At 59.1% G+C, this 115343-nt stretch carries 98 protein-coding genes, 1 tRNA gene, 3 rRNA genes, 1 other RNA gene and 4 pseudogenes (1 of these 107 running past the window's edge); 36 read left to right on the forward strand and 71 right to left on the reverse strand.

Annotated elements, in window-relative coordinates:
• Positions 1 to 108 precede the first annotated feature (108 nt).
• Complete coding sequence (locus tag LG376_RS00005; RefSeq protein WP_225745774.1) at positions 109 to 750, reverse strand: hypothetical protein; 642 nt, start codon at positions 748 to 750, stop codon at positions 109 to 111.
• Positions 751 to 1033: 283 nt separating this feature from the next.
• Entirely contained in the window at positions 1034 to 2263 is a 1230-nt protein-coding gene (locus tag LG376_RS00010) for an IS110 family transposase (protein WP_005324630.1), read from the reverse strand.
• Positions 2264 to 2732: 469 nt separating this feature from the next.
• Here LG376_RS00010 and LG376_RS00015 point away from each other — a divergent pair, with 469 nt between their 5' ends.
• Entirely contained in the window at positions 2733 to 4082 is a 1350-nt protein-coding gene (locus LG376_RS00015; RefSeq protein ID WP_225745775.1) for an IS256 family transposase, read from the forward strand.
• Here LG376_RS00015 and LG376_RS00020 read toward each other — a convergent pair.
• From LG376_RS00020 to ftsE, 11 genes are all read right to left on the reverse strand, one after another.
• Positions 4073 to 5134, reverse strand: a complete 1062-nt coding sequence (locus LG376_RS00020; RefSeq protein ID WP_225745776.1) for a hypothetical protein — start codon at positions 5132 to 5134, stop codon at positions 4073 to 4075. The genes LG376_RS00015 and LG376_RS00020 overlap by 10 nt on opposite strands.
• A gap of 67 nt (positions 5135 to 5201) precedes the next feature.
• Positions 5202 to 6427 (reverse strand): IS3 family transposase gene (locus LG376_RS00025; protein WP_100619247.1). Its coding sequence is split into 2 segments (ribosomal slippage): positions 5202 to 6148 and positions 6148 to 6427, totalling 1227 coding nucleotides; the frame shifts between segments, so codons are not numbered across the junction.
• Between the two features lie 62 nt (positions 6428 to 6489).
• The gene (locus LG376_RS00030) at positions 6490 to 6717 is read right to left on the reverse strand and encodes a tRNA 2-thiouridine-synthesizing protein (protein ID WP_225745777.1); all 228 of its coding nucleotides are present in this window, start codon (positions 6715 to 6717) and stop codon (positions 6490 to 6492) included.
• A gap of 96 nt (positions 6718 to 6813) precedes the next feature.
• Positions 6814 to 6931: ribosomal RNA gene (gene rrf / locus LG376_RS00035) — 5S ribosomal RNA — on the reverse strand.
• Positions 6932 to 7058: 127 nt separating this feature from the next.
• A 23S ribosomal RNA gene (locus LG376_RS00040) occupies positions 7059 to 10127 on the reverse strand.
• 458 nt (positions 10128 to 10585) lie between these two features.
• A 16S ribosomal RNA gene (locus tag LG376_RS00045) occupies positions 10586 to 12103 on the reverse strand.
• Together the 16S, 23S and 5S rRNA genes form the textbook arrangement of a ribosomal RNA operon.
• A 770-nt stretch (positions 12104 to 12873) precedes the next feature.
• Positions 12874 to 13254: a transfer-messenger RNA gene (gene ssrA / locus LG376_RS00050) on the reverse strand.
• Positions 13255 to 13316: 62 nt separating this feature from the next.
• Complete coding sequence (locus LG376_RS00055) at positions 13317 to 13673, reverse strand: DUF488 domain-containing protein (protein ID WP_225745778.1); 357 nt, start codon at positions 13671 to 13673, stop codon at positions 13317 to 13319.
• Positions 13666 to 14169: an SsrA-binding protein SmpB gene (smpB, locus tag LG376_RS00060; protein ID WP_005322310.1), complete on the reverse strand. Its 504-nt coding sequence runs from the start codon at positions 14167 to 14169 to the stop codon at positions 13666 to 13668. The genes LG376_RS00055 and smpB overlap by 8 nt, the downstream gene beginning before the upstream one ends.
• A gap of 44 nt (positions 14170 to 14213) precedes the next feature.
• Positions 14214 to 15116, reverse strand: a complete 903-nt coding sequence (gene ftsX / locus LG376_RS00065) for a permease-like cell division protein FtsX (RefSeq protein ID WP_198492692.1) — start codon at positions 15114 to 15116, stop codon at positions 14214 to 14216.
• A complete protein-coding gene (gene ftsE, locus LG376_RS00070; RefSeq protein ID WP_049378810.1) occupies positions 15113 to 15802 on the reverse strand; it encodes a cell division ATP-binding protein FtsE in 690 nt (229 codons plus the stop codon). Before ftsE ends, ftsX begins: the two co-directional genes overlap by 4 nt.
• A gap of 109 nt (positions 15803 to 15911) precedes the next feature.
• Between ftsE and LG376_RS00075 the strand changes: the two genes are divergently transcribed.
• The gene (locus LG376_RS00075; protein ID WP_225745779.1) at positions 15912 to 17531 is read left to right on the forward strand and encodes an AbgT family transporter; all 1620 of its coding nucleotides are present in this window, start codon (positions 15912 to 15914) and stop codon (positions 17529 to 17531) included.
• Between the two features lie 83 nt (positions 17532 to 17614).
• On the opposite strand, the gene prfB is transcribed toward LG376_RS00075, so the two are convergent.
• Complete coding sequence (prfB, locus tag LG376_RS00080) at positions 17615 to 18718, reverse strand: peptide chain release factor 2 (RefSeq protein WP_225745780.1); 1104 nt, start codon at positions 18716 to 18718, stop codon at positions 17615 to 17617.
• Positions 18719 to 18778: 60 nt separating this feature from the next.
• Between prfB and LG376_RS00085 the strand changes: the two genes are divergently transcribed.
• Both LG376_RS00085 and hisN read left to right on the forward strand, forming a co-directional pair.
• Positions 18779 to 19615: an inositol monophosphatase family protein gene (locus LG376_RS00085; protein WP_225745781.1), complete on the forward strand. Its 837-nt coding sequence runs from the start codon at positions 18779 to 18781 to the stop codon at positions 19613 to 19615.
• Positions 19608 to 20390: a histidinol-phosphatase gene (gene hisN / locus LG376_RS00090; protein WP_225745782.1), complete on the forward strand. Its 783-nt coding sequence runs from the start codon at positions 19608 to 19610 to the stop codon at positions 20388 to 20390. Before LG376_RS00085 ends, hisN begins: the two co-directional genes overlap by 8 nt.
• A 253-nt stretch (positions 20391 to 20643) precedes the next feature.
• Here the strand turns inward: hisN and feoB are convergent, their stop codons facing one another.
• The 3 genes from feoB to LG376_RS00105 form a co-directional block, all read right to left on the reverse strand.
• On the reverse strand, positions 20644 to 22566 hold the full coding sequence (gene feoB / locus LG376_RS00095; protein WP_225745783.1) for a ferrous iron transport protein B: 1923 nt from the start codon (positions 22564 to 22566) through the stop codon (positions 20644 to 20646).
• Positions 22566 to 22811, reverse strand: coding sequence for a FeoA domain-containing protein (locus LG376_RS00100; RefSeq protein WP_225745784.1), 246 nt, complete (start codon positions 22809 to 22811; stop codon positions 22566 to 22568). Before LG376_RS00100 ends, feoB begins: the two co-directional genes overlap by 1 nt.
• 263 nt (positions 22812 to 23074) lie before the next feature.
• Complete coding sequence (locus LG376_RS00105; protein WP_225745785.1) at positions 23075 to 24163, reverse strand: S1 family peptidase; 1089 nt, start codon at positions 24161 to 24163, stop codon at positions 23075 to 23077.
• Positions 24164 to 24312: 149 nt separating this feature from the next.
• Here LG376_RS00105 and LG376_RS00110 point away from each other — a divergent pair, with 149 nt between their 5' ends.
• On the forward strand, positions 24313 to 24756 hold the full coding sequence (locus tag LG376_RS00110; RefSeq protein ID WP_225745786.1) for a DUF1990 family protein: 444 nt from the start codon (positions 24313 to 24315) through the stop codon (positions 24754 to 24756).
• Between the two features lie 67 nt (positions 24757 to 24823).
• On the opposite strand, the gene LG376_RS00115 is transcribed toward LG376_RS00110, so the two are convergent.
• From LG376_RS00115 to LG376_RS00135, 5 genes are read right to left on the reverse strand one after another with little or no spacing between them, the layout of a single operon-like run.
• The gene (locus tag LG376_RS00115; protein WP_225745787.1) at positions 24824 to 25618 is read right to left on the reverse strand and encodes a kinesin; all 795 of its coding nucleotides are present in this window, start codon (positions 25616 to 25618) and stop codon (positions 24824 to 24826) included.
• Between the two features lie 24 nt (positions 25619 to 25642).
• Entirely contained in the window at positions 25643 to 26455 is an 813-nt protein-coding gene (locus tag LG376_RS00120; protein WP_225745788.1) for an ABC transporter ATP-binding protein, read from the reverse strand.
• A gap of 2 nt (positions 26456 to 26457) precedes the next feature.
• Positions 26458 to 27441 carry an iron ABC transporter permease gene (locus LG376_RS00125; RefSeq protein ID WP_225745789.1) on the reverse strand — a complete coding sequence of 328 codons (984 nt, stop codon included), beginning with the start codon at positions 27439 to 27441 and terminating at the stop codon, positions 26458 to 26460.
• Positions 27431 to 28363: a FecCD family ABC transporter permease gene (locus LG376_RS00130; RefSeq protein WP_370633398.1), complete on the reverse strand. Its 933-nt coding sequence runs from the start codon at positions 28361 to 28363 to the stop codon at positions 27431 to 27433. Before LG376_RS00130 ends, LG376_RS00125 begins: the two co-directional genes overlap by 11 nt.
• A gap of 29 nt (positions 28364 to 28392) precedes the next feature.
• Positions 28393 to 29262, reverse strand: coding sequence for an ABC transporter substrate-binding protein (locus tag LG376_RS00135; RefSeq protein ID WP_225745791.1), 870 nt, complete (start codon positions 29260 to 29262; stop codon positions 28393 to 28395).
• 433 nt (positions 29263 to 29695) lie between these two features.
• On the opposite strand from LG376_RS00135, the gene LG376_RS12575 reads away from it, so the two are divergent.
• Positions 29696 to 29824: a hypothetical protein gene (locus LG376_RS12575; RefSeq protein ID WP_255632095.1), complete on the forward strand. Its 129-nt coding sequence runs from the start codon at positions 29696 to 29698 to the stop codon at positions 29822 to 29824.
• 64 nt (positions 29825 to 29888) lie between these two features.
• Here LG376_RS12575 and LG376_RS00140 read toward each other — a convergent pair whose 3' ends face one another.
• The 3 genes from LG376_RS00140 to LG376_RS00150 all read right to left on the reverse strand — a co-directional run bounded on the left by LG376_RS00140 (position 29889) and on the right by LG376_RS00150 (position 34110).
• On the reverse strand, positions 29889 to 30512 hold the full coding sequence (locus LG376_RS00140) for a kinesin (RefSeq protein WP_225745792.1): 624 nt from the start codon (positions 30510 to 30512) through the stop codon (positions 29889 to 29891).
• Positions 30513 to 30922: 410 nt separating this feature from the next.
• Positions 30923 to 32779 (reverse strand): siderophore-interacting protein, encoded by a 1857-nt coding sequence (locus LG376_RS00145; RefSeq protein WP_225745793.1) that lies wholly within the window; start codon positions 32777 to 32779, stop codon positions 30923 to 30925.
• 347 nt (positions 32780 to 33126) lie between these two features.
• Positions 33127 to 34110 (reverse strand): ABC transporter substrate-binding protein, encoded by a 984-nt coding sequence (locus LG376_RS00150; RefSeq protein WP_049156174.1) that lies wholly within the window; start codon positions 34108 to 34110, stop codon positions 33127 to 33129.
• Positions 34111 to 34560: 450 nt separating this feature from the next.
• Here LG376_RS00150 and LG376_RS00160 point away from each other — a divergent pair.
• Positions 34561 to 35821 (forward strand): annotated as a pseudogene (locus tag LG376_RS00160) (IS3 family transposase).
• A gap of 72 nt (positions 35822 to 35893) precedes the next feature.
• On the opposite strand, the gene LG376_RS00165 reads toward LG376_RS00160, so the two are convergent.
• Complete coding sequence (locus LG376_RS00165; protein ID WP_225745794.1) at positions 35894 to 36910, reverse strand: iron-siderophore ABC transporter substrate-binding protein; 1017 nt, start codon at positions 36908 to 36910, stop codon at positions 35894 to 35896.
• Between the two features lie 400 nt (positions 36911 to 37310).
• On the opposite strand from LG376_RS00165, the gene LG376_RS00170 reads away from it, so the two are divergent.
• The 4 genes from LG376_RS00170 to LG376_RS00185 are packed head-to-tail and all read left to right on the forward strand — an operon-like array spanning position 37311 to position 40511.
• Positions 37311 to 37547, forward strand: a complete 237-nt coding sequence (locus tag LG376_RS00170; RefSeq protein ID WP_141745903.1) for a hypothetical protein — start codon at positions 37311 to 37313, stop codon at positions 37545 to 37547.
• Positions 37544 to 38569, forward strand: a complete 1026-nt coding sequence (locus LG376_RS00175) for an iron ABC transporter permease (protein WP_049156169.1) — start codon at positions 37544 to 37546, stop codon at positions 38567 to 38569. Before LG376_RS00170 ends, LG376_RS00175 begins: the two co-directional genes overlap by 4 nt.
• Positions 38569 to 39684, forward strand: a complete 1116-nt coding sequence (locus LG376_RS00180; RefSeq protein ID WP_049156167.1) for an iron chelate uptake ABC transporter family permease subunit — start codon at positions 38569 to 38571, stop codon at positions 39682 to 39684. The genes LG376_RS00175 and LG376_RS00180 overlap by 1 nt, the downstream gene beginning before the upstream one ends.
• Positions 39681 to 40511, forward strand: a complete 831-nt coding sequence (locus LG376_RS00185; RefSeq protein ID WP_225745795.1) for an ABC transporter ATP-binding protein — start codon at positions 39681 to 39683, stop codon at positions 40509 to 40511. The genes LG376_RS00180 and LG376_RS00185 overlap by 4 nt, the downstream gene beginning before the upstream one ends.
• An 82-nt stretch (positions 40512 to 40593) precedes the next feature.
• Here LG376_RS00185 and LG376_RS00190 read toward each other — a convergent pair.
• Positions 40594 to 40670: transfer RNA gene (locus tag LG376_RS00190), tRNA-Met, on the reverse strand.
• 151 nt (positions 40671 to 40821) lie between these two features.
• Entirely contained in the window at positions 40822 to 43779 is a 2958-nt protein-coding gene (locus LG376_RS00195; RefSeq protein WP_225747339.1) for a UPF0182 family protein, read from the reverse strand.
• A 123-nt stretch (positions 43780 to 43902) separates the two neighbouring features.
• Here LG376_RS00195 and LG376_RS00200 point away from each other — a divergent pair, with 123 nt between their 5' ends.
• Entirely contained in the window at positions 43903 to 44439 is a 537-nt protein-coding gene (locus LG376_RS00200; RefSeq protein WP_225745796.1) for a PPA1309 family protein, read from the forward strand.
• A 46-nt stretch (positions 44440 to 44485) separates the two neighbouring features.
• The gene (locus LG376_RS00205; RefSeq protein WP_225745797.1) at positions 44486 to 45157 is read left to right on the forward strand and encodes a beta-N-acetylglucosaminidase; all 672 of its coding nucleotides are present in this window, start codon (positions 44486 to 44488) and stop codon (positions 45155 to 45157) included.
• A gap of 5 nt (positions 45158 to 45162) precedes the next feature.
• On the opposite strand, the gene LG376_RS00210 is transcribed toward LG376_RS00205, so the two are convergent.
• Positions 45163 to 46227, reverse strand: a complete 1065-nt coding sequence (locus LG376_RS00210) for a PDZ domain-containing protein (protein WP_225745798.1) — start codon at positions 46225 to 46227, stop codon at positions 45163 to 45165.
• A gap of 93 nt (positions 46228 to 46320) precedes the next feature.
• On the opposite strand from LG376_RS00210, the gene LG376_RS00215 reads away from it, so the two are divergent.
• Entirely contained in the window at positions 46321 to 47742 is a 1422-nt protein-coding gene (locus LG376_RS00215) for a zinc-dependent metalloprotease (protein WP_225745799.1), read from the forward strand.
• Here LG376_RS00215 and LG376_RS00220 read toward each other — a convergent pair.
• Positions 47739 to 48260: a M48 family metallopeptidase gene (locus LG376_RS00220; protein ID WP_150851870.1), complete on the reverse strand. Its 522-nt coding sequence runs from the start codon at positions 48258 to 48260 to the stop codon at positions 47739 to 47741. The genes LG376_RS00215 and LG376_RS00220 overlap by 4 nt on opposite strands.
• 62 nt (positions 48261 to 48322) lie before the next feature.
• Here LG376_RS00220 and LG376_RS00225 point away from each other — a divergent pair, with 62 nt between their 5' ends.
• A complete protein-coding gene (locus LG376_RS00225; RefSeq protein ID WP_225745800.1) occupies positions 48323 to 49210 on the forward strand; it encodes a hypothetical protein in 888 nt (295 codons plus the stop codon).
• Here the strand turns inward: LG376_RS00225 and LG376_RS00230 are convergent.
• The 8 genes from LG376_RS00230 to LG376_RS00265 all read right to left on the reverse strand — a co-directional run bounded on the left by LG376_RS00230 (position 49188) and on the right by LG376_RS00265 (position 61492).
• On the reverse strand, positions 49188 to 51245 hold the full coding sequence (locus tag LG376_RS00230) for an ATP-dependent DNA helicase UvrD2 (RefSeq protein WP_225745801.1): 2058 nt from the start codon (positions 51243 to 51245) through the stop codon (positions 49188 to 49190). The genes LG376_RS00225 and LG376_RS00230 overlap by 23 nt on opposite strands.
• Complete coding sequence (locus LG376_RS00235; protein ID WP_225745802.1) at positions 51238 to 51969, reverse strand: NAD(+) diphosphatase; 732 nt, start codon at positions 51967 to 51969, stop codon at positions 51238 to 51240. Before LG376_RS00235 ends, LG376_RS00230 begins: the two co-directional genes overlap by 8 nt.
• The gene (locus LG376_RS00240) at positions 51970 to 53088 is read right to left on the reverse strand and encodes a TrkA family potassium uptake protein (RefSeq protein WP_370633313.1); all 1119 of its coding nucleotides are present in this window, start codon (positions 53086 to 53088) and stop codon (positions 51970 to 51972) included.
• A 72-nt stretch (positions 53089 to 53160) separates the two neighbouring features.
• Complete coding sequence (locus LG376_RS00245) at positions 53161 to 56340, reverse strand: ATP-dependent helicase (RefSeq protein ID WP_225745803.1); 3180 nt, start codon at positions 56338 to 56340, stop codon at positions 53161 to 53163.
• The gene (locus LG376_RS00250; protein WP_225747341.1) at positions 56333 to 59440 is read right to left on the reverse strand and encodes an ATP-dependent DNA helicase; all 3108 of its coding nucleotides are present in this window, start codon (positions 59438 to 59440) and stop codon (positions 56333 to 56335) included. Before LG376_RS00250 ends, LG376_RS00245 begins: the two co-directional genes overlap by 8 nt.
• Positions 59441 to 59472: 32 nt before the next feature.
• On the reverse strand, positions 59473 to 60258 hold the full coding sequence (locus LG376_RS00255) for a hypothetical protein (RefSeq protein WP_049378775.1): 786 nt from the start codon (positions 60256 to 60258) through the stop codon (positions 59473 to 59475).
• Between the two features lie 9 nt (positions 60259 to 60267).
• On the reverse strand, positions 60268 to 61206 hold the full coding sequence (locus tag LG376_RS00260) for a DUF3152 domain-containing protein (RefSeq protein WP_225745804.1): 939 nt from the start codon (positions 61204 to 61206) through the stop codon (positions 60268 to 60270).
• Positions 61207 to 61267: 61 nt separating this feature from the next.
• A complete protein-coding gene (locus LG376_RS00265; protein ID WP_005322370.1) occupies positions 61268 to 61492 on the reverse strand; it encodes a DUF3107 domain-containing protein in 225 nt (74 codons plus the stop codon).
• Positions 61493 to 61563: 71 nt separating this feature from the next.
• Between LG376_RS00265 and LG376_RS00270 the strand changes: the two genes are divergently transcribed.
• Both LG376_RS00270 and LG376_RS00275 read left to right on the forward strand, forming a co-directional pair.
• Positions 61564 to 62889 (forward strand): DEAD/DEAH box helicase, encoded by a 1326-nt coding sequence (locus tag LG376_RS00270; RefSeq protein WP_225745805.1) that lies wholly within the window; start codon positions 61564 to 61566, stop codon positions 62887 to 62889.
• Positions 62886 to 64124: a hypothetical protein gene (locus tag LG376_RS00275; RefSeq protein WP_225745806.1), complete on the forward strand. Its 1239-nt coding sequence runs from the start codon at positions 62886 to 62888 to the stop codon at positions 64122 to 64124. Before LG376_RS00270 ends, LG376_RS00275 begins: the two co-directional genes overlap by 4 nt.
• Positions 64125 to 64198: 74 nt before the next feature.
• On the opposite strand, the gene LG376_RS00280 is transcribed toward LG376_RS00275, so the two are convergent.
• Positions 64199 to 64687: a hypothetical protein gene (locus LG376_RS00280; protein WP_225745807.1), complete on the reverse strand. Its 489-nt coding sequence runs from the start codon at positions 64685 to 64687 to the stop codon at positions 64199 to 64201.
• Between the two features lie 497 nt (positions 64688 to 65184).
• Here LG376_RS00280 and LG376_RS00285 point away from each other — a divergent pair, with 497 nt between their 5' ends.
• Positions 65185 to 65445, forward strand: a complete 261-nt coding sequence (locus LG376_RS00285; protein ID WP_005322377.1) for a WhiB family transcriptional regulator — start codon at positions 65185 to 65187, stop codon at positions 65443 to 65445.
• Positions 65446 to 65528: 83 nt separating this feature from the next.
• A complete protein-coding gene (locus tag LG376_RS12615) occupies positions 65529 to 65603 on the forward strand; it encodes a 50S ribosomal protein bL37 (protein WP_100067784.1) in 75 nt (24 codons plus the stop codon).
• Positions 65604 to 65868: 265 nt separating this feature from the next.
• Here LG376_RS12615 and LG376_RS00290 read toward each other — a convergent pair whose 3' ends face one another.
• Both LG376_RS00290 and LG376_RS00295 read right to left on the reverse strand, forming a co-directional pair.
• Entirely contained in the window at positions 65869 to 66141 is a 273-nt protein-coding gene (locus LG376_RS00290) for an anti-sigma factor (protein WP_005326557.1), read from the reverse strand.
• Entirely contained in the window at positions 66141 to 66743 is a 603-nt protein-coding gene (locus tag LG376_RS00295) for a sigma-70 family RNA polymerase sigma factor (RefSeq protein WP_200436091.1), read from the reverse strand. The genes LG376_RS00290 and LG376_RS00295 overlap by 1 nt, the downstream gene beginning before the upstream one ends.
• 37 nt (positions 66744 to 66780) lie before the next feature.
• Between LG376_RS00295 and ybaK the strand changes: the two genes are divergently transcribed.
• Positions 66781 to 67284: a Cys-tRNA(Pro) deacylase gene (ybaK, locus tag LG376_RS00300; RefSeq protein WP_225745809.1), complete on the forward strand. Its 504-nt coding sequence runs from the start codon at positions 66781 to 66783 to the stop codon at positions 67282 to 67284.
• On the opposite strand, the gene LG376_RS00305 is transcribed toward ybaK, so the two are convergent.
• Complete coding sequence (locus tag LG376_RS00305; protein WP_225745810.1) at positions 67270 to 67917, reverse strand: SOS response-associated peptidase; 648 nt, start codon at positions 67915 to 67917, stop codon at positions 67270 to 67272. The two genes, ybaK and LG376_RS00305, sit on opposite strands and share 15 nt — an antisense overlap.
• Here LG376_RS00305 and aroA point away from each other — a divergent pair.
• On the forward strand, positions 67916 to 69217 hold the full coding sequence (aroA, locus tag LG376_RS00310; RefSeq protein WP_225745811.1) for a 3-phosphoshikimate 1-carboxyvinyltransferase: 1302 nt from the start codon (positions 67916 to 67918) through the stop codon (positions 69215 to 69217). The two genes, LG376_RS00305 and aroA, sit on opposite strands and share 2 nt — an antisense overlap.
• Positions 69210 to 70235 (forward strand): ribosome small subunit-dependent GTPase A, encoded by a 1026-nt coding sequence (gene rsgA / locus LG376_RS00315; RefSeq protein ID WP_225745812.1) that lies wholly within the window; start codon positions 69210 to 69212, stop codon positions 70233 to 70235. The genes aroA and rsgA overlap by 8 nt, the downstream gene beginning before the upstream one ends.
• Here rsgA and LG376_RS00320 read toward each other — a convergent pair.
• From LG376_RS00320 to LG376_RS00330, 3 genes are read right to left on the reverse strand one after another with little or no spacing between them, the layout of a single operon-like run.
• Complete coding sequence (locus tag LG376_RS00320; RefSeq protein ID WP_225745813.1) at positions 70232 to 70480, reverse strand: hypothetical protein; 249 nt, start codon at positions 70478 to 70480, stop codon at positions 70232 to 70234. The two genes, rsgA and LG376_RS00320, sit on opposite strands and share 4 nt — an antisense overlap.
• 17 nt (positions 70481 to 70497) lie before the next feature.
• Entirely contained in the window at positions 70498 to 70974 is a 477-nt protein-coding gene (locus tag LG376_RS00325) for a hypothetical protein (RefSeq protein WP_225747342.1), read from the reverse strand.
• Between the two features lie 38 nt (positions 70975 to 71012).
• Positions 71013 to 71423, reverse strand: a complete 411-nt coding sequence (locus tag LG376_RS00330; RefSeq protein ID WP_225745814.1) for an HAD-IA family hydrolase — start codon at positions 71421 to 71423, stop codon at positions 71013 to 71015.
• 152 nt (positions 71424 to 71575) lie between these two features.
• Here LG376_RS00330 and LG376_RS00335 point away from each other — a divergent pair, with 152 nt between their 5' ends.
• Positions 71576 to 71983, forward strand: a complete 408-nt coding sequence (locus LG376_RS00335) for a hypothetical protein (RefSeq protein WP_225745815.1) — start codon at positions 71576 to 71578, stop codon at positions 71981 to 71983.
• Positions 71984 to 72005: 22 nt separating this feature from the next.
• On the opposite strand, the gene LG376_RS00340 is transcribed toward LG376_RS00335, so the two are convergent.
• The 9 genes from LG376_RS00340 to LG376_RS00380 form a co-directional block, all read right to left on the reverse strand.
• Positions 72006 to 72824 carry a hypothetical protein gene (locus tag LG376_RS00340; protein ID WP_225745816.1) on the reverse strand — a complete coding sequence of 273 codons (819 nt, stop codon included), beginning with the start codon at positions 72822 to 72824 and terminating at the stop codon, positions 72006 to 72008.
• Between the two features lie 141 nt (positions 72825 to 72965).
• Positions 72966 to 75551, reverse strand: coding sequence for a preprotein translocase subunit SecA (secA, locus tag LG376_RS00345; RefSeq protein WP_225745817.1), 2586 nt, complete (start codon positions 75549 to 75551; stop codon positions 72966 to 72968).
• 225 nt (positions 75552 to 75776) lie between these two features.
• A complete protein-coding gene (hpf, locus tag LG376_RS00350; RefSeq protein ID WP_049378762.1) occupies positions 75777 to 76421 on the reverse strand; it encodes a ribosome hibernation-promoting factor, HPF/YfiA family in 645 nt (214 codons plus the stop codon).
• Positions 76422 to 76565: 144 nt separating this feature from the next.
• On the reverse strand, positions 76566 to 77192 hold the full coding sequence (locus LG376_RS00355; RefSeq protein ID WP_225745818.1) for a ComF family protein: 627 nt from the start codon (positions 77190 to 77192) through the stop codon (positions 76566 to 76568).
• A gap of 36 nt (positions 77193 to 77228) precedes the next feature.
• The gene (gene lpqB / locus LG376_RS00360; RefSeq protein WP_225745819.1) at positions 77229 to 78962 is read right to left on the reverse strand and encodes an MtrAB system accessory lipoprotein LpqB; all 1734 of its coding nucleotides are present in this window, start codon (positions 78960 to 78962) and stop codon (positions 77229 to 77231) included.
• Between the two features lie 2 nt (positions 78963 to 78964).
• Positions 78965 to 80722: an MtrAB system histidine kinase MtrB gene (gene mtrB / locus LG376_RS00365; RefSeq protein ID WP_225745820.1), complete on the reverse strand. Its 1758-nt coding sequence runs from the start codon at positions 80720 to 80722 to the stop codon at positions 78965 to 78967.
• An 89-nt stretch (positions 80723 to 80811) separates the two neighbouring features.
• Entirely contained in the window at positions 80812 to 81504 is a 693-nt protein-coding gene (gene mtrA / locus LG376_RS00370) for an MtrAB system response regulator MtrA (RefSeq protein ID WP_005322406.1), read from the reverse strand.
• Between the two features lie 3 nt (positions 81505 to 81507).
• The gene (locus LG376_RS00375; RefSeq protein ID WP_225745821.1) at positions 81508 to 82122 is read right to left on the reverse strand and encodes a dTMP kinase; all 615 of its coding nucleotides are present in this window, start codon (positions 82120 to 82122) and stop codon (positions 81508 to 81510) included.
• An 81-nt stretch (positions 82123 to 82203) separates the two neighbouring features.
• The gene (locus tag LG376_RS00380; protein WP_179387511.1) at positions 82204 to 82557 is read right to left on the reverse strand and encodes a DUF4259 domain-containing protein; all 354 of its coding nucleotides are present in this window, start codon (positions 82555 to 82557) and stop codon (positions 82204 to 82206) included.
• Between the two features lie 247 nt (positions 82558 to 82804).
• Here LG376_RS00380 and LG376_RS00385 point away from each other — a divergent pair, with 247 nt between their 5' ends.
• Positions 82805 to 83602: a hypothetical protein gene (locus LG376_RS00385; RefSeq protein ID WP_225745822.1), complete on the forward strand. Its 798-nt coding sequence runs from the start codon at positions 82805 to 82807 to the stop codon at positions 83600 to 83602.
• Positions 83603 to 83812: 210 nt separating this feature from the next.
• On the opposite strand, the gene manA is transcribed toward LG376_RS00385, so the two are convergent.
• Both manA and LG376_RS00395 read right to left on the reverse strand, forming a co-directional pair.
• Positions 83813 to 85042, reverse strand: a complete 1230-nt coding sequence (gene manA / locus LG376_RS00390; RefSeq protein ID WP_225745823.1) for a mannose-6-phosphate isomerase, class I — start codon at positions 85040 to 85042, stop codon at positions 83813 to 83815.
• A 6-nt stretch (positions 85043 to 85048) separates the two neighbouring features.
• A complete protein-coding gene (locus tag LG376_RS00395) occupies positions 85049 to 86071 on the reverse strand; it encodes an exopolyphosphatase (protein WP_225745824.1) in 1023 nt (340 codons plus the stop codon).
• Between the two features lie 41 nt (positions 86072 to 86112).
• Here LG376_RS00395 and cobA point away from each other — a divergent pair, with 41 nt between their 5' ends.
• Positions 86113 to 86850 (forward strand): uroporphyrinogen-III C-methyltransferase, encoded by a 738-nt coding sequence (gene cobA, locus LG376_RS00400; protein WP_198492659.1) that lies wholly within the window; start codon positions 86113 to 86115, stop codon positions 86848 to 86850.
• Positions 86851 to 86961: 111 nt separating this feature from the next.
• Here cobA and LG376_RS00405 read toward each other — a convergent pair whose 3' ends face one another.
• From LG376_RS00405 to LG376_RS00420, 4 genes are read right to left on the reverse strand one after another with little or no spacing between them, the layout of a single operon-like run.
• On the reverse strand, positions 86962 to 88008 hold the full coding sequence (locus tag LG376_RS00405) for a sulfite exporter TauE/SafE family protein (RefSeq protein ID WP_198492658.1): 1047 nt from the start codon (positions 88006 to 88008) through the stop codon (positions 86962 to 86964).
• The gene (locus LG376_RS00410; RefSeq protein ID WP_198492657.1) at positions 88002 to 88688 is read right to left on the reverse strand and encodes a sirohydrochlorin chelatase; all 687 of its coding nucleotides are present in this window, start codon (positions 88686 to 88688) and stop codon (positions 88002 to 88004) included. Before LG376_RS00410 ends, LG376_RS00405 begins: the two co-directional genes overlap by 7 nt.
• A gap of 11 nt (positions 88689 to 88699) precedes the next feature.
• Positions 88700 to 88951: a hypothetical protein gene (locus LG376_RS00415; protein WP_225745825.1), complete on the reverse strand. Its 252-nt coding sequence runs from the start codon at positions 88949 to 88951 to the stop codon at positions 88700 to 88702.
• Positions 88948 to 90624, reverse strand: a complete 1677-nt coding sequence (locus LG376_RS00420) for a nitrite/sulfite reductase (RefSeq protein WP_198492656.1) — start codon at positions 90622 to 90624, stop codon at positions 88948 to 88950. The genes LG376_RS00415 and LG376_RS00420 overlap by 4 nt, the downstream gene beginning before the upstream one ends.
• Before the next feature lie 253 nt (positions 90625 to 90877).
• On the opposite strand from LG376_RS00420, the gene LG376_RS00425 reads away from it, so the two are divergent.
• Positions 90878 to 92233, forward strand: a complete 1356-nt coding sequence (locus LG376_RS00425; protein ID WP_225745826.1) for an FAD-dependent oxidoreductase — start codon at positions 90878 to 90880, stop codon at positions 92231 to 92233.
• Here the strand turns inward: LG376_RS00425 and LG376_RS00430 are convergent.
• Positions 92230 to 93597: a phosphomannomutase/phosphoglucomutase gene (locus LG376_RS00430; RefSeq protein ID WP_225745827.1), complete on the reverse strand. Its 1368-nt coding sequence runs from the start codon at positions 93595 to 93597 to the stop codon at positions 92230 to 92232. The genes LG376_RS00425 and LG376_RS00430 overlap by 4 nt on opposite strands.
• Positions 93598 to 93651: 54 nt before the next feature.
• Positions 93652 to 94119 (reverse strand): DUF3499 domain-containing protein, encoded by a 468-nt coding sequence (locus tag LG376_RS00435; protein ID WP_225745828.1) that lies wholly within the window; start codon positions 94117 to 94119, stop codon positions 93652 to 93654.
• 96 nt (positions 94120 to 94215) lie between these two features.
• Here LG376_RS00435 and LG376_RS00440 point away from each other — a divergent pair, with 96 nt between their 5' ends.
• Positions 94216 to 94686, forward strand: coding sequence for a metallopeptidase family protein (locus tag LG376_RS00440; protein ID WP_225745829.1), 471 nt, complete (start codon positions 94216 to 94218; stop codon positions 94684 to 94686).
• Between the two features lie 82 nt (positions 94687 to 94768).
• Here the strand turns inward: LG376_RS00440 and LG376_RS00445 are convergent, their stop codons facing one another.
• From LG376_RS00445 to LG376_RS00455, 3 genes are all read right to left on the reverse strand, one after another.
• Positions 94769 to 95017 carry a WhiB family transcriptional regulator gene (locus LG376_RS00445; RefSeq protein ID WP_005528147.1) on the reverse strand — a complete coding sequence of 83 codons (249 nt, stop codon included), beginning with the start codon at positions 95015 to 95017 and terminating at the stop codon, positions 94769 to 94771.
• Positions 95018 to 95583: 566 nt separating this feature from the next.
• The gene (locus LG376_RS00450) at positions 95584 to 96678 is read right to left on the reverse strand and encodes a sugar phosphate nucleotidyltransferase (protein WP_179387501.1); all 1095 of its coding nucleotides are present in this window, start codon (positions 96676 to 96678) and stop codon (positions 95584 to 95586) included.
• Positions 96679 to 96779: 101 nt separating this feature from the next.
• A complete protein-coding gene (locus LG376_RS00455) occupies positions 96780 to 97679 on the reverse strand; it encodes a glycosyltransferase family 2 protein (RefSeq protein ID WP_225745830.1) in 900 nt (299 codons plus the stop codon).
• Positions 97680 to 97803: 124 nt separating this feature from the next.
• On the opposite strand from LG376_RS00455, the gene LG376_RS00460 reads away from it, so the two are divergent.
• The 7 genes from LG376_RS00460 to LG376_RS00490 all read left to right on the forward strand — a co-directional run bounded on the left by LG376_RS00460 (position 97804) and on the right by LG376_RS00490 (position 105044).
• Positions 97804 to 99435: an LCP family protein gene (locus LG376_RS00460; protein WP_225745831.1), complete on the forward strand. Its 1632-nt coding sequence runs from the start codon at positions 97804 to 97806 to the stop codon at positions 99433 to 99435.
• Positions 99436 to 99460: 25 nt separating this feature from the next.
• A complete protein-coding gene (locus tag LG376_RS00465) occupies positions 99461 to 100123 on the forward strand; it encodes a TIGR03089 family protein (RefSeq protein ID WP_225745832.1) in 663 nt (220 codons plus the stop codon).
• Positions 100124 to 100168: 45 nt separating this feature from the next.
• The gene (locus LG376_RS00470) at positions 100169 to 100906 is read left to right on the forward strand and encodes a sulfite exporter TauE/SafE family protein (protein WP_225745833.1); all 738 of its coding nucleotides are present in this window, start codon (positions 100169 to 100171) and stop codon (positions 100904 to 100906) included.
• A gap of 501 nt (positions 100907 to 101407) precedes the next feature.
• Positions 101408 to 102799, forward strand: coding sequence for a hypothetical protein (locus tag LG376_RS00475; RefSeq protein WP_049378742.1), 1392 nt, complete (start codon positions 101408 to 101410; stop codon positions 102797 to 102799).
• A 239-nt stretch (positions 102800 to 103038) separates the two neighbouring features.
• Positions 103039 to 103215 (forward strand): glycine betaine ABC transporter substrate-binding protein, encoded by a 177-nt coding sequence (locus tag LG376_RS12580; RefSeq protein ID WP_255632163.1) that lies wholly within the window; start codon positions 103039 to 103041, stop codon positions 103213 to 103215.
• A gap of 161 nt (positions 103216 to 103376) precedes the next feature.
• Positions 103377 to 104696, forward strand: coding sequence for an amino acid permease (locus tag LG376_RS00485; RefSeq protein ID WP_225745834.1), 1320 nt, complete (start codon positions 103377 to 103379; stop codon positions 104694 to 104696).
• A gap of 57 nt (positions 104697 to 104753) precedes the next feature.
• The gene (locus LG376_RS00490) at positions 104754 to 105044 is read left to right on the forward strand and encodes a YrhK family protein (protein WP_225745835.1); all 291 of its coding nucleotides are present in this window, start codon (positions 104754 to 104756) and stop codon (positions 105042 to 105044) included.
• Between the two features lie 257 nt (positions 105045 to 105301).
• Here LG376_RS00490 and LG376_RS00495 read toward each other — a convergent pair whose 3' ends face one another.
• From LG376_RS00495 to LG376_RS00510, 4 genes and pseudogenes are all read right to left on the reverse strand, one after another.
• Positions 105302 to 106621, reverse strand: a complete 1320-nt coding sequence (locus LG376_RS00495) for an MFS transporter (RefSeq protein ID WP_198492642.1) — start codon at positions 106619 to 106621, stop codon at positions 105302 to 105304.
• 325 nt (positions 106622 to 106946) lie between these two features.
• The gene (locus LG376_RS00500; protein ID WP_225745836.1) at positions 106947 to 108257 is read right to left on the reverse strand and encodes a threonine/serine exporter ThrE family protein; all 1311 of its coding nucleotides are present in this window, start codon (positions 108255 to 108257) and stop codon (positions 106947 to 106949) included.
• A 412-nt stretch (positions 108258 to 108669) separates the two neighbouring features.
• Positions 108670 to 109735 (reverse strand): annotated as a pseudogene (locus LG376_RS00505) (IS1249 family transposase); the annotation flags it as partial.
• Between the two features lie 37 nt (positions 109736 to 109772).
• Positions 109773 to 111122 carry an IS256 family transposase gene (locus LG376_RS00510; RefSeq protein WP_225745837.1) on the reverse strand — a complete coding sequence of 450 codons (1350 nt, stop codon included), beginning with the start codon at positions 111120 to 111122 and terminating at the stop codon, positions 109773 to 109775.
• Positions 111123 to 111453: 331 nt separating this feature from the next.
• Here LG376_RS00510 and LG376_RS00515 point away from each other — a divergent pair, with 331 nt between their 5' ends.
• Positions 111454 to 112683, forward strand: a complete 1230-nt coding sequence (locus LG376_RS00515) for an IS110 family transposase (RefSeq protein WP_225745838.1) — start codon at positions 111454 to 111456, stop codon at positions 112681 to 112683.
• Positions 112684 to 112697: 14 nt separating this feature from the next.
• On the opposite strand, the pseudogene LG376_RS12620 reads toward LG376_RS00515, so the two are convergent.
• Together LG376_RS12620 and LG376_RS00520 are read right to left on the reverse strand one after the other, a co-directional pair.
• Positions 112698 to 112823 (reverse strand): annotated as a pseudogene (locus LG376_RS12620) (IS256 family transposase); the annotation flags it as partial.
• Positions 112824 to 113122: 299 nt separating this feature from the next.
• Positions 113123 to 114340 (reverse strand): annotated as a pseudogene (locus tag LG376_RS00520) (amidohydrolase).
• A gap of 260 nt (positions 114341 to 114600) precedes the next feature.
• On the opposite strand from LG376_RS00520, the gene LG376_RS00525 reads away from it, so the two are divergent.
• A protein-coding gene (locus tag LG376_RS00525; protein ID WP_198492640.1) for a carbohydrate ABC transporter permease crosses the window boundary here: on the forward strand, positions 114601 to 115343 show its 5' portion. Its footprint extends 238 nt past the window's final position; only the first 743 of its 981 coding nucleotides appear in the window; the start codon lies at positions 114601 to 114603; its stop codon lies off the right edge, out of view.

The following is a 115343-nucleotide window of genomic DNA, read 5'->3' on the forward strand; positions in this document are numbered from 1 at the left end:
GAACACTAAGCGACTTCACGAAGCATTGGACTACGCCACCCCACAGGAAGTAGAAACCGAGTACTATCTCACCCAGCCCATCAACACAGGGCCGTAAAAGAAGCGGAACTAAACCCAGGACGCTTCAGATAGTGTGGTGGTGTTATCCGGGTTGTAGTTAATGCGCAGACGCGGTTCGGGTTGTTGTTCTTTGTCTTCGGGGCGCAGGTGGGTATCGATGAAGGTACGGATGAAGCGGCGTAGATCCGCGTCGGTGGGTACTGTTTGGTTGGGTGTGGTGGGGGTGAGGAAGTCTGCGAGTGCGGCGTCGATGGCTTCAAGATGCTCTGGGTTATCTTCAAGCCTGTTGAGTTCGCGATCGATGATGCGCAGTTTGATCAGGTCGAGTATCCAGTGCTGGCCTTGGACTTCGGTGACTAGGGGTAGTTGGCGCATGCGGAAGTGAGCACGCAGGAAACCTAGCAGCTTGTGGTAGGAGATGCCGAGGTCTTTGGCAAGGCTGGTGAGGCTGAGGTCAACATCCTCGTCTAATTGGGGGAGGATGGCGCGGTAGAGGAACCAGGAGGTTTTGCGTGTGTAGGTGCCGGCTTTGCCGATGTGGTTGCCGGGTGCGTTGGTGGTGTAGAACGCCTCCGGAACGTCTTGGTCGCCTTCGTTGTCGTAGCCCGCGTCGGGGTGGTCCGTGATGAGGAGGGCGTCTGGGTAGTCGAGGGTGGTATCTGGTTCGGGTGGGCTTAGTGTGGCAGTCATGGACGGGGCACTCCAGCAGAGAAGAACAGGGTTCGTATATGTTTTCTAACGAGCGCCTTTATAGTATCCCGGCTGGTGGACATGTGACCCCTGTGGGGGTGTTTATGTTCGAATAGGATACCCTAAATCCGCAGGGATCCCCAGAGTCGCACCACAACCGGCAACGGGGGTAAAAGCAATGGTTTAGGGTTGGGCGGCGTCGGCAAGCTGGTTGCGAATTTCAGGGCAGTCAGCAAACTTCCGCTGTAGGCGACCTAAGAGAGGGTGATGCTCCTATGTTGTGTCAAGCTGATTTGAGAAGTTCTTCATAAGCCAACCTCAACTCCGGCAAAGGGCGCTTGCCGGTTTCGATATCACTGATTCTCGCCGGGGCACACCCGAGTTTTTCAGCAACCTGGGCTTGCGATAACTGCCTCTCGATCCGTCGAGCTTTGAGTTCATCAACCTCTACCTGGCCCGTTGGAAGAACGGCCTGACCCAAGCACAACACCCGGTAGACCTCCCTGACAATGGCGCGTTTCAGACACCGTAAGATCTCCTTTTTCGACAATCCTTCCTTGGTGCGTTTGGCTACGTAGTCCCTGGTGCGTTGGTCATGATGCATCCGCACCAACGCGATCCGATGCAACGCAGAATTCGCCCGACGATCACCACCCCGGTTGAGACGGTGCCGATGAGTCCGTCCAGAACTAGCCGGAATCGGTGCGGCCCCGCACAGATGAGCTAATGCTGCCTCGGAGTGAATCCGGCCTGGATTATCCCCCACACTGACAATCAGATCAGCAGCCACCACGGAACCACACCCAAATATCGAGGTCACATGCGGATTGATCATCTCAACCAGGATACTGATGTGTTTTTCCAGCTGCGTACCCTGTTTCTGTAAATCACGATAGGTGGTGGCTAATGTCTTCAACGCGAGGAGCACCCCATTTCTGGGGTCGGCCAGGTCAGCTGATGGTCGGCACCGGGACAAGGCCTCCACCATGACCAATGTGGACATCGCACTATAGCGGCGTCGAATCTCATCGGGTGCTGTGACCAGCAACGATTTGATCGTTGTCATCAGTTTCGCTGCTGTCATCACGAGCTGACGGCGGGTGATCTGCAACCCACGGAGGGATTCCACTGGCCCGGAAGTGTCTTTCGGGATGCTTAAGGCTTCCCCGGTGAGCACCTGGCGGGCGGCAGCGACAGCATCAACGGGGTCTGATTTGCCGTCCCGGCGTCGAACGGCCCGGGTAGGGCGTAAGACTTCTACGACTGAGTATTTCTGGGTGCGAAGGTGGCGTGTCAGGCCTGCTCCATAGGAGCTGGTTCCTTCCACACCGACGGTGGTGACACCGTAGGTTGCCATGAACTCTGAAATCGCCACGTAGCCAGGGTTGGTGGCGGGGAAGGTGTCGGTGGCGATGTGCCGGCCGGTGTCCGAAATAACGGCAACAGTGTGGGTATCGGTGTGGGTGTCGATTCCGGCAACGGGGCCGGTGGGGCAGTCGAAAGTGGTAGACATTGGGGATCAGGTCCTGTCTGTGAGCAAACGTGCGGGTGACCCGCGATCCGGGGTTTCCGGGCAGACAAGACGCTGATGGGACGACTACACTAGACACCTGCCGGGGTGGTCACGGTGGAGACGTCACGCTCCTATAAGGTCATGGGCGGATTCACCAGATTGCGGTACAGGGTCGGAACTAACATGGAAGACAGATCACGCTGAAGGCACATGAGGAGATCATGGCCAGTCAAGAAGTGGGTCATTCCACGTGGTTCCGATCCTGTATTCCCATTATCAGCGTCAGGAAGTTNCAGATTGCGGTACAGGGTCGGAACTAACATGGAAGACAGATCACGCTGAAGGCACATGAGGAGATCATGGCCAGTCAAGAAGTGGGTCATTCCACGTGGTTCCGATCCTGTATTCCCATTATCAGCGTCAGGAAGTTTGTGTGTGAGGCTCTGATCTAGAAGGAGTTTCACCGATAATGACTACGGTGTCACCGAAGAAGAACCATGACCCGGCGAGGGTCAACGAGATCAGCGAGAAGCTGATGGAAAATTCTGAAATCGCCAGCTTGATTAGCGAGCTGTCGAGCTCCGCTGATGATGCAAGCGAGCTGGTCAAAGGCCTGCTACAGGCATCGATCAACGCTGGCCTTAAGGCGGAGATGGATGCGCACTTGGGCTACGGCCATTGCGACCGCAAAGCGAAATCCCAGGTCGAAACCGCACAGGAGAATAATCACCGTAACGGGTCGTACACCAAGACCGTCAATTCTGGCTACGGCGCAGTTGAGGTGACCGTGCCCAGGGATCGTGCCGGCACGTTTACTCCCCGCATGGTGCCCAAGGGTGCACGTCGGCTCACAGAACTCGACGACATGATTATCTCGCTCTACGCCGGCGGGATGACCGTGCGCGATATTCAGCACCATCTCGCAACCACGCTTGGGGTGGATATGAGCCCGGATACGATCAGCACCATTACCGATGCGGTCTTGGACGAGGTCATGATCTGGCAAAACCGCCAGCTCGACGAGTTTTACCCGGTGATCTTCCTCGACGCGCTGCGCGTCAAGATCCGTGACGGCCACCGCGTGGTCAACAAGGCTTGCTACATGGCGGTTGGTGTCGATATGGACGGCATCAAGCACATCCTGGGATTGTGGATCGCCGACAATGAAGGCGCCGCATTCTGGGCATCGGTGTGTGCGGATCTAGCCAACCGCGGTGTCCAAGACGTGTTCATCGTGTGCTGCGACGGGCTCAAAGGCCTGCCTGAAGCAGTTGAGGCAACCTGGCCGAATTCCATGGTGCAAACCTGTATCGTGCACCTGATTCGGGCGGCCAACAGGTGGGTGTCGTATCAGGACCGCAAAGGTGTCTCCCGGGCGCTGCGTGAGGTCTACACGGCCGCAAACGAGGACACCGCACGTGCCGCCTTGGATGCGTTCGAAGCCAGTGAACTGGGCCGGAAATACCCCCAGTCGGTCAAAGTCTGGCGCGACGCCTGGGAGCGGTTCGTGCCGTTTCTACAGTTTCCGCCGGCGGCACGCCGGGTGCTCTACACCACCAATTCGATCGAGTCGCTGAATGCTGAACTGCGTAAAGCTACCCGTAACAGGGGCCAGTTCCCGAACGATACCGCAGCGCTGAAGACGCTTTGGCTGATGATCTGCAACATCGAAGACAAGCGCGCTGCGCAGCGAGCGAAGAAAGCAAAGCGCAACATTGAGTGCAACGGCTATATTGAAGGAGCGAAAGCCACCGGGTGGAAACAAGCCATCAACCAACTAGCCGTGGCTTACCCCAACCGATTCGCGGACTACTTGTAAACCAAGCCCCCGCACACAAAGAATCGGACACTCTCACCTAAGAAGTCCTCAAATAAAGCCGGCTCAGCTGCTTTCTGAACTTTCCCGAGCAACCCATACGCTTGGTCGCGACCATAGGCATCTTCTGTTTCCAGCTTCTCCTCGATAAGCTGCATAAGAACGGGAATGGTTTCGACCGGCAGGTGCGGAAGAAGTAGTTCTGCCACATTGCGTTGGAGCCCGGCGTCCGAGGCTGTCGCCCATGCTCGTTTCGGATCGCGTAGGCACTGATACTGAAACATTGCAAGATCCCAGGGCTTATCACGCAGCCGAGCCTCGATGTGCTCCACTGCGCTATCCCCCACCGCCCCAAAAAGACCTTTCACTGTCGAAAGCCGTGGAAACGCGTCGAAAACTCGCTCATTGACGTAAGGGCTGCGGTGAGGAAAGTGGACGTCGGTAATCGCGGCCCAACCACCAGCAATGTTGAACGTTTCCTCAGCGGGGAGGATTCGCATCGCTTCTTCCGAGTACGTGTAAGCAAGGTCGAACCGGCCGATCTCCGAAAGCCCACTAATGAGCTGCTCGTATCCGTCCGTGTGGGTACGAACTACCTCCTCGACAGAACCGGAAAGCACCGCTAACCGACGACCGACATACTCACCCTGCGCACGCTCGCGCAGCTCTTTGAGGCCTTCAGGTCCTAAAGCCTCCGCGTACTGTACGGGGTCGATATAAACCTGCTCCGCATACGGCGACTCGAGAACGCCCAAAAGCCACTCGGCCAAGCGCAGACCGTCAACCTGGGCCAATTGGGCGGCCTGAGGTAGTTCCTGGGCCAAGCGCCCCGCGCACCAGATCACGGACCCAACTAGATCATTAACCAGCGGCAACTGTAGCAGAACCTCTTCTAGCGCCCGTTGCGCGACCGGGAAGACGTCGCAAGGCTCTATTGACTTGACGCCTTCGCTGGGCAGGTGTTGAGGCTCATCAATTGCCAAATTCAAAAGCACACCCGCCTGCCACACCTGGTCGGCGTACGCCCGTGAATCGTCGGGGTCAGTCAGATTCAAACCTGAGGGGTTTACAAGGGTGTTGGTTGCTTCGACATGAAGCGTCCTGGGTTTAGTTCCGCTTCTTTTACGGCCCTGTGTTGATGGGCTGGGTGAGATAGTACTCGGTTTCTACTTCCTGTGGGGTGGCGTAGTCCAATGCTTCGTGAAGTCGCTTAGTGTTCCACCAATGCACCCACCGCAAGGTGGCCAGTTCGACTTCTCCGACCGACGTCCACGGGCCCTGGGCATGAATCAGTTCCGCCTTGTAGAGACCGTTGACTGTTTCGGCTAGTGCATTGTCGTAAGAATCGCCGATTGTTCCCACACTCGGGCGGATTCCTGACTCAGCTAGCGCGGTGGAATACTTCAGTGACACGTACTGGCTGCCCCGATCGCTGTGGTGAATTAGTTGGTTTCCATGGATTCGTCCTGCAGTCGTTAACGCATGTTCCAATGCCTCCATGGGCAGCGCATCGGTGCGCATTGTCGAGCGTGTAGCAACACCAACAATTTTTCGGCTGAAGACATCCACGACAAACGCGGTGTAGGCGAATCCTGACAGGGTGCGAACGTAGGTAATGTCGGCAACCCAAAGCCTGCCTGGTGCCTGCGCACGGAAGTTTCGGCGCACTAGGTCCGGGCGATGATCCGGTGTCTTCGGGCTTACCGTTGTTATTGGGGTTCGCCCACGTCTGCGGCCAGAAACACCTGCAAGTTTCATCAGACGTGCGGTCTTGTCGCGACCAATATGAAAGCCTTCGCGGTTCATCGCGTGCCACATTTTGCGGATGCCGTAGACCGAGAAATTCTCCGCATGCACACGCTGTATCTCTGGGATGAGAAGGCTATCGCTTAAGGCTCTTGCGCTGGGAACACGTGTGGTGGCTTTGCGGTAGCCGCGTGAAGTAATGAATCCACGATCTGCTTGTTTAAGGACTCGGCAGATGGCCTCGACCCCAAATTGATCTTTGTACGCGTCGATGTAGGAGATCATTTGGTCGTGGGTCGGTCGAGTTCCGCTGCGAAAAAAGCCGAAGCAGTTTTAAGAATCCCGTTTGCTCGTTTCAGTTCGCGGTTTTCGCGGCGCAGACGCCTGAGTTCTTCTTCCATTGTTTCGCCGCCTGAAGCGTCAGAATTATCGCGTACTGAGGCGCTGTCACGGTACCAGGCCCGCAACGTGTGGTGAGATACTCCAAGCAGCTCACCGACCTCCGTGTAGGCGCGTTGCAGTGAGCAAGACTCCAGGCGGACCATTTCGATGATCTGATGGACCGCCTTCTCCTTGAACTCGACGGAATACTTTCTAGGCATAGTTCAATCCTTCCTTAGCTGAGGTAGGAACTAAACCCAGGACGCTTCAACAAGCGTCTGCACTACTTCAGGCTTTCCTTCAAATCCGCGTGAAACTCCTTCAGCGTTTCCGTGAGCTCCCATACCTGGTTACGCTCCTCCTCAAACATGCGGTCAACGAGGAAATCCACGCCGACCAAATCATCCGGATGCAAGCTATCCAAATAAGCCAGGAGCTTATCGACGCCTTCGAGTCCAAGAATTCCTTGCTCAACCTGGTCCGCCACATAAGAAATTTGCTTTTGGTCCATGGTGAGGAGAATAGCAAAACGTAAAAGGAAGGAGACGGTGGCTTGGCCGTCTCCTTCCCTTCTTGTTTCATTATTTTGTTGTTTGTTGTTGTTTGGTGTCGGCGGTGACTTACTCTCCCACAACCTCCCGGTTGCAGTACCATCAGCGTGTGCAGGCTTAGCTTCCGGGTTCGGAATGGGACCGGGCGTTTCCCTGCAGCTATTGACCACCGACAAACATACGAAGCACCGACCCTTAGGTGTGCTTTCGGGTGTTGTGTCAGATACTGCATAGTGGACGCGGTCACGACAGTGACTGTTTCTTTTTCTATTATTTTTTTGTTGAGTTACACCTAGTGTGTTGGTGTTTGTTGTGGTCAATTAGTACCAGTAGCCTTCACACCTTACAGTGCTTCCAGGTCTGGCCTATCTACCCTATCGTCTTTAGGGGACCTTAACGAAACCTCATCTTAAAACAGGCTTCCCGCTTAGATGCTTTCAGCGGTTATCCCTTCCGTACGTAGCCAACCAGCGATACCCCTGGCGGGATAACTGGCACACTAGAGGTACGTCCGTCCCGGTCCTCTCGTACTAGGGACAGCTTTCTTCAAGTTTCAACGCGCGCGGCGGATAGAGACCGAACTGTCTCACGACGTTCTGAACCCAGCTCGCGTGCCGCTTTAATGGGCGAACAGCCCAACCCTTGGGACCTACTCCAGCCCCAGGATGCGACGAGCCGACATCGAGGTGCCAAACCATCCCGTCGATATGGACTCTTGGGGAAGATCAGCCTGTTATCCCCGGGGTACCTTTTATCCGTTGAGCGACACCACATCCACAAGTAGGTGTCGGATCACTAGTCCCGAATTTCGTCCCTGCTCGACATGTCTGTCTCACAGTCAAGCTCCCTTGTGCACTTACACTCACCACCTGATTGCCAACCAGGCTGAGGGAACCTTTGGGCGCCTCCGTTACATTTTGGGAGGCAACCGCCCCAGTTAAACTACCCACCAGGCACTGTCCCCAACCCAGATCATGGGCCAAGGTTAGATGCTCAATCCGATCAGAGTGGTATTTCAACAACGACTCCACCACCACTAGCGTGACGGCTTCACAGTCTCCCACCTATCCTACACAAACCGAACCAAACACCAATACCAAGCTATAGTGAAGGTCCCGGGGTCTTTTCGTCCTGCCGCGCGTAACGAGCATCTTTACTCGTAGTGCAATTTCACCGGGCCTGTGGTTGAGACAGCAGAGAAGTCGTTACGCCATTCGTGCAGGTCGGAACTTACCCGACAAGGAATTTCGCTACCTTAGGATGGTTATAGTTACCACCGCCGTTTACTGGGGCTTAAATTCTCAGCTTCGCCAACAAAGTTGACTAACCGGTCCTCTTAACCTTCCAGCACCGGGCAGGCGTCAGTCCATATACATCAACTTCACGTCTTCGCATGGACCTGTGTTTTTGATAAACAGTCGCTTCCCTCTATTCTCTGCGACCCCACAACGCTTAACACCGCAAAGAGTGCTCACGCCGTGAGGCCCCCCTTCTCCCGAAGTTACGGGGGCATTTTGCCGAATTCCTTAACCACAGTTCACCCGAACGCCTTAGTATTTTCAACCTGACCACCTGTGTCGGTTTAGGGTACGGGCCATACACACACATCGCTAGAGGCTTTTCTCGACAGTACAGGATCACCACCATCAACCCCAATGGGTCTACGCATCACGCCTCAACCATATGTGCGGCGGATTTACCTACCACACGGTCTGCACGCTTACACCACCAATCCACTAAGTGGCGTGGCTACCTCACTGCGTCACCCCATCACTTGAACCACACATCAGGCCCCACGACATCAACACCACCAACACTCAAAGAGTACCAGTAGTGCATCCGCGGTGGTTAGTATCAGTGCTTCATCATGGGCGCGCATGTACGGGTACCAGAATATCAACTGGTTATCCATCGACTACGCCTGTCGGCCTCGCCTTAGGTCCCGACTCACCCTGGGAAGACGAACTTGACCCAGGAACCCTTAGTCATCCGGCGGATAGGATTCTCACCTATCAATTCGTTACTCATGCCTGCATTCTCACTCGCACACAGTCCACGCCTCCTTACGGTAACGCTTCCACCCATGCACGACGCTCCCCTACCCAAACAAAAATTGTTTGCCGCGGCTTCGGCGGTGTACTTGAGCCCCACTAAATTGTCGGCGCAGAACCACTCGACCAGTGAGCTATTACGCACTCTTTCAAGGATGGCTGCTTCTAAGCCAACCTCCTGGCTGTCTTCGCGATCCCACATCCTTTTCCACTTAGTACACCCTTAGGGGCCTTAACCGGCGATCTGGGCTGTTTCCCTCTCGACTATGAAGCTTATCCCCCACAGTCTCACTGCCGTACAACACAATTAGTGGCATTCGGAGTTTGGCTGACATTGCTAAGATTGTAGTCCCGCTCAACCAACCAGTCGCTCTACCTCCACCAAGCTATAATACGACGCTGCACCTAAATGCATTTCGGGGAGAACCAGCTATCACGGAGTTTGATTGGCCTTTCACCCCTACCCACAGCTCATCCCCGCAGTTTTCAACCTACGTGGGTTCGCGCCTCCACAACCTCTTACAGCTGCTTCACACTGGCCATGGGTAGATCACCCCGCTTCGGGTCCAGGACATGCCACTTGACACCCCATTAGGATTCGGTTTCCCTACGGCTACCCCACACGGGTTAACCTCGCGACATGCCGCTGACTCGCAGGCTCATTCTTCAAAAGGCACGCCATCACACACAAAAGGTGCTCTGACGGATTGTAAGCACATGGTTTCAGGAACTATTTCACTCCCCTCCCGGGGTACTTTTCACCATTCCCTCACGGTACTAATACACTATCGGTCACACTGAGTATTTAGGCTTACCGGGTGGTCCCGGCAGATTCACAACAGATTCCACGAGCCCGCTGCTACTCGGGCAACCCAACAACCTGCATGCCATTGTCTTCAACTACAGGACTCTCACCTTCTCCGGCAGGTAATTCCAAACCACTTCACCTAACAACAACACACAAGCACGATGATGGCAGTCACCGCACGTTGGGGCCCACAACACCGCACACACAACCCCTACCAGGTATCACATGCACACGGTTTAGCCTCATCCACGTTCGTTCGCCACTACTAGCAGAATCATTATTATTTTCTCCTCCTACGGGTACTGAGATGTTTCACTTCCCCGCGTAAACCCCCACAACAGCTATGAATTCACTGAAGGGTAACCCCACATAACCAGGGCCAGGTTTCCCCATTCGGACATCCTCGGATCAACGCTTAATTGACAACTCCCCGAGGCTTAACGCAGCCTTTCACGTCCTTCATCGGCTCAGCATGCCAAGGCATCCACCATGCGCCCTTAATAACGAACACACAAACCACCACACACAAAAAATACACGCAGTGGCCACACAAGTGAACTTGACAAAAAATTGACTAAAGAAAAAAGAAATCACACAAACACACACAAACAAACCACAAAAATGCAGCCCATCCATACGTGTTTAATGCTCGCGTCCACTATACAGTTCTCACACAACACCCCAACCACACCCCACCAACACACACCGTGCCAGCAAGACTCATGGTCAGGCACACAAAAAAGGGGAATAATGCCCCAGACACCCAACAATGCACCAACATACAAACAAATTACTTTTTACAACTGTGCACGGCGCGTGTGTCACAAAGCGCCATTCAAACACTTGGCCTTGCCTTAAAAGGTGTGTGTTTCACCCGGACAATTTTTACAACAATAAGGTCGGCAGCATGACACTCGCACACTCAACCAACCAGGGTGCAACTGCACCCGAATAATAAAAGCTCCTTAGAAAGGAGGTGATCCACCCGCACCTTCCGGTACGGGTACCTTGTTACGACTTCGTCCCAATCGCCGATCCCACCTTCGACGGCTCCCTAACAAGTTTGGGCCACCGGCTTCGGGTGTTACCAACTTTCATGACGTGACGGGCGGTGTGTACAAGGCCCGGGAACGTATTCACCGCAGCATTGCTGATCTGCGATTACTAGCGACTCCGACTTCATGGGGTCGAGTTGCAGACCCCAATCCGAACTAAGGCCGGCTTTCAGCGATTCGCTCCACCTCACAGTGTCGCTGCGCGTTGTACCGACCATTGTAGCATGTGTGAAGCCCTGGACATAAGGGGCATGATGATTTGACGTCATCCCCACCTTCCTCCGAGTTGACCCCGGCAGTCTCTCATGAGTCCCCAACCAAATGCTGGCAACATAAGACAAGGGTTGCGCTCGTTGCGGGACTTAACCCAACATCTCACGACACGAGCTGACGACAACCATGCACCACCTGTACACCAGCCACAAAGGGAAACTACATCTCTGCAGCGATCCAGTGTATGTCAAGCCCAGGTAAGGTTCTTCGCGTTGCATCGAATTAATCCACATGCTCCGCCGCTTGTGCGGGCCCCCGTCAATTCCTTTGAGTTTTAGCCTTGCGGCCGTACTCCCCAGGCGGGGCGCTTAATGCGTTAGCTACGGCACGAAAGTCGTGAAAAGACCCTCACACCTAGCGCCCACCGTTTACGGCATGGACTACCAGGGTATCTAATCCTGTTCGCTACCCATGCTTTCGCTCCTCAGCGTCAGTAACTGCCCAGTAACCTGCCTTCGCCATCGGTGTTCCTCCTGATATCTGCGCATTTCACCGCTACACCAGGAATTCCAGTTACCCCTACAGTACTCAAGTTATGCCCGTATCGCCTGCACGCCCGGAGTTAAGCCCCGGAATTTCACAGACGACGCGACAAACCACCTACGAGCCCTTTACGCCCAGTAATTCCGGACAACGCTCGCACCCTACGTATTACCGCGGCTGCTGGCACGTAGTTAGCCGGTGCTTCTTATCTAGGTACCGTCACAAAAAGCTTCGTCCCTAGCGAAAGGAGTTTACAACCCGAAGGCCGTCATCCCCCACGCGGCGTCGCTGCATCAGGCTTGCGCCCATTGTGCAATATTCCCCACTGCTGCCTCCCGTAGGAGTCTGGGCCGTATCTCAGTCCCAATGTGGCCGTCCACCCTCTCAGGCCGGCTACCCGTCGCCGCCTTGGTAGGCCATTACCCCACCAACAAGCTGATAGGCCGCGAGCTCATCCTACACCGAAAAAACTTTCCAACCATCACACTAAAAATGGCTCCTATCCGGTATTAGACCCAGTTTCCCAGGCTTATCCCGAAGTGCAGGGCAGATCACCCACGTGTTACTCACCCGTTCGCCACTCGAGTACCCTGCAAGCAGGGCCTTTCCGTTCGACTTGCATGTGTTAAGCACGCCGCCAGCGTTCGTCCTGAGCCAGGATCAAACTCTCCACAAAAAAATTTCAGAACAAAATCCGAAACAGGCCGTGAAAAGCCCGAAACCCAACAAAAGAACAAACCACCACAAACCACACAACAATGCAGCCCGTGCTGGCGTCCAAAAAATTACTACAAAGAAAAATACAGTCCCCTCAACCCGACGGGGCAAAAAAGAGGAAACCACAAAAGTTGAACACAATCACATGCCAACCAATCCATCTCAATGCAGCCGAAACACCAAACAGCATTCAAAAAAGGTACGTATTCCACATACCCAACCGGCACACACCAACCAACAAACCACTAGGCCTGCTGGCAGACAAACCAATCAACACACAACCATGCACACAAAAAATAAAAAGTACATTGGCACACTATTGAGTTCTCAAACATCATCCACACACCACAAAAAATTAACCTACCGTTAACCTCTCGTTGGCGGCCCGTACAAACTTACCCAACCAAATGAACCAAGTCAAATCATCGAACCAAGTCCGTACAAAATTCGCTTAAAAGTAACCAACCGGCTACCTCGCGGCGACTTGGATTAATCTAGCCCAACCCCACCAACTATGACAAATCCCCAGCACAGGTCGGATTTTGCGGCGCTTTGCCGCACTACATGCCAACAACTCCGCGCCGGAAGGCAGGATTCGGTGGGCGGTCTCACCCATATAGGAGGCCCCAAGCCCAGTGCGAGATTACCTTCCCCCAATGCCGCAGGAGAGGATTCGCATATCGAAAACCCATTGCATGGAAAAAGGCCCCCGATTTCTCGGGGGCCTACCGGTGGAGCTGCCGGGAATTGAACCCGGGTCCTTCGTCACCTTGCCAGGGCTTCTCCGTGCGCAGTTCGCACAGAATCTCTGCTCGGCCCTCCGGATCGGGCGAACATGTCCGGATGATGGGCCCAGTCACCAGTAAGAGTCCCGACTGGCCCTGATGACCCGGCCAGCCGGCTAGTTCCTTAGTCGATGCCAGGATCTAGGTCAGGAACGAAACCTAGGCTGACAGACACGCGTCGCTGTAATTAGGCAGCGAGGGCGTAGTCACGCTGAGAGTTCTTCTCTGCGTTTATTGGTTGCTACGACGCTTATACGGTGGTCGTTAGCCTGCACCGGCACGCTTCCCCTGGCGCAGTGCACGAAGTCGAAACCAAATCAACCCCATGCTGTAGGGACGGGATAGTGCATCTTCCCTACGGTTCGTTCAACACTACCCCACTCGCTTTTATTTCCTCAAGTGCTCTTCTAGCCACTCTTTGAGAACGACTGCGTGGTTGATCTCGCGGCTGGATGCGGCGAAGAGGAGGGTGGCGTCGGAAAGCGCAAGCAGTTGGGTGAGCTCGTCGGAATCGTTGTCATCCAGCTCGGCCTTGTAGCGACGGGCAAACTCGTCGAAGCGCTCCTCGTCGTGGTTCCACCATTTGCGCAGTTCGGGACTGGGTGCGACGTCTTTAAACCATTCGTCGTAAGCAAGGTCGCTCTTGGCAACGCCCCGGGGCCACATCCGGTCTACCAGCACTCCGGTGCCCTGGATAGTGTCCTCGCCCTTGGCAACGTCATGTACTTTCGCGGTCTTAAACATTAATTCCCTTCACGCGGCGGCCGAGCTCGCGGGAGATTTCACGGTCTTGGTCGCGGCGTTTAATATCCTCACGTTTATCGTAGTCTTGTTTACCTTGCGCCAACGCCAGCGAGAGCTTGGCGTAGCCGTTTTTAAGGTAGACCTTGAGCGGGACCAAGGTCTTATTACCATTGCGCACCTGCCCGTAAAGCTTGTCGATTTCGCGGCGGTGCAGCAAAAGCTTGCGGGTGCGCCGCGGGCTGTGGTTCGTCCACGAGCCCATGGAATATTCCGGGATGTGCAGGTTGCGCAGGTACACCTCGCCATCGTCGATGGTGGCGAAGGCATCATTGAGCGAGATTTTTCCCTCCCGCAAGGACTTGATCTCGGTACCGAGCAGGACGATGCCACACTCGTATTCCTCGAGGATCTTGTAGTCGTGCCGGGCCCGGCGGTTGGTAGCGAGCGTTGCTTCGCCGGAGGCCGCCTTCTTATTCTTCTTGCCCTTCTTAGCCATAATTATGGCAGTGTAGTGCCCTTTTAGCCGACCCGGCAAACGATCTATTTACGCACATAGGACCGCAGGGTGATATGGGCCGTGACGGCGGTAACCACCAGGGATAATAGGCCGACGAGCGGGAGGGCAATCCAAAGGTCGCCGGACTTCATAGGTGCAAGCAGCTGGGATTCATATAGTCCCTGCAGGGATGGGTCCACCACTTGGGATTTTCCTAGGAAGATACCGGCACCACCCAACACCACGCCGATGAGCGAGGCCAGCACTGCTTCCACCACGAACGGCGCCTGCGTCATCCACCGGCTCGCGCCCACCATGCGCATGATTTCCGTTTCGCGGGTCCGGTGGAACGCGGCGATCTGCACCATATTGGCCACCAAGAAGATGGCAGCCACGGACATCACGATGGCCAGGATGAAGGTGGCATTGCGGATGGAATCGAGGTTGCTTGCGGCATCGCGCACTTCTTGCTGCTGGTCGACGACATCCTCTACCGCCGGGTTATCCCGAATCGCATCGATGGCGGAGGCGTCTTCTGGGTCCGCAAGCCGCACGTGGAATGCAGCCGGCAGTGCGTCGGGCGAGGTTTGTTCCACCATGACGGGATCGGTGTCTTGGAAAAGCTCCTTGAACCTCTCATAGGATTCCGCGCGGTTGCGGTATTCCACGGACTCGACGGAATCATCCGCCTCCAACTGATCCTTGATATCCGCGCAAGCCGGACTCGTACAGTCTGGGTCCCCGGCGGAAATGTCCTCATTGAGCTGGACCATGACCTCGACGCGGTCGAGATAGATATCCTTGGTGTCCTTGGTCAGGTTGGTCACCATAATGCCTGCGACAACGAGCCCCACCGCAATGGCGGTGGTGATGATCATGGCGATGGTCATGGTCAGGTTGCGGCCAAGACCCTTGGTAGCCTCGCGGAAAATAAACCCTAGCTTCATGCTTCCCCCTCGTACATCGCCTCGTGCTCGTCGCGCACAAGGACTCCATTGCGCAGCTCCAAGACACGCTGGCGCGCCTTATTGACGGCGCGGGCATTGTGGGTGGACATGACCACGGTGGTGCCACGGCGGTTGATGCCCAGCAGCAGGTCCATGATCTCGTCGGCGGTGGAGGGATCGAGGTTGCCCGTGGGTTCGTCGGCAAGCAGCAGCTTCGGCCGATTGACCACGGCGCGCGCAATAGCCACGCGCTGCTGCTCGCCACCGGAAAGCTCGTGGGGATACGCATCGCGGCGATCCTCTAGGCCGACCAGGTCCAAAACCTGCGGGACCGAGGTGGAAATGCGGTACTTGCTCTTGCCAATCACCTCCAGCGCAAAGGCCACGTTTTGATACACCGTCAGCTTTGGTAGCAGGCGGAAATCCTGGAATACATAACCAATCGACTGGCGCAGCGCGTTGATTTGCTTGCCGGAAAGCTCATTGACGTGGAAATCGTCGAAGTAAATATCGCCCTTGCTGACATTGTTATAGCGCACCATCAGCTCCAAGAAGGTGGACTTACCGGAGCCGGAGGGTCCGATGAGGAAAGCGAATTCACCATCCGCAATCTCGAAGGACACCCCATCGAGCGCTGGGCGAGACTCGGCGGAGTAGGCCTTAGTCACGTTGTCGAATCTAATCACGCAAATCACTGTAGCAACCAAAGTTGACACCGCGCTGTGAACTATATTTAAGTAATGTGGTCTAAGACACTAATTTGTTCCGACCCAATCGACAGAAAGTGCCGATACTATGGCCGAAACCGAAACCAAAGAAAAACCACGTTCTGCAAGCGGCTTCCTGGGCACTGTAGAAAAGATTGGCAATAAACTGCCGGATCCGTTCTGGCTCTTCGTCATCCTCGCGGCAATCGTCGCTGTGACTTCTTGGCTAGGACACCTCATTGGCATGACCGCAGAGGACCCCAAGACCGGCGAAACCATCGAAGTAGAATCCCTGCTGACCACCGAGAATATCTCGCGCATGGTTACTGATGCAGTGGAGAACTTCACCAGCTTCCCGCCGCTCGGCGTCATCCTTGCCGTGATGCTCGGCGTGGCCGTGGCGGAGCAGTCTGGACTGCTTTCCGCGTTGGTGCGCGCGATGGTGACCAAGGTCAGCGCCAAGATGCTGACCTTCGTTGTGGCGCTGGCCGGCGTGACCGGCTCCGTAGCCTCCGACGCCATCTACGTCATTCTGATTCCGCTGGGCGCAATGGCCTTCCACGCCGTGGGCCGCTCCCCCATCGTGGGCGCGATGGTGGCCTTTGCGGCATCGTCAGCCGGCTTTAATGCCTCGCTGATTCTCAATATCACCGACCTCCTGCTGGCGGGCATTTCTACCCCGGCCGCACAGTTTGTGGACCCAGAATATGAAGTCAGCCCGCTGGCCAATATCTTCTTTGTCATCCCTTCTGCCGTGGTGCTCTCCCTCATCATTACGGCGGTCACGGAATTCCTCATGGTCAAAAAGGCCCGCGAGCTGGTGGACCACGACCACATTAATTATGAAGAGGTGTCTTTTTCCAAGGCCGCCGGTGGGGCCGGCGCAAATTCAGAGGAGGATGAGGAGTACGACTTCACCGATGATGAAGAGGCGATGCGCATCAAGCCCAACGAGCAGCGCGGCCTGATGGCTTCCGGCATCGCGCTCCTGCTCTTCCTTGCCGCCTTCTTTGCCCTGCTCTTTATCCCCGGCTCCCCGCTGGCAAGCCAAGGGGATAGCTTCATGGAGTCGCCACTCATTAGCGCCATCGCGGTGCCGATCGCCTTGGCATTCTTGGTATGCGGCATCGTCTACGGCCTGGCGGCAGGCACCGTGAAGTCTTTTGCTGATGTACCGGAGTTTATGGCCAAGGGCGTCGAGACCCTCGTTCCCATGCTGGTCCTCTTCTTCGCGGTGGCACAGTTCCTGGCCTGGTTCGAGTGGTCAAACTTGGGCGTGTGGACCGCGATTAAGGGCTCCGAGCTACTCCAACACTGGTCCCTGCCGCCGCTAGTGATGTTTGCGGCACTGGTGGCCATGGTCGCACTGCTTAACCTCTTCATCACCTCCGGTTCCGCCCAGTGGGCGCTGATGGCCCCGGTCATCGTGCCGATGATGATGTATGTGGGCGTCTCCCCCGAAGTCTCCCAGATGCTCTTCCGTATCGGTGACTCCCCAACGAATATCATCACCCCAATGTCGCCCTACTTCGCGCTGGCGTTGACCTTCTTGCAGCGCTACTACAAGCCAGCAGGTGTGGGTACTTTGATGTCGCTGGCGCTGCCCTATTCCCTCTGCATGATCGTGGGTTGGTTCGCCTTCTTCGTCATCTGGTACCTCATCGGCATCCCGCTGGGACCGGGCGCACCGATGGACTACGTGGGTTAGGTCCATAGAGATCAGGCCGAACTGAGGATCTTCTCCCCTCAGTTCGGCCTTTTTGCGTTCAATTCAGCCCGATCAGTATGGACCTAAGCTTGGTCTTCTTGTTGCTGCATGCGCCAGCGGATACCAGATTCCAGGAAGCCATCGATATCACCATCGAGCACCTTGGAGGGATCGCCCACCTCAAAATTGGTGCGTAGGTCTTTGACCATCTGATATGGGTGCAGCACGTAGGAGCGCATCTGATTGCCCCAAGAGGCGTTGCCACCGGCACCCAACGCATCGAGCTCAGCTTGTTCCTCCTGGCGCTTGCGCTCCAGCAGCTTCGCCTGCAACACGCGCATGGCCGAGGCCTTATTTTGAATCTGCGATTTTTCATTCTGGCAGGTCACCACAATGCCGGTGGGAATGTGGGTCAGGCGCACCGCAGAGTCGGTGGTATTGACGGACTGGCCGCCCGGACCAGAAGACCGGTAGACATCGACGCGCACATCATTATCCGGGATATCGATGTGGTCGGTCTGCTCCACCACCGGCAGGACTTCTACCTCGGCGAAGGAGGTCTGGCGCCGGCCCTGGTTATCAAAGGGCGAGATGCGCACCAGGCGGTGTGCTCCCTGCTCCACAGAGAGCTGGCCATACATGTATTCACCGTGGACCACAAAGGTCGCAGACTTGATGCCTGCTTCTTCCGCATAGGAGATGTCATAGACATCCACTTTGTGACCGTGTTTTTCCGCCCACCGCGTGTACATGCGCATGAGCATCTCGGCCCAGTCGGCCGCGTCCACACCGCCCGCGCCAGAGCGGATATTGATAACCGCCTCGCGCGGGTCATACTCACCAGAAAGCATGGTGGTGACCTCCAGCGATTCGATAGCAGATTCCAGGGAATCGAGCTCATCATCCGCCAGGGAGGTATCCCCCTCTTCTTCCGCGAGTTCGTACATCACGGGCATGTCCTCCAGGCGCCCGCGCAGCGATTCCAGCTTTCGGACCTTAGCCTGCGCTGCGGAAAGCTCGGAGGTGACCTGTTGCGCGTGGGCGGGGTCGTCCCACAAGGACGGGTCGCCGGCCTGGGCCTCTAGTTCCCGAATGCGGGCAGCCAAAGCCTCCGGGTCCATGACCTTCTCGATGGTGATCAGGGTGGTTTCCAATTGCTTGAGCCGTGCTGTTACTTCGGGACGCATAGGCCCCAATCCTACCCACCCGGCCGGCATAATTAGCCATCGGCTGCGTTTAGGGTGACAATGGTGGGCATGGATCAAAAGCCGAGCTTGCAGGAGATGATCGATGCGGTCATCAAGACCTTCATTGTCGCGCACGCGGATGACGGGGATGCGCACCTGGCGCAGGCCCTTGTCTATAACGCCGGGCGCCTGGCCTGGCGCCTGCGCGAGATGGGCGTCGACGTAGAGCACAAGACTTCTATCTCGGACGTTGTTACGGATGCGGACAGGGCGGCCGAGCGCTTCGTCGCGGGCGTGCTCGAAGCCGTACGCCCGGAAGACGGCATCCTCGGCGAAGAGGGTGCGACCCGCGAGTCCCAGGCCGGGCGCACCTGGGTCATCGACCCAGTTGATGGCACCTACAATTTCTCCTCCGGTTCCGATTATTGGTGCTCTGCCTTGGCGCTTACCGACGCCACGGGGATCACCCTCGGCGCCGTCCACCGCCCCGCCATGGGGTACACCTGGTTCGGTGGCCGGGACTACCCCACTTCCCTCGACGGCAAGGAAGTAGCTCGCCTGCAGGAGAAGCCGGCCGAGCAGATTTCACTATCCACGTATCTGCACCCAACTTCGCTGGCGGATGAGGATATCCGCGGGGCATGGCAGCGCGTGGCGGAAAACTTTGCTACAGTCCGTATGCTCGGTGCCGGTTCTGTTGACCTGTCCTCCGTGGCCGATGGCACATGGGGCGCATGGATGCAGCATTCGGTAGCGGATTGGGATTGGTTCCCCGGCAAAGCCCTCGTGGAAGCGGCCGGTGGTGCTGCCCGCAAGGTAGAAGCCGGTGGCGTCGAATGGTGCCTCGCTGGCAATAAACAGGTAGTGGATCAGATGGAGGATTGGCTCCGTGGGTAAGTTCAAAGAAGACTTGGGCCTCGCGCTCGAGCTGGCGGGCCATGCCGATGTAGTGACCATGCATCGTTTCGAGGCCTCGGACCTTTCCGTCAAGGAAAAGCCAGATATGTCCCCCGTATCGGATGCGGACCTCACCTGTGAGAAGCAAATCCGCGAATCCCTCAAGCGGTCCCGCCCGCGCGATGAAGTGCTGGGTGAGGAATACGGCGGCGAGACCTGCTATAAGGGCCGCCAGTGGGTCATAGATCCCATCGACGGCACCAAGAACTTCGTGCGCGGCGTCCCCGTATGGGCCACGCTCATTTCCCTCTTGGAAGACGGCGAACCGGTGGTATCTGTAGTTTCCGCACCCGCCCTGCGCCGCCGCTGGTACGCGGCCAAAGGCGCTGGTGCCTTCCGCGTTTTTGGCGGCGAGCCGAAACGCCTGAGCGTTTCCCACGTAGAAAATCTCTCCGATTCTTCGCTGGCGATGAGCTCGCTCACGGGATGGGCCGAGCGCGGCCTGCGCGATCAGTTCCTCGCACTTACGGACAAGACCTGGCGCCTGCGCGGCTATGGTGATTTCTGGTCCTACTGCCTCGTGGCCGAAGGCGCGGTAGACATCGCCGCCGAACCCGAGGTGTCCTTGTGGGACCTCGCCGCGCCCTCCCTCATCGTGACCGAGGCCGGCGGTACCTTCACTGACCTTGACGGCAACCCCGGCCCGCATGGCGGATCCGGCGTCGCCTCCAACGGCCTGCTCCACAATCACGCCCTCGCTGCGCTACAGGGCTAGGGTCTTCTCCGCAGCTGAAGTAACACCGGACCGCGGCGCTTCGCCGCCGCTCCGGAACACCCACCCGCCTGCGCGCAGCTGCCGCAGCCACCCGTGGGGCACGAGGTGAGCGATTCGCGCACCAGCTCCGCACTGCGCTCGAGATGGGCGAGGATCACTTCGACGGTCCCCTGCCCCAGCCCGGTAGCTTTCGCGATCTCGGCGGGGTTGGATTTTCCCCGCCTAATGGCCTCCTTAACCTTCTCCGTGGGGCTCATAGGAAGACCTTGAGGACCTGGAATACTCCCACCGCGAGGATCCAGGCGGTGGCGAGCTGAAGCGCGAAACCGATAAGCGTCCACTTCCAGCCTATTTCCCGCCGCTGCGCGGCCACCGTGGCCACGCACGGGGTATAGGCCAGCAGGAATACCATGTACGCCCATACCGCCGCGAGCCCATGCCCGCCAGAGGCCGCATCAAAATCAGCACGGATATGGCTGGCCAGTGGGGACTCTGCTTGCTCTTCTGGGGCATCATCAGTGACGTCTTCTACCGCATAGGTTTGCGCCCAGGTAGAAATGAGAGTCTCCTTGGCCACGAATCCGGTGACCAACGGGCCTGTCAGTGACCAAGAATCAAAGCCAGCCGGGGCAAAGACCGGGGACATCACCTTTGAGACCGCACCATAGGCGGAATCCTCCGGCGGTACCGCACCCTCGTTGAAAGAGTGCCCACCGGTTACCGGGATGGACATGAGCAACCAGATGACCACCACGGTGGCGACGATGATGCCGCCGGCGGTATGCAAGAAGCCTTTCAGGCGCACCCACATCACCGACAGAGTGAGGCCAAAGGTGGGCAGCTGATAGGCCGGAAGATCGATAACTAGGGCTTCGGCCGGCATGGCGCGCCACACCGTGCGGCGCAAGGCGAGGCCTACCAACACCACCAGCGCGATAGACAGCACGTACATGGCGAATACCGCGGAACCAGCATGAGCGGGGAAAAAGACCTGCGCCAGCATCATGAACACGATGAGACGGGCCGAACAGGAAGTGAAAGGAATAAGGAGGCAGGTGAGGATGCGATGGCGGACGTCGCCAAGCACGCGCGTCGCCGAAATCGCCGGGACATTACAGCCATAGCCCACCACGATGGGGATAAAGGCCTTGCCTGGTAGGCCAATGGCGCGCATAACTCGGTCAGTAACCACAGCCGCGCGCGCCATATAACCGGAATCCTCCAGCACGGCTAGACACAGGAACATCAGGGCCAGCAGCGGGGCAAAGGTCAGCACCATGCCCACACCACCGATAAGGCCATCTACCAGCAATCCCGAGACCAACCAGTGGTCTGGGAGGAGGCTGCGCACGGCATCAGAGACGGGGCCGGTAATGAACGCCTCCAGGCCGTCCTGCAGCGGCCCCGCCACCGTAGTGGTAATGAAGAAGACGGCCCACATCACCGCCAGAAATAGAATCGGGCCGAGCACGGGGTGCAGCACCACGCGGTCCACGCGCTGGCTAAGCGGTTCGCCGACGTCCGTCCTGGAAACGGCAGCCTTTTCCGCGGCGTCTAGATCCGCAAAGCGTTGATCCAAATCTGCGTTGGGCCGGATAGTCTGTGGCTCCGTCTGCATTGCTTGTGCAACGGCACCCTCCAGCGCGTCTAGGTTTTCTCGGCGGCGACCATTGACGCTGACCACCGGCATGCCCACGGCGCGCGATAGCGCGGAGGTATCGATGCTTATGCCCTGCTGCTTGGCGACGTCCTCCTTGGTCACCCCAATCACTACCCGATACGGGTACTCCGCGATCTGGAATGCGAGGTTAAGCCCGCGCGCTGGCGCAGTGGCATCCACCAACACCACAACCACATCTGGGCGCTCACACGGTGGGCACTCAACGAGCATATCGCGGGTGAATTCCTCGTCCGGGCTCATTGGATCCAAGGAATAAGCACCGGGCAGATCGATGATGTCGAACGCCTCTGGCTGCGCGCTCCACAAACCACGACTGACTTCTACGGAGGTACCCGGCCAGTTGCCGGTCTGGACCTTCGCTCCGGTCAACGCGTTGAACAAGGTAGATTTGCCGGAATTTGGAGCCCCGACCAAGGCGAGGACAGGCGTTCCCTCCGCGGCGATCCGCATGGAGGAGGTGGAGTGGCAGCTTGGCGCTGCGGTTTTGCGTGCCATTATGCTGCCACCGGGATAACTTCCAGCTGGCCGAGCGTAGCCGCATCCACCGCGTACCGGGCAGTACCCACGGTGACCAGGCGCGCCCCGCCGGCCACCTTGCGCCCGATCTGCACGCGCACTCCTGGCCGGAATCCCAGTTCACGCATACGCAATGCCAGCGCCGGCTGCGACTCAATCGCATGCCGCAGGCAGCATTCAGGTAGCTCTACCAATGCGTCCACTGGGGCTTGATCGGCACGCATACATTCGGACCTTTCGCAGGTCTGCTGGGTACGGGTGCGGGACAATAAGGACAGCTGCCACATCGCGCGGTCACCTCGGTTCTCTCGGCCCGGCTCACGCCGGTAATGTTAGCCACACCTAAGTAGCTACTAGATAAGGCTAACCTTAGTCCGCATAAGCTTTTCACACAAGCGCCGATTAGTTGTGATTATCGGCACTAAACAGAGACATAAAAGTGCCCGCTCCCGGTAGCAACGGGAGCGGGCGAAAAGTTGGGACGAGGCTAGTCCTCAGGCAATGTAAAACCAGCACCTACGCCACCGCGACGGTCCATATCCTCTAGGACCGCATCCATGGTGTTTGCGGCGGTTGGGTTATGGACCGGCCCCTGCAGCGGGGTGCGGCACGGGAAATTCACCGGCAGGAATCCACCGGAAATGGAACCAATGAGGCGGCCATTGACGAGTAATGGCGCACCAGAATCGCCCATCATCGCGCAGACTTGGTTGACCTGAATCTTCTTTGCCTGCTGATAGGTAATGCCGCAGGTCTTGCCGGTGGCAACGCCCTGCTTGCACACCTGCTGCCCCGGCTTAACGCCGCCGCCCAACTCATTGACGGTCACGCCATTGTAGGAGCGGGAGACCTTGGCCTTAGAGCCGAACTCGATGACGGCGTAGTCCAAGTCCTCATTCTTGGATACCACGGTGCCCGTCGGGCCAATCTGCTCTGAATCGGCGGAGGTGACCGAATCCCCCACGTTGCCGCAGTGCGCAGCGGTGAGCCCCACCTTGCGGCCAGCATTATCGTTGCCCGCCACGGTCAGGGTGCACATCATCTTCTCGTTGACATAAACCGGGGTGCCCGGGCCATAGAGTGACTCGCCCTCATTCATGGCCGCAACGGATTCTTCTGGAATGCGTGGGGCATCAAAGAAGGAGCCCGGCACGCGGTGCAGCACGTAATCAGCCTGTGGCTTGCCCGCAGCTACCTTGGAAAATCCATCATTTTTCCACTTGTAGTTCGGATTGGTGCCCTTCGGTTTAAACTCCGGCTGGGTGGCCTGCTCCGCTAGGCCGATAGGATTCGGGGTGGTCATCGGCTCCGCGTACTGCGCCTGCTGGGCCGTATGCTGCACGGCTTGCTGCGCGTTGCGCACAGAGGAATCTACGGCGTCGGTGACTTTCTTATCCACCTGCGGGGTTTGGATGCCTACCCCAGCCAGGCCATTTCGGACCTGATCAATAATCCCTGCGGAATCGAAATCCGGTTGGGGCAATTCCTGGGCGCCTGCGGCCGGGGATCCCAGGAAAAACGCACCAGCGAAAGCCGAGCCCACCAGGACTTTCTTAAGGTGCGGAATGCGAAGCATCAAGGTACCTACTTTCAGTTGTCAACATCGTGCAAGCTCGATACTGGCACGAAAAAATTGTGGAAGCAGCAAACTCCTGTGACTGTGTCCAAGCCGTTATATTTCTTCCAGACTTCGGGGGTGATCACCCCTCCCCTATCATGGAGAACATGCCCACACCGCTGTCCTATTCTGATGTCTCCGACTTTCCACAGCTGCATATGTCGCGGGTTATCGATGCTGACTTTGACGCCGCCGCACACCGACTTTTCCGCTGGTCAGTACAACGCAGCGGTCTTTTCCGTGTCCGCCCGACCCATGAGGTAGTGGAGCTGGGCGCGGAGGTCACCCTCGGCTTGGGTCCATTGGATTTTCACTGCCGCGTAGTCGATGTCTTCCATGAGGATGGCCGCTGCGGATTCACCTATGGCACCCTCCCTGGACACCTCGAGCGCGGCGAAGAGACCTTCACCCTAGAGCGCCTGCGCGATGGTCGCACGGTGTTGCTTATCGACGCCGCCTCAGAGCCCTTCCTCCCCTTCCTGCGCCCCGTGGTAGACGTGCCGCGGCGCCTCCTGATTAGCCGGCTCTACCTCCACGCTTTGGACGATTAGCAGAATTGCGCATATGACAAAAGCCGCCTCCCCGACCCCTGGGAAAGCGGCTTAGTATCAACGCTGGTTAGTTCTTGCGCTTGTCCTCGATGGACTCGCGTGCATCGCGCACAGCGCCCTTGACGCGGTCAAAGAAGCCACCCTTCTTCGTGGACTCCTCTTGGTACTCGTGAGCCTTGTCTTCCACGAAGCCCTTAGCGCGCTGGAACGCATCGCCGACGGCGCTACCAGCCTCGGATGCCTTGTCCTTTAGCTGATCCAGGCGCTCAGAGGACTGCTGACCGTTGACGTTGTCCTGGTTCGGCGCAGTAGCAACACGCTCTTCGTTTGCTTCGCCTACGATGTGCTGGCTGGGCGCGTAGTCAGAGTTACCTTCATCCAGCTTCTCCTGCAGGTCCGGCTGCTGCGGGGCGGAACCAATGTGCTCTTCCTGCGCCTCACCTACGATGTGCTGGCTCGGCGCGTAGTCAGCGTTGTTCTCATCCAGCTTCTCCTGCAGGTCCGGCTGCTGCGGGGCGGAACCAATGTGCTCTTCCTGCGCCTCACCTACGATGTGCTGGCTCGGCGCGTAGTCAGCGTTGTTCTCATCCAGCTTCTCCTGCAGGTCCGGCTGCTCGGAGGCAGAGCCTACATGCTCTTCGTCGGCGCCAGCAACGACGTGATTCTGCGGCTCGTACTTGCTGGCGGTAGATAGGCCGGCTGTGCCCGCGGCGCCTGCCGCTGCAACCCCTGCACCTGCTGCAGCCGCGCCGGACCGAGCGGAGGTGCCAGAGTTAGCTGCCGAAGACACAGTGTCCTCAGATGCCAGGTACTTGTATTCGTTGCGATCCAGGTCAACTTCGTGGCCTAGTTCGTTTGCCATTGCTACGTACTCCTTTAAATAGATTTATCTTCTTCCTTCTAGGGTTCCAGAAAATTCAGGAGCGTGCACGGAAATGGGTATGGGAAAGCGTCGACCGGTGGAGGGATCAGTCATCTCTAAACACTCAACATAGAAGGTTTCGCGTACGAGTTCAGCGGTCATTACCTCCTCGGTAGGCCCTTCGGCCACAATGCGTCCCTCACGCATGGCTACGATTCGATCGGCATAACGCGCGGCATGGACCATATCGTGGACCACCATGACCACTGTGGTCCCAGCGCCATTGAGGTCTCGAATCAGATCCAAAATGGACAATTGGTGCGCGGGGTCGAGGTAAGTAGTTGGCTCATCAAGCAAGGTAATTGGTGTTTCTTGGGCCAAGGTCATGGCGAGGAAGACGCGCTGGCGCTGACCGCCGGAAAGGTCTGCCGCAGGGGCGTCGAGAAGCTCGCTCACCCCAGCACGCGAGGCAGCACGCTCAACCGCTGCATGATCTCCGGCCCGCATCGTCGCTAGCGCCCCTGTATAGGGATAGCGGCCGTAACCGATGACGTCGCGCACTAGTACCCCTTCCGGAGCCACGGGATGTTGTGGCAGAAAAGAAACTTCACGGGCAAAGGCACGCGAGGAATACTTGCTGATATTTTGGTCCGAGAGGTACACCGCGCCTGCGCTGGGCGTAAGCTGGCGGCCCAATGTCTTGAGAAGCGTCGACTTGCCGCAGCCATTCGGCCCGATCAGAGCGGTTACTTGACCACTGGATAAGTGAAGATTTACATCCTTGACCACATCGGGGCCACCGTAGCCCACGGTTAATCCGCTACACGTCAGTGTCATGTCTAGCCTCCGTTTCGCACTCGGGTCAGTCGAGTCAATAGGAAAATGAAATACGGTGCACCGATCAGCGCGATGAGCGCGCCAACGGGGATTTCCGTGGGGGCGAAGGCCCAGCGACCGAGCGTATCGCATGCGGTCACAAGGACCGCGCCGCCTAGGGCCGCCACGGGTATTTGCCGGCGCAGGTTCGCGCCAACAACCAAGCGAGCAGCATGGGGGACGATGAGTCCGGCGAAGCCCAAGACCCCGGCCGCGGCGACTCCCGCGGCACCGAGGAGGACGGCTAGGGCTACTGCTATTAGGCGCCACATCTTGGTGCTCACGCCGATGCCGGCCATGGTCGAATCATCCAGCACGAGCATATCCAGGTGTCTTGCCACCACCATTGCGACGGTTAGGGCGAGAAGGATAAAGGGGGCGACAATGGTGGCATCGCCAAGCGAGCGGGCGTAAAGCGAACCTTTCAGCCATGTCATGGCCGCTCCTGCCTCTGGGGCGGCCCGCACTAGGAGCAATTCGGTGATGGCGCCCAGCCCAAAAGATACCGCCACCCCGGTAAGCGGCAGTCGCACTGGGTCACTTGCCCCGCGTCCGGCGAGGAGAAGAACCAACCCAGTTCCCGCCAACGCGCCAATAAAGGCGATGAAAGTCAGCAGGTGGGCCGGCAGGGTGCCTGCTCCCATGAGTACCGCAACGGCCGCGAGTCCGCCGCCGGAGGTAATACCCACCGTATCTGGTGCGGCCAGAGGATTGCGTAGCGCGGACTGCAATAGACAGCCAGATACGGCCATGGCAATACCTGCGCAGATTCCCACCAAGATCCGCGGGGCACGGTACTTCCAGATGAGCGGCTCTCCGGTAACGAAGGCGGTGAGCACTTCGCCCGGCGGTTTCATCACCGCACCGACGCCCATGCCGATTATTGCGCTCAACGCCAACGCCAGGATGAGTCCTACTAGCACCCCAACAAATCTCTTATGCCGCATGCTTCCTCCTCCCCAGCGCATGGACGGACCACAACACTAATGGCATGCCAGCCAAAGAAGTCACGATGCCCACTGGGGTCTCGGCCGGCGCCCAGATTGCCTGGCCAACCGAATCGGCCACCAGAAGCACCGCTGCTCCAACAAATCCAGCCACGCACAGCCCCATGCGGTGGTGCGGGCCGCACACCCGCCACGCTACGGCCGCGGCCATCAACCCCAAGAAGCCAATCGGCCCAGTTGCAGCTACGGCCGGAGCAATAAGCACTACCGCCGCCACAATGGCTGCCAACCGAATGCGCTCCGGCTTCGCGCCGACAGCACCAGCCACGGCATCGCCTGCTACGAGCAAGTCCAGCGTTTTTGCACCGACTAAGGTCAAGGGAACCACGACCAGCACGGCAATCAGCGCCGGCATGATACCGCTTAGGCGCACACCGGCAAGCCGACCAGAAAGCCATGACATCACCGTAGCCAGTTGAGCTTCATCTACTACCAAGAAAATGGAGGTCAATGCGCTACACAGCGCGGAAACAGCAACGCCAACGAGTACCATGCGCTGGATCGCACCGCTCTTACCGACGCCCACCGTCACCCCCACAGCAATCCCCGCACCCAACAGCGCACCGGGCAACTGGTCAACACTCGAGGTTTCGCTTCCTATAAACATTGCTGTTGCGACTGCGCCGAGTGCCGCACCGGAGTTCACACCAGTGATGGACGGATCGGCTAGCGGATTCGCAGTTGCCGTCCGCAGCAATAACCCGCCTACCCCTAATGCGATACCGACGACCGTGGTGGCAAGGAGACGGTCAAAGGCCACGCTATGCAGCTCTTCTTCCAGCCACGGGGTATCAGCTGGCACCTGAACATGGCGAAGCCGCCACCACCACACGAAGGCGACGGCAGCGGTTGCAAGGACCAGGCAGGCGCTGGTTTTAGTTCGAGGTGCCACTACTCTTCAGCGGCGATGATGTCATCGAGCATATGCTCGGCGGAAAGCGGCCCGCGGGCGCGCGACCAGATATCTTGGTCCACCTCTACGATGTCGCCGCTACCCTTGGCATAGGGCGTCTTTTTAAACGCATCGACGTCCTTGTACATAAAGACTAGGTCAGCCTTCATACCAGGGAGCTTATCGCCGGTCAGTTCCGCTACATCAGTCTTGGATTCGATGGATGACTTCTCACCTTCGAAAGCATAATTATAGCCCACCTCACTCAGTAGCGACTGGGGGAAGGAAGGGTTGACCCAGGTATAGAGCATCTCACTGGACCACCCAGCCACGACCGCACGACTCCCCGGCTTTACCGTGTCCTTGGTCTGAGCAATCTTGTCCTCGATGCGCTGACGGACATCTTTAGCCTTTTCCTCTTTGCCGAGTTTGGCCGCGATCTCATCCATCGAGTCCAGCACGTCCGAGTAAGTTTCATCTGGGTAGGATTCCGTCTGCGCAATCTCTTCCAGCTGCGGCATGATATCAGCTTGACGGGTAGGGCTAGCCAAAATCAGATCTGGTTCCAAAGACTGGATAACCTCCAAGTTCGGCTGCTTGGCTTGGCCCACGGAGGTCGCCTGACCTAACTGGCCCTTCAAAGTAGTCGGTGCCTCCGACTTACCGATTTCCACGATTCCCACTGGGTCCACATCGAGGGCCTTGAGAATTTCCTCGTAGCGCCAATCAAGCGCCACAACTCGCTCGATCTTCTTTTCTCCGTTTCCTTCAGAAGAAGAATCAGAAGAACACGCAACAAGGCCTGCCCCTACAGCTAAGGCGGATACGAACGCAAGAACTACACGCACTTTCGTGAAATATTTTAGCATAGCTTTACCTTAGATTAATAAGGGTTTGCTGTCTAGGATTGATTACTTGTCTCGCCAATACCGACGATATAGCCACGTTATGAGCGCCATAAGACACCGAAGTGACAGTGGCGTGGTGCACGTACGCATCCCCTTGTTTCTTCAACCCCTCGGCGCCGGAAAAGTTCATCGTTTGATGGAGGCACGCGAAAAGCATTCATATATGCATTGCTACCACTGTCATCGGACGTCACTACCTAGACCAAAACCAGCACTACTCAGCAGGGACATAAATCCCTACAACGCTCTGATCTACCGCAGCTTCCAATTCCTGACGGCTAATCACGTATTTGCGGCCCAATTTTCCCCTCCAATGTAGAACTCGTCACCCTTGATAGCATTCAGATCCGCCACAACAGGAAGGGTTTCAGGAACCCCAATCGGGCCGATACGATTGCGCGATGGGCGGACGCTGCTGCTTATCGATGCCGCCTCCGAGCCCTTCCTGCCCTTCTTGCGCCCGCTTGTCGATATCCCCCGTCGCCTGCTCATCCGCCGGTTCTACCTGCACGCGCTGGACTAGCACGACAGCACAAAGGCCGCTGCCTCTCCCCCTACGGGAAAAGCAGCGGCCTACGCGTAGTTAACTACTTGCGCTTCTCATCGAGATTATCGCGAGCCTCGCGCACAACGTCTTTCACGCGGTCAAAGAAACCGCCCTTCTTACCAGATCCTTCCTGGTACTCCTGGGCCTTGTCTTCTACAAAGTCCTTCGCGCGGTTGATGGCTTCTTCGACGACATTGCCGGCCTCGGTGACCTTGTCCTTCAGGTCATCAAAGTCATCGCGCTCATCATCTTCCGCATTCTCTTCCGGCTGCTCCGGCGCGGTGCCGATGTGCTCTTGCTCGGCCTCGCCCACCACATGCTGTAAGGGCTCATAGTCCGCGTTATCCTCGTCCAACTCTTCTTGCAGATCGGGCTGCTCCGCCGCAGTGCCGACGTGCTCTTCCTCAGCGCCGGTAACGACGTGGTTCTTTGGCTCGTAATCGCTCTGGGTCGCGGCATCATTCTGCTCATCTGTGTTCGCCGTTACGGCGGCGTCGGCAGCAGCAGTTCCAGCAGCTGCAGCTCCTGCGGCCCCAGCTCCCGCTGCCGCAGCCTTGCCGGATTCAATCTTGTTGCCCTCGGCATCAGTGGATGCCAGGTAGGTAAACTTCTCGCGGTCCACGTCTACTTCGTGGCCAAGGGCGCGTGCAGTTTCTTTAGCCATTGCTTTGTACTCCTTAACTAGATCTATTTTCTCCTATCCTAGCGTTCCAGAAAGTTAAGGTGCGTGCACGGGGAACCGGAATTGGAAAACCGGAAGGCTCTTTTGTGATTTCGGTGTCCCTCCCTTCAGTGAGAGATACGGCTGAGCCTCGGGTTGTTCAAAACAACCGCGTTTCGCCAAAAATCGAGCCGAAAAGTGGACAAACGCGGTTGTTTTGGCCATTCCGCCGCCGCGCCAACACAACGTCGCGGTCGAAAAGGCTCTCGCCCACGGAGTCGGCTGAACAACGTTCGCTTACTTCACCGTGTCCACCACGCTTATGGCAACCACAGCCACCCGGCTCCCGCGCGGGACCGTGGTCCGCAAATGAAAGGTTAAGCTTGGGGATTTTGGCCTACCGAGGTTCTTCTTTAGGAATTCGCTTCTGCTTCCAGGACGAAAAGGTGTTTGCCCCAGCCAACAGCCGTGGCTGAAGAAATTAAAGTGCCGCTATCAGCGGTAGCAGCGCTGACATCGTCCTGAGTCGGCACCTTGGTGCCGAACATCGAAAGCCTCACCATGTCCTCTTCATAGGAATGCTCATCGCCGCCGGTTTCCTCGAGAACCTCAGAAAGGATATAGGCCCGACGGAACGCATCCCCGTGAGTTGCCCGGCCTAATTGGGCAGCCACCTCATTGCCACCAAAGACGCTCCAGGGATCAATGAAAATTACATCAGTTGCCCACGCATAGTCCGCCTCGGTAGGGTTGAAGCCGCTTCCGTCGCCACTCGTTTCACATCGTTCACGAGAAACTCCTGCGATTTCCCCTAGTACTGCTTCCGAGGGCGCATCGGTAATAATCCGGCTCTGGGCCTGCTCACATCGCCGGAGAATTTCATCCGCATATACTGCACCTCCCTGGCCAATGATGAGAACACGAGCGGTGTCATCCAAGTGCTGCTGCAGCGCCTGTGCAGCGGATGGAGCAGTCCACCCAGCGCTCACATTCTTTTGCTCAAAGCGCTCGGCGGCGAGTTGTGGGTCACGGCTCACATATTCTGACCATGGCAAACCCCTTTCGCCTTGCGGTGCCGACTCACCGGTACGAAGGCTGTGTTCAAGGCGCATCAGCGCCATCGCCTCAAGATGCGCGGGCCCGCTTAGCCAACGCACCACATTTGAATCTGGGTCCGCCAGTTCCGTTCCCATTGCGGTCAAGGCGAGGGTGGTTTCGCTAACTTCGACAAGTTCAAGAGCCGCCAGGTAACGGATAAACCTCCGCAACGCCTCCTCGTGAAGATCTGTTGCAGCAGCGAGGGCAGGAACAGTATTGGCACCCGCATCGATCTCTTGGAATAGGCCTAAACGTACGGCAGTGCGGAGCGCAAAGGCTGAATTCAGCTCAGCCAAATCGTGGATATTGTGCAAGACACTATTGCTACTGCTCGTTGCGCTTTCTTTGCCGCCTTTCCGGCTAGTGCGCCGCCAGTATCCTGTAATCTCCTGATGCTCAGGGGCAATTCCAGAAACCTTGAACAAACGTCGCAGTGTTTTCAGCCGGGAGGCCTCCCCCGCCGCCCACACGTATGCTTCGCCATTAGGCAACTGTGAATCAGCGCTCTCTTCAAAGAGCGCACTAGCCTTTTCTACGAAGCCCTCGCCCTGGTCACGTATCGCCCAGTGGATCTGTACTGAATCCGGAATATCTAAGTCTTGAATATCAGCGCTTGTCGGAACCTCTACCACCGCAATCGCATCATGCCCAGACGGGAGCGATTCCAGGCAGCGGCCGATGGCTGGGAGCGCAGTCTCGTCTCCTGCCAACAAAAGCCAATCGGTGTGCGTGGGTAACTGTGCACACGACTTCGGGCCTGCCACAAAAATGGGGTCCCCGATGCGGACACTCTGTGACCAGTTTTCGGCCAAGCCCTCACCATGGCGCGCAAAATCAATTGCTAATCGCCCGTTTACAGCGTCAAAGTAGCGAACCGTGTATGTGCGGAATAGATTCTTAACGGCTTCTGGCCACAAAAGGTTACCATCGTTTTGGGCGATTGGGTGCGGCCGCTCTCCAGTTTCCGGATCTGGGAAGATGAGCCGAACATCGTCATCAAAACCATGGCTTAACAATGAAGGAACGGAAATACCATCGCGTTCATGCTCCTGGAGCTGTTCCCCGCTAAGCGTAATACGCCGCATGGCTGGCGATATATCTTCGATGTTTTCCACATATAATTCCCGGTAAGAAATTGGATAAATTTCCCTGCTCCGGCTGTTCCTTGGCATATTTGAGACCATTCCCCTCTCGGTCTAGATGGCTTTTAATTCACTTTGTTCGATGGCCTATTTTCTTATTACTTTTTTGCTGGTGCTTTGAACGCCTCTCCCAGCGCCAAGCATTTTCCAGCTCACCTACATACCTTTAATGCAGTCATCGTGCTGCACCGATGGACGAATATGCGGGAAGCGTGAGGCCAGGTTTTCGGTTTCGGAAGGGCAAGAACGGACGCACCACTACCTTGGATACAGTCCATTGAAGAGAACGCCTTCCGATAAATCGGAAGGCGTTGGCGACTACCTGCCGCAGTGGAGTAAGCCCCACCTAGCAGGCATCGGAGTTGTGCGGACCTTGACTACTTTCCAACTTTTTCCAGCGTCGGCATCGTCTTATCCAGCACCCAAGCTCGACTCAAGCTCGTCGGGTTGTTGAGTCCGGCAACGATGGCTGAATCACCGGCAAGAGTCGCATCGGATTTCACCTGCGGAAGATCTTTGTATCCCGGAATGTTTTCAAATTCTTCGATTGAGCCGTCGCGGTTATAAATAACCATAAAGTCAGCGGCCAGGTAGGACACGTTTTCCGGAGAAAGCGTGACGCGGCCCTTATCAACTGGAACGGATCCGTCCGTCAGCTTGTCCGGGAACTTCATGCCCAGATCGTAGATGAAGGAGGCACCTGGATCCTCGGGGTCAGCAACGGCACCAAAGGATCCCTGGGCAAATTGGGAAACAATGCCGGTCTTACCGGAGAGGTTAGGCAGTTTTTCCTTCACGTCGGAGAAACGCTTTTGATCCTCTTCAATGGCTTTCTTCGCTTCGGATTCCTTATTGAAGATCTTGCCCAATGCTTCTAGCTGAGATTCCCAGCCGATGCCCTCTCCCTTATCGGAGATTCCGCCGAGAGTCGGTGCGATTGCAGACAATTCCTTGTAATTAGCCTCAGAAATTGTCCAGTAGTCACCAACGATGAAGTCGGGTTCGATTGCCGCGATTTGTTCTTGTGGCAGAGTTTTGAAATCTGTCTGATCGATTACCTTGACGCCATCGAGCTTCTCTTCACGCCAAGGCGAATTCTTGTCTATTCTATGCTGCACAACAGCTGCTGGTTTAATTCCAAGTTCCAGCAGGTTATCAACGGCCGTCCCCACTGCAACCACATTTTGCGGATTGACCGGATACGTATCCGTACCGCGGGCGTGCTCAATGGTCACGTCCTCTGCAACTTCGGAGGTTGTTGCCGCTTCATCGGTTGAATCCTTCGACGAGCAGCCTGACAGAACCAATCCGGCACAGATAGCGGCAGCGATAAATGACCGCGCGCCCCTTTTTACTGACATCCCTTTTCCTTAAAGTCGGTTTCCTGAGGTTGCCTTTCAGCTCTTTTCATCGGATTTTCCGGTAGACCCGAAGGCAACTTTCAAGTTAGGTTAGCGTTACCTAAGCCACGTTGCAACAGATTTGTTAAACTATTTTCCTATAGATATTTCCTATTTACAAGACTCCTAGTCCCACACCCGCACAAGACTCATCCCCGGCTATAAATAAGTGCGGACCTAAGAAAATGCTGCTTGACGATGCACTTCCGGGCGGCGGGTCGGCGGAACGACCGGCTCCCCACAAAGCGAAAACCGCCCCCACACATGAACTGCTCCCCATTAGTTGGACTGAGAAATCAGTTGCCAACAACTAGTGGGGAGCATTTTCTTTGAGAGCACGTAGTTCGCTGAGTGAAGTTCAGCGTGAGCAGTTAGTGGAGCTTTTCGAGCAGGGAATGGGTTGCCGAGCCGCTGCTCGTGTTGTCGGTGTCTCGAGAGACGCAACGCGTAGACTTTATCGCCGTTTCCAACTGCGTGGCAGACTATGTCTCGTGGAGAAACCAAACAAGCAGCACTACTCCTTCGAGGCGAAGAAGGAAGTTGTAGAACGTCATCTTGCGGGTGAGTCGATGATGGATCTTGCCCGAGAGTTCAATCTTTCATCCGACCACCTCGTCAAGGACTGGGTGGCTAAGTGGCGCAGAGGCGGCGACGAGGCTCTGCGCCCGAAGCCGAAGGGCAGGCCCAAAGGATCGGCTGCGCCGAAACGCCTCACGGAAGAGGAAAAGCTTCGCCGCCAGGTTGAGCGGCTGGAAGCGGAAAACGCCTACTTAAAAAAATTGCGAAACTTGAGGAACCAGGGACACGCCTGAAAGCCCAGGCAATCGTCATCCTCAAGTCACACCACCGCTTGGACTACCTCCTGGATGCGGCCGGCATGGCACGCTCGACATTCTTCTACCACCAAAAACGACTCACCGCACCGGATAAACATGCCGAGCTCAAACAAGCGATCCGGGACAGTTTTCAGCGCAACAAACACCGCTACGGCTACCGGCGGGTACTGCTCGACCTGCGTAACCAGGGCTGGGTGGTCAACCACAAACTTGTCTACAAGCTCATGCGCGCCATGGGCTTGAAAGCCAAGATCCGCCAGCGCAGGCCCTACATCTCCTACACTGGCACAATCAGCTACATCGCTGAGAACACACTCGAGCGCAACTTCACCCCCGATAGGCTCAACACTGTCTTCGTCAGCGACGTCACCGAGTTCAAAGTCGCTGGCCGCAAGGTGTATCTCTCACCGGTGATGGACCTGTTCGACCGCTCAATCGTCGCCCACACAGTGGCCACATCGCCGTCTACGGCGTTTACCTCGGCTTCGTTGGCGCAGGCGATCAAAGCGTGTGCTCCAGAGCCGGGCTGGATGATCCACACCGATCAAGGATTCCAATACAAGCACTCATCATGGCGCACCCTGATTAGCCAGCACCAGGGAGTCCAATCGATGTCACGCAAAGGCAACTGCTACGACAACGCGGTCATGGAGAACTTCTTCGGCCACCTGAAAACCGAGATGTACCACGGAGAAGCCTTCGACACCGTCGCAGAGTTCAACCAGGCAATCGACGAGTACATCCGGTGGTACAACACCGAACGCATCCAACAACGACTCAAGGGCCTGACCCCGATGCAATATCGAAATCAGACCCTTGAAGCCCTAACCGCCTAGAATTAAACCAGTCCAACTTTCGGGGGGCAGTTCACACATTCACGCGGGGGACGGTTCAGCGATTGAGTCCTTTTACTTCGTGGCGTCCGCCAACGGCTGCTCGATCTTATCCAGCAGGTAGTCCAGACTCAGCACTGTTTGCCATCCAAAGGCTTTTTCTAGGTCGCCTTCCAAGTAGACACTGTGCCCATCCTTCACAGCGGGTAGCTTGCTCACGATTGGATCCTCGGTAACAGAAGCCTTGTCCTGCGTCGGAGCGTAGGACAACTGATCCCACACCAGTACGTCAGAATCAACCTGATCAGCGTTCTCCTTGGAGACCTCGCCGTAGAATTTATCCTTGGTGATTGCCGCGTAGGCGGGGTTGATCTTGAACCCCAGCTCGGTAAAGAAGCGGCTGCGCGGATCTTCTTCAGCAAAGACGGCCAGGCTGTCGGCAGAGACGGTGGCCACACCGAGTTCCTTCTCGGCCCACTCTGGGTGACGGTCCTTTAGGTCTGCAAACTTCGCTTTAACCTGCTCCACCTGATGTTTTGCCTCTTTAGGCTTGCCTACGGCTTGTCCAATCTCTTCCGTAGTCACGTCCCATGGCTGCTGCAGTTCTTTATATTCACCCTTTTGCACAACGACAGGGGCGATATCGGACAGCTTCTTGTATGTATTTTCATCAATATCCGAGTACACGGCAACGATGAGATCTGGCTTGTCCTTAGCGATAGCTTCCGCATTGACCTCTGTGTCTTTGTCGATTCGAGGAGTATCGCCCTCGATCTTGTCGTTAGACCAGTTGCCCGCAGCCTGCCCGTCTGGGGTCATGCTATCCCAATACTTCACGGAAACCGGCGTGATTCCGAGCGCCAGCAGCGCGTCCTGATCCGTATACCCTAGGGAGACCACGCGCTGCGGGACTTCCTTGATTTCGGTGGAACCATAGCGATGCTCGATGGTGGTGGGGAATGCACCTTGCTCGGCGTTGACCGCCTGGGAGTCTGCAGAGTTTTCGGATTGGTCATCAGTCGAACACGCCGTCACCGCGGTGCCCAGAGCCAACACAGTAGCAGTACCGACAAGAATTTTCTTGAATGTCATTTTTCTCCGTTATTACTGGTGACGGATCTCAGCGCAAGGCCTAGCCCGTTCACGAATGGGGAAAGGTCAGAATATTTGGTTGGTTATACCCAAATGGGGGGGGCAACCAAGTTCCCCAATCGTTGGAGACAATGACATATTCTCGCACGTTAAAAGGATAACTTAGGCTTGCCTAAATAATCAATGTTACGCTGGTCACCAAAAGATTTCCAGGCACCGCCTATGCGATGCACATGCAGCACACTCAACTTTGAGACAGGCACTACAAAAGGTGCCGCATAGAGTTTCACCTAAATAGTGGGCGCCTAGGGCCAGTTGCGATGACTTGCAGCCCTTCACTTTTACAGTCTTTTAATTAAATGAAGGCTTACCTTACATGAAAACGGTAATATGCTTGTCCATGATTGACAATCACACCCAGCAACTGCCTGAGCCACGCCTCGGGCGCAGCTCCTCTCCCCGCCCAGCGGGAGTAGCTAGGTACCTGTCTCCACCCCGCGGCTCAGGGATTCTCATCGCTACCTGTGAGCCGAAGCTCTCCAAGGCAACCCGCCGCAGCGCCGGTGCTCGCTGGGCACTATTGGCTGGGAGTGGGGGCATCGGCAAGCGGCAGCAGCGATTGGAGGCCACGCCATGAGTGTGCGCACTACCCGCCTCCTGGGCCTAGGAGCTCTGCTCTTGCTGGTCCTCGTTGGCACTATCTGCAGTTTGCTGTATGGCGCCCGCTCCATTCCTGCGGAGGACGTGTGGGCCGCGCTGCGGGAACTGCCGGCCGCACGCGGTGCCCAGGACGAAGTTTCCACCAACCAACGCGTGGTAGCTGAGCTGCGGCTGCCGCGCACCATCCTGGCCATAATCGTGGGGGCGGCACTGGGAGTCGCCGGTGCTCTAATCCAAGGCCACACCCGCAATCCCCTGGCGGATCCGGGAATCCTGGGTGTCAGTTCCGGCGCGGCGCTAAGCGTTGTAGTCAGCTTCGCGCTATTTGGCATCACCGCCCCGTGGGCCACCGCGGTGATAGCCTTCCTCGGCGCTATCGCTGCCACGGCACTGGTCTTCGGCCTCGCCTCCGCAGGCAAGGCAGCCGTCGATCCCTTGACCTTAGTGCTGGGCGGCGCCGCATTGTCGGCGGTCTTAAGCGCCATCACCAGCGCCTTCGTACTCACCAATGAGAATAACCTGGACCGGATGCGCTTTTGGACCGTCGGCTCCCTCGCCGGCCGGGATATGAACATCGCGCTAGGAATCCTGCCGTTCATAGTGGTGGGACTGATCCTGGCGTTCGCTACCGGCCCGCAGTTGAATATTTTGAACTTAGGCGACGACGTGGCCGCAGGGCTCGGCATCAATACCGCGGCCGCAAGGCTGGCCGGCATGGGCATCATCGCCTTGCTGGCTGGCGCGGCCACGGCTGCAGCGGGCCCGCTAGGCTTCATTGGCCTGGTAGTGCCCCATATCGTCCGGGCTCTTACCGGCCCAGATTATAAGTGGATTTTGCCGTACTCTGCGCTAGCCGGCGCGGCGCTGTTGCTATGTGCTGACGTAGTGGGCCGCCTCATCGCGCGCCCCGGCGAGCTCCAAGTGGGCATCGTATTGGCCTTCGTTGGCGCGCCGTTCTTCATCGCCTTGATCTACCGAAAGAAGGTGATGACGCTGTGATGCGACGAAACAAGGCTGCGCAGGCCGTACAAGATAAACAAAGCGCTTCGTGGCAGATGCCGGGCGGGGTACCATTCCGGGCTGGGCCCATCTCGTTCCTCTGGCGCCCACGGGTGGTGCTGGTATGCATCATCGCCGCGGCGCTCACCGTCTTTTTAGGCGCGCTTTCCATCGGGCTGGGTGACTACCCTATTTCCGTTCCCCGAGTACTAGAGGTGATTTTCCAAGGGCAAGGATCCCGCGTGGAAAAACTCGTGGTCTTGGAGTGGCGCATGCCCCGAGTGGCCACGGCCATCGCGGTCGGCTGCGCGCTGGGGCTTTCCGGTGCGCTCACCCAAACGGTCACCCGCAACGCGCTGGCCAGCCCCGATATCCTCGGCATCACTACGGGTGCCTCGGCCATGGCCGTAACGGTCATCGTCCTTGGCGCCGGCGGCAGTGGATTCGCCGGCTGGCTTGCCGGAATCGGAATTCCCCTAGCCGCATTGCTGGGTGCGATTCTTAGCGCCATGGTGATCTGGGCATTGGCTTGGCGACGCCAAGCTGATTCCTACCGCCTCGTGCTCGTAGGCATTATCATCACCGCGCTGCTGAGTTCCTACATCAATTTCCTCATGGTCCGCGCGGAACTGCGGGATGCAAGCCAAGCACAGTTCTGGCTCACAGGATCCCTGGCCAAGTCGGAGTGGAGCACCACCATTCCCATGGTTGTCCTTGTGCTTGTCTGCGCCCCGTTGCTGGCCTGGATCGCCTACCAAGCACTGGCCACCACTCTGGGGCCCGACCTCGCCCGAGCGCTGGGCCAGCGCGTCAACGCCGTGCAGGTGGCGATGTTGGCATTGGCCGTAGCTCTAGCTGCAGTAGCAGTTTCTGCTGCCGGCCCCATCGGTTTCATCGCCTTTGTAGCACCCCAAGTAGCACTACGGCTGTGCGGGGTACCCAGCCCACCGCTTGCGGCCTCGGCTCTTACCGGCGCAGTGCTACTGCTCGGTGCGGACATCGTGACCCAGGCTGTCCTGCCGGTGGAGCTTCCGGTGGGTATTGTCACCTCCGCACTGGGCGGCGTCTTCCTCATCTACCTACTCGTTCAACGCACTAGGAGCACAGACGCATGACCTCCCCCATCCCCCAGCCAAGCGCAGACCACCCGAATACCGCCGGTGGCGTGGATGCTTCCTCGGTCACCGTGGGCTACGGCCAGCGCACCATCATCCGGGATCTCAGCGCCACTTTCCCAGCCGGCAAAATCACCACCATCGTGGGGCCCAACGGATGCGGTAAATCAACCTTGCTGCGCGCCATGTCTGGCCTGCTCAACCTTGATACCGGAACCGTGAGCGTGGATGGCCAGAATATCTCGGACATGAAGCGCAAGGACGTCGCCCGCATACTGGGCATGCTGCCCCAATCCCCCGTGGCCCCAGAAGGGCTATTGGTCTCCGATCTGGTGGCCCGCGGGCGGCACCCACATCAGGCATGGTTCCGCCAGTGGTCCTCCACGGACGAAGACGCGGTCTTCGAGGCCCTAAAGCAAACCGGTTCTGCGGATCTTGCCAGCCGTACGTTGGATGAACTTTCCGGCGGCCAGCGCCAGCGCGTATGGATCTCTATGGTGCTGGCGCAAAACACCGACATCCTTTTCCTAGATGAGCCAACGACGTACCTTGACCTCGCGACCTCCGTGGACATCCTCGAACTAGTCGATAGCCTGCGCCAAGAGCTTGGCCGAACGGTGGTAATGGTGCTGCACGATCTGAACCTGGCGGTGCGCTACTCCGATTATCTCGTGATTATGAAGGAGGGGCAGGTCATAGCTTCCGGCGCACCCGCAGAAATCATCACCGCAGAGCTACTGCAGGACGCTTTTGATCTGCGGGCGCGGGTCATCGAGGATCCAGAGACTGGAGACCCGCTCATCGTCCCGCTCAGGAAACCGGCTTAGGCCCAAGGCCTAAGCCCACCCACTAGGGTGGCGCATAAGAAAAGACCCTGACCGGAACTTAATCTGGTCAGGGCCTGGAAGTTGGTAGCGGGGGCAGGATTCGAACCTACGACCTCTGGGTTATGAGCCCAGCGAGCTACCGAGCTGCTCCACCCCGCGTCGAGATGACTTCCATCATCTGCGCTTGAACAGTGCGTTAACACAAAGTGTATTCGCTCTGTCCTGGCGACTCATGTAACTATACATAGGGAAAGGCACCTACCCAAATCCGCTGGGCAGGTGCCTAATCCATCGCGATTATAAGCCGGAACTACTTGTCCGTCTTCTGATAAGACTCCACAGCCTTATCGAGCTCATCTAGGGCGCGTCCGTATTCCTCGAAGGAACCATCGCGTGCATCTTCAAGCCCCTTCAGGGCCTTGTTGATGTCATCGATGGCGCCCGCCTCGTCGGAAGAAGACGGAGCGGAAGCTGGAGCCGAAGGCTTATCGTCCTTGGACTCGTCCTTCTTCTCCTCATCCTTGGCGCCGTCCTTGTCCTCGGAATCGCCGTCAACTTCCTCGATGTTCTGGGCAGACTTGGCGTCGATTCCCACCTGCTCGAGGGCATCGCCGATGGTCGGGGCATAGCCCACGCGGCCCTTATAGGACACGAGCACGCGCAACAGCTTCGGGAAGGCAGAGGCCTGGTCCTTGCGCTGCGAGTAGATCGGCTCGAGGTACAGGATTTCGCCACCACCGACTGGCAGGGCTAGCAGGTTGCCGTTGTGCAGGTCATTGGTGCCCTCCCACAGGGTGCGGTCGCGGGCGACCTGGTCGGAGGACATCATCGCATCCTGCGCCTGCTTCGGGCCCTGGGTCTGTGTATTGGTGGGCAGTACGCGCACGGTGATATCGCCGTAGTTCTCCGGTTCGGAGGATACGGCCATGTGCGCAGACAAGAACTCGCGGTTAAGACCACGGTAAGAGGTGGTCAGCTGGAAGGTCGGCTTGCCGGTCTCCGGGTCAGCGGCCATCACGTAGTACGGCGGCTGATTGAGCTGACGGGATTCCTCCGCGGTGGGGTCATTCGGCACGGACCAGAAGGCATCGTTATTGAAGAAGACATTCGGGTCATCCACGTGGTAGCGCGCCAACAGGTCACGCTGCACCTTGAACATATCCTCCGGATAGCGGAAGTGCTCGCGCAGCTCATCGGAGATCTCAGCCTCAGGCTTAACGACGTCCGGGAACACACCCTCCCAAGCCTTGAGCACTGGGTCATTCTTGTCGAACTCGTAGAGGTCCACAGTGCCGTCATAGGCATCGACGGTGGCCTTGACCGAGTTGCGGATATAGCCGACCTTGTCATTGACCAAGCGCTGGGTGGTGCCATCGGGATTAAGGGTGTCCTGGGTGGCGTCGGAAAGTGAGGCACGCTGGGAATAAGGCAGGGACTCCAAGGTGGTATAGCCATCCACAATCCACTTCAGGCGGCCATCAACCACGGCCGGGTAGGTAGCGGAATCGGTGGTCAGCCACGGAGCAACCTTCTCCACGCGCTCGCGCGGATCGCGGTCATACAGCAGCTTGGACTCGCTGCCGACGCGATCCGAGAGCAGGAAGTTCAGCTCGCGATACTTGGCGGCATACATGGTGCGGTCAAAGATATTGCCGATGCCAACGCCGCCCTTGCCGTCATAGGTATAGGTGGAGCTATCGGTGTCGTACTCGACCGGGTTATCGCCGGTCTTGCCGGTAATCGCATAATCCATGCCATCGGCCGCACCGGCAATGACCGGGCCGTAGTAGATGCGCGGCTGATCAACCTTAATGCCAAGGGACTTCTCTGCGTCCTGAGTTTCGCCTTCACCCTCGGACTCGCCGGCCTGGGTCTGTAGGTCAGACACGGTAAAGATGGGGAAGCCACCGCGGGCAGACCCTGCATCGCGAGCTACCTCGTCGACTTTATTGGCCTGCGCTGCCACAAAACCGTTGCCGTGGGTGTAGACGGTGTGGCGGTTAATCCAGTCCGACTGATTCTCCCGCAGCTCGTTCGGATCCAGCTCGCGGGCGGCGACAACGAAGTCGCGCTTCTTGCCGTCGATCTCGTAGCGGTCCATCGACAACGTCTCTGGGAAGCCGTAGAAGTTCTTCAGCTGCTGCATCTGGGTAAAGGTAGGAGAAAGGATCTCCGGATCCAGCAGGCGGAGGTTATTGATAGTGGCGTTATCAGAGGCCACCTTGTCATCAGAGACATCATCCCCGCCCCAGTTGTCTTCATAGGTGACGTGGTCATCAGTGAGCCCATAGGCATAGCGGGTGGCCTCGATATTGCGGGCGATGGATTCTTCTTCCTTTGCCTGGCGGTTGGGCTGTACGGAAAAGCGCTCCATCAGCAGCGGCCATGCCTGGCCAATGACCAGCGAGGACAGCAGCATCAGCACCACGGCCAGGCCGGGGATGCGCAGGTCCTTGATGACAACGGCCATAAACAGGGCCACGGCCACGAAGATGCCAATGATCATCAAGATAATTTTCGCCGGCAGGTAGGCGTGAATATCGGTATAGGAACCACCGGTAAAGAGGTCGTGCTGGGTATTAAGCAGCTCATAGCGCTCCAGCCAGTAGCCGATGACTTGGACTACCATCCACAGGCCGGCGGTAATCGCCAGCTGCAGACGAGCGGGGTGGGAGATGGAGCCGCGCACACCGGCGGCTTTATTACCAATGCGGATGCTGCCCAGCACGTAGTGGCCGAAAAGCGCGATGAGGAAGGCCAGGATCAACAAGATGGACAGGGTGCTGACCACCATCTTTAGAACTGGCAACGTGAAGGCATAAAAACCTAGGTCGTGGTGGAACTGGGCGTCTTGTTCGCCGAATTCCTGGCCGTTGAGGAAGAGCAGTACCGTGCGCCAATTGGACTGGCCGATGAAACCGGCGATGATGCCCACGATGGCGGGGATGACCTTGAAGAAGACGCCCATGGACTTCTCAATGGACTTGCGGTACTGATACACCGGCGAGTTCAGGTCTCCCAAGTCGAGCGAATCCGGGCGCCCGCGCCAGGCAAAGTAGCCGGCGGCCCACACCACTGCAGCGGCCACAAGACCGAAGATGATAAAGAGGACTATCCGCGCCATAATCGCGGTGGTGAAGACGTTCCGGTATTCAATCGCACCAAACCACCTCCAATCCGTGTACATGCCCACGAGCATGGGGCCGAAGAACAAGAGGACGGCAATGATGGCCGCAATGATTGTCGCGACCCGCGGGGGCCGCTTCAACGGGGCGGCTGGTGTGGATGACCCTAAGGACAACGCCAGCTCCAATCAACTAGTGCGAATTTAAAACCTGTAGACTTCTTCCAGCTTAAGGAAGCAATACACAGATAACGAATAAGGATGTTCATGAGTTCCCCCGAATTATCACAGCCAGCTTTAAACCGCGCGATGACCGAAGCCGTCGAATTCGTCCACGCCGAAGGCTGGGGCGCCCGGCCCACCATCTTCGCGCTGGTTCCCACCCACTTGGTAGCCGATCAGCTTGCCGCGCTCGATGAGGAGGACGCCGCACCGCTTACGCTCATCGTGCAGGATAATGTGCCCGAAAACATTGAGCCTGGCTCAGAGCAGCTGGCCGATTATGTCTCCCGCCTGGCCTGGCCGCGAGAGGTTGCCGGCGTCATCTTGGCCCAAGAGATTAAGTTCCGCGATACCTCCAGCGAGGACCCCTCCCCTCGCCCGGCGCGCCTTTATTCCGGTGCACTGCGCGAGGAAGGCATCGAAACCACGTTGCTGCAGCTGCGCCCCACCGAGGAGGAGTTGGAAGCGGCCGGACCGTTCGCGGAAGATGACATCCAGCTGCGCGGCGGTCCCCAGGTGGCTCCGGGGGTCATTGCGGCCTTGCGCTATGGGCTGAACCAAGACCCGGATGAGCTAGATTAGACTGAAGTGACAATTCTCGCCTGCGACTAAGGAGCATTTTCCTACCGTGCGACGCATTACTCTCACTCGCCTGACCGCCACCCGCGCCACCGCAGCAGCGCTTCTGCTGGGTGTAGGCGTGAGCACTGCCGCTTGTTCCTCGGACGATGCCGCGCCTGCCGACGCCCCCGTGGAGACTTCCCCTGCCGGCGCCGAGTCCACCGCCCCTGCAGCGGATACCGCTGAGGAAACCAGCACCGCCTCTAGCTCCTCTTCCACCGTTGCGTCCAGCGCGGAATCGAGCGCGGCGGAAAGCTCGGGGGTGTCGGAGGGGGCGTCGGCAAGCAAGGAACCCGGCAACGAAAAATTGGAAAAGTCGGTGGCCAAGGCCTATGACATCTTTGCTCCGGTAGCGCCCAAGGAGCTCTTCGCGCACTTCGACCGCTGCGATTCCACGGGCGGCGACGATTCCTATAACTGCTCTGGGCCGGAGGTAGGCCAGTTCCAGTTCTTCCGCTCGCACTCCAAGGCCAAGCAAACCACGCAGGTGCTCACCGAGCTGCGCAGCTCGCAGGTCATTGAGGATGACGGCGACCGCGTCGTAGGCTGGTCCACCTTAGGAACCACCGCAGTCATCACCGTGGTGGACAATAAAGAAGGCATGGTTATGCAGCAGATGATCTCCTCCGACCAGGAAGACCCGGAAGAGAAGATCAAGGAGCTGGGCCTAGCTAAGTAGGCCGACTACTGGCAGGTTTTAATATCCTTGCCGTCCGCGAAGTCCTTCATCGTGGACACTGCCTCATCCAAAGTGGAAACTTCCGCGATGGGCATATCGCCGTGGTCGCTCGCGGCGGCCTCGGAGCAATTATCCTTCGGCGCGAGGAAGAGCTCCGCGCCCGCCTCGTGCGCCGCGGCAATTTTATGTTGGATGCCGCCAATGGGGCCCACTTTGCCGTCTTCCTGAATTGTGCCCGTACCGGCCACGAACTTGCCGCCAGTGAGGTCTTCCTCGTTGAGCTTATCGATGACCGCCAGGGTAAACATCATGCCGGCGGAGGGACCGCCAATATCCTGCAGGTTGTATTTGACCTTAATATCGTCTTGCGGGACCGAGAGCATGGCGATGCCCAGCATTGCCTGTCCCTTCTGGTGGGGGTTCTCCCCTAGCTCGATTTCTTCTTCTTGCTCCTTGCCGCCCCGCTGGACGGTCAGCGTGACCTTATCGCCAGGGCTTTTCTGCTTAATGACGTCTTGGACCTCGCCCGGTTCCGAGACCTCCTTGCCGTCTACTGCGGTTATGACATCGTCCTTCTTCAGCGTGCCCTGCGCCGCGCCCTCATCCATGACTTCCGCGATGGTGATCTTTACCGGCAGGTGCAGGTAATCCATGGCCGCCACGGTGGCTGCAGACTCGGACTGGGTAAAGGCCTGCTTATTGGACTCTTCTACCTCTTTATCGCTCATATTCTGCGGAATGACGGTATCGATGGGCACGATGGTGTCATCGGTCATCATCCAGCGGCCCAGCGCCTGCGCGAGGGTCATATTGGTGCGCACAGACACCGTGGTCATGTTGAGGTGGCCGTCGGTGTCATAGGTTTTCGGCGCCTGGACATCGACGACCTGGGTGCCGTCGACCTCACCCAATGTGTCCACCGTGGGTCCTGGGCCTTCAGCGGCATAAGGCACGGTCAAAGACACATCGGTGCCGGGGATATGGTCAAGCGATACCAACGCACCGGTGAGGACGACGGGGATGGCACCCCAGGCGATGGTGCGGACGCGACGGCTAGCAGGAGAATTCACGGATCAATACCCTACAACCTTTGCCGTAGTGTTCGCTGTCAGCGTAGCGGGGATCATGGAAAGTAGCCGGATGGTGCCGGTAGATTAGGACGCATGAGCAACGGATTCGGTTTTTCTTTCCCCAATAACGATGACGACGATAATGACGGACGTCGTGACCAGAACCCGTTCGGCGCATTCGGCGGCGCTAATGGTGGCGGCCTCGGTGACATGCTGAACCAGTTCGGTCAGATGCTATCCGGCATGGGCTCTTCCATGAACTCGCCGGAAAACTCCGGCCCAGTCAATTACGACATGGCTAAGCGCATCGCCCTGCAGCAAATCTCGCAGTCCAAGGCGGTAAGCGCGGACGATACCAAGGCTGTAGAGGAATCCGTCCGCTTGGCGGAGCTCTGGCTTGATGACGCCACCTATTTGCCCACCGCCTCCGGCACGGCCAAGGCCTGGGATTCCAAGCAATGGTTGGAAGAGACCATGCCGGCGTGGCAGCGCATGGTCACCCCGGTGGCCGAGCACATGAATGATGCTCAGCTGGATTCCATGCCGGAACAAGCGCGCGAGATGATGGGCCCCATGACCAAGATGATGAACCAGATGTCTGGCATGAATTTTGGCATGCAGCTCGGCCACGCCTTGGGAGATTTGGCCTCCCAGGCGCTGACCGGTTCCGATTTCGGCCTGCCCATCGCCCCAGCCAATACCGTGGCACTGTTGCCACAGACCATCCAGAAGGTCGCCCGCGAGCTTAATGTTCCTGGCCAGGAGGTGCTGGTTTATATTGCCGCACGCGAGGCTGCCCGCCAGCGACTGTTTAAGCACGTGCCCTGGCTGGTAGAGCGCATCGTCTCCTCTGTAGAGGAATATGCCATCGGCCTGGTTATTGATACCTCCCACCTGGAGGAAGTCACCCGCGAACTCAACCTCGAGTCCGGCGATCCACAGGCAATCCAGGATGCGATGAGCAAGTTGCAGGGCATGGACCTCTCCCCGCGCATTACCTCCAAGAACACTGCGGCCGCATCCCGCCTCGAGACCCTATTGGCCTTGGTGGAAGGCTGGGCCGAGCACGTGGTTACTGAGGCACTGGGCGAGCGCATCCCGTCGACCTCGAAGCTCACCCAGGCTTGGGCACACCGCCGCAGCACCGGCGGTTCCGCCGAGAATGCCTTCAGCAAGGTGGTTGGCATCGAGCTCAATGCCCCTAAGGTCTCTGAGGCCGCAGAGCTATGGCGCCGCGCCACCGTGGCCGTGGGCGCAGAAAAGCGCGATAAGGCTTGGGATCACCCGGACTTCCTGCCCACTGCGGAGCACCTCGATAACCCGGCCGCCTTCATCGACTCCCTGCTGGACGAAGGCCCGGATGAGGGCTTCGAAGAAGAGTTTGCCAAGCTGGAGGAAATGCTGAAGAACGGCGAGGATTCCTCTGCCGTGCAGGGCGACGAGTCCACGGATTCCGAGAAGCCGGAAGGCAAAGACGACGAGAAGGACAAGGGCAACGAGGACGGAGAGAACTAGCAGCCCCAGCGCTGATAGGCCTCAAGATAGCCCTTCGCCCGCTCAGCGTGGGGCGCCCTGTCCGCCCACTGCCAAAAATCCCGCCCATGGCGCGGGATGAAGGTGTGGGTGAGCTCGTGAATGATCACTGAATCCAGCACATAATCCGGCACGTGTTGCAGCCGGTCACTGAGCCGAATATCCGCGGTGGAGGTAGTACAGCTACCCCACCGCGTATTTTGGTTGCTCACCCACCGAATAGAGCCGATGGTTGCACGACCATCTAAATACGCCGCGTTGAGCCGCCGCGCACGTTCTTCGAGCTGGGCGTCTGTGCGGCGGCCACTGCCCTGTTTCTTCTCCACCCGCGCCAACATGTCTGCGACGGCATCGCGCTCATCCCGCACGGACATCCACGCGGGAATGCGTACCTCGAGCACCCCGGATACCATGCGCGCCTGCACGGTTTTCTTCCGCTTGGCAGAGCGAATGACTTTGACCTCTGGGGGCTGCGGTGCGGTGGGCTGCGTGCTCGACATGACAGGTGATTGTACCTGTGGTGCAATGGAGACCACATACTTCGGGGGAAGGGGTTAAAAGCGTGGGGATTTCTGCCACCCAAGTGGTCTTGGCGCCAGGCAGCGCCGTGTTGTGCCGCGAGGAAACGGTGATCCAATTTGGCATGGATGCCACCCGCGTTGGGGTTGCGGAAACTGGAAGCGCGCTCACCGTCGCGACGGCTTTCAACACCGCTCGCGAACCAGTGTCCCCGGAGGACTTATCTGAACGACTGCGTGCTGCAGGGCTTGAGAAGGCGGCGGCGCTGAGCCTCATTGAAGACGCGCTGGACTACGGCATCCTCTGGCCACACAACGAGGCCGATGCCAAGGCAGACGCCATTGTCCTCATGGGAGGATCCGCCTTGGCGGAGAGGCTCCGCGCGCGCCTTGAGGCGGATGGCTTCCAGGTCCGCATCCCGTTGGAGGAAGACAATGTCTTTTCCTATATCCACGACCTCGATGGCATGTATCCAGTACTCGCTGTGGACCAGCTGCACTGCCCACTGGATTGTGCGAATGCACTCGCGGGCACAGGCACTACGTGGATTCCGGTATCTTTGCTGGACAATCGTGGCGTCATCGGACCAGTATGTATCCGCGGCCAAGGACCGTGCCCATTGTGTGCGCACTTGGCCCGCGTGGATATGGACCCACTGTGGAATATCATCAGCACCCAGCTCACCCACGTGCGCCGCACTCCAGAAGCCGTGGTGCTCGATGCGGTCTCGGCGCACACGCAGGTGACTATAAGACGACTGATGGGGCGGCCGCTGCCGCCAGGCGCACCGACCACAAAGCCGCGCCCCGGACAGCAGTGGGAGGTCGATGTCTACGGACACCATCAACAGCGCACCGTCATTGCGCATCCACGCTGCCCGGTGTGCTTCGGCGGCAAGACCAACCTAGCTAGCTGCGAACCGAACGAATAACCTCTAGTACCTGGGCGCCGTAGCGCTCCAGCTTGCTAGGGCCTACGCCAGAAATGGAGAGCATCTCTGCCTCATCGGAGGGCAGTTCCTCCGAAATCGCCTGCAGGGTGGCATCGGAAAAGATGACATAGGCCGGAACCTTTTCCTGGCGCGCAATCTGGGACCGCCACGAGCGTAAGGCGGCAAAGACCTCTTCATCGCCGCCGCCTTCACAATCTTCATGGCGGCCTATGACCTTTTCCGCCGGTGTTCCCAGCGGACCAGAGCACACGCGGCAGCGCTTCGGGCGGCGTGAGCGAGACCCACTGCCGGAGGCATCTTCGGCCGCCGGAACGATGCCATCGAGGAAGCGCGTGCGCTCGCGCGAAGCCCGCGAGCCGGTAGTCTTCGCCAGCGCCCATGACAGTGCGAGGTGCTCGCGGGCGCGGGTAATACCCACGTAGAAAAGGCGGCGCTCCTCTTCTACCTGTTCGTCGCCAGCCTTGATGGCATGGTTGATGGGCATAAGCTTTTCCGTTAGCCCCACGAGGAATACAGCGTCCCATTCCAAGCCCTTGGCGGCGTGCACGGTAGCCAGCGTAACGCCTTCCATGGCTGGGGCCTGCTTATCGGTAGAGCGCCGGCGCAACTCCCCCAGCACCCCGTTGAGATCGATGCCAGGAGTGGATTCCACAATCTTTTCAATGAGCCCAACCAGTGCGTTGAGGGACTGCCAGCGCTCGCGGGCCTGGGCGCCCTGCGGCTCGGTGGAACTCAAGCCTAGCTCGACAAACGCGGCGCGGGCAATCGCCACTGGGTCATCCGGCAGGTCCTCGCGGCGGGTCGCGGCGATGAGCACGCGGATCGCCTCCAGGATTTCCGGGCGGCGGAAAAAGCCCTCGCCGCCGCGGACTTGGTAAACCACTCCGGCGTCGGCAAGCGCCTGCTCAAACTGCTCCGACTGGGCATTGATGCGGTAAAGGATGGCAATCTCGGAGGCCGGCACGCCCTGATCCAGCAGCGTGAGGACCTGGCCGGCCACCTCCTGGGCTTCAATCTCTTCGGACTCATAGGCTTTAAAGGTGGGCTCGGGCCCAGGCTCGCGCATGCCTTGCAGCTCCAAGCGCGTGCCAGCTGCGCGGCCGGTGGCCTTGCCGATGACCCGGTTGGCCAGGTCAGTTACCTGCGGCGTGGAGCGGTAGTCGCGCTGCAGCTTGACCACGGTGCCATCCGGGTACGTGCGCGAGAAATTAAGCAGATAGTCCGGGGAGGCGCCGTTGAAAGAATAAATGGTCTGGTTGGCATCGCCCACCACGGTAAGGTCATCGCGCTCGCCCAACCAAGCGTTGAGCACCCGCTGCTGCAGCGGGGTAACATCCTGGTACTCATCGACGACAAAGGTGCGGTACTGCTCACGGAAGGTCTCCGCAATCGCCGGCACATTCTCGATGGCACCTGCGATGTGCATGAGCAGGTCATCGAAGTCCAAGTGCATCATGTCCGGCGTGGCCTTGGACTGCTCGTAGCGGCGGAAGGCCTCTGCCACCTTGGCCGGATCGGCCGGTGCACTGCGGTCCGTATTGGCGATCACGGACTCATAATCTTCGGCACTGACCAGCGCGGACTTAGCCCACTCGATCTCCGCCAGGACGTCTCGAATCATGTCCTTGGAATTATCCAGCCCCACCGAGCGCACCGCGCGGGCAACTAGGGGGAATTTATTATCCAGCAGTTGCCACGGAAGATCTCCTGCTACCTGCGGCCAGAAATACTTCAACTGGCGGCGCGCCGCCGCGTGGAAGGTCTGCGCCTGCACGCCGGCCACGCCCATAGTGCGCAAGCGGTCGCGCATTTCTCCGGCCGCTCGCGCCGTGAAGGTCACCGCAAGCACGCGCTGCGGGCTCACAAAACCCTGGTCCACCAAGTTGGCAATGCGATAGGTAATAGTGCGGGTCTTGCCCGTACCCGCGCCGGCCAAGATGCACACGGGCCCGCGCGGCGCCGTGGCCGCACGCAGCTGATCTTCATCCAGCAGGGACAAATCCGGCTTAGTCACCGTGATACCACTCCATAATCATCGTGTGTGCAATTGAACCCGGACGTGGAAGCTTAAGCTCAGGCAGCTCGGCGCGCTCCACCCACCGGATTTCTTCCAATTCCCCATCAGTATGGCAGGTGGGGTGGACATCAGCCGTGCGCGCACAAAAGCCCAGCATAAGGGAGCCACTCGGTGGCCACGCCTGCGAGCCCCAATAGCGAATATCATCCATCCTGCGCCCGGTTTCTTCCAGGGCCTCGCGCTCAAAAGCTGCTTCCGCGGTCTCGCCCGGCTCAACGTAGCCGGCGATCAGGGAGAAAAAGCTATTGCGGCGGCGATTGCGCGCCAGCAAAATCCGGTCGGTGTCGCTGAGGCGAATAAGCCCGATGACGGCAGGATCTAGGCGCGGGAAGACCATCCGGCGCTCGTCCAAAGGATCGCGCCCAACGATTCCCGGTGCTGGGTAGTCCAGCTTGTGACCGGTGCGCGGATCAAAGCGCTGCTCGCGCCGGTTGCGGATCAGCGCAATGGCTTGCAAAATCACCGGCTGGTCCGCAAAGAACGTTGCGCTTTCCAGCCGGCCCAGTTCGCTAGCACCGTCTTCCGGATACGCGCACGCCTGCAGGGTACCTAGGTCCACTACTGCGTGCTTGCCGACGCCCCCGGGAACCTTCTCCACCAGCACCGGTTCCCCCGCTGCCGTAACCGGAACCTGGCCGTGAGGGGTTACTGGGAGGAACATTTAATCCTCATCATCATCGTCCATGACCTCGATGGGCTGTTCCATCTCATGCTTAATGTAGAGCAGGCGATCACCCGGCTTCAGCGCGGAGGCATCCGCGGTATCCACGCGGTGCAGCTCGTTATTGCGCAGGACAGCCAGCACGATATCTGCTAGGTGGCGTGGGTTGGAGCCCACCTCGAATTCGCGCACGGCGCGCTCGGCTACGGAGAAACCTTCGTTGGGTGAAAGCAGGTCTTCCATCATCTCCACCACCGTCGGGGTGACGGTGGCCAGGCCTAGCAGTCGGCCGGCCGTCTCAGCGGAGGTGACCACGGAATCTGCACCGGATTGGAGCAACAGGTGACGGTTTTCGGACTCGCGCACCGACGCCACGATCTTGGCCTTGGGCGCAAGCTCTCGCACGGAGAGGCAGCACAGCACCGCGGTATCGTCCGTAGATGGGGTAACGACGATGGAGCTGGCGTGCTCTACCCCAGCGATCTTTAGCACGTCCTGCTTGGTGCCGGAACCAAAGATGGTGACCAATCCGTGGTGCTCGGCGTGAGCGAGGGACGCACGGTTGGTATCGATGACCACGATCTGGGAGGACGGAACATCATCGGCCAGCAGCGCGGCCACGGCTCCGGCGCCCTTGGTGCCATAACCGATAACGACGGTGTGGTTACGCAATTGCTTTCTCCAGTTCTGGATTTGGAAAGTGCGGCGGGCCTTATCCGTCAACACGGACAAGGTCGCGCCGACCAATAAAACAAGGAAGATCAGGCGGGCAGGGGTAATAAGCACTAAGTTAATGAACCTGGCCTGCGGGGACACGGGCACGATATCGCCGTAACCCACGGTGGTCAGCGACACCGCCGCATAGTAGGCGGAGTCCAATAACGACATGTCCTCGCTATACCCACCGCCGTCCGCATAGACCACGATGGTCACGAAGACAACGATGGCAAAAGCCCACAGCACACGCTTGCCCAGCTGACGCCACGGGCTGGAATTTTCATCCCTCGGCACCGTAATGACATCAATGAGCGCGTGATCCGGCTGCGAGGACAGCTCGACCTGCGGCAAGAAGCGACTTCTAAAGCGTGACTTCATTGCCTGCGCACGTTTTTTGGCCACTAGTCCAGCCTTCTTTTCTGGTCTCGAATGGTTACTCAAGAGATTGCGCGCTTACGCAACCGCCCACATACCTTAGCCCTTGTGGTGCTCAACTGACGATTCAAGGAGTTTCTTCAGCTCTTCCCCACGCGGCAGGCGGACAGGCTCGAAGGTATAGCCATCGTGCACATAATAAAATGCGGCACGAATCTTTTCCCCGCCGTGGATGCGGCGCCAGGCCTCTGCATACACCGCTAGCTGTATCTTGGCAGCATCCATGGCTTCTCCCTGAGGTGGGCGGCCGGTCTTCCAGTCCACCACCATCCAGGTGCCATCCTCCAAGCGGAATACCGCATCCATGCGCCCGCGCACCACGGACTCACCAATAGTGATTTCAAAAGGCGCCTCCACGTGCTCCGGTTGACGCTCGGCCCACTCGGATTTCAGGAAGGCCTGCTTGAGCTCTTCCAAATCGAAGTCCTCCGTCTCATCGATTCCCGGAAGTTCTTCCTCGCCCAATAGCGCCGGGCTGCCGAAGCGGTCCTCCAGCCACGCGTGGAAAGCGGTACCGCGCTTGGCATAGGAATTCGGCTTAAACGGCACGGGGCGGCGCTGCCTGCGGGCAAACTGAAGCGGGTCTGCCCGCAGCGCAACCATGTCAGAGGCGGTCAGCTCGCTGGGTAGCTCAACGTCTACCACCGGCTGTTGCAGGGCCTTATACTCCTCAATGAGAGCGCCAGCTTCCTGCTCCCATAACTCAAAGGTTTCACCCCGGCTCAAATCTGGGAGTTCCTCCATTGCTGCAAGGACTAGGTCCGCACCGGCGACTGCCTCTGGGCTAACCTCAAGCGCTGGGAATTGTGCGCTCTCCCCAAAATCATCCTCGGAAGGCTCGTCGGGGACGGACCACTCCACCACGTACTGCGGGAATTGCTCTTTCAGGCGCTCTAGGTATTCATAGGGAACCTTCTTGTTCTTTCCATTGGCGTTATTGGTGCCCGAGCCGGTAACGGTCAGGGTAGATTCGGTACGCGTCAGCGCCACATAAAAAAGGCGCGCCGATTCTTCCGCCTTGATGGCGCTATCTGCTTTCTTAAACTCCTCGCACGCGTTTTGGAAATGCGAGCGCTTTTGGGCATCCTCCGGGACCTCAATATAGTCATCGTCTCCCGGGACCTTATCGATCCTGGACAGGAAGGTCTCTGCTTGTGCGCTATAGCTAGACGAATCCGCATGCACCACGCAGACGTGTTCCCATTCCAAGCCCTTGGCCTTGTGCGCGGTCATAATCTGCACGCGGTCAGTGGCCGCGGGAACCTCGCCAAGGTCTAGGCCATCTTCCTTTTCGAGCGCTAACGCAAAGTAATCCAAGAGCGCATACAAAGAATCACCGTGGAAGCCCGCGACGATATCGGCAAATTTATCCAGATGTGTCGCGCCCCCTGCGCTTCCACGCGCAAGGACTTCGGTGCGGATATTAAACAATGCTTCAATATCGGCGAAGATATCCACCAGCGGTTTGGAAAGAGAATAGGTGCGCAGGTGTCGCAGTTTGGCAGAAATCTCTTCCATACGGGCCAGGCCTTGCGGGGTATAGCGGTCTCTCTCACCTAGATCGGCCAAGGCGTCGGCAAGGCCGACTCGCTGATCCGGCTCCTCAGCGGTGACATCTTCCAACTGCGCACGCAGGTAGTCTTCCGGGTCCATCCCCGGCTCCCAGCGCAAGCGCTCCTCCCTCGCGCCGGCCAGGTTTCGTTGGCGGGAAGCAAGCGCTTGAATATCACTAATTCCCAGGCCACAGATGGGCCCTGCCAACACCCGCACTGCCGCAGGCAAGTCTTCTGGACGCACGAGCATGGTGGCAATAGCTACGAGGTCCTGGATTTCTGGCTGCCACAGCAGGCCACCGAGACCAATGATTTCATTGGGTACGCCCGCTTTGTCTAGCGCCGCAGCGATGGGGGCGGAGTGCCTATTTTTACGCACCAAAACAGCCGCGCTGAAGGTATCTCCCTCGCGCTTTTCCCACTGCTCTTTCAGGTACTCGGCAACGAATTCACGCTCACGAACTTCGCTGTCGAAGTACGCCAACTGGATGTCGCCTTCGCCCTTATGCGGGGCGGCAGACAGCTCGTCCACGGGACGTTCAACGCCTTCGAATACGCCCTCCGCCACTGAGTTAGCCAAGTCCAGCGCACCAGAGGGGTTGCGCCAAGAGGTGGTCAACTGGTCCTTCGGAGCGGGTGTGCCCGGCGCGACCGGGAAGTCCTCCACGAAGGCAGTGAGGTTTTCAGAGGTCGCACCACGCCACCCGTAGATAGCCTGCATTGGATCACCCACGGCCGTCACAGAAAGATCCTTTTGCTCCCCTCCGAACAGGCTTCGTAGAAGCACGCGCTGGGCATAGGAGGTGTCTTGGTACTCGTCTAGCATGACGACCTTATAGCGCTGGGATTGTTGCTTGCCCACCACAGGATGGTCGCGCGCTACGCGGGCGGCGACGGCCATTTGCTCGCCAAAGGTGATGACTTGTCGCTCGGATTGTTCTTTTTTCAGCGCCTCCAAAAGCGGCACGTACTGCACGCGGCGCTCTTGTGTTTGGATATAGTCCAGCAGCGTCTTTGAGTATTCGGGGCCATTTTTTTGAGATTTATCGAGGTTATCGATGTCCGCCCGAAAATCGCGAGCATGCTCGGCGATGTGACTCGTGTCCTTGAGCCCATTATCGATGTCTTGGCTGAATTTCAGCAGGGTCTCGGTAATCGTGGCTAGGGCGCGATCATCCTCCAGCTGGCCGGTGTAATTGCGCACCACATCGTAGGCCAAGGAATAGCGCTCGGCCTCGGTGATGATGCGTGCGGTGGGCTCTACCGGAACCAAGAGTCCGTATTCACGGACGAGTTCTCCCGCGTAGGAGTCATAGGTGGCTACCTTCGGCGCGATGTTTTCTAGCGCTTCTGCCACCTCGCCGCCTGGCGGGATGAGGCCGGAATCGCGCAATTTAATCAGCTGCCGCCGGATGCGCTGCTCCAGCTGTTGCGCGGCCTTACGGGTGAAGGTCAGGCCGAGAACCTGCTCCGGGCGCACATAGCCATTGGCCACCAGATACACCACGCGCGAGGCCATGGTTTCTGTCTTTCCGGCACCAGCGCCGGCAACCACGAGTTTGGGGCTAAAGGGGCCTTCGATGACATGGGCTTGTTCCTCGGTAGGCGGAAAGTCCTTGCCCAAGGCTGCAGCGATCTGCTGTGGGGAAAAATTGCTCTTAGGCATCGGTAGTCATCCTTCCTTCTTCCTGCACGGGGCAGATGGAGCGAATTGGGCACTTATCGCATTCTTTATTGGTGCGCGCAGTGATGCGCGGCCCGCGCATCTCTTCGACCAGCGGGGGCAGAAGTGCGGCGAATTCTTCCAGGGCCTCCGGCGATTTATCGCTTTGCCAAATCTCACCAATCTTTTTGGTGGTCGCACCCGGATACACCAGCACACCGCCCTGGCGCGGCATGCCTTCGCCGTCGTGAACCTGGTGGCCGTCAAATGCGCCATGGGCAAGCGCGAGCTGATAGGTCATCAGCTGCACATGGTCCTCGCCCTCTTTCTTAGCTGGCGTGCTTCTACCCGTCTTGAGGTCCACCACCAAGTAATTTCCCTCTCCATCGCGAAGCAGACGGTCCATATAGCCGCCAATGCGCACCTCCTCGCTGACGCGTACGCCTACGGGGATTTCCACACCGGCAAGCTCTTGATTGACCTCGGATTGGCGCGCCCATTCCCGGGCGCGGTCCAACAGGGTGGAAAACTCATCGAGCTTAAAACGCAATTGCCACTGCGGTACGTCCTGAATGCGCTCGAAAGCCTCCATCACCAATAGCTTGGCCTTTTCCGCATCCATCCCGCGGCCAATGGCTTCAAAGAAGGCGTGCGCAAAAGTACCGCGGAGCAGGTGCTCCTCGGTGCTTGGGTCCTCGGCCACATTTCCTAGCACGGCCTTGAGCGGGCAGTTGAGTAATGCTTCCACCCGGGAGGGTGACAAACTGCCGCTGGTATGCAGCGGCAGTTCAGCTGCAACGGAGCGCGCAGACCACCACTGCTCCGGGTGGGCGCCAGGGATATCGGCTGCCGCTAGCCGAGCGAGTTGGCGCGCTGCTTGTTTGCGCTCAACCTCACCGGATTCCGGATTGGTAACTACGCGGCGCAATTGTGCGACAAAGGCCGGCACGGACAGCACCGCCACATCGAGGGGATCCACCTCGAGCCCGTCGCGCAATGACACGGGTGCGGGTTCGGGCACATCGAGGCCCAGTTCGCGCGGGAGCTGGGTGCGACGCAGCGCCCGCTTTGCTTGCCGACGCCCAGCCTGGCCAGGCACGTCCACACCACGGCCAGCGAATTCGCTAATGAAGCGCGAAGGTTCAGAGACCGTATCACCTTCCGGGTTTTCCACAGCGGCAATGAGCAGGCGCTGTCGGTGGCGCGTGGTAGCGACATGGAAGAGTCGACGCTCCTCTGCCAAACGGGAGGCAACGTGGCTGACGGGGGTATCGGGATCAATATCGTGGTCGAGGAGATCGATGAGATCTTCTTGACCAAAGATGGAGCCGGTCTCCCCTAGCGAAGGCCAGCTTCCTTCCTGCGCGCCGGCCACGATGACGGTATCCCATTCGCGGCCCACGGCGCCGTGTGCAGTCAGGATCTCTACTGCCTGCGGAATAGCGGTGCGGCGGTCACGCACACCGGTGGGAAGTTCCTGTTCGGTGATATGCGTCAGGAAGGCGCGCAGCGAGGAATCAGGGCGGCGCTCGACGTAGTCACCTGCGGCGTCAAAAAGCGCCATCATTGCATCCAAGTCGCGGTCGGCCTGCGAGCCGGTCGCACCACCGCGCAGCGCCGAAGCCTGCAGGCGGTTATCGAGCTCGGTTGCGCTCCACACAGCCCAGAGGACCTCCTCCACCGAGGCCCCGGAGGCGAGTGCGTCCCGGCCGGCGCTTAGAACCGCGCGTACACGCTCCAGAATGGAGTATTCGCGCTCAGTAAGTTGCCCATTAAAATCTGGAAGCTCGCCATAGAGAAGACCGCGAAGGCTATCGATGCCCCGGGTGGTGGAATCCCAGCGGCGCAGACCGCGGATAAGGCGGCGCAGGGTGACGGGATCGGCGCCACCCACGGGGCCGGTGAGTAATTCTTCCAACTCCGAGTTTGATAGGTCTTCCTCCAAGGCACGCAGGGCGAGCAGCACGGCGGAAACCAAACGCTGTTCGGCTAAGACGACGTCGGTAGGGCTAATGTGCACGGGCACGCCGGCGGCCAAAAGAGTGCGGCGCATCTGCCCAATATCACCGGTTGAACGAACGATGACGGCGATATCGCGCCAGGGGACGCCGTCTTCTAAGTGACGGCGCCGCACGGTATTGGCTACGACGTCACGCAACCTGCCGTCCGAATCCACAATGGAGATGCACGCCGGTGAGGGTGTGCGGTGAGGCTCGGTGAGCTCGATGTCGTGTTCAGCTGGGAAGTCCCGCAGGAAACGCGAGCTAGCACCACGGAAGGCAAAGACGGATTGATCGGCATCGCCGCCTACCACCACGAGATCCGCCTGCGGGTCCATTTCGCGAATGAGCTTGCCCGCAGTGGGGTCAAGCAATTGCGCATCATCGACAATGATGGTGTGGAAGGGGTGCTCGCGCAGTAGCTGGGGGCGCTGAAGAACCGCGGTAACCAATTCCGCAGCGGAATAGGAATGGGCGCGGGAAAGGAGCTGCACGCGTTCGTACTCGCGCAGGAATTCACCCGCCGCGGACCACATGGGGCGGCCGTGCTCGGCCCCGAGGCGCTCTAGGTCGCCCGGGCCCAGGCCGCGTTCAATGGAGCGCAAAAGGAAATCGCGCAGCTGCCGGGCGAAGCCCACATATTCCAGTGCGGGCCGCATCTCCGCGGGCCACGAGCCATGCCCGTCTTCTGCTTGGCCAGTGAGCAGCTCGCGGATGACGGCGTCCTGCTCCGCACCGGTAATAAGTCGGAGCTCCTCCTCGGCTGCTGTGCGCAGCAACGCGAATGCTAGAGAGTGTACGGAACGCACCATGGAGGTCTGTGCGGCGTAATCCTCGAGCCGCTCAGAGAGCTCGCGGCGCAGCCGGGCGCCGGATTCCTTCGAGGGAGCGATAACCAGGATGCCGGAGGGATCCGCGCCGGTCTGCCGGGCTTTATCCAAGGCATGAATGACGGTATCGATAAGGAAGCTGGACACACCGGTGCCGGCGGCACCGGTTACCTTCCAGGTACCGGATTCTGGCAGGTCAACAGGCCAACTGCGGGTCGTGGCGGACTGGGTACGGGGAACGAGGCGCACCTGCGGGGACGGTGGAAGGACCACTCCCGCACGCGCGGTGGAATGGGGGTCGTAACTCACCGCTCCAGTATGGCAGATGCCCGCGACACCAGATGCTGCTCCACCCGCTCAATGTGCGAACGCGTGTTTGAACGCGACGCGGAGTGCAGGTCATTGACATGACGGCGATACGACACAGCGCGCAACAGCAATTCCGGCATACCGGGTACATGACTAAAGCGCTGACAGATCCCATCATCGACTGCTTGGCCAATGAGCCCATCCACAATAACCAAAGCGGCCGTCCAGCCGGCTGGGCGCGGGGACTCGCTCGGCACAATGTCCACAATGCCCGGCGGGTTGGAGCCGTGGTAAACCGTAGTGGTGAGAAGAGCGGTGTGGGCGGGGATAAGGGGGACGTCGGCAAGCAGGGCTGGGCGATAAGCCTCGCCCGTTTCCTCCCAGGCGGCGCGCTCTGCGCGAGCGAAGGCATCGCTACGCTGCCCGTTGGGAAGGGGTACCTCGGCTATAGCCGCGTCGAGGCGCAACGCCATCTGTGCGGTTTCATCAATTCGCCCGCGTACTTGGCCCGGAATAAACTGGGTAGCCTTCCACCCTGCGGCCGTGTGCCGACCATCGCTAGACAGTACCGGCCGGGAAACGCGGGCCCCCTGCACGCTGAGGCGCTCGCGCACCTTAGCGGACCAGGCGGCAAACGGACCGGCCTGGGAATAGACCACGTCGCCCACCTTGATGCCGTTATCCCACACCGGGCCCAATTGATCGCCCTGCACGCGGCGGGTACCAGTGGCACCGGTTTCCGCGTGGAAGGCGCTTAAAACATGCTCTGGGGGAAGCGGCATCCTTAACTCCTATTCGGGTTGGTGGGGATCCTTATTATCCGGATTCGGATAAGGCCACGGGTTTGGTGAGCAGGTCACATCCTCATCAGGATAGACCTCGCTGGGCTTGCGATCGTGCAATTCTTTGTTGTTAAGGTCCAAGGTCTGCTGCATCATGATCGGCGCTAGCTTGCCCTGGCCGCCACACGGCTGGTGGGCCGCATAGCCAATGGCATGACCCAACTCATGGTTGATGACGTACTGGCGATAATTGCCCAAATCGCCTTCAAAAGGCGTGGCGCCGCGCACCCAGCGGGCCTCGTTGATAATGGTGGTGGACTCGCCCGTAATGGTGGTGTGGCAGGAGGTTTCCGTTTCAATCTTCTCGCCACAGCGCTCTGCGGCGGTGCCGAGCGAAGTCAGCTGGATGCGGGTATCCGGTTCCGCATCAGCGGCCACGTGCTCGAACTCAAAGTCCTTATGCGCGGTCCAGCCGCGCGGGTCAGACAAGGTGGCCTCCACCATGGCGGCAAAAGACTCATCGCCTCCATACGGTGCGGTGTTAAGGCCATCTTCTATCTCGATGGAATAGCGCACCTTTTGCTCGCCGCCCTTACCGGTAACGGCGCCAGGCTCGCCTACCTCGTGGAAGGTGCCCTTGCCCTGCTTGGTATAGGAGCCACCGGGCGGCATCTCGCTGATTTCCCGCTTGACCGCTGCAGCATCGGCAGGATCAGGGCCCATCTTCTCCGTGCTCGTTGGGGCAGCCTCGCTAGTGGCTTCCGCCTTTTCTTCAGAGGAAGAGGCGGTGGCGATATCGACGATGAACCAAATGGTCAACGCGATCATGAGGGGGATAGCCACCACGCGCCACCAGCCATATTGACGCGCAAACCGGACCACCGCATTGGGGTGGTCCGGCGCATGGCCCTGGCTCCGGTGAGCGTGGCGATTCTCCCTTTTTTCCATGGGGCCTTAGGTTACCCGTTTGTATTTAAAAAAGCTGAATCAGCAGCCCTATGCGCTCGCCTTAGGCGCCGGCGAATCCCACGGCGTGCTTCTTTGCAATGCCGACCTCGACGTAGACCACGCGGTCAGTGCGCACGAGGTACTTGCGGCCCTTGTCATCTTCCAATTCCAGGGTGGAGTTATCCGCCAGGGCACTGTTGATCTTCTGCGTCAGCTCGGCTTGGTCACCTGCAGCGCTAATGACCAGCTCGCGAGCGGTATCCGCGAAGCCAAACTTGATATCCATGAAGATTCCTCCTCTAACTAGAGTTTTATTGTCAATGGCCCCACTATAACCATCCCGGCTACTATCAAGGTGTGTCTGACATAAAATCCCAGCCACCGAGCTTCGCGGAACTCGGCGTTGCGGCCGAAATCTGCGATGGTCTCGCCACTCGTGGCATCACGCGTACTTTTGCAATCCAGGAATTAACCCTGCCCATCGCGCTATCTGGCCAGGACTTGATTGGCCAAGCGCGCACTGGCATGGGCAAGACCTATGGCTTTGGCGTGCCGCTTTTGGACCGCGTCTTTGATGACGCCGATATCGACGAGCTCGATGGCACCCCGCGCGCCCTCGTGGTGGTCCCTACCCGCGAGCTTGCCCAGCAGGTCACCGAGGACTTGCAGGTGGCTGCCGCCCACCTGCCCGTGCGCTTAGCTTCCATTTACGGCGGCCGTCCCTACGAGGAACAGATCAAAAAGCTCAACAAGGGCGTAGATGTCATCATTGGCACGCCTGGCCGATTGATCGATCTCCACGAACGCGGCGAACTGCAGCTAGATCGCGTGGCTATCTTGGTGCTCGATGAGGCCGACGAGATGCTGGATCTGGGCTTTTTGCCCTCGGTGGAGGCTATCCTCAAGGCACTCGATGGCAATGCCCACCAAACCATGCTCTTTTCCGCCACGATGCCGGGCGCAATTTTGACGCTCGCCCGCCGGTTTATGGAAAAACCCATCCATATCCGCGCCGAATCCGGCGAGCAGGATTTCACCCATTCCTCCACTCGCAAGGTCACCTTCCAAGCTCACCGCATGGATAAGGTTGCCGTCGTTGCCCACGCCCTGCAGGCCTCCGGCCGCGGGCGCACCATCATCTTCGCTCGCACCAAGCGCGCGGCCGCCCAGTTGGCCGATGACCTTGCCCGACGCGGCTTCCACGTGGGCGCGGTCCACGGCGATCTGGGGCAAAAGTCGCGCGAGAAGTCGCTCCATGCCTTCCGCACCGGCCAGGTGGATATCTTGGTCGCCACCGATATTGCCGCCCGCGGCATCGACGTTGATGATGTCACCCACGTCATCAACTATCAGGTTCCGGATGATCCGATGACCTTTGTCCATCGCATTGGCCGCACGGGGCGCGCCGGCCATACGGGCACCGCTATCACCATGGTGGGCTATGATGAGCTGGGCAAATGGCAGGTAATTAATGATGAGCTGGATTTGGGTGAGCCGAATCCGCCGCAGTGGTTCTCCACGTCCCCGGAGCTGGCCCAGGCTCTAGACATCCCCGCGGATGTAGAGGAAACTGTCGGCCCTGAGACCAAGGTCGTGGGCCAGGTGCCTGTCCGCGAGAAATCCCCCACCCGTACCACCGCGCGCCGCGGCAGCTCCCGGCGCAGGCGAGGAGGCCGCCGATGACTAAAGCTCCCATTTTGCGCTCGTCCCCCGCCGATTGGAAGGCTACCGGCATTATTGTCGTGGTCTGCGCCATCGCGGTCGGCGGGGCGGCTATTACCGCCAATATTAATCAAGCGCATCTCAGCCAAGCGGCCGTTCCTGGGGATAAGGATGCACCCGCGCTTGCCGACGTCCCCGAGGCCCTCCACGAGTCCTTCAGCCTCCCCAACGAACCAGTACCCGGCCAATACCGGGCGGTTTCGGCACACGGCCTGACCATCACGCACGCCGATCACACGCTCACCGCCACCAACCCGGACGGCTCCGAGGCTTGGACTTATGAGCGCACGGACGCGGATCTGTGCTCGCTGTCTACTGCGTGGGGCAAAATCGTGGCGTCCTATAAAACCGGCGTGGGCTGCGGGGATACCGTGGCGATTAAGGCCGCAACTGGCGAGTATGACAGCACCCGCAGCGCCGTCAACTCGGAAGAGGTAGTACCCGTTTCCTCTAATGACCGGGTAGGAACGGTCTCTACCGACCGCATTGATCTGTGGCGCTCCGATTTGGTGCGCACCGTGGAATACGGTGACGTGGAGGCAAAACAGGAGCCGGACAAGCAACCGCATGAGGACTGCACCATTAGCTCCGCCCTCACCCGTACCGAGAATTTGGCACTGACCGAGTCCTGCCCCGATAAGCCGGGTACCACCTGGCTGCGCTTCCAGGACACCACCCCTGATGATTCCCGTGAGCCCGATATCGCCGCCGATGTGGACATAGCCACCGACGGCGCCCGCCTTATCGCCGTGGGGCAAAAGGCCGCCGCCGTCTACCGCCCAGGCCCGCACCCCACGATCGAGTCCTATAACGATAAGGGCGAAAAGCTGGACTCTACTTCGGCAGAGCCCTCTCCAGACATAGACGCGGGCGCCTCCCCGTTCGCCCCGGCAACCGCGGACCTGCCGCACCATATGACGTGGTTTGATGGCTCCCGCCTCTACCTTTTTAAACCGAGCGACCTCGCAGTGGATCACGTGGTGGACGATGCCATCGGCACCCCCATCGCCGTCGCCGAGCACATGTTGGTACCTACCGAAGCAGGCATTGCTGTCATGGATTGGTCCACCGGCAAAACCCTGCGAACCATCCCGGTTGATCGCGGCAGCTACCACGGCCCCGTCTACCTTACCTTGGCGGGAGACACCATCGTGGAAACCCGCGGCGATCAGGTCGTGGGCCTAAGCGCCGATTAATATCCCTGCAACACATAAAGGGCCGCGCCTTCCGGTTTTCCCGAGGCGCGGCCCTTGTGCGCGTGGCAGCGAATTTAGAAGTTAGCTGCCGCCCACTCCGTGGAAGCGCGGACGAACATCAGCAGGAAGATGACTACTGCGGCGCTCGCCAAGGTCACCGCACCAAGTAGCGGCGATCCGCCGCTGAACATCTGGAAGGAGCTCGCTGCCAAGATGAGCTCCACCAGGATAATGGCCCCCCTACCCCAGCGCTTTCCCTTGACCATGGCCCAAGCACCGACGATGACAAAGCCAAAGACAATAAAGATAAATAGTGCGGTGCCCAGCCCTACAAAGCTTCCGGAGCCCGAGTCCGACACCATGGATTCATTTTCTGCGCCGGTCGCCTCGCGCACAATCAGGAAGATACCGAAGCAGATGACGGCGATGGACTGAACCACGGCGAGCGCTGCGGCCACAAGGACCGGCTGTGGCGCGCCCTGCTGGGCCTTCTCCTCACGCGCCGGCTGCGCCGAGGTCACACTTTGCTTTTTGTTTACCTGCTTTTTCTTCTGCTTAGACACAAACCCACAGTCTACTCACCGGTCAACGCCATTTCCTTGTGCGCCACTCAGGTTTCGCGGGGGCAGAGGTTAGCTGGGTAGATTTGACGCCTCTTCAGTCACCACACTCAAGGATTTTTGGACAATACTCCAGTTCAGCGAGTTTCTCACAGGCTTCTTTCAACTCGATCATGGACTCAAATGACCCCCACACCAGTTTCATTCAAGTGAGGTTAGCCACAATTTTGCCTCTACCCCTAGCGGAGTCTGAGTAAACATGTCATGATTCTGGGGTAGCAAAAAGAAAGAGGACGTAAACCTCTTCTTAACTTGAAGGAAACTTCAAGCAACCACAATGTGAACCATTGGCGGCGACGACGCTGGCCCGACCTCGAGACCGGGCCCCACTGCACGCAGACCAGTTCACACAACCACCCACCCTGGCATTGGTTGCTTTTCATTTTCGTGAAAAGCGCTTGTGCTTACTGCTGTCGAATTTTTGTTAGGAGATATCAATCATGGATTGGCGCCACGAAGCTGTTTGCCGCGACGAAGACCCCGAGCTGTTCTTCCCAGTAGGCAATTCTGGTCCCGCACTTACCCAAATCGCTAAGGCCAAGCTGGTCTGCAACCGCTGCCCTGTTGCCTCTTCCTGCCTGAAGTGGGCACTGGAATCCGGCCTGGACGCCGGCGTCTGGGGCGGCCTGTCTGAAGAAGAGCGCCGCGCCCTCAAGCGCCGCCGCAACCGCGGCCGTGGCCGCGCTCGCGTTTCCGCTTAATAAGCAGCCCCCAATTTTCGTTTCGGCGCCCTTAGCCGCTACAGTTGAATAAAGTTCAGATACCCTCAACGAAGGAGTGCGCAATGAGCAAGCGTGGTCGCAAGCGCAAGGATCGCCGCAAGAAGTCCGCTAATCACGGCAAGCGTCCTGGCGCATAACGCACAGCATTACTCAAAGCCCGGTTCCCTCGGTCACTTCGACCGTGGAACCGGGCTTTTGCTATGTCAGACGCACATCGATGTCGTCTCCTAGCTCCCCGCTTGACCTCTCCGTGCCTTAAGTCCAATGTGATCGGCCGAATTGAACGCATTAGGGTCTCAATTCGGCCCTTCCGCCCTCAATTCGGCCCGATCAGTATGGACCCAAGCAAAGAGTTGGAAGATCATGAGACCAGACCCCACCACAGCGGGTGAGCAACAGTGCCTACCACGCCGTGTCGATGCGGGTGATCTCTACCGAAATGCGGCGGCGCAGCGCCTGCGGCGCCTTGGCCTGGCCATTACAGCAGTTGCGCACCAGGGAGCGGATAATCTCCTCGCTCTCGAGGCGCTGTTGGCAGAAATCGCACTGGGCGATGTGCTCGCGGATGGCGAGTGCGCGGGCATAGGTGGTTGATTCATCGAGAAGCTCGCACAGGAGGGCCTGTACCTCTGGGGAGCTACACGCACCACAGTTGTGTTCCGTTGCGCGGTCCATTACTTCTCCTCCATGTCTGGGTGTTCTAATCCAATGCCTTGTTCTCGTGCCACGTCTTTCAACGCTTTCCGGAGCAATTTTCTTCCCCGGTGCAATCGGGACATCACCGTACCCAGCGGAGTATCCATGATTTCTGCAATTTCCTTATACGCCAAGCCTTCTACATCCGCGTAGTACACCACCATCCGGTAGTCGTCTGGCAAGTCATTCATGGCCTCTGAAATGGTGGCGTCCGGCATGTCTTTAAGCGCTGATACCTCGGCGGATTCCAGGCCAGTGGAATCGTGCCCAGCAGTGGTATAGAGCTGAAAATCGCTCAAGTCATCGGCCGAGGACTCCGTGGGGCGGCGCTTCGCCTTGCGGTAGGAGTTGATGTAGTTATTGGTCATGATGCGATACAGCCAAGCCTTAAGGTTTGTACCTTGCTTGAAGGAATGAAAGGACTTATAGGCCTTGAGGTAGGTCTCCTGCACGAGATCCTCAGCATCTTGCGGGTTGCGCGTCATGCGCAGGGCACCGCCGTAGAGCTGGTCTAGCAGGGGCAGCGCTTCCGCTTCGAAGCGGCGCTGCAGCTCCTTTTCGCTGATTGTTTCTTTAGCCACAATTTCTATCCTAACGCGTAGCGTTAGAATCCCAGGCATGTCTAAAAAGTCCCCGCATGCAGCTACCCCAGCGCTCCAAGTAGTGGAAGATGCCGGCGTAGACCACCACGTGTATACCTTTGAGGCGGGCAAGGATCACTTCGGTGATCACGCCGCGGCTGCCCTAGAGGTAGAGCCGGATCGCGTGCTCAAAACCCTGGTCATCGATTTAACTGCGGGCAAGGGACCAAAGCGCAAGCTGGCAGTCTGCGTTATCCCTACCACCCACCACCTGAGCCTCAAGAAGGCCGCGGCCGCCCACGGCGTTTCTAAAGCCGCCATGGCGGATCCGCATGACGCATCCAAGTCATCCGGATACATTCCCGGCGGCATTTCCCCGCTGGGCCAGAAAAACCCGCTGCCCACGGTCATTGAGGAAACCGCCGTCCTTTTCGATACTGTCTTTATTTCCGGCGGGCGCCGCGGGCTCGATATCGAGCTCAGTGCGGAGAGCCTCGCAGAGCTGTGCTCTGCTAGCTTTGCCGATCTACTCGCCGAGTAGCTCCGGATAATCGTTGGATACGCTGCCCACAGCCTTGTCGGCGGGATGGGTGTGGAAGCCGCGCAGGGGCGTCGGCAAGAGCAGCTCAGCGGCTTCCTCGGGGCTACCCTCCAGCCAGGTACGCATTTCATCGGGCGCCAAGAAGCGTGGCAGGCGGTGGTGCAGCCACTCCATTTCTTCCGTCGCCGCAGTGGTGACAATCGTGGCGGACAGGCGGTCCAGGCCGGTGTCCCATAGGCCCGCCGCCCACAACAGGCCCTCTTCCGCGCGAACGTAATAGGGCTGCTTGCCACCTGCTTCCTGGTTCCATTCGTAGTAGCCGTCCATGGGGATAAGGCAGCGCTGCCCCTTAAAGGCATGCCGGAAGGAGGGTTTGCTGGCCACGGTCTCCGCCCGGGCGTTAAACAGCGGCGGGCCGTCCAGGTCCTTCTTCCAGTGCGGCAGCAGTGCCCACCGCGCAGGGTCGACTTGGGCGAGGCTTTCGTGCACGCGCACTATCGCCACCGGCTGGGTGGGTGCGATATTGTAGCGCGGGCCTGGGGTGCCTTGTGGGGCGTGGACCTCAGTAACTCCGGGCAGCGCGCCCACTTCATCGAGAAGGGACTCGGTAAAAAGAACGAATCTTCCGCACATGCCCTCTATTATGGACGATATGTCTCAACCTTGGTCCGCCCCGCAAGCGGCAGGCCCCATTACGTGGGCCCAGCACGTGCCGGGCTCGAAGTCTATTACCAACCGCGCTTTCATTCTGGCGGCGTTGGCCGATGGCCCCTCTACCCTGCGCGCGCCGCTGGTCTCCCGCGATTCGCAGCTGATGGAAAAGGCCCTGGAATCTATGGGCGTGCGCTTCGAGCACGAAGGCGAGGATATCCACGTCACCCCCGGCCCGCTTAAGGGCGCCACGGTGGACTGCGGCTTAGCCGGCACGGTCATGCGCTTTATCCCGCCGGTTGCGGCCCTGGCGGACGGCGCCGTGCTTGTCGACGGCGACGAGCAAGCCTACGCCCGCCCCATGTCCACCACCCTGGATGCACTGCGCCAGCTCGGCGTCGAGGTGGACGGCGATAGCCTGCCCTTTACCGTCCGCTCGCATGGAGTGCCGGAAGGCGGCGAGGTTACTATCGACGCCTCTGGCTCCTCGCAGTTCGTCTCCGGACTCCTGCTGGCCGGTGCGCGCTTTGCACAAGGCATCACCGTCACCCACGAGGGCGGTCCCCTGCCTTCCATGCCGCACGTGGAGATGACCGTAGGCATGCTGCGCCAAGCCGGCGTACGCGTAGATTCCAGCGAGAATACCTGGACCGTGCACCCCGGTCCGATTGCCGGGCGGGAATGGGCAATCGAGCCAGATCTCTCCAATGCCACGCCCTTCCTTGCCGCCGCTGCCGTCACCGGCGGCCGGGTAACCATTAAGCGCTGGCCTGCCAATACCACCCAGCCGGGCGACGCCATCCGCCATATTTTGGTGGATATGGGCGTCACGGTCACCCAAGAGCCGGGCTTTGTCACTGCCAAGGGCTCCAAAGACGGCGCGCTGCAGGGCATCGAGCGCAATATGGGCGATATTGGCGAGCTCACCCCCACCGTCGCGGCGTTGTGCGCCCTGGCGGACACCCCCTCTACTCTGACCGGCATTGCGCACCTGCGCGGGCACGAGACCGACCGTTTGAAGGCGCTGGCGCATAATATCAACGCCCTCGGCGGCAAGGTCACCGAGCTTGCCGACGGCCTGCACATCGACCCCGCCCCTCTCCACGGCGGCGAGTGGCCGTGCTACGCGGATCACCGCATGGCCACCGCGGGCGCGATTATCGGTCTGCGGGTACCGGGCGTAGAGGTAGAAGACATTTCCACCACCGCGAAGACTCTGCCTGGCTTCGACCGCATGTGGGAGACGATGGTGGACCCCGAGCAACAGGAGAGCAATGGCTAGGCGTTTCGGTTCTTTCGATGAATCCGACGTGCGCGTGCGCCCCGGCAAGGGCTCGCGGCCGCGCACTAAGGACCGCCCCAAGCACAAAAATGCCAAGTTCGGCATGGTCATAACCAAAGACCGTGGGCGCTGGGGCGTCGCGCTGGATGATGGACCCCGGGTTACCGCCATGCGCGCCCGTGAGCTGGGCCGCACTGCCATCGAGGTGGGCGACCGCGTGGGCGTGGTGGGCGATACCTCCGGCAAGAAGGACACCCTAGCGCGCATTGTGAAGCTGGAAGAGCGCACCTCGGTCCTCCGGCGCACGGCCGATGATACCGACCCTTATGAGCGCATCGTGGTGGCGAATGCGGACCAGATGCTCATCGTCACCGCCGTGGCCGATCCGCCGCCGCGCTCTGGGTTTGTCGAGCGCGCCCTCATCGCTGCGTTTGTGGGCAATATCCACCCCATCCTGTGCCTGACCAAAACCGATCTCACGGATCCTGCCCCCTTTGCGGCCGAGTTCGCCGATCTTAATGTCACGGTGGTGGAAGCCGGCGTCGAAGACGGACTTGAGGCGGTGCGCGACCACATCGACGGCCACGTCACCGCGCTCATCGGACATTCCGGCGTGGGTAAATCCACCCTGGTCAACCGACTGGTACCGGATGCGGATAGGGAGACAGGGGAAGTATCGGGCGTCGGCAAAGGCAGGCACACCTCCACCCAATCGGTGGCGCTCCCCCTCCCCGCCGAGGATGCATTCACCGGCGGCTGGATTATCGATACCCCAGGCATTCGTTCCTTTGGCCTCGCACACGTGGATGCCGATGACGTGCTTGGCGTCTTTGAAGACCTTGCCGCAACCATCGAGGACTGCCCCCGCGGTTGTACGCATATGGGCCCGCCTGCGGATCCAGAATGCGGCCTCGATGACCCTGCACTTATCCCCCCTGATACCGCCAGTGCGCGGCGGCGCGACGCGGTGCGCGGCCTACTCGAGGCCCTGCGCACCAACGTGGACTGGGAAAATTAGAGGTGGAAGCCGGTATCGGCAATAAAGCCGAGCAGGACATCAATGATGCCAAAGACCACATCGAGGATCTGGCCCCAGGTGCCCTGGGACGAGGTCTCTAGCAGTGCTAGCCACGGAGTGGTGGGCACGGCGTCGGCAGCCGCATCCGCAGCTGGGGTGGTATCTGCCAGGGCTGCCGGCGCGGCACTGAGGGCTGCGCCGGCGGTAACGGTGGCCGCAGCGATGTTCTTGAACCGCTGAGTCATATCGTCTCCTTGAGTATTTAGAGCAGTTCTACCAGGAACGGCAGCTCGGTGGGGTGATAAAAGGCCATGAATTTATCCAGTGCATCGCCTACAGCCAGCTCCGCATCCTCATCGCCAAGGTCTGCGGTATCGATAGCCTCGATGGCCTTCGCTGTGGTGTCCTCGGACTCTGCAATATCCACGTGGATGGCCGCTAGGTCATCCTTGCTGAACTGCGCGGGCTTGAGCTCTACCACCGGCTCGCCCATATCCGGGCGCGGGGTGAGGACAGAATCATCCAAGTCTACTGAGATAACCACGCGGCGGTGCGGGAACTTCTCTTCATCGCCAATGGCCAAAAGGCGCATGGAGGCCATAGAGGCCTCGAGGAATGCTGAGTAGGCGATTTCTTCTTCATCGCCCTCGGTATAGAACTCCTGCAGCGCAGGGGTCACCATAAAGCCCCAGCCGGAGCGTGCGGACAGGGAGCCGGTTTCTTCCAGTTCCGCCAGCATGGCGTAGGTCGCGGGGATATAAACGCGGGCTTTAGCCACTAAAATTCACCTTCAATATCGAAGACTGCCTGGATTTCTACAGAGACGCGATCAAAGCTGGTGTACAAAAAGCCCACCATGCCGGATTCCACAGCGGCGCGCACGTTGAGGATGGAATCATCGATCATGACGCAGTCATTGAGCGGCAGCTCTAGGGCATCAGCGGCCGCCTGGAAAGCAGCGGTCTCAGGCTTTTCCGCTCCCACCTCGCCGGAGAGGACGACTGCGTCGACGTTGCCGCGGTACTCCCACTCGCGGATGTGCTCCGCGCCTGGTCCGCCTGGGTCATTGGACAGGATGGCGGTTGCTGCGCCATTTGCCTTGGCGGCGGCCAGCAGCGCCTTCCAGCGGCGGTTGTCTTCTTCGGTGCCATCAAGGACGCCGACATAGTCAACAATTAGACCACGCATGTACTTAAATCCTTTGGTTACGATTCTCTTTAACTCCCCGAGAGTATAGCGAACCGCGCGCGCATTCGCGCCTACCCCTTTCAGGAAACCCTCAGAAATGGCGGGCTTGGGGCGCGCATGAGACAATTATCACGCGTCCGCCTCCTGCCCTTATGCAGGAGCACTACTTCCCCACCATGTACGAGCCCATCCCCGGCTACTCGCACCTCAAACTCTTCATTGCGCCCCACCGCGTGCGCTATGGCCGCTTGCCGACGTCCGCGGAAGTCGCCGCCCAACACCGCATCCAAGGCTGGGTAGTCTTCGCGCTCGAGGTAGCCGCCGGTTATCGCCCGCTAGCCCACCTCAATTCCGCGCGCTATTCGGATGCCATCCGTCTACACATTGGCTCGTGGGTCCGCCGGCGCACAAGCCCCTACGCCACGGACAAACTGCAATTGACCAGCCTGCACGCGCGGCCCAATGGCGAGTACTTTGGCTCCGCCTACATAGGCCAACAGCAGCATGCATTTACTGGCTCGGCGAGCCCCACCGGTTTAACGTCATTCCGCTTGCTTTAGCCCTGCGGGCAGGGCTTGGCGCCTAGGAAAAGAACTGGCCCAGGTGAGAAAGGATGTCGGACCAATCGAGCGCGGACCATCCGAATCCGGCGGCGCTGGTCAGCGCCGCTAAACCGGTGGCTAGGAGGCCGCCTTCAAAGGCGGATAGACCGGAATGCTCGTTCGCCGTCGCATCCGCGGGCACGGATCCTGCAGTATGGTGCGACGCGGCGGCCCACTCTAGGGGTGCATTGACCTGCTTGGTGATGGTGACAATATCGCGCAGCGCCGCCGCATAGGCCGGAAACTCATATGGGAAGGCGGAGCCTGTATCCCCGATGGTCGGCAGCTGGGCACGCGGAGAGGGCGCCGCTTTGCCGGAGGGGGCCTGCGGCACTTCCTTGGTAAACTCACCCAGCTCGGCGCGAATTACCGCCTGGGCGTAATTGGCGCCCAGCATATCGAGGTAGTCCAGTACGGCCGCTTCGGTGTACTGCTTGCCGTCTAGGGATTGCGTCCGCTCCTCTGGCTCCCACGGGAAGTCCAGCGGCGTGGAATAGATATTGCCATCGGTGCGCGCGGTATTGAGCCGGGCTTTGCCAAAGTAGTACTCGAAGGCGGCGTCCGCCTTATCCTGGGACAAAATTCCATCGGCCACCAATGCTTCCTTGCGCTGGGTAGCAATGGCCAGGATGGCCGCAGCTGCGTTATCCTGCTCAATTTTTTCGCCCGAATCCAAAATGATGCGCAACGAGGTGGCAGAATCACGCTGCGCCTCATAGGCCACGGCCGGCGTGGCGCCACCGAGCAAGGTGGCAGACAGGAGCGTCGTAATACCGAGACGCAAAGAGCGGCGGCGCATCGTCAGTGGAGTTCCTCACAGGAAATAAGCAGGATGGACAGGTTCCTTATATTCTACTCATTCTTTCCTGAGAAGAAACCCGCCCCGCTCCCACTATCACAAGCGGGGGCGGGGCGGGGTTGGGAAGAAGGACGCCGAAGCCTAGGCTTCTACGGTGCCCTCACCGGTGCCGGAAGCGGTAGCAGCGGATTCGCCGGCCTGCTCCTCTTCCTGCTGCTTGAACTGCTTGCGCAGCATAAACAGCTGGCGGACGGTCTCTTCCTTCACGCCATCGTTCATGGCGTTGAACATCTCGCCGCCCTCCTTCTGGTACTCCACCAGCGGATCGCGCTGCGCCATCGCACGCAGGCCAATGCCCTCCTTGAGGTAGTCCATCTCATAGAGGTGCTCGCGCCACTTCTGGTCAATAATCGGCAGAATGACCATGCGCTCGGTATTTCGCATCTGCTGCTCGCCGCCAATAGCGGTTACAGATTCTTCGAGCTTGTCGTACTCATTATTGGCGTCCTGCACCAGGGCGTCGCGAAGCTGCTCGGCAGAAAGCTCGCCTGGGGAACCATACTCGGAGCCTTCCACCAGCTCCTCATGGGAAATGGTGGGGCCGTAGAGGGAATCCAGCGCATTCCACAGTGCGTCTAGATCCCAGTCCTCGACGTAGCCGGTGGAAGTAGCACCGGCGACATAAGCGGACACGGTGTCATCAATCATGCCGCGAATATTGTCCTGAATATCGCCGGCATCAAGGATGTCGTGACGGGTAGCGTAGACCACCTTGCGCTGCTCGTTGAGCACCTCGTCGTACTTAAGGACGTTTTTACGCATCTCAAAGTTCTGGTTCTCCACCTGCGCCTGGGCGCCCTTGATGGAGTTGGAAACCATCTTGGCCTCGATGGGGACATCGTCCGGAACATTGAGGCGGTTCATCATGTTTTCCATGGACTGGCCCACGAAGCGCACCATCAGCTCATCGCGCATGGACAGGTAGAAGCGGGTCTCACCCGGGTCACCCTGGCGGCCGGTACGACCACGCAGCTGGTTATCAATGCGGCGGGACTCGTGACGCTCAGTACCCAGCACGTAGAGGCCACCGGCCTCGCGTACCTGGTCACCCAGCTTCTTGGAGCGCTCCCTCTCGGAATCGATTTCTGCTTCCCAGGCCTCCTGGTACTTCTCTTCATCCTCGAATGGATCGAGGCCGCGCTCGCGCAGCTTCTCATCGAGGATGACCTCAGGGTTGCCACCGAGCACGATATCGGTACCACGGCCGGCCATATTGGTAGCCACGGTGACGGTGCCGGGGCGGCCCGCACGGGCGATGATCTGGCCCTCTTCCTCGTGGTGCTTAGCGTTAAGCACGTTGTGCTTAACGCCGCGCTTAGACAGCAGCTGGGACAGGTACTCGGAGCGCTCCACGGAGGTGGTACCGACCAGAACTGGCTGGCCGGACTCGACGTGCTCGGCAATATCGTCCACTACGGCAGCAAACTTAGCTTCCTGCGTCTTGTAGATGCGGTCAGAGTGATCGGCACGCTGATTCGGCTTATTGGTAGGAATCGGCACCACATCCAGGCCATAGATGGAGTGCAGCTCGGCAGCCTCGGTTTCTGCCGTACCGGTCATTCCGGAGATCTTCTCGTACAGACGGAAGTAGTTCTGCAGGGTAACGGTAGCCAGAGTCTGGTTCTCGTTCTTGATCTCCACCTGCTCCTTGGCCTCAATGGCCTGGTGCATGCCCTCGTTGTAGCGGCGTCCGGCCAACACGCGGCCGGTGAAACCGTCCACGATCATGACTTCGCCATTGCGAACGATGTAGTCCTTGTCGCGGGTGAACAGCTCCTTGGCCTTCAGGGCGTTGTTCAGGTAGGACACCAGCTGGGAGTGCTCGGGGGCGTAGAGGTTATCGATACCGAGCTGATCCTCGACGTATTCCACGCCCTCTTCCAGCACGCCGATGGTGCGCTTCTTGTGGTCCACCTCGTAGTGGATACCCTCGCGCATGCGCGGGGCCAGCTGGGCGAAGACGCTATAGAACTGGGAGGAACCATCTACCGGGCCGGAGATGATGAGCGGGGTACGGGCTTCATCGATAAGAATCGAGTCAACCTCGTCCACGATGCAGAAGTTGTGACCACGCTGTACCACATCGTTGAGGGAGCGGACCATGTTATCGCGCAGGTAGTCAAAACCGAGCTCATTATTGGTGCCGTAGGTAATGTCGCAATCGTAGGCAGCCTTGCGCTCTGGTGGGCGCATCTCGGACAGAATGACGCCGACGGACAGGCCAAGCCAGCGGTGGACACGGCCCATCATCTCGGCGTCGCGCTTTGCCAAGTAATCGTTAACAGTGACGATGTGGACACCCTTGCCATCAAGGGCATTGAGGTAGGCCGGCAGCAGCGAGGTCAGGGTCTTGCCCTCACCGGTGCGCATCTCGGCGACGTTGCCGAAGTGCAGGGCCGCACCGCCCATGATCTGCACGCGGTAGTGCTTCTGATCGAGGACGCGCCAGGCAGCCTCGCGGACGGTGGCGAAAGCCTCGAGCAAGATGTCATTCATCTCTTCGCCGTCTCGCAGGCGAGTCTTAAACTCGTCGGTCTTTGCCTTAAGTTCGTCGTCCGAAAGCTCCGCGTACTTATCCTCAAGGGCAATTACATCGTCTGCCATTTTGCCCAGGCGCTTGACCGTACGGCCCTCGCCCGCGCGCAGCAGCTTGGAAAGTCCAAACACGGTTAGTTAGTCCTTCTAGTCGCGACAATAAAGTTAACTCGTCGCTATTGTACTCACTCGCTTTCACAAAGCATCTCCCGCCTAGCACATAGGGCGGGCGCGCAGCCTCCGTTCAGCCTGTATAAGCCCCGGCACCTGCTTGCCGACGCCCCCTCCCCTAACCACAAATTCGACCCCACTGCATACACGCAGCAGGGTCGTTAGCTAAGAGAAGTATAAGCTCCTTTAAGCTTCAGCGTCTTCCGATAGGGAGATAATGCCGTAGTCGTAGGCGTGGCGGCGATAAACCACGGACGGCTTATTGTTCTCCTCATTGATAAAAAGGAAGAAGTCGTGGCCCACCAGCTCCATCTCACTCAAGGCATCATCCACGCTCATCGGGGTAGCCGGGTGTTCCTTGGTACGCACGATCTGGCCGGGGCGAACGTCCTCTACAGTCTCAGCATAGGGGTCAACGTAGCGCTCTTCCTTTGCGCGCTCCGCTTCAGCCTGGGCCACCATCTCAGCGGCAATCTCGCCGGTGCCCTTCTGCGCGCGGTGACCGCTCTTGACGTTTTCGCGGCGCACCTTCACCTTGCGCAGGGAGCGCTCCATCTTGCCCAAGGCGGTTTCGAGCGCTGCGTAGAAGGAATCTTCCTTGGCTTCAGCGCGGGCAATGTGCCCCTTGCCCGTAGCGGTGATCTGAATGCGCTCCGCTTCGGAGTCACGGCGCGGATTGGGTTCGTGCTGTAGCTCCACATGGAAGAAGGTCAGGGTGGGGTCAAGGCGTTCAATCTTGGCCAGCTTGTCATTAACTCGCTCTTGGAAGTGTTCGGGAACCTCGACGTTGCGGCCCGTAATCGTTACCTGAGCTTTGTTTGGCTGGGACATTGAGATGCCTCCCTTGAGTAGTGGGGACTAGAATCAATCACAGTAACTATCTCTCTGTGACACTCCTCATGATAGCACTGGTTATGACCTTTGCGGGAAATTTTTTGGCGACTCCCCTACCTCGAGGGTGGGCACCACCCCTATCTAGGCATCCGCAAAGACCAATGCCCCGCAGACTTCTACACCCGTGGCCTGCAGGGCGGCGATGCTGGCGGCAAGGGTGGCGCCGGTGGTAATGACGTCGTCGGCAAGCAGCGCAGGCGCCCGAGCAATAGGCACGCGCACGCGGACTCGGCCCTGCAGGTTGGCCCACCTATCCTGCGCGTTGAGCTCGGACTGGTCCGCGGTGGACTGGCCCATAGTAAGCGCCGCGCACACGCCCACGCGCTGGTGCTGCGCCGCGGTGTGACACACAGCGGACACCGGATCTCCCCCGCGTGCCCGCGCCGAACGCGGCCGAGTAGGCGCGGGAACGAGGGTGAACTCGCGCGGGATATCGCCGCGGGCGCTCAAATGAGCCAGCCCGGCCGCGAAGACGGCCCCCACATACTCGCGCACCGGCCGATTGCCACGCTCCTTCATGCCAATGATGATGCGGCGGCGAATATCGGAATAGGGGCCGAGAGCATAGACAGGCGCGCCCAGCGGCCGGGGCCGCGCCACCATATAGGGCGGCTGCCGCAGGTGATCGCGGCACGGTGGGCACAAGACCTCACCCGGCGCGCCGCACCCAGCGCACGCACGCGGAAAAATAAGCTCCCCCAAGCCCATAATCGCCTCTCCCCAGCCGCGCAGGACCTCTCGCGGCTAATTAGAAACGATAGGGGAAGAACGCCGACCCTGCAGGCCGGAGACCTCGCGCCAATTGGTTTCGTCCATGACGGTGGAAGGAAGCTCCAGCATGGCGTGAGAATCAGTAATGAAGAGCTTGGTGGGCGAGGTTGCCACGGCCACCACGGGGGCGGTGATATTACCGGTAGGCATGGTCGACGCCGAAGAACCATCCTGCTCAATGCGCCAGACGGGCGACTGGCTCGAGGAAGTACCAACGATAAGCGAGCCATCCGCATTCCAGTCCAGTGAAAGAGCCGAGCCGGATACTTCGGGGCCTACCTCGCGGGCATTGACGATGCGCTTATCACCACTGCTGGATTGGGCAACGGCCGCGATGTACACGTGGCCATCAATAATCATGGCCACGCGCGCACCGCTATGGGACAAGCGGATAACGGAGATTTCGCCCTCAATATCGTCGATGCTGCGGGCATCCACCTCGGATTCGGAGATGCGGCCTGTAGTCTTGGAACGCACCACGCGCACGATGCGATCGCCATCGACCACGGTCCAGGCGGCTTGCCCGTTGTACTCGAAGGTCGGTCGTGCCAGTGTGGGGCCCTCCACCGAATCCTGCAGTTGGCCGTCAAGCTCGCCTATCTGCAGCGAGAAGTCATTATTGGATTTGCGGCGCACTGCCGCAACGAGCCCACTATCGGCAACATCTACGGATTGCACGTCACCGCTGCTGCCCAGCGTGGATTTCACGTGCTCGGCCACACCATCGTCTACCTCGAGCAGATTGCCCTCATTGAGGGCGTAGAGCTTAGACAAAGAGGTGCTGCTTTCCTCCGGGTTATAGTCCGCGAAGTCATCCACGCTGAGGCTATCCATGCCCTCCACCAAGTCACCGCCATCGGCTTTGACCTTAAAGGGGCCGGTATGGCCGGCTTCCGTGAGCGTCCACACTAGCTGGGCTGCAAAGAGCGTGCGATCTTGGGCGTCTAGGTCAGCAAGGCCCTCGAATTGGTAGCCCTGTTCGCGATCATAGCCGGCGAAGGTGACATTCTCCCCCGCTGCCCGGCGGGTAGCGGGAGCAATGCTAGCTGAAGGTCCCTCCATCAACAGCGTAAGGAGCGTCGACTCCGATTGTTCGCCGCCCTTGTACAGCCAGCGGCGGTCTGGAACCAGCACATCGTTGCTCTGCTTAAAGAAGTACAGCGATTGTGGGGTGTAGTGATTGCGCATTTCATTGCGCTCCATTACTACTCCGGCCGGCAAGCCATCGACGCGCCATCTATCGTCTTGCTTCTTCATGTAGATGACGGCCTCGTAGCCCTCATTTTCCGGCACGTACGCACCGCCGGATTTCAGGCGGCCGATGATGGTGCCGCGCACCGTGAAGGCGCGCTCATTATCCCTCGAGCTTTGCTTACTAGCGGGCGCGGTAACGATGTCCAAGCTATCGACCACCATCACATCGCCGCTGGCGTCCCAGGCTTCCCGGGCGTTATCCGTCAGAAAGCCGCGCGCGACCTCATGGTCGTTTCCCGGCACGGCGGAAGCCTGATAGAAATCGCGCAACGTCAAGTCCGGGTCATCGCCGGGTTGCGGTGCAATGACTTCTTCCGGGCCTTCCGGTTGCTGCTGGTAGGTACCGACTACTTGCGGACCGGTGTTATTCGGCAGGGTGGAACAACCGCTGACGAACAGCACGGCCGCTGCGGTGCCGACAACCGCGGTCTTGCGATAGTTCGCTCTCAACACGCTTATTTCCTCCTACCCTCAAAGTCCGGGGCCTTATAGGCGCGCCTGTCCGGGGCGGCCGCGCCGCGGTTAAGCTCGCGTTCCGAAGGCCAGAGGATGCCATCGCCCTCCGCCTCGCCATCGGTGCCTTTTTCGCTCTTGTCGACGTGCGGCGAGCTCATGCCCGATGAAATGGCCGGCGTTGCAGCGGTAGGCCCTGCATCCAGCGCGGCGGCGCCGGTGTCCTGTGCTTCTGGAGCTTCAGCATCGGGTTCTGCCCGCTCACTACCATCCGCAGTGCTGGTGACGGGTGCGCCGGGAATCTCCACAGCGATGGGAGCCTCGCCCACCTCGGTATTCGGGGTGCGTGGAATAATGAGGCGGAAGCGAGAACCAAATCCCTCGTAGCCGGTGGCATCCAGCGTGCCGCCGTGCAGGACGGCATCCTCGCGGGCGATAGCCAAGCCCAAACCGGTGCCGCCAGAATGGCGTTTGCGGGAAGAATCCGCACGCCAGAAGCGGTTGAATACCAGCTCTTCCTGGCCAGGTTTTAAGCCCACGCCATGGTCCGTAACGGTAACGCCCACCGCAGTGTCCGTGGCTGCGACGTCTACCGCCACTGGATTGCCCTCCGAGTGGTCAATGGCATTGGCCAGTAGGTTGCGCAAGATGCGCTCAAGGCGGCGGGAATCTGCCTCGACTCCGATGCGCTCCTCCGGCAGGTTGAGCTGGACCTCCACGTCGAGCTCGCGGGCCAAATGCTCCACCTGCCCGTAGGCCGCCTCCACACACGAGCGCAGATCAATGGCTGCCGTAGACAAATCCGCCACACCAGCATCGTGGCGAGAAATCTCCAGCAAGTCCGCGAGCAATTCCTCGAAGCGGTCGAGTTCGCTCGACATCAAGCGGGAAGCGCGCTGGGCGCCGTACGGCAGGCTATCGCTCTCCGCCTCAATCATGTCCGCGGCCATGCGCACGGTGGTCAATGGGGTGCGCAGCTCATGGGAGACGTCAGAAGTAAACTGCCGCTGCAAATCGCCGTACTCCTCCAGCTGTGCAATTTGGGAGGAAAGCTTATCGGCCATGTTATTGAAGGACGCGGCCAAGCGACCCATCTCATCATCGCTATCGACGGCCATGCGCTCCTTCAAATGACCCGCCGCCAAGCGCTGCGCAATGCGCGAGGCCGAGCGAATTGGCGTAATTACCTGCTGGGTAGCTAGCCAGGCAATGCCCACCAGCAGCACCACGACGACCACACCGGCCGCCGAAAGCAGACCGCGCATCAACGCCATGGTGGATTCTTCCGATTCCATGGACAACGCCAGGTAGACCTGCGTATGGGGAATATCGGTATCGGTAGGCGTGCCTACCAGCAAGGCGTTGTAGTAATCACCATTTTCGCGCGGCGCCGGGAAATACTGCTGCGCAATCTGGCCTTGATCCACCATCTCCCGCAACTGATCCGGCACCGGGAAATCCTCGGGCGAAGTGGTAACAGAGCCATCCTGGTTTTCCACCACGATGACTGGTTCATAGACCGCTTGGGCGTCGCCCTGTTGGGCAGAAAGCTGGCCCAACGCAGCACGCGCGGAGTTAATACGTACCTGGACGGAGTTAGCAGAACTGGTGGCATCGATCTGCTGTTCCACGGCCGTGCGGGCGCGCTCCAGCTCCTGTTGGGCCACGTCTTCTTTCTGGCTGACCAGGCGTTGGGTAAGCACGGACACCAACGCGTAGGCCAAGATGATCATGACCACCGAGGAGGCGACCAAGATCATGCCAATGACGCGCGCCTGCAAAGAGGTGCGCCACGTTGTAATGAAGGCGTCTCGAATACGCCTTAGACGCTCAATGATGCCGATGATCCTTACTCCCCGGCGCCGGCCTTGCCGGTCTTATACCCCACACCGCGCACGGTTAGCACAATCTGCGGGTCTTCCGGATCGTGCTCGATCTTGGCACGCAGGCGCTGGACGTGCACGTTTACCAAGCGGGTATCAGAAGCATTGCGATAGCCCCACACGGATTCCAACAGCGATTCACGCGTGTGTACCTGGCCGGGGCGGCGCGCCATCTCCAGCAGCAGGTCAAACTCCAGCGGGGTCAGGTTCAGCTCGGTGCCATCGGTGCGGCGAACGGTATGTTCCGGCACATCAATGACAAGGTCCGCAACCTCCAGGATTTCAGATTCCGCAGAATCGGTGCGACGCAGGCGCGCACGGATGCGGGCGATGAGTTCCTTGGGCTTGAATGGCTTGGTGATGTAATCATCCGCGCCGGATTCAAGGCCGAGTACCACATCAACCGTATCGGTCTTGGCGGTCAGCATAACGATGGGCACGGAGGATTCACGGCGGATGGCACGGCAAATATCTACGCCGTTCATGCCCGGAAGCATGAGGTCCAACAGGATGAGGTCCGGCTCGTGCTGCTCAAAGGCAGGCACGGCGTCATTGCCGTCCATGACCGGAATGGGCTTGAGCCCCTCGGACTCGAGCACTATGGTCAGCATCTCTGAGATAGCCGGATCGTCATCGACAACCAAAATCTTGGGCGCCACGTTTTATTCTCCTACAAGGTCTTTTATCGCTGAAATAATAGTATCCGCATCGGCGGTAGCGATCCAGCGTCCACCCCAGCCCGCATCTGCTAGGCGCTGGTAGGCCGCGGCGGTGCGTTCTTGCAACCCGCCATCGCGTTCGTAGCGGTCGCGTTCCCGGCTGGCGTCCGCTTGGGCTCGTGCCTGCGCTCTTTCCGACGCCACCTCTACCGCCGTATCCAAATACACCTGCAGGTCCGCCTGCGGCAGGCTGAGGGTGCCAAATTCCAGATCGTGCACCCACTCCATCACCGCATCGTCTTCGAGCCGCGCCGCCGAATACGCCGCATTGGAGGCCACGTAACGATCTAGGAGCACCACAGTGTCAGATTCCTTGGCGCGCTGCAGCTGGTCCTTAACGCCATAGCGATCCAACGCGAATAGCGTCGCCATGGCATAAGCCGAATCCGTGAGGTCGCCCATCTTTCCATAGAGTGCCTTCTGCGCTAGCTGCGCGTGAATCGAATCTGCATAGCGCGGAAAGGCAATAACCTCTACGGGCCGGTCCAACGACTCCTTGAGTGCGGAGACCAACGTATTTTTACCGGCACCGTCGATTCCTTCAATGCTGATCAGCATAGGTGTGGGCTATCTTCCCTTCTGTTATTTCATCCGCGGGGCCGCTGTCTCGCGACCGCTGCCGCGGGCAGCAGGTTCGGCTTAGGACAGGGCCTCAATGAAAGGCTCGAGGTCATATTCTTCCTCAACATTTTCGAGCACCTCGAGGGCATTTTCCGTCAAGGTCTCGCTGCCAGAGCCCACCAGTTCCCTAATATAGGGGTAGTCTTCGACAACTTCGCCCGCGCTAAAGGGCGCACCAGCCCAAATGGCAGCAATGGTGGCCGCCGCTTGAGCATTCTGTTCCTCTTCTTCGCTGAGTTTTGGCTTGCTGTGTGCGACCTCGCAGGCATCCTCGACGGCGCGAATTACCCCTTCTTCATCGAGATTTGCCATCTCGTCCAAGAAATCGACGTTGAGATCCGTGCTGAAAATATTTTCGTCCCAAGTACTCACTTTTTGACTCCTTCGGTGCTTTCAGCGCCATTTATACACGCTTTCTTGGCGAAAGAAAGCAGACAATGAAAAGGTTTGCATGACCTTCTACGCCCGCGAACTGCCTTTTTGTTTACCTATCACAGAATTGGGACGCCGTCGCAACGTTTCCCAAACATGATAGTCTCGTTACCAACTTGTTACCGGGGCGCTGTATCGCCCTCCCCCTTGGGCTGTAACGGCCCGCCTCATAGAAAGGACAGCCACGATGAAGCCAGATTCGCGCCGCGTCTACGTGTTCATTGTGGCCGGACTGATCGCCGCGGCCGTCGTCGGAGTCGCCGTCTGGCGAATGAGCTCGCCGAGCGCCAACTATTCCAATGCCGCGGATCAGTCCGCGACCACCTCCGCCTCCCCGACTCACACCGCAGCCGAGGAGACCACCACTTCTTCCACGGACCGTTCCCCTTCAAAACAGCACTCCACGCATGCTACGAGTTCCACCGCCTCGTCCGGTGATGCCAAGCACCAGCAGCCTCATAACAACGATCCGTTTCTCGCCCCTAATGCGGTCATGCGCCCACAGGCAGCAACCCAGCCCACCAAGGTATACCGCCCGGAGAATATCTCCCCGCAGGGCACCTCCCCGCAAGGCAATAACACCACCCAAGGTGGTCAAGGTACCGGCCAGGGCAATCAGCATCTGACACCCGATTACCCGAGCAACCAGAGCGGCTCGCAGTCTACGGGCGCCCCGCAGAACAACCAGGGCGGCACCACCCCGCAGGCCACCACTGCCCCATCTACGCCGCAGACCTCACCTGAGGCGCCTTCCGTGCAAGATAACTCGGGCAAGAATTCCGACGCCCCGGCTCATGAACCAGCCGGCAGGGAGCAACTCGAGGCCGAGAAGGCCGAGAAGGCGGAGCAAGAACAGCTCACCGGCCATGCCGCTGCAGAGCAGCCTTCCGCCGATCAGAACCAAGAGCCGACCGACCTAGTACCAACCAAGCAGGCGCCGGCCACGGCCCAGCAGGCCCCGAGCGAAGCGACGCCTTCGCGCTAATTCGGAGCCGGTTCTCGGCGTAGACGAACAAAGCAAGCACGTTTCCTCGATTCTGAAGGCAGAAAATCGAGGAAACGTGCTTGCTTTGTATGCGCAGGAATGCGGTCATTGCGACGCAGCCACAACGCGGACGTAATGAAGACTGAAAAGCACGCTTCGCTTGAAACCAAAGGGCGGCGGCGAAGCGTGCTCGCGTGGGCTAAACGCGGACTAGGCGCGGGCGACGAAGAGGTCCGCGGCGTCGGATTCCGCAGTAGCGGTAACGAGGCCCTCGGAGGCTGGCAGCCAGACTGCCTGGCCTGGGGTCGCGGTGAGGGTCTTGCCCGCAGCATCGGTAAAGGTTGCGGAACCTGCGGTACACAGGGCGATGGTCGGGCCGTCGTAATCAAGATCCATAGAAGACGAACCGGTGAGCTCCACGCGGTCCAGCAGGAATTCCTCGATGGGTACCGGGTACGACCATGCGGCGGCATCGTGGACATTGTCTTGGGCGGACTTATCTTGTTGTTGCACTCGCGGCTCGTCGGCAGCGGCGTAAGTCAAGACCTTGACCAGCTCTGGAACATCCACGAACTTAGGCGTCAGGCCACCGCGCAACACGTTATCGGAGTTTGCCATGATCTCCACGCCGAGGCCAGAGACATAGGCGTGAAGCTGACCGGCATCTAGGTAGACGGCCTCGCCGGGTGAGAGCTCGATGTGGTTGAGCAGCAATGCGCCCAGCACACCGATATCGCCTGGGTAGCGCTGGTTGAGATCCAGCACCGTGGACATAACGCGGGACTTCCAATCGGCCGGGTCCGCAGCTATCAGGCGCTCGCCGGCGGCAACAATGGCGGAAATGAGCTCCTTGCGCTTGGCAGAGGGAATGGTAATCCACGTGGTGAAAAGGACGCGCAGGTTGGCGGACTCGGTGGTTGCCGAGGGGTCGTCGTCAAGCATGGCAACGTAGTGGTCCAGCTCAGGGCACTCAAGGGCGGCAAAAAGCTCGCTGGTGCGCGCCAAGGGGCGGAAGCCGGCCATGGCATAGAAATCCGTGAGCGCGACAATGAGCTCGGGCTTGTGATTATCGTCCTTGTAATTGCGATTAGACGCGGTGAGTTCGATCCCGGCGGCGTTTTCGCGGGCAAAGCCCTCTTCTGCCTGCGCCTTTGACGGGTGCGCCTGCAAGGACAGCGGCTCCTCGGCCGCAAGCACCTTGAGGAGGAAGGGCAGGCGCTCGCCGTACTCGGCAGATACGCGGCTGCCTAGCTGCCCTGCCGGATCCTCTGCAATGACCTCATTGAGCAGTCGGCCATCCACCGTGGAAGGGTCGCCGGGGTGGGCGCCGAACCACAGCTCTGCGACGGGCTTATCGGCATCGGGCTGGCCCTGCAGGTGCGGGATAAGGGTACGCGAGCCCCAGGAATAGTTGCGGGTGGCGCTGTGCAACAGCTGCATGTGTTTCTATCCTTTAGAAATCTCGTAGGCGGTCGCGGCAAAACTCCGCGTAATAAGCTGCAGTGAGCGGGCAAGGTGCCCCAGGCCCGGATCCGGGTCGATGCTGCGGACTGCAAGCGAGTTGGGCAGGTTCGCCTCTTCCTGCCCCCAGAAAACCACCTTCAAGGGTACCAAAGCACCCTCGGCACCATCGCCATCAATGAAGGGGTCATAAAAGAGATCATTGGCCGGGGAACTATCAGAATCCCGGTCGAGCGCGCGGCGCAATTCGGCTGGGTCCACATAAGCACTCGGCAGGCCGTGTACGGCCCAGATGGTCGCGGCCATGCGGGCCACGAGGGCATCGAGCTGCACGTGCTCGCGACGCTCAGAATAAGAGTACGGGTCGAGCACACAGGAATGGATGATGCGGGCGCCGTCAATAAACTCGCGCAATTGGCGGCCCGGATTGGTGGTGGCATCGCGCTCGGGAGAAAGCTGTGCAAGCTCGCGGTCCACGGCCGCAGCGAGGTCCTCGAGGGTTTCCTTCACCGCGATCGGGCCCTGATAGAGCAGGCAGCACAGCGCATGCAGGGCGGCAATGCTGCGCGCGGGCGAGCTACCCTCGGCCGTCGGTAAGCAAGGGGCGACGAGCGTATCCTCCGGGCAGTCCTCGACCAGCGGGCCCTTGGCCGGCCCGATGAGCACGGTGGTGGCCCCGCGCTGGCTGGCAGTAATGAGGGCGCGCGACGCCCAGTCGCACTCGCCGGGCTCGCCGACGACCACGACCACGTCCAGCGCCCCCACGTAGCGCGGGAGCGATTCGGTCACCACAATCGGGATTCGCAGTGGCTCGGCTAGGCCAACTCCCAGGTGGGCGGCTTGGCGGGCAATCGCATCGGTGGGGATAATGACCAGCGAGCGGGGATTGAGACCACTGAGCGCCTCGCCCCAGCGCTCCACTTCTCCGGCCACAAGGCGGATTTGGGCGCCTTCGTGCGCCACATCAAAAAAGCGCACGGTTTCGGCATCATAATTACCGGTATCCATGTGGCCCAAGCATAGTCGGGTGCCCACTAAGATGAAGTCCTATGACTTCCGCACAGATCCATCCCGTTACCCTGATTGGCGGCGGCCCCGGCGCGTGGGACCTCATTACCGTGCGCGGCATGCGCGCCCTGCAGGAAGCAGAGGTTATTCTTGCCGATCACCTGGGACCTACGGCGCAGCTCGATAAGCTGTGTGATATTTCTTCCAAAGAGCTTATTGACGTCTCTAAGCTCCCCTATAAGAAGTCAATCTCGCAGGAAAAGATCAACGAGCTGCTTATCGAGCACGCCCGTGCTGGCCGCAAGGTGGCCCGCCTTAAGGGGGGCGATTCCTTCGTCTTTGGGCGCGGTTTTGAAGAAGTGCAAGCGCTAGCGGAAGCGTCTATTCCCGCCACAGTCATTCCGGGCGTGACCTCCGCCATTTCCGTTCCCGCGGCCGTGGGCATCCCGGTAACTCAGCGCGGCATCGTCCACGGATTCACTGTGGTTTCCGGCCACCTGCCGCCCGGCCATGAGAAGTCCTTGGTGGACTGGGCAGCGCTCGCCCGCTCTGGCGCCACGCTCGCGGTCATCATGGGTGTGAAAAATGCCCCGGCGATTGCCAGTGCGCTAATCGACGCCTCCCTCTCCCCCTCTACTCCCTGCGCCGTCATCCAAGAAGGCACGCTTTCTACCGAGCGCGCCTACCGTTGCACCTTGGGCACTCTGGCGCAAACGATGGCCGAGCACGAGATCTCCGCGCCGGCGGTCTACGTCATCGGCGAGGTGGCCGGGCTCTAGCGGCCAGTAGGAAGCGGGTTTTCAGCGCCCGCAAGCCCACTTTTGGCCGTGTTCTCCCTCGGCGGGGCCACCATTCGCCCTTTATTGTGGCCAAAGGTCGCGGTGAAAGCACTACGTCCGGTCCGCGGCGGGGCTTTCAGGCGCCTTGTCCTGCACGATGGCGACGCCGGACCGGCGCGAACCGTGGACGCGGTGGGCGGCGACGCGCTCCGGATAATCAGGCGCATGGAAATCAGCATGGGCGGCTTCCTCGGCGTTTTCGGCTTCCAATTCCGCCGCACGTGCACGCCTGGTGCGCAGCGCGCCACGGATGGTGGCGGCCACACCAGCCGCGACCACGACGGCGACGACCGCCGGGGTGATTGCTGAAGGCACTGCCCAGCCGAAGTACGTCTCGGCGCCACCAATGACCTTGCTGATATTGAGGCCCACGATGGCCGTGCCGACGAGTCCGCCGAGCAAGACGGGGTTGATGCGGGAGATAAGCCACGCGGCGATGGGCGCGGTGATGGCGCCACCGATGAGCAGGGCGATGACTGCGGCTAAGTTGGCGACGATATCGTGCCAGAGCCCGACGATAAAGCCTGCGGTAGCGCCAAAGGTCACTAGGAACTCAGCGGCATTGACCGTACCCACAATGCGGCGCGGCTGCTCGCGGCCGATGGCCATGAGCGTTGAAGTCGACACTGGGCCCCAGCCGCCGCCACCGGTGGAATCGACGAATCCGCCCACAAGGCCAAGGCCGGCGAGAAACGGCGTGGAGTGGGTGCGCTTATAGGCGGAGCCACGGCGGCGTGGTTGGGAGAAACGCCAAATGAGGTTGGCGCCGATGCCGACCAAGATGAGTGCGGTCACCGGCGCGGCCGCCGCGGTGGAGATATTCGACAGCAACGTAGCGCCCAAAAAGGCGGCGATCCCGCCCGGCACGCCGAGACGGACCACGGTTTTCCAATCCACGTTGCCGAAGCGCGCGTGGCTCAATCCGGAGATGGCCGTGGTGCCTAGCTCGGCGGTATGGACGACGGCCGAGGCCTGCGCGGGACCGAGGCCCGCCAGCAACAACATCGTGGTAGAGGTGACGCCGAAGCCCATGCCGATGCCACCGTCCACGAGGTTTGCGGCCGCACCGGCGAGCGCGATGAGGATGAGGGTTAACATGGCGCGAACACCTCCTGTGCGACGCCGCGGGCGTGGTGAAAGCGATCTGCGACGAGGCCTGCGAGGTCGGTGCCTAGCGGACGGTCGACGGTCGCGGGTACGCCCGCCAACCGGTCTAGGAGCAGGCCTTCGGTCACGAAGAGCGGGATCACGCGTACACGGGCGGGGTCTTTATGCTCGCGGCACAGGGACTCAATCCCTTCGCGGCCACCGCGGGTGGCAAACTCCACCGAGATGGGCACGCCGGTGAGCGCGAAGGTGTGGTGGGCGAGCTCACGGATGGCATCATTCGCCGCGGAATCGGAGGAACCAACGGAATAGATGACCACATGGGCATCGCCAGGCCGGGTACGGGAGGCGAGCACGCGGGCGAGGTCCTCGCCGGTGCCGAGCCCAGGGGCGAGGTGGAGGGAAAGGTGAGAGGTTTTGGAGGCGTCGGCAAGCGCGCGCGGAACGTCCACGCGCTGGTGGTAGCCCTGGGTAAAAAGCAGCGGAACTACAACGGCCTCGGTCTCCCCTAGCTGGGCGAGCTCGAGCGCGGCCGTGGTGAGGTCGGGCTCGTTGAATTCCAGGTGCGCCGCGCGGGCTGGGCGCAGACCCGCGGCCTGGGTCAGGCGCTCAATGCCGGCTGCGGCGCCTGGGTGCCGCGAACCGTGAGACAGGGTAATAAGTGCGGGCATGGGGCGCATCCTTATGCCTGCGGTGCCGTGGAGTGGCCGCGCCGGGCAAGCGAGCGCTTTAGGGCCTCATTGGAAGACACAGCCGGTGCGGGAGCTACCGGGGCGTCGTCTTGGCCGTGAAAGCGCACGGAGAAAATCCGCAGGCATTCCTGGCACTTCCAGGCAAAGTCATCTTCCTCATCCGGGAAGAGGTCGGTGTCGGCGCAATAAGGGCAGAAGCTGGGATGGTTGCGGTTGGGGTTGGGCTGGCGGCGAAAATTCACTGCAAGTCCTCCTCCTTGGCGCGCAAGACCCAGTGGCGGAATTGCTCGCCTTCCTCGCACTGCTCTTTGTATTTATTGACCAAGCGAATGACGTACTCGGGCACCTCATCGGCGACGACCTTGTGGCCGCGCAGCTTGCGGCCCCAATCCGGGGACAGGCCAAGGGCGCCGCCCAGGTGGACCTGGAAGCCCTCGACACGGTTGCCCTCGGAATCGGTGACGATCTGGCCCTTCAAGCCGATGTCCGATACCTGCGAACGCGCACAGGCGTTGGGGCAGCCGTTGAGCGCGATGGAAATCGGCACGTCCAAATCGCCCAAGGTGTCTTCCAGGATGTCGACCAACTCGATGGCGCGGGCCTTCGTGGTCACGTGCGCAAGCTTGCAAAATTCCAGGCCGGTGCAGGAAATGATGCCGCGGCGGAACTCCGATGGCTGGGAGTACAGGCCGGTTTCATCGAGCGCGCGGGAGAGCGCCGGAATGTCTTCTTCCTCCACATCGAGGAAGAGCAATTCCTTCATCGGAGTGGTGCGGATGCGGCTGATGCCGAACTTTTCGGCCACGTCCGCAATGGCGATGAGCTGCTCACCGGTGGCGTGGCCCACGGTGGGTTTTACGCCGACGTAGAACTTGCCGTCTTTCTGGCGGTGCACGCCAAGGTGATCGCGGGAACCAGGCTCGACCTCCAGTGGGATTCCATCCAACAGCCGCTTGTCCAGGTATTCCTCCTCCAGCACTTGGCGGAACTTTTCGATGCCCCACTTGGCTACCAAGAACTTCAGGCGGGCACGGTTGCGATTGCGGCGGAAGCCGTAGTCACGGAAGATGCCGACCACACCGGCCCATACCTCTGGCACGCGCTCTAAGGGAACCCACGCGCCGAGGGACTGCGAGAGCATCGGGTTGGTGGACAGGCCGCCGCCAACGAAGCAATCGAATCCCGGACCGTACTCTGGGTGGTTCACGCCCACGAAGGCAACGTCTTGAATCTCGTGGGTAACGTCTTGGCGAGCGTTGCCGGAAATAGCGGTCTTGAATTTGCGCGGTAGGTTATGGAATTCCTCGCGCGGCAGGTAGTTATTCTTGATTTCTTCGATGGCTGGGGTGGCATCGATAATTTCGTCCTCGGCCACGCCGGCAACCGGAGAGCCCAAAATGACGCGCGGCACGTCGCCGCAGCCCATTAACGTGCTCAAACCTACCGACTCGAGCTTGTCCCAAATGGTGGGCACATCCTCGATTTGAATCCAGTGCAGCTGGATATTCTGGCGGTCAGTAAAGTCCGCCGTGGAGCGGGCATAATCGCGCGAGATCTCACCGACGGCGCGCAGCTTGGCAGGATCGGCACGTCCGCCGTCGAAGCGCACGCGCATCATGAAGTACTCGTCTTGCAGTTCCGCGTTAGACAGCTTGGAGGTCATCTCGCCGCCCAAGTTCTGGTTGCGCTGAGTATAAAGGCCCAACCACTTGAAGCGAGGGGCTAAGTCATCAGCTGGGATAGAGGAAAATCCCTGCTTGGAATAGATATCGATGACGCGCTGCTTGGCAGAAAGCCCACCGTCTTCCTGCTTAATTACCTCATCGTTATTGAGGGGCTCGGTGCCGTCAATCTTCCATTGGCCTTCGGGCTTCTTGGCGCGGGGCGTGCGCTTGGTACTAGTCGCGGTGGTCATGGTGTAGATCTCAACCTGCCTTTCCAAAGTATTGAAAGACAACCTACCCGTCTAAATTGAGTAGACAAAGCGGTCTTTTTTATTTTCAAGCGAAAAATCGCCCTGAACTGGCCAAAAGGGAGACATTTTTTAGAATCTAATTCAACTCCTTGCCGCAACCTAGACTAAACGGTTCAATTGCCAGAAAGATAAACCACAAAAATGAACCTAGCGGTCTAGACCCCCGCGATTAAGAGAAAGGCATTCACGCAGTATGAATCAGCCCTTGAAGGTAGCCGTCATCGGCGCAGGCCCGGCCGGCATTTACGCCTCCGATATCCTGGTGAAAAAGACCGGCGGCGAGGTACAGATTGACCTCATCGAGCAGATGCCCGCGCCCTTCGGTCTCATCCGCTACGGCGTGGCGCCGAACCATCCGCGTATTAAGGGCATTATCAAGTCCCTGCACCGCGTGCTCGACACCGAGCAGATTCGCCTTTTGACCAACGTGCACATCGGCCGTGACATCACCGTCGACGAGCTACAGCAACACTACGATGCCGTGGTCTTTGCCACTGGCGCCGTGGGCGACCGCCACCGCGATATCCCTGGCGCGAACTTGGACGGCGTGCATGGCGCCGGCGAGTTCGTGGGCTTCTACGATGGCAACCCGCGCTTCGAGCGAGACTGGGATCTCTCCGCCAAGGAGGTCGCAGTCATTGGTGTGGGCAATGTGGGCTTGGACGTCTCCCGCATCTTGGCCAAGACCGGCGATGAGCTCAAGGTCACCGAGATCCCCGATAATGTCTACGAGTCCCTCGCCAAGAACCAGGCCGAGACCGTGCGCGTCTTCGGCCGCCGCGGCCCGGCGCAGGCCAAATTCACTCCGCAGGAACTCAAGGAGCTGGACCATTCCGAGTCCATTAACGTTGTGGTCTCGCCGGAAGACATTGACTATGACGAAGCCTCGCTGGCCGCGCGTCAGGAAAGCAAGTCCACCGACTTGGTGTGCCAGGTGCTCGAGCAGTATGCCATCCGCGATCCCAAGGAGGCGCCACACACCCTGCAGATCCACCTCTTTGAGCAGCCGGTAGAGATCTTGGGCGAGGACGGCAAGGTCAGCGGCATCAAGACCGAGCGCACCGCGCTCAACGGCGATGGCAGCGTGCACGGTACCGGCAAATTCACCGAATGGCCGGTGCAGGCAGTCTACTTCGCCACCGGCTACCGCTCCGATGCGGTCGATGGCGTGCCCTTTAACCAAGAGAAGAACGTCATCAATAATGACGGTGGCCATGTCATTGATGAGTCCGGCGCGGTAGTGCCTGGCCTCTACACCACCGGGTGGATTAAGCGTGGCCCGGTGGGTTTGATTGGCAATACCAAGTCCGATGCCACGGAAACGATTGGCATGCTGCTTGCCGACGCCGCCTCTGGCGCCCTCCCCTCCCCCTCCAGCGCTGCGGACATCACCGAAGTCTTTGCCGAGCGCGCTATCGATTATCTGACGTGGCAGGATTGGCAGCGCTTGGACGCGGCCGAGCGCGCCCTAGGCGAGCGCGAGGGCCGCGAGCGTAAGAAGTTTGTGGAGTGGGAGGACATGGTCTCCCACTCGCGCGCCGAAGTTTAGCGGCGAATGATGGCAAGGACCTCGTCGACGATGGACTGCACCTCGTCGGCGGTCTTTGCCTCTACATTGAGGCGCAGCAGCGGCTCCGTATTGGACGCGCGCACGTTGAACCATGCCTCGGTTCCCTCGAGCTCGACGGTCACTCCATCGAGCTCATCGACGGACTCAATCTTATCCGCCAGCTCATCCAGCACCGCCTGGGTAGCGGCCTTCTGGTCCTCCACGGTGGAGTTGATCTCGCCGGAGGCCTCATAGCGGGAGTACTCCGCCATGAGCTCGCTCAGCGGCTTATCGGACTGGCCCAGAGCGGCCAGCACGTGCATCGCAGCAAGCATGCCGGAATCGGCGTTCCAGAACTCCTGGAAGTAGTAGTGCGCGGAGTGCTCGCCACCGAAGGCGGCCTGGTGCTCGGCCATCTGCGCCTTGATGAAGGAGTGGCCCACGCGGGTGCGCACCGCGGTGCCGCCCTTTTCCTTAATGAGCTCCGGCACGGTCTTGGAGGTAATCAGGTTGTGGATGATGGTAGCGCCGGGGAACTTCTCCAGGTAGCGCTCAGCCACCAGTGCACAGATGGCAGACGGAGAAACCGGCTGGCCCTTTTCATCCACAACGAAGCAGCGGTCCGCATCACCGTCGAAGGCCAATCCAATATCGGCCTTCTGGTCCACGGTGAACTTCTGCAGGTCCACGAGGTTCTTCGGATCCAGGGGGTTAGCCTCGTGGTTTGGGAAAGTGCCATCGAGCTCGAAGTACACATCGCGGACGTCGAAAGGCAAGCCCTTAAAGACGGCCGGCACGGTGTGGCCACCCATGCCGTTGGCGGCATCGACGGCTACGACGAGCGGCTTGCAATCCTCCAGCGGTACCAGCTTGCGCAGGAAGTCGGCGTAGCCGGCCAGAATCTCCTGCTCGGCAATTGCACCCTCGGTGCCGGTGAACTCCGGGGTGCCGTCGATAAGCATCTGCTTAATCTGCTCCAAGCCGGTCTCCTGGCCCACCGGTACCGCGCCGGCGCGGCAGAGCTTAATGCCGTTGTACTTGGCCGGGTTATGAGAGGCGGTAAACATAGCACCCGCACACTTCAAGGAACCGGCGGCGTAGTAGAGCTCGTCGGTAGAGGTTAGTCCCAGCAGGGTCACGTTGAGGCCCTGCGAGGTCACACCCTCAGCAAAAGCGCGCGCCAGAGACGGCGAGGACGGCCGCATATCGTGGCCGACTGCTACGGTATTTTCGCCTTCTTCCCGCAGGATGGCGGCAAACGCGGCGCCCGTATCGCGCACGAAGTTCTCATCGATATCTTCGCCCACCACGCCACGGACGTCATAGGCCTTAATTACTGCATCAAGATGCTCACGAGTTCGCATAACCTGCAATAGTACTCCCGCCCGCTGGGAAACTACCGCACCACGGGGTTCGTGTCAGTCCTGTTCCGGTTCCGCGGGCGTCGTTTCATCGGGCACGACCGAAAGGTGCGCGCGGCGCGCCTTTTTGGCATAAGCCACGCGGCGGGTGCGAAAGACCGGGTGATTCGAATTGGCAGGGTCCGCTCCATCAAAGGTCGCGGAATAGTCAATAGGGTCTGCACCGGAGCCGGCGCTGCGGTCATCGACCAAGCCGGTGGTCACGCGGCCGTCTTCCTTGACTGCCTCTGCCAGGGCCATCAGGTCATCTTCCTCATCCAGCTCGATGCGGTCCACACGCACCAGCTCCCAACCCACCGGGGCTGAGATGCGGTCGCGGTGGGTGGCGCACAGATCCCAGCTGTGTGGGTTTTCCTCTTCCGCCAGCGGCCCAACGACGGCCGTCTGGTCCACGTAAGCGTAGGTCAATGTCGCCACGGCGGGGCGGCCGCAGCCTGGGCGGGAGCAATGGCGAGAAATAGTCACAGCGCATAAGTCTAAACCCTTAGTTGAGATTTAGATAGTCTTCGCCCCGGCGTGGCTCGGCTAAATCCAGCCCGCCAGCACCTTAGAATCAAGGTCATGACCGCCGCTCGCCCACATATCCGCCCCGCCCGCGACCGCCACGGCCACGGCATGCGCGGACCTCTCCTCCCCCAGCAGGCCCCGCGCTACCGCAGCGCGCGCGAGCACTTCGACATGGCCGTATTGGAGGCCTATGCCCCCATCCAAAACGCCTTCGCGCCACAATTGCGAGGCCTCGACTTGGCTGTAGACACCATCCCGCGCATGCGGCTTTCTCCCGATATGACCGTGCTACCGGATGAGATCATCGCCGATGGTCCAGTTCCCCTCGGCCGCGTGGTTCCCGCCGGCGTAGATTCCGAGGGCCAGCCCACCCGCGCGCGCTTGGTCATTTTCCGCATGCCCATCGAGCAACGTGCTTCTACCCCGTCCGAGCGCTCCGAGCTCCTGGGCACCGTTATTACTGCGCTGGTGGCCAACTACCTCAACTTGGACCCCGAAGAAGTGGATCCGCGCTATAGCTGGTAGCCCCCGGTAAGTTTCGCGGCGCAGCAGAAAAGCCCCTGGCCGCACATAGCGTGCTAGCCAGGGGCCTTACTGGACACCTTAATTATCCAATCTCACGTTTGAGGCGGCGGCGCTCACGGTCCGATAGCCCGCCCCAAATACCGAAGCGCTCATCGTGCTCCAACGCGTACTCCAAGCATTCATCGCGCACCGCGCAGGCCTGGCAGATACGCTTGGCCTCACGGGTAGAGCCTCCCTTTTCAGGGAAGAACGCTTCAGGGTCAGTCTGCGCGCACAGCGCCTGGTCCTGCCACTCCTGCTCGACGGCACCGAAGAGTTCATCGAGCGACATCTCTGCAGCAGCACCGCCACGGAGAATGGCGTTGTTATTAGCCATTTTGTCCACGCCTTTTCCTTTCTCCGAGGTTGGGTAATTCTCATCAGTGCGACCGACTGTACACCACATTCTCCTTGGGTAGCCCCGCCGGGATGGTGTGGAAGTAACGGCGCCGGCCGCTGTTTCTTTCACTGATGTAATTTCACACCGGATCACTAAATATCGTCAACCCGAATTGGCGGCTTCTTCGCGCTTTCCGGCAAAAACGCAGCACACGATCCCCATCCGTCACATCTGTAACAACTGATCCCCCGCGGGGGTGTAGGTAGGGGGTACTACATGTAGTGGTACCCTGTTTTTCTGTCAACAATTTTCAGGAAATCCCGGCGTGTCGCGCGCACAACCCCGCAAAGAAGGGATCCATGCACTTCAGATCTGTGCAGAGTTCGCACCATGTCGGCCGGTGCAAACAGGCGGGCTCGGTTGCCCCATAAAAAGAGAGGCCGAACCGAGGCTCCATTGTCCTCAGTTCGGCCTATGTCAGCCGGACCTAGTGCAGTGCTCAGACCACTGCGCAAGCGTTAAGCATCGGAGCTAAAACGCACGCCGGCATCAGGGATGGAAACGCCGGGGAAGACACGCATGCCGTCGAGAAGCTCGCAGCGTGCGCCGATGTGGGCGCCTTCACCAATGACACAGTTCTCAATGACCGCGTTGGCGCCAATGTGGGCGCCGGAGGCAATGATCGAGTTGTGGATGATGGCGCCTGGTTCAATGCGCACGCCGTCGAAGACAACGGTGCCCTCTAGGCGGGAACCCGCGCCCACCTCGGAGCCACGGCCCACGGCGGTACCGGACAGCAGCAGCACGCCACCGGCGATACCGGCGGAGGGATCCACCAGGGACTCGCCGGTCTTACCCTCAATCAGCGGGGACGGCGCAATGCCGCGCACCAGGTCAGAGGAACCACGGGTGAAGTCATCCGGGCGACCCATGTCGCGCCAGTAGGAGTTGTCTACGTGGCCGACAACCAAGCGGCCTTCAGCCAAGAGCCCTGGGAAGGTTTCGCGTTCCACGGAAACAACGCGGTTGGCCGGAATGGACTCGATGACGGAACGCTTGAATACATAGCAACCGGCGTTGATCTGGTTGGTTGGCGGATCCTCGGTCTTTTCTAGGAACGCGGTGACTCGGCCGTTAGAGTCGGTCGGCACGCAGCCAAACGCACGCGGGTCAGCCACGTTGAGCAGGTGCATAGTGACATCGGCGTCCTTGTCATGGTGCGTGGTGAGGATCCCTTCCAGATCCATGCCGGAGAGCACGTCGCCATTGAAGACCATGACCGTGTCATTGCGCAGTTTGTCGTAGACGTTACGGATGCCGCCGCCGGTGCCGAGCGCGGTCTCTTCCACCACGTACTCGATCTCCAAGCCCAGATCGGAGCCATCACCGAAGTACTCCTCAAAGACCTCGGCCTTATAGGAGGTAGACATGACGACGTGCTCAATGCCGGCGGCCTTGATGCGGGCGAGCAGGTGCTGCAGGAACGGGTAGTTTGCCGTCGGCAGCATCGGCTTCGGCGTACCGATGGTTAGTGGGCGCAGGCGGGTGCCGCGGCCGCCGACGAGAATCACTGCATCCGTGCTGGCACCGTGGGTGGTGGCTGCTTCAGTCATAGTCTTCCTTATGTATGCGGACAGTTTTATTCTGTGATTTTCTGAGGGCCAGTGTAGAGCGTATGGCGCGCAATCCAGGTCAACGGCACGCGCACTGGACCTTAAGAACGTGCCGAGGCCGAGGCAATAAGCCCGCGGACTCGCAGCCCCAGCCACAACGCGCCGCGCAGTGGGGCCTGCCACCATGCGGGGTGGCGGTCGGCCTGAAAGCGATAGGCGGAGTTGTGGTGGGCGCGCAGCATCGCGCCGGCATGCGCTTGGGTGGAATGCCCCTTAGCGTGGCTGATGACGGCCTCCGGGCAGAAGATGTTCTGGTAGCCGGCGCGCGTGAAGCGATCTCCTAGATCCACGTCTTCGAGGTACATGAAGTAACGCTCATCAAACCCGCCGATGGTTTCGAAGGCCTCCCAGCGCACAAGAAGGCAGGAACCGGATAACCATCCGGCCGGGCGCTGGGCAGTCATATCGGCTTCATCGCGGTAGGCGCGCGACCATGGATTGGAGGGCCAGATCGAAGAAAAGAGTGCGTGCCCAATGCCGGTAGCCACGGTGGGCACGGCGCGGGCCGAGGGATAATTGCTGCCATCCGGTTCCACGATGCGCGGGCCCACGGCCGCAGCATCCGGCCACTGGCGAGCGCACTCGATGAGCTGGTCAATAGATCCCGGGGTAAAGGTGACATCGGGATTAGAGATAAGGAAAAATTCCTCATCCACGCCACCGCGCTCGCGGGCGAAGCGGGCACCCGCATTCATGCCAGCGCCGTAGCCGATATTTCCGCCGGTATCGAGAAAGTCCACCCCGGCACGCTCGCGGGCAGCGGCCTCTGGCACGCCGTCGGTGGAGCCATTATCCGCAAGCACGACCTTGGTGCCGCGAGCGCAGGCGCCCGGCAGGGAGTCCAAAAAACTACCGAGGTATTCACCGGGACTATAGGTCACAGTGATCACGGCCAGCGGGGATTGATTTGGTGTAGTCACAATGGCCCCGAGCTTAGTCACTGGCGCTCCTCGCACGGGGCAGGGACACTACCCGAACACGCGAAATCGGACACGGATCACTAATTTTTGCCCGTTCTGCCCTAAACTGTCTCCAGATCCCCACCAATCTAGAAAGCCTCCACTTGTGACTTCTGAGAACACTCGCCGGGCGCGCACCATCCAGCCGGCGCCCTCTGCCGCTAGTGCGGTAAAGCAAAAAGGTTCCACGGCCATCAAGGCGATCGTGGCACTCCTGTCTGCCTTGATCCTGGTGGTATCTGGCGTGGGTTATGCCACCGTGGGCCGGCTGGATAATGGCATGTCTTCGGCCACGGACTTGTCCCTGGACGGCCAGGGCTTGTCGGGTAACTCGCTCGATGGCGCAGTGGATATCTTGCTGGTGGGCAAGGATTCGCGTACCGACGCCAAAGGCGATCCCCTCTCTGAGAAGGAATTGGCGGACCTGCACGCCGGCGTGGCCGATGGTGAGGAAAATACCGACACCATGATGCTCATCCGCGTTCCGGAGGACGGTTCCCGCGCTACCGCCGTATCCATTCCGCGCGATACCTATGTCAAGGATCCGGACTACGGCAATATGAAGATGAATGCTGTCTTCGCCTCCCATAAGAACGCCAAAGTGGAAGAGCTCGAGCAGGAAAATGCCGAGGCGGAGGCTAAGGGTAAAAAGAAGCCGCACTCGGATAAGGACATCGAAAAGCAGGGCGTCGAAGCCGGCCGCGAAGGATTGCTGGCCATGGTGCGCACCTTGACTGGTGTGTCCATCGATCATTACGCGGAGGTGGGTCTGTTGGGCTTTACCCTGCTTACCGACGCCGTCGATGGCGTAGATGTCTGCCTCAACGATGATGTTGATGATGACATGTCTGGCGCTAAATTCAGCAAGGGCAAGCAGACCCTCGACGGCGCCAAGGCCCTGGCTTTCGTGCGCCAGCGCTATAACCTCCCGCGCGGCGACCTCGACCGTATCGTGCGCCAGCAGGCCTTCATGGCTTCCCTAGTCAATAAGATCCTGGACAATGACACCCTGGCCAATCCTTCCAAGCTGTCCAAGATTGCCAAGGCGGTAGAGCGCTCCGTGGTCATTGATGCTGGCTGGGACATCATGGGCTTTGTCACCCAGCTGGCCGGCCTTGCCGGCGGCAATGTCACCTTCACCACTATCCCGGTAACCTCCATCGACGGCCAGGGCGATTATGGCGAATCCATCGTCACCATCGATGCCGCCGAGGTCCACCGCTTCATGGATGACCTGGCCAAGACACACGATGAAGCCACCGATGAGTCCAAGGCTGAAGATAAGGACAAGCAAGAAAAGGCGGAGAAGGATAAGGACGTCGATCCGAATATCAATATTCACGTCCTCAACGCCGGCAATATTGATGGCTTGGCATCAGGCATCGGCTCTTGGCTGGAAGGCAAGGGCTACACGGTGGAGCGCTCCGCGAATGCGCAGCCGGGCATCTACAGCGAGTCACAGGTCGTCGCCGCCGATCCGACAAGCGAGGATGCTAAGGCCTTGGCCAAGAAGCTGGGTGGGTTGCCGGTGGCAGAGAATCCGCAACTCGACGATGACACCCTCATCGTGGTTGCTACCGATGATTACCAGGGACCTTCCGATAAGGAAGCTAGCGACCAGGAGCCGGAGGCGGATAAGTCCAGCCAGCCGGTAGGCACCCCGGGCGATGACTTCGGTACCGCTAAGGTCTCCCCGGAGATTGACGCTGGTGGCGACGGCCCGCGCTGCGTGAACTAGCACTTCTCCCCTACGATGGGCGGGTATGGAACTACTCGCCCATCTTTTGCGTGCCGACGCTGCCTCCCCGCGGCTTACCGTATACAACGAGGCGACCGGCGCGCGCATGGATTTTTCCGCGCAAACGCTCGACAATTGGGTGGCCAAGATTGCCAATATGTTGGAAGAAGAGCTCGACCTAGAGGCGGATTCCACCATCGCTATCGATCTTCCTTCCTCGTGGCAGGCGGCCGTTCTAGCCTTGGGTGCCCTTGCGTCTGGCCCTTCCTATACCTTTGGCGAATCTGCCCCGCTTGCCGACGTCGTCTTTACCTCCCCCTCCCGCTACGCGGCCGCCCACGAGCGCCAGCCCCAGGCCGACATCGTGCTCATTAGCGAGGACCCCTTTGGCCGCGGCGTCGTCGAGTCCGGCGGGGAGCTGCCCACCGGCGCCATCGATTTTGGACCCACCGTGCGCTTCTACGGCGATCAGTACTTCGGCGAAACCCAACCACTGCCCCAGCTTGTCGATGCCCCCGCTACCGCCGAGCGCCTGCTTTCTACCGGCTGGTCCGATAATGAGTCTTTCTCCCGTGCCGTGCTCGAGCCCCTAGCCGCTGGCGGTTCCGCGGTCATCGTTGCCGGCATGTGCCCGGCCGAACGCTTGGAGGAAATCGCCGCCAATGAAAAGGCCACCGCCCGCCTCTAATAGTTTCAGAATGCAGACTGGGCCCAGATACACTTAGCCCTCGTTATGTTTCTGGGAATCTCTGTAGACGCATGGTCCTCTATCTTCATCGGCGTCCTCATCCTCGCTGGCACCATTACTCAAGGCACCATCGGTTTTGGCTTAGGCACCATTGCCACGCCCATAATCGCGCTCATTCGTCCTGAGCTCGTGCCCACGCTCATTCTGCTGCTCGCGCTGTGCATTTCCAGTTATACGCTCGCGCGCACCTACCGCGAGACGTCCTGGCGCGTTGTGGGCATTTCCTCCCTCGCCCGCATTCCCGGTTCCCTAGTGGGCGCTTGGGCAATTGCCAGCCTCTCTCCTGATGGGCTGTCCATCTTTATCGGTTGTGCCGTACTCCTTGCTATGACGCTATCCAGCTTGGGATGGAGCCCTCGCCCCACCACCGCCAATACGCTCATCGCTGGCGTAGCCTCCGGCATCCTGGGCACCTCGACCTCGATCGGCGGCCCGCCCATGGCGCTGATCATGAAGCGCTTTGACCCCAACCGCACACGCGGCACCTTAGCGGGCACCTTTGTCCTCGGAACCTTAATTTCTCTTATAATTCTGACGTTTAATGGGCAGATCAGCGGCACCCAGGTCACCACCGCGGCGGCCTATTTCCCATTAGTCGTCATTGGGCTCATTGCTGCCAACTACCTCAACCGATTTATAGATAGGCACCTTCTCAACCGTATCGTCATCACCGTGGCCATCGCTGCGGCCCTCATGCTGATTGTCGAATCGGCCCTATTCTAACCCCGGGCCCTACCCCTCAGCGGAAGACCCCGGCAGGTTCCTGTTGCGAAACGCGCCAACCTCTGCCATGTAAACACCTATAACTTATGTCATGTAACATTCATGACAAAGCATTTTATAACCCTTCCCTACCCGCTTAAATGCAGCGTACGACGCATATTGTGACGTGTCCACAACTTTTCGACAAGACCCTAAACCCCTCCCAGAGGCCACCCAAACACCCCCAGATAGGGGCCGAACCCCTCCGTGTCGATTCTCTATTGTATAGACAATCATTCATCAATATTTTTTCACGCACTATCAGCCGCTTAGCGGGAGCAAACACCAATAAACAGCTTGGCCTATATAAAAATACCCACCCACCGGCGTGGCAAATATATAGACATCTAAGAGATGAATTAATTCTGAGCCTGTTTTAGCGTTTTCTTAGCGCAACATCGAGAGTTGCTGGATTTCATTCATAAGTTCATTCATTTTCTACCTGCCTAGGAGAAGTTCTATATGTCGATTCGTCGTCGCATGACCGGCCTGACCGCCGGCCTCATCGTCGCCGGCACCGCATTCGCGGCACCGCTGGCTGGCGCAGCTACCCAGACCGAGTCCTACCCGGAGACCCCGGCCCTGAACCCGGACCTGCCAATCATCCACACCACCCACGGTTCCGACCACATGAAGGCGAATATCCTGAACCCTCGCCCGGTATGTAACCCGTGGGAGGACCACCGCACCGTGGTCTACAAGGTCTCCGACCGCTTCCTGCCGGCCGGCACCATCTCCACCACCAACCAGACCAAGAAGGACATCCCGCTGCAGCAGGATCTGTCCAAGTCTCAGTCCATCTCCCTTTCTGTCAACGGTGACCGCACCGAGACCACGTCCATGAACCTGGGCGGCAAGGGCTCCAAGAAGGGCGCTGAAGGCTCCTTCGGCATCTCTCACGAGATCGCTACCAAGATTGGTGCTAGCGCTTCCTACTCCCTGTCTTGGGATGCTGGCCAGTCCATCGGACCTTACGACGTTCCGCCAAACCACACCGGTGAAGCCACCTACGGCTTCCGCGTGCTGAACATGACTGGTACCCAGCAGTACTGCAAGCCAAACGGCACCTGGTCCACCCCGACTGCCTGGAACGCAATGCAGCCGGTAAAGAACGAGGTTCGCGTCAAGCTGTACGACAAGCTGTCTGACTCCTACGCTCCCAACAAGGACGCTCAGAACACCACCGACGTCAATGACCCGAAGGTCGTTGAAGAGGACAAGAACCTCGAGGCTGACGCAGAGGTAGTCAAGGAGTCCGAGGGCAACGCCAAGGAAGCAACCGAGAAGGTCTCTGAAGCAGAGGGCAAGAACGAAGAGGCTGCTGACAAGAAGAAGCAGGAAGAGGTTGACGCCAAGGAGGACAAGAAGGACTCCAAGCACAAGCTCGACCTCGAGCCTTACCTGACCGTTTCCGGCGCTAAGCACGCTGGCTTCGCAGGCACCGTTGCCCTGCGCGCTAAGAACGTTGGCTCCGAGCGTTACTACGGCGAGTTCCCAGCTACCCAGTTCCGCGTGGACGTGAAGACCGCTAAGGGACCGAAGGGCGTTGACCGCCTCATCACCCCGCGTTCCTCCAACGGCGCTCACATCCGTGACCTGGGCTTCAACGAGAAGACCTCCACCCGCTCCTTCGAGGTAACCCTGGCTAACCCGATTAACGCTGGCGAAGAGGCCCGCATCGCCAACCTGGACTTCGGAGATGGCAAGACCAAGGAAGGCCGCCTCATCAACAACATCGAGGTAACCCAGACTTCCCGCATCAAGGGTGATGACTCCAAGCACAACGACCAGAACGTTGACTCCCGCGAACACACCCTGAAGGACACCGGCAAGAAGGCTGAGGGTCTGTTCTAAGAACACCCCACGTCTGCCCTAGGAACATAGTTTCCTAGCCAGTCACTCCCAGAAGGCCGCTGCACCACTGATGGTGTGGCGGCCTTCTTCTTGTTCATTTCCTTTTACATGGCAACACATATTGTCTGCGGCGCTATCTGGCTCAGTTTTCGCCCTCTACGGTCGCGTCTAGGCTCTGCAGCTGTAGGTTATGGGCAGACCCTGATCCGTTCTTTCCTAAGCACAACCTTGCCACGGTTATTCGGACCGAGGTTTTAGATGAACACCCAGAGATTGAAGAGTTCTTCGCTCTCCTGTCACAGCTGCTTACCGACGAAAAGATGCAGGAACTCCACGCCCGCGTCGACGTCGATGGCGAGGACTACACCACCGTGGCGCTGGATTTCTTGAAGGAAGAAAACCTGATCGCGGGCTAGCTGCGGCACCTTAACAAGATTCTTAAAGACCGCTGCACCACCCTCGGTGCGGCTGTCTTTAACATTTATTTAACGTAGATCACAAATTTGCTTTCGTTCGCTAACACCTTCAGATAGATTGTTTATGTTAGCTCATTCACAAAACCTGAAGGATGAATTCTATGCCTCACACGACTGCGAATGCGCCTGCTTCACCGGCCAGTTCACCCACTACCGGCGGCACAGACACCCCCAACAGCAGCCAGGTGACCACCAATAAGGCCGTCAATAGCCAGTGGACAATCACGCTCTTCGGCACTGCCGTGGGCGCAGGTATCCTCTTCTTGCCGATTTCTGCCGGCAGCTTCGGCTTCATCCCGCTAGTGGTAGCCACTCTGCTCATCTTCCCGATGACCTACCTGGCCCACCGCGCGTTTTCCTGGATCATTAGCTACTCGCCGCTGCATGGCGAGGACGTCCTCGCGGTACTTACCCACTTCTTTGGCCGCGGCAACGGCATCGTGCTGGCCATCATCTATTGGTTTACTATCTTCCCAGTGGTGCTAATCTACGGCGTATCGATTACGAATACGGTCGATAGCTTCATCGTCAACCAGCTGGGTGGCCCGGAAATCTCCCGCTACATCCTGGCGCCGCTGTGCGTGGGCCTCATGACACTCGCGCTGGCCTTTGGCAACGCCATCATGCTGAAGATTGCCCAGTTCGTGGTCTACCCGCTCATCGTGGCGCTCGCAGTGGTATCGCTCTACCTCATTCCGCAATGGGACCCCGGTTCCTTCATGGAGGCCGGCGATCACACTGCTGGCGGCGTTATCAAGGCCATCATCCTTATCCTTCCCGTATTGGTTTTCTCCTTCTCCTTCGTTGCTGCGATCTCCCAGTTCTCGCTGGGCATGGAAAAGGAATACGGCGCGGACCACCACTCACAGTCCGATAAGGTTATCCGCAACTCCGCCATCCTGCTGACCATCTTCACCATGTTCTTTGTCTGGTCCTGCGCCCTGGCCATGGGTGCAGACGGCATGCAAGAGGCAAATGACAAGAACCTGCCGGTACTTTCCTACTTCGCCAACGAAACCGGCACCCCATTTATGGCCTACATGGCGCCCATCGTGGTTATTTGCGCAGTGGCTTCGTCCTATTTCGGCCACGCCCTTGGCACCATCGAGGGTACCCAGTACCTCTTCAACCTGGCCGCCCCGAAAGCCACAAAGGAGATGTCTGCGCGCACGCTTGACCTGTGGACCTACCTCTTCATCTTCATCACCACGTCTCTAGTAGGAATTTTCAACCCCTCGATCCTGGACATGATTTCTGTCGTAGGCGGCGTCTTCTTCGCCTTCATGACCTACCTGCTGCCTATTTGGGTCATCTACCGTGTGGAGGCACTAGCCCGCTTCCGCGGTAAAAAGACCAACTTCTTCGTGGCGATCATGGGTCTCATTGTGCTCTTCGCCACCATCTGGGGAATGTTCCAATAATCCCACAAAAACATGGTTCGACAAGGCCTTTTCCTCTCTGGCAGGGTGGGAGACATCATGTCAGAACAGGAAAAGGATCCCGACCTGAAAATCAAGCTCGGGCAGAATAACGAAATCAAACTTAAAAACAAATACGAGACGTTTTCCATCGCCAATGACATCGCTATCTCCGTAGTTTTTATCCTCGGCTCGGTGCTAACACTTGCCGGCTTGTCGATGGTCGCTACCGTCTTCTACCTTCTGGGCAGCCTCGGCATGGCAGCCCGCCCGGCTATCCGCTTAAAGCGCCGCACACACCTGCAACGCATTGGCGCAGATGCAAACACTGCCGAAAGTTATGACTATTAAGCCGCAGATGGGCTAGCAGTAAACTTTCAGCAACTAGCAGGGACTTATCAGGCACAATCCATTGTGGCAGCAGCCCCATGCCCCATACTTAAATCATGCGTTTGAGAGAGCGCATACGAGAGAGATAGAGAGAACCCCTCAGTTTCCAGAGGGCGGCTTAAGCCGATACATGGAAACACCTTGTAGAGAGAGACGCCTGCGGCCCTCGGTTCCTTTTGGTTCCGAGGGCCGCAGGCGTTTTACCTTGTGCCGAAGCGCTACTGGTGCAGCTTATTGTGTTTCGAAGCGAATAGCACCGCAGTTCCGGTCACCAGCGCCGCAGCCACCAAATAGAAGGCAGGAGCAAGCTGCAGGCCTGTGACATCAATAAGCCAGGTGGCAATCATGGGAGCGGTACCGCCAAAGACAGCATTGGCCGTATTAAACGTCAGTGCGAAGCCGGACAGGCGCACGTGCGTGGGGAATTGTTCGGAAAGGAAGGAGGGCAGGACGCCGTCGTTAAGCGCCAGCACGCCGCCCAAGCACACCTGGATGATAATGACAAGCAGGAGCCCGGCGCCATCGAGAAGCATAAAGGCCGGAATGATGGACACACCCATGAACGCAGCCGCGCACAGCATCGTCGTGCGGCGGCCCAAGCGGTCCGAAAGCATGCCAGTCAGCAGGGCAAAGCCGACATAGAATGCGGACGCCACCGAGGACGCGATAAACGCCGGCGTCGCGGCCATGCCCAACTCCTCCGACAGGTAAGTGGGCAGGTAGGTCAAAATGACGTAGAAGCCAATGGCGTTGAGCACCGCGCCGGCAAACGCAATGGCCAGGGCCTTGGGATACTTGAGGACCTCACGCAACGGGGACTCCTCTGGCTCATCTTGGTCCTCAAAGTGGGAGGACTCTTCCGTGTTGCGGCGAATCCACAGGCCATACAGCCCCAAAGGCAGCGCAATGAGGAATGGTACGCGCCAACCCCAGGAATCCAGGGCGGCATCATCGAGGACTCCAGTCAACAGTGCCGCAATGAGCGAGCCTAAGAGCAAGCCCGAGGCCGTCGCAGACGGCACCACCGCCGAATAGATGCCACGCTTACCGGCCGGGGCAATCTCAGCCAGGTGCGTGGCGGCGCCCGCATACTCTCCGGCTGCGGAAAATCCCTGCACCATGCGGCACAGCAAAAGCAAGATGGAGGCGGCAAAGCCAATGGTGCCATACCCCGGCAGGAAACCGATGCACGCGGTAGCCACCGACATCATCACAATAGACACCGTCAGCGTGTGGATGCGCCCGTATTTATCACCGAAGTGACCCCATACAATGCCTCCCAACGGCCGCACCAGGAACGACAGCGCGAAGAGCGCAAACGTCATAATCAGCGCGCGGCGGCCTTCCATCTCCGGAAAGAACACGCGGGAGATAATCGCCGACATATAGATATAGGCCGCATAATCGAACCACTCAATAAACGTGCCGATAAACGCCGCCTTAATGGCCGAGCGATCTTGGCGTTTAGTTTCTTCTGTATCTTCCACCTGCGCCTGCTCGGCGTTCTTGGCTGGGGGTTGGGCTGTGAGAGGAGACATGCTCCTCACCTCGATTCTGTAGCTATACAAGCATGTGAAACGGCGCAGCCAGACTACGCGCATATCTTCCAGCCTACAGAAACGAACTATGTCCTACGTCACTTTCATTTGCCAATGTTGCACAGCTTCACCCCTGCCCCGCTTTCCGACGCCCTCCCCACCCCATTCCCAGCCACTAACAGCAACCCAACAGCTAGACCTCATGGGCGCTACGGCCCAGTGCCCCATACTGATTTCGCGCGTTTGAGAGAGCGCATATGAGAGACAGAGAGGACCCTTGGTAGTTTCCACAGGACAACAGGCCTCTCTAACAAGAATCTAAGCATCACGCGGAAGAAGGCCTTTGCGGAAGCTTTTTATCAAAATCAATGAGACGGCCCAGCGCCCAATCCTTATCAGTAAGCAGGCGAGAAAAGACCAAACCGGCACCAATAGATCCAACCACCATCATTCCAGTTGCTACACTGGCCAATGCTTGATCCATCTGACCATCGTTCAAATAAAACACTGCCCGGAACATCGTCACCCCTGGGATCATAATCACCGCGGCCGGAACGGTGGTTGTAATACGAGGAAGACGCGCCCTTTTAGAAGCTACTGCCCCCAGCAACCCGATAACCAATCCCCCCACAAAGGCTGCAAAGAAAATGGTTGTTCCCGCGTGAATTAGAATCAAACGAAGCTCATTTGCCACGGTTCCAACACACGCCGCTACTAAGACCATGCGGCGCGAAGAGTTAAAAAGAAAAGCAAACCCAGCAATGCCTAGAAAACTTGCCAACGGCGCCAACAGAAACCATTGCATATCCTGTGCAGGCGCAGGTGGGTCAGGGCTAAGTTTAGTCAGCCAGCTAACCATTGAGACCGTGAAGGCGGCCGTAAATATAACGGTAAACGCATACCCCAACCTGACAATACCCGCATCAAGATCAAAGCGGGCTATGTCGATCAAAGCAGAGAAAAGTGGAAACCCAGGAATCAAGAATAGAACAGCTGCTACAAAGCCCGAGGACAATTCACTGGGTTCCACCAAGCCTATGGCCCCGAAAAATTCCGTCAACAAAAAGAAAACAATGCTTGCCGTCGCTCCACCAGCAATCACTCCTCCAATTTGATGAACGTGGCGGTGGAGAACTGTATAACGAACAAACTGGCCTGCAAACGCCGCCAAAGCAACCAACCCCACCGCTTCCAGCGGGAAAAAATTAAGATACGCAAACGCCGCACATGCGATCGCGGCAGCGAAAGAAAGGATTAGACCGCCCCAGCGCTTTTTGACATTATGCTCAATAGTATCCAGCATCGCCGCTAACTCCTGAGCAGTGATCCCTGCGTAGAGGCGGTTGTGGGTTAAATCTTCCAAGGCTTCGATCCGAGAGGCATCAACTGCAGGCGAATGTTGCCGAGCAATGACCGTCCGGAAGTATTCGCCGCGGTGAAACGTACAGGTAATCTGCGTCAGACCCACTGTGGCATCTAGATGGTCAAAGCCCAAAGCTCGCGCACTCCGTTTCATCCCTCTAAGTACGCGATAACCAGAGGTGCCGGCACCCATTAGGAGCATTCCCACCCGCAATACAACGTCCGCCTCGACACCCATTTGCCGATGCATCTCTGGATCAAATTGTTGTGCCATATCTCCTCCTCTGACATTGCTCTCGGCGCACAATTAAAGACTTGCCCACCCCAACCCGATAGCGCGCTTGTAGCTTTCCTAAAATCTTACGCAAAAGAAGCCTCTTGTGAATCATGTTCAGCAATCCAAAGGCCTCCACCTTTTATACCCGTAACCTGGTTGAGCTATTTTTACCCTCCCCAAATGGTTGCCACTATATTCACAGACAAATTTCAGACCTATGGCAGCCTAGCGCGTTACCTTGAATTTACGTGTTCGAGAGAACGCAAGAGAGATAGAGAGAACCAGTTCCAGCGCCCTGTGGCCCCAAGCGAGGCTCGGGCGTTGGAGCTGTTTTAGGGGTCTGCAGGTTGGGGCGTGGAGGAAGGGGTTAAGGGTCAAAATGTGTGTCTGGCTCGGCGTGTCGCTTGGGCTAGATTTGGCCTTTTTGGATGCCGATTGAATGGGGTGTAGTTGGTGTCGATAGTGTTGTCGTAGAGGGCTGGTCGTCCTGTTTCGTGGTCGGCTTGGTTCTCGTTGTGGGTCAGGGGTTGTACTTTGGCGAGTTGGTCCTGGCCCCAGTTGGACTGTCTGGCGATTTCTACGGGATCGTCGGGCAGTTCTGTTTTTAGATACAGCCACCACTCCAGCATTCGCCGTTGGTGTTCTCCGCGTCGTCCGCGGTGAGTGCGAGCTAGTAGTTTCAGCTGGGAGTTGATTCCGCCTTCAAGGCTGTTGGTGGTGGCCTTGATCCGGTGCGTGTCAAGGACTCCATCGGGTGGGTTGAGGTAGACAAACAGCAGGTCATTGCGCCAGAGGTGGTTCAAACTGTTGTAGGCCTTGCGCACGCTGGCATGAGTCCAGGTGTGAGTCCAGCGACCGGTCTGAGGGTCTTTGACAAGAGTCTTTTCGTCCAACCAGGTGCGGTAGACCGAGGCGAATTCATGCAGTTGTGCACCCCATTGGCTGGCTTGGTCGATAGTGTTAATGCGTGTGAGTTTGAGTGCTAGCTGGTAGATGGTTCGCCCGGCATCAGTGCGTGGGCGTGAGGTGGTGTAGCGCCGTACCACGCGTTGAGCATGCACCAGGCAGCGTTGGACGAGCGTGGTCGGCCAACACTGTTTGATGGCACTGGCAGCTCCTTGGCCCCCGTCGATGACGGCGATTAAAGGTGCTGGGATGCGCTCTAGTAGCTGTTTATAAGCGCGGGTGGTTTCGCGTTTGCACCAGTGCCAGGCGATGACGTGGTCTAGGGTGGCGGCCACGATTAGACATCCACTGGCGGTGTAGGTGCCGTCGATGAAGACTTGGTCGTAGATTCGCCCGGTATGCCCGGTGGGATCAGGAACGTCAACCAGCCAGCACCAGCTAAACCGGCGTTTCATTGTGGAGGCGCTGACACCATTTCGGTCGGCCACTGCTTCCAGTGAGGTTGTGGTGGTGCAGTGTTCAATGAACTGGGTGAATGTGGCAGCTTTAGTGACATCTGGCCGACTTTTATGAGAGTGTCCGATTCTTTGTGTGCGGGGGCTTGGTTTACAAGTAGTCCGCGAATCGGTTGGGGTAAGCCACGGCTAGTTGGTTGATGGCTTGTTTCCACCCGGTGGCTTTCGCTCCTTCAATATAGCCGTTGCACTCAACGTCGCGCTTTGCTTTCTTCGCTCGCTGCGCAGCGCGCTTGTCTTCGATGTTGCAGATCATCAGCCAAAGCGTCTTCAGCGCTGCGGTATCGTTCGGGAACTGGCCCCTGTTACGGGTAGCTTTACGCAGTTCAGCATTCAGCGACTCGATCGAATTGGTGGTGTAGAGCACCCGGCGTGCCGCCGGCGGAAACTGTAGAAACGGCACGAACCGCTCCCAAGCGTCGCGCCAGACTTTGACCGACTGGGGGTATTTCCGGCCCAGTTCACTGGCTTCGAACGCATCCAAGGCGGCACGTGCGGTGTCCTCGTTTGCGGCCGTGTAGACCTCACGCAGCGCCCGGGAGACACCTTTGCGGTCCTGATACGACACCCACCTGTTGGCCGCCCGAATCAGGTGCACGATACAGGTTTGCACCATGGAATTCGGCCAGGTTGCCTCAACTGCTTCAGGCAGGCCTTTGAGCCCGTCGCAGCACACGATGAACACGTCTTGGACACCGCGGTTGGCTAGATCCGCACACACCGATGCCCAGAATGCGGCGCCTTCATTGTCGGCGATCCACAATCCCAGGATGTGCTTGATGCCGTCCATATCGACACCAACCGCCATGTAGCAAGCCTTGTTGACCACGCGGTGGCCGTCACGGATCTTGACGCGCAGCGCGTCGAGGAAGATCACCGGGTAAAACTCGTCGAGCTGGCGGTTTTGCCAGATCATGACCTCGTCCAAGACCGCATCGGTAATGGTGCTGATCGTATCCGGGCTCATATCCACCCCCAGGGTGGTTGCGAGATGGTGCTGAATATCGCGCACGGTCATCCCGCCGGCGTAGAGCGAGATAATCATGTCGTCGAGTTCTGTGAGCCGACGTGCACCCTTGGGCACCATGCGGGGAGTAAACGTGCCGGCACGATCCCTGGGCACGGTCACCTCAACTGCGCCGTAGCCAGAATTGACGGTCTTGGTGTACGACCCGTTACGGTGATTATTCTCCTGTGCGGTTTCGACCTGGGATTTCGCTTTGCGGTCGGAATGGCCGTAGCCCAAGTGCGCATCCATCTCCGCCTTAAGGCCAGCGTTGATCGATGCCTGTAGCAGGCCTTTGACCAGCTCGCTTGCATCATCAGCGGAGCTCGACAGCTCGCTAATCAAGCTGGCGATTTCAGAATTTTCCATCAGCTTCTCGCTGATCTCGTTGACCCTCGCCGGGTCATGGTTCTTCTTCGGTGACACCGTAGTCATTATCGGTGAAACTCCTTCTAGATCAGAGCCTCACACACAAACTTCCTGACGCTGATAATGGGAATACAGGATCGGAACCACGTGGAATGACCCACTTCTTGACTGGCCATGATCTCCTCATGTGCCTTCAGCGTGATCTGTCTTCCATGTTAGTTCCGACCCTGTACCGCAATCTGGTGAATCCGCCCATGACCTTATAGGAGCGTGACGTCTCCACCGTGACCACCCCGGCAGGTGTCTAGTGTAGTCGTCCCATCAGCGTCTTGTCTGCCCGGAAACCCCGGATCGCGGGTCACCCGCACGTTTGCTCACAGACAGGACCTGATCCCCAATGTCTACCACTTTCGACTGCCCCACCGGCCCCGTTGCCGGAATCGACACCCACACCGATACCCACACTGTTGCCGTTATTTCGGACACCGGCCGGCACATCGCCACCGACACCTTCCCCGCCACCAACCCTGGCTACGTGGCGATTTCAGAGTTCATGGCAACCTACGGTGTCACCACCGTCGGTGTGGAAGGAACCAGCTCCTATGGAGCAGGCCTGACACGCCACCTTCGCACCCAGAAATACTCAGTCGTAGAAGTCTTACGCCCTACCCGGGCCGTTCGACGCCGGGACGGCAAATCAGACCCCGTTGATGCTGTCGATGCCGCCCGCCAGGTGCTCACCGGTGAAGCCTTAAGCATCCCGAAAGACACTTCCGGGCCAGTGGAATCCCTCCGTGGGTTGCAGATCACCCGCCGTCAGCTCGTGATGACAGCAGCGAAACTGATGACAACGATCAAATCGTTGCTGGTCACAGCACCCGATGAGATTCGACGCCGCTATAGTGCGATGTCCACATTGGTCATGGTGGAGGCCTTGTCCCGGTGCCGACCATCAGCTGACCTGGCCGACCCCAGAAATGGGGTGCTCCTCGCGTTGAAGACATTAGCCACCACCTATCGTGATTTACAGAAACAGGGTACGCAGCTGGAAAAACACATCAGTATCCTGGTTGAGATGATCAATCCGCATGTGACCTCGATATTTGGGTGTGGTTCCGTGGTGGCTGCTGATCTGATTGTCAGTGTGGGGGATAATCCAGGCCGGATTCACTCCGAGGCAGCATTAGCTCATCTGTGCGGGGCCGCACCGATTCCGGCTAGTTCTGGACGGACTCATCGGCACCGTCTCAACCGGGGTGGTGATCGTCGGGCGAATTCTGCGTTGCATCGGATCGCGTTGGTGCGGATGCATCATGACCAACGCACCAGGGACTACGTAGCCAAACGCACCAAGGAAGGATTGTCGAAAAAGGAGATCTTACGGTGTCTGAAACGCGCCATTGTCAGGGAGGTCTACCGGGTGTTGTGCTTGGGTCAGGCCGTTCTTCCAACGGGCCAGGTAGAGGTTGATGAACTCAAAGCTCGACGGATCGAGAGGCAGTTATCGCAAGCCCAGGTTGCTGAAAAACTCGGGTGTGCCCCGGCGAGAATCAGTGATATCGAAACCGGCAAGCGCCCTTTGCCGGAGTTGAGGTTGGCTTATGAAGAACTTCTCAAATCAGCTTGACACAACATAGGAGCATCACCCTCACTTTTATTGACTGAGGCTCCGCAGGCCTTACATCGCCATCGGGTAGTGCCTTTGCTGGTTGTTCCGTTGCGTTTGGTATCACCGCCGCAGTAGCAGCGTGGTCGGTTCTTTGGCATTGAGCCACCACACCACCGCCTACTACCACAGACTGGCAGCCACACCGGGGATTTACCGTGTTGAGGCCAGATATATGCTCCCAAAGCATATATTTCACGCTAACCTACAGGTCAGAACCTAAAAATCCCCGATCCCAGACACACTTTCTGACCCTTAACCCGAAAGCGATGCATGGACCAGATTCGCGGTTATGGATCCTGCGGACTACTCCCCCACCCCGCCGCCTCATGCAGCGCGCATGCCAAAAGGAATGGCCGCACACTCCATTGGAGCTGTGCGGCCGAATGCTGCATGTCGGTTAGTTGTTTCCTAAGTAGCTCATCACTGCGGCGATAGGGGCTTCGGTGCCGGTGCGCAGAGCGGGCTGGAGCAGCGGGGCGAAGTGCGGGCTGTGGTTAGGGACATCCTTTTCTTCTTCTCGGCCTGAAAATACCCAGAAGCAGTAGGGAACGCCGAAGGCGCGGGCAATGGTGGAAAAATCCTCCGAGGCGGTGAAGGGCTCAGCGTCGAGAACACGGTCGGGGCCAAAGTAGGCAGTAAAGGCTTCCTGAAGGCGCTCCGTGGTGTCCTTATCGTTGCTGGTAAGCGGGTAGGAATCGTGGTAGCTGAACTCGGCGGGCTGCGGGCTGCCAGCGGCCTAGCACTCGGCAGTGACGATGCGCTCGATGGCGCCAGTGATTTTATCGCGCACCTGCTCGCTATAGGCGCGCACATTGATCTTCAGGTTGGCCTCGAAGGGGATGATATTTGCTTTCGAGCCAGCATTGATGGCACCCACGGTCAGCACGCCCAATGCGGAGGGGTTGAGTTCGCGGGAGATGACCGTCTGTAAACGCATGACAATGGAGCTGGCCAGTACAACGGGATCGACGCTGAGGTGCGGCATGGAGCCGTGCGAACCTTGACCATAAATCTTGACGTCCATGCTGACCGCGGTGGACATGAATGGGCCGGAGGCCAGCGCCACCGTACCGGCGGGAAAGTTGCTGGCAAAGACGTGTTGGCCAAGTACTACGTCCGGCGTGGCGACCTTGTCCACAAGTCCGTCATCCACCATGGACTGGGCACCGGCGGCGATCGCCTCGCCCGGTTGGAAAATTAGCTGTAGGGTGCCGGACCACTGGTCGGTGACCTGCGCCATGAGCGCGCCCATGCCCAGCAGGCTGGCCACGTGGGAGTCATGGCCGCAGGCGTGCATGACGGGGACCGCGTTTCCTTCCTGGTCAACGGCGGTATCGATGGAGGCGTAATCCAGGCCGGTGTCCTCCTTAACCGGCAGGCCATCGAAATCCGCGCGCAGCATGACGGTTGGCCCGGCACCGTTTTCTAAGACACCGACTACGCCGCCGCCTACTTCGATGTGGCGAAAGCCAAGCTCGGCAAGTTTGTCCTTGATAATGCCCAGCGTGCGCTCTTCCTGCATGGATAGCTCCGGGTGCTGGTGCAGATCCTTATAGAGCGGCTCCTGCCAGGCTTTGACGGAGTCATAGTTGCTGCAAACGGCACGGACAGACATTGCTTCCTCCTGGTGGGCACGTGGTGGATTGTGGGGGCCAGTGTAGTGGGGCGGGAGGAAGGTGGGCGTCGGCAAGCGGGGCATCTTTGTAACGGCAGACATAGTTGGGCAGCGGAGCGACCAGCGCCATAGGGGGTTGCGCTGCGACTTTATAGAATCTTTGATGACGTGTCCACCTTTAACTCATCGGCTTCTTATTATTCATCAGATGTTTGTTTTCTGTGTAGCTGGGTGTCACCTGCCCGCCCTAGATTGACCGAGTGACTTTTCAGGAAGACTCTCTCGGTGCCGGTGGCGCCGGCACTACAACCGCATCTCCCGCACGCGCGGAAAACTCCGGTGATTCCGCGGCGCTTGTCCGCAAAGCCAAGCGCAACCGCCACAAGGAATGGTTACTGGCCGCGGCGCTCTTAGCGCCGAACCTTATCTTGCTGGCCGTCTTTACCTACCGGCCGCTGCTGGACAATATCCGCCTCTCCTTTTTCAATTGGAATATCTCTAGCCCCACCTCCACCTTCGTGGGCTTGGATAACTATGTGGAGTGGTTTAGCCGCGATGACACGAAGACCATCGTGCTCAACACCCTGGTCTTTACCTTCTTCGCAGTGATTGGCTCCATGGTCATCGGCCTAGCGCTGGCCTTGCTGCTGAACCAAAACATTAAGGGCCGCAACTTTGCGCGCTCGGTGGTCTTTGCCCCCTATGCCATCTCCGGCGCGGCCATTGGCATTGCCTTCCAATTCGTCTTCGACCCCAACTTTGGCCTCATCCAGGAAATACTGGGCTGGTTCGGTGTGGACTCCCCCAACTTCTACGCAGTACCGGGCTGGGCCATGTTCATGGTGACCTTTACCTTTGTGTGGAAGAACCTGGGCTATACCTTTGTCATCTATTTGGCAGCACTACAGGGCTTGGATAAGGAATTAGATGAAGCTGCCGCTATCGACGGCACCGGACGCTGGCGCAAGTTCTGGCGCGTGACCATGCCGCAGCTGCGCAATAC

This window comes from Corynebacterium sp. Marseille-P4611, from assembly GCF_916618765.1.
Lineage (GTDB): Bacteria > Actinomycetota > Actinomycetes > Mycobacteriales > Mycobacteriaceae > Corynebacterium > Corynebacterium marquesiae.

Coding starts and splice junctions, on each gene's coding strand:
- LG376_RS00175 (WP_049156169.1), top strand. CDS start 37,544: ATGAGTGTGCGCACTACCCGCCTCCTGGGCCTAGGAGCTCTGCTCTTG.
- LG376_RS00320 (WP_225745813.1), bottom strand. CDS start 70,480: ATGACTCAGCGGTTCAAGAACATCGCTGCGGCCACCGTTACCGCCGGC.
- LG376_RS00265 (WP_005322370.1), bottom strand. CDS start 61,492: ATGGATATCAAGTTTGGCTTCGCGGATACCGCTCGCGAGCTGGTCATT.
- ftsX (WP_198492692.1), bottom strand. CDS start 15,116: ATGAAGCTAGGGTTTATTTTCCGCGAGGCTACCAAGGGTCTTGGCCGC.
- LG376_RS00445 (WP_005528147.1), bottom strand. CDS start 95,017: ATGTCGCTCGATGAACTCTTCGGTGCCGTCGAGCAGGAGTGGCAGGAC.
- LG376_RS00165 (WP_225745794.1), bottom strand. CDS start 36,910: ATGACATTCAAGAAAATTCTTGTCGGTACTGCTACTGTGTTGGCTCTG.
- LG376_RS00485 (WP_225745834.1), top strand. CDS start 103,377: ATGCCTCACACGACTGCGAATGCGCCTGCTTCACCGGCCAGTTCACCC.
- LG376_RS00235 (WP_225745802.1), bottom strand. CDS start 51,969: ATGTTCCTCCCAGTAACCCCTCACGGCCAGGTTCCGGTTACGGCAGCG.
- LG376_RS00470 (WP_225745833.1), top strand. CDS start 100,169: ATGTTTCTGGGAATCTCTGTAGACGCATGGTCCTCTATCTTCATCGGC.
- LG376_RS00285 (WP_005322377.1), top strand. CDS start 65,185: ATGGATTGGCGCCACGAAGCTGTTTGCCGCGACGAAGACCCCGAGCTG.
- LG376_RS00395 (WP_225745824.1), bottom strand. CDS start 86,071: ATGGATACCGGTAATTATGATGCCGAAACCGTGCGCTTTTTTGATGTG.
- LG376_RS00425 (WP_225745826.1), top strand. CDS start 90,878: ATGAATCAGCCCTTGAAGGTAGCCGTCATCGGCGCAGGCCCGGCCGGC.
- LG376_RS00075 (WP_225745779.1), top strand. CDS start 15,912: ATGGCCGAAACCGAAACCAAAGAAAAACCACGTTCTGCAAGCGGCTTC.
- LG376_RS00125 (WP_225745789.1), bottom strand. CDS start 27,441: ATGCGGCATAAGAGATTTGTTGGGGTGCTAGTAGGACTCATCCTGGCG.
- LG376_RS00290 (WP_005326557.1), bottom strand. CDS start 66,141: ATGGACCGCGCAACGGAACACAACTGTGGTGCGTGTAGCTCCCCAGAG.
- LG376_RS00330 (WP_225745814.1), bottom strand. CDS start 71,423: ATGCGTGGTCTAATTGTTGACTATGTCGGCGTCCTTGATGGCACCGAA.
- LG376_RS00495 (WP_198492642.1), bottom strand. CDS start 106,621: ATGTCTCCTCTCACAGCCCAACCCCCAGCCAAGAACGCCGAGCAGGCG.
- LG376_RS00135 (WP_225745791.1), bottom strand. CDS start 29,262: ATGCTAAAATATTTCACGAAAGTGCGTGTAGTTCTTGCGTTCGTATCC.
- mtrB (WP_225745820.1), bottom strand. CDS start 80,722: ATGATCTTGGTCGCCTCCTCGGTGGTCATGATCATCTTGGCCTACGCG.
- LG376_RS00245 (WP_225745803.1), bottom strand. CDS start 56,340: ATGCCTAAGAGCAATTTTTCCCCACAGCAGATCGCTGCAGCCTTGGGC.
- LG376_RS00430 (WP_225745827.1), bottom strand. CDS start 93,597: ATGCGAACTCGTGAGCATCTTGATGCAGTAATTAAGGCCTATGACGTC.
- LG376_RS00340 (WP_225745816.1), bottom strand. CDS start 72,824: ATGCGCCGCCGCTCTTTGCGTCTCGGTATTACGACGCTCCTGTCTGCC.
- LG376_RS00100 (WP_225745784.1), bottom strand. CDS start 22,811: ATGCGTGCCGATCAAGCCCCAGTGGACGCATTGGTAGAGCTACCTGAA.
- LG376_RS00275 (WP_225745806.1), top strand. CDS start 62,886: ATGACTAAAGCTCCCATTTTGCGCTCGTCCCCCGCCGATTGGAAGGCT.
- LG376_RS00440 (WP_225745829.1), top strand. CDS start 94,216: ATGACCGCCGCTCGCCCACATATCCGCCCCGCCCGCGACCGCCACGGC.
- LG376_RS00260 (WP_225745804.1), bottom strand. CDS start 61,206: ATGGAAAAAAGGGAGAATCGCCACGCTCACCGGAGCCAGGGCCATGCG.
- rsgA (WP_225745812.1), top strand. CDS start 69,210: ATGGCTAGGCGTTTCGGTTCTTTCGATGAATCCGACGTGCGCGTGCGC.
- LG376_RS00015 (WP_225745775.1), top strand. CDS start 2,733: ATGACTACGGTGTCACCGAAGAAGAACCATGACCCGGCGAGGGTCAAC.
- LG376_RS00055 (WP_225745778.1), bottom strand. CDS start 13,673: ATGTTTAAGACCGCGAAAGTACATGACGTTGCCAAGGGCGAGGACACT.
- LG376_RS00145 (WP_225745793.1), bottom strand. CDS start 32,779: ATGCCAAGGAACAGCCGGAGCAGGGAAATTTATCCAATTTCTTACCGG.
- ybaK (WP_225745809.1), top strand. CDS start 66,781: ATGTCTAAAAAGTCCCCGCATGCAGCTACCCCAGCGCTCCAAGTAGTG.
- LG376_RS00385 (WP_225745822.1), top strand. CDS start 82,805: ATGAAGCCAGATTCGCGCCGCGTCTACGTGTTCATTGTGGCCGGACTG.
- LG376_RS00170 (WP_141745903.1), top strand. CDS start 37,311: ATGATTGACAATCACACCCAGCAACTGCCTGAGCCACGCCTCGGGCGC.
- LG376_RS00490 (WP_225745835.1), top strand. CDS start 104,754: ATGTCAGAACAGGAAAAGGATCCCGACCTGAAAATCAAGCTCGGGCAG.
- LG376_RS00220 (WP_150851870.1), bottom strand. CDS start 48,260: ATGTCGAGCACGCAGCCCACCGCACCGCAGCCCCCAGAGGTCAAAGTC.
- LG376_RS00110 (WP_225745786.1), top strand. CDS start 24,313: ATGCCCACACCGCTGTCCTATTCTGATGTCTCCGACTTTCCACAGCTG.
- LG376_RS00215 (WP_225745799.1), top strand. CDS start 46,321: ATGAGCAACGGATTCGGTTTTTCTTTCCCCAATAACGATGACGACGAT.
- LG376_RS00085 (WP_225745781.1), top strand. CDS start 18,779: ATGGTGGGCATGGATCAAAAGCCGAGCTTGCAGGAGATGATCGATGCG.
- LG376_RS00500 (WP_225745836.1), bottom strand. CDS start 108,257: ATGGCACAACAATTTGATCCAGAGATGCATCGGCAAATGGGTGTCGAG.
- LG376_RS00150 (WP_049156174.1), bottom strand. CDS start 34,110: ATGTCAGTAAAAAGGGGCGCGCGGTCATTTATCGCTGCCGCTATCTGT.
- prfB (WP_225745780.1), bottom strand. CDS start 18,718: ATGCGTCCCGAAGTAACAGCACGGCTCAAGCAATTGGAAACCACCCTG.
- LG376_RS00450 (WP_179387501.1), bottom strand. CDS start 96,678: ATGACTGAAGCAGCCACCACCCACGGTGCCAGCACGGATGCAGTGATT.
- LG376_RS00355 (WP_225745818.1), bottom strand. CDS start 77,192: ATGGGCTTGGGGGAGCTTATTTTTCCGCGTGCGTGCGCTGGGTGCGGC.
- LG376_RS00255 (WP_049378775.1), bottom strand. CDS start 60,258: ATGCCGCTTCCCCCAGAGCATGTTTTAAGCGCCTTCCACGCGGAAACC.
- feoB (WP_225745783.1), bottom strand. CDS start 22,566: ATGGCACGCAAAACCGCAGCGCCAAGCTGCCACTCCACCTCCTCCATG.
- LG376_RS00005 (WP_225745774.1), bottom strand. CDS start 750: ATGACTGCCACACTAAGCCCACCCGAACCAGATACCACCCTCGACTAC.
- LG376_RS00335 (WP_225745815.1), top strand. CDS start 71,576: ATGCAGGAGCACTACTTCCCCACCATGTACGAGCCCATCCCCGGCTAC.
- LG376_RS00120 (WP_225745788.1), bottom strand. CDS start 26,455: ATGACACTGACGTGTAGCGGATTAACCGTGGGCTACGGTGGCCCCGAT.
- smpB (WP_005322310.1), bottom strand. CDS start 14,169: ATGGCTAAGAAGGGCAAGAAGAATAAGAAGGCGGCCTCCGGCGAAGCA.
- LG376_RS00180 (WP_049156167.1), top strand. CDS start 38,569: ATGCGACGAAACAAGGCTGCGCAGGCCGTACAAGATAAACAAAGCGCT.
- LG376_RS00475 (WP_049378742.1), top strand. CDS start 101,408: ATGTCGATTCGTCGTCGCATGACCGGCCTGACCGCCGGCCTCATCGTC.
- LG376_RS00325 (WP_225747342.1), bottom strand. CDS start 70,974: ATGCTGGCGGAACTGGAAGAAACCGGCTCCCTGTCCGCACGCTCCGGC.
- LG376_RS00410 (WP_198492657.1), bottom strand. CDS start 88,688: ATGCCCGCACTTATTACCCTGTCTCACGGTTCGCGGCACCCAGGCGCC.
- LG376_RS00105 (WP_225745785.1), bottom strand. CDS start 24,163: ATGCTTCGCATTCCGCACCTTAAGAAAGTCCTGGTGGGCTCGGCTTTC.
- LG376_RS00140 (WP_225745792.1), bottom strand. CDS start 30,512: ATGGCTAAAGAAACTGCACGCGCCCTTGGCCACGAAGTAGACGTGGAC.
- LG376_RS00185 (WP_225745795.1), top strand. CDS start 39,681: ATGACCTCCCCCATCCCCCAGCCAAGCGCAGACCACCCGAATACCGCC.
- cobA (WP_198492659.1), top strand. CDS start 86,113: ATGACTTCCGCACAGATCCATCCCGTTACCCTGATTGGCGGCGGCCCC.
- LG376_RS00420 (WP_198492656.1), bottom strand. CDS start 90,624: ATGACCACCGCGACTAGTACCAAGCGCACGCCCCGCGCCAAGAAGCCC.
- LG376_RS00010 (WP_005324630.1), bottom strand. CDS start 2,263: ATGTCTACCACTTTCGACTGCCCCACCGGCCCCGTTGCCGGAATCGAC.
- LG376_RS00305 (WP_225745810.1), bottom strand. CDS start 67,917: ATGTGCGGAAGATTCGTTCTTTTTACCGAGTCCCTTCTCGATGAAGTG.
- LG376_RS00200 (WP_225745796.1), top strand. CDS start 43,903: ATGAGTTCCCCCGAATTATCACAGCCAGCTTTAAACCGCGCGATGACC.
- manA (WP_225745823.1), bottom strand. CDS start 85,042: ATGCAGCTGTTGCACAGCGCCACCCGCAACTATTCCTGGGGCTCGCGT.
- LG376_RS00515 (WP_225745838.1), top strand. CDS start 111,454: ATGTCTACCACTTTCGACTGCCCCACCGGCCCCGTTGCCGGAATCGAC.
- LG376_RS00510 (WP_225745837.1), bottom strand. CDS start 111,122: ATGACTACGGTGTCACCGAAGAAGAACCATGACCCGGCGAGGGTCAAC.
- LG376_RS00115 (WP_225745787.1), bottom strand. CDS start 25,618: ATGGCAAACGAACTAGGCCACGAAGTTGACCTGGATCGCAACGAATAC.
- LG376_RS00375 (WP_225745821.1), bottom strand. CDS start 82,122: ATGCTGATCAGCATTGAAGGAATCGACGGTGCCGGTAAAAATACGTTG.
- LG376_RS00465 (WP_225745832.1), top strand. CDS start 99,461: ATGGAACTACTCGCCCATCTTTTGCGTGCCGACGCTGCCTCCCCGCGG.
- LG376_RS00030 (WP_225745777.1), bottom strand. CDS start 6,717: ATGGACCAAAAGCAAATTTCTTATGTGGCGGACCAGGTTGAGCAAGGA.
- hpf (WP_049378762.1), bottom strand. CDS start 76,421: ATGTCCCAGCCAAACAAAGCTCAGGTAACGATTACGGGCCGCAACGTC.
- aroA (WP_225745811.1), top strand. CDS start 67,916: ATGCCCTCTATTATGGACGATATGTCTCAACCTTGGTCCGCCCCGCAA.
- LG376_RS00405 (WP_198492658.1), bottom strand. CDS start 88,008: ATGTTAACCCTCATCCTCATCGCGCTCGCCGGTGCGGCCGCAAACCTC.